105 protein-coding genes and 1 tRNA gene (1 of these 106 running past the window's edge) are annotated in these 115,343 nt (G+C 51.4%); 25 read left to right on the top strand and 81 right to left on the bottom strand.

Annotated elements, in window-relative coordinates; all coding sequences use genetic code 11:
- The 14 genes from EYB31_RS30645 to cysK form a co-directional block, all read right to left on the bottom strand.
- A protein-coding gene (locus EYB31_RS30645) for an AraC family transcriptional regulator (RefSeq protein WP_131017332.1) crosses the window boundary here: on the bottom strand, positions 1-95 show its 5' portion. The gene continues 871 nt to the left of window position 1, outside the view; the window shows 95 of its 966 coding nt (coding positions 1-95); it begins with the start codon at positions 93-95; the stop codon falls past the left edge of the window.
- A gap of 47 nt (positions 96-142) precedes the next feature.
- Positions 143-1,165, bottom strand: coding sequence for a Gfo/Idh/MocA family protein (locus EYB31_RS30640; RefSeq protein ID WP_131017300.1), 1,023 nt, complete (start codon positions 1,163-1,165; stop codon positions 143-145).
- A 211-nt stretch (positions 1,166-1,376) separates the two neighbouring features.
- Complete coding sequence (gene rbsK / locus EYB31_RS30635; RefSeq protein WP_131017299.1) at positions 1,377-2,294, bottom strand: ribokinase; 918 nt, start codon at positions 2,292-2,294, stop codon at positions 1,377-1,379.
- Between the two features lie 173 nt (positions 2,295-2,467).
- Positions 2,468-3,655 (bottom strand): LL-diaminopimelate aminotransferase, encoded by a 1,188-nt coding sequence (locus tag EYB31_RS30630; RefSeq protein WP_131017298.1) that lies wholly within the window; start codon positions 3,653-3,655, stop codon positions 2,468-2,470.
- A gap of 80 nt (positions 3,656-3,735) precedes the next feature.
- Positions 3,736-4,812 carry a metalloprotease gene (locus EYB31_RS30625; RefSeq protein WP_131017297.1) on the bottom strand — a complete coding sequence of 359 codons (1,077 nt, stop codon included), beginning with the start codon at positions 4,810-4,812 and terminating at the stop codon, positions 3,736-3,738.
- Between the two features lie 74 nt (positions 4,813-4,886).
- A complete protein-coding gene (locus EYB31_RS30620) occupies positions 4,887-5,261 on the bottom strand; it encodes an arsenate reductase family protein (RefSeq protein WP_170318287.1) in 375 nt (124 codons plus the stop codon).
- On the bottom strand, positions 5,239-6,198 hold the full coding sequence (locus EYB31_RS30615; protein WP_131017295.1) for an RluA family pseudouridine synthase: 960 nt from the start codon (positions 6,196-6,198) through the stop codon (positions 5,239-5,241). The genes EYB31_RS30620 and EYB31_RS30615 overlap by 23 nt, the downstream gene beginning before the upstream one ends.
- Positions 6,195-6,767: a cob(I)yrinic acid a,c-diamide adenosyltransferase gene (locus tag EYB31_RS30610; protein ID WP_131017294.1), complete on the bottom strand. Its 573-nt coding sequence runs from the start codon at positions 6,765-6,767 to the stop codon at positions 6,195-6,197. Before EYB31_RS30610 ends, EYB31_RS30615 begins: the two co-directional genes overlap by 4 nt.
- 305 nt (positions 6,768-7,072) lie before the next feature.
- Complete coding sequence (locus EYB31_RS30605; protein ID WP_131017293.1) at positions 7,073-7,591, bottom strand: hypothetical protein; 519 nt, start codon at positions 7,589-7,591, stop codon at positions 7,073-7,075.
- Between the two features lie 154 nt (positions 7,592-7,745).
- Entirely contained in the window at positions 7,746-8,009 is a 264-nt protein-coding gene (locus tag EYB31_RS30600) for an aspartyl-phosphate phosphatase Spo0E family protein (protein WP_131017292.1), read from the bottom strand.
- A gap of 125 nt (positions 8,010-8,134) precedes the next feature.
- On the bottom strand, positions 8,135-9,346 hold the full coding sequence (locus EYB31_RS30595) for an aminotransferase class I/II-fold pyridoxal phosphate-dependent enzyme (RefSeq protein ID WP_131017291.1): 1,212 nt from the start codon (positions 9,344-9,346) through the stop codon (positions 8,135-8,137).
- Between the two features lie 14 nt (positions 9,347-9,360).
- On the bottom strand, positions 9,361-9,852 hold the full coding sequence (locus EYB31_RS30590) for an Lrp/AsnC family transcriptional regulator (RefSeq protein ID WP_131017290.1): 492 nt from the start codon (positions 9,850-9,852) through the stop codon (positions 9,361-9,363).
- Positions 9,853-10,080: 228 nt separating this feature from the next.
- Positions 10,081-10,371 (bottom strand): hypothetical protein, encoded by a 291-nt coding sequence (locus EYB31_RS30585; RefSeq protein WP_131017289.1) that lies wholly within the window; start codon positions 10,369-10,371, stop codon positions 10,081-10,083.
- A 142-nt stretch (positions 10,372-10,513) separates the two neighbouring features.
- Complete coding sequence (cysK, locus tag EYB31_RS30580) at positions 10,514-11,422, bottom strand: cysteine synthase A (protein ID WP_206105510.1); 909 nt, start codon at positions 11,420-11,422, stop codon at positions 10,514-10,516.
- A gap of 202 nt (positions 11,423-11,624) precedes the next feature.
- Between cysK and EYB31_RS30575 the strand changes: the two genes are divergently transcribed.
- The gene (locus EYB31_RS30575) at positions 11,625-12,128 is read left to right on the top strand and encodes a DinB family protein (RefSeq protein ID WP_131017287.1); all 504 of its coding nucleotides are present in this window, start codon (positions 11,625-11,627) and stop codon (positions 12,126-12,128) included.
- A gap of 79 nt (positions 12,129-12,207) precedes the next feature.
- Here EYB31_RS30575 and EYB31_RS30570 read toward each other — a convergent pair whose 3' ends face one another.
- The 5 genes from EYB31_RS30570 to EYB31_RS30550 all read right to left on the bottom strand — a co-directional run bounded on the left by EYB31_RS30570 (position 12,208) and on the right by EYB31_RS30550 (position 18,208).
- Positions 12,208-13,491 carry an MFS transporter gene (locus EYB31_RS30570; RefSeq protein ID WP_131017331.1) on the bottom strand — a complete coding sequence of 428 codons (1,284 nt, stop codon included), beginning with the start codon at positions 13,489-13,491 and terminating at the stop codon, positions 12,208-12,210.
- A gap of 177 nt (positions 13,492-13,668) precedes the next feature.
- Positions 13,669-14,151: a hypothetical protein gene (locus EYB31_RS30565; RefSeq protein ID WP_131017286.1), complete on the bottom strand. Its 483-nt coding sequence runs from the start codon at positions 14,149-14,151 to the stop codon at positions 13,669-13,671.
- 325 nt (positions 14,152-14,476) lie between these two features.
- A complete protein-coding gene (locus EYB31_RS30560) occupies positions 14,477-14,875 on the bottom strand; it encodes a DUF350 domain-containing protein (protein WP_420819487.1) in 399 nt (132 codons plus the stop codon).
- A 149-nt stretch (positions 14,876-15,024) separates the two neighbouring features.
- A complete protein-coding gene (locus EYB31_RS30555) occupies positions 15,025-15,702 on the bottom strand; it encodes a PspA/IM30 family protein (RefSeq protein WP_131017284.1) in 678 nt (225 codons plus the stop codon).
- A 139-nt stretch (positions 15,703-15,841) separates the two neighbouring features.
- On the bottom strand, positions 15,842-18,208 hold the full coding sequence (locus EYB31_RS30550) for an endonuclease MutS2 (protein ID WP_420819486.1): 2,367 nt from the start codon (positions 18,206-18,208) through the stop codon (positions 15,842-15,844).
- A 186-nt stretch (positions 18,209-18,394) separates the two neighbouring features.
- On the opposite strand from EYB31_RS30550, the gene EYB31_RS30545 reads away from it, so the two are divergent.
- Both EYB31_RS30545 and EYB31_RS30540 read left to right on the top strand, forming a co-directional pair.
- Entirely contained in the window at positions 18,395-18,760 is a 366-nt protein-coding gene (locus tag EYB31_RS30545; RefSeq protein WP_131017282.1) for a phage holin family protein, read from the top strand.
- A 236-nt stretch (positions 18,761-18,996) separates the two neighbouring features.
- A complete protein-coding gene (locus EYB31_RS30540) occupies positions 18,997-19,377 on the top strand; it encodes a cupredoxin domain-containing protein (protein ID WP_131017281.1) in 381 nt (126 codons plus the stop codon).
- 136 nt (positions 19,378-19,513) lie between these two features.
- Here the strand turns inward: EYB31_RS30540 and EYB31_RS30535 are convergent, their stop codons facing one another.
- The 13 genes from EYB31_RS30535 to EYB31_RS30475 form a co-directional block, all read right to left on the bottom strand.
- Entirely contained in the window at positions 19,514-20,092 is a 579-nt protein-coding gene (locus EYB31_RS30535; protein ID WP_131017280.1) for a CvpA family protein, read from the bottom strand.
- 46 nt (positions 20,093-20,138) lie between these two features.
- Positions 20,139-24,944: a cell division protein ZapA gene (locus EYB31_RS30530; protein WP_131017279.1), complete on the bottom strand. Its 4,806-nt coding sequence runs from the start codon at positions 24,942-24,944 to the stop codon at positions 20,139-20,141.
- A 416-nt stretch (positions 24,945-25,360) separates the two neighbouring features.
- Positions 25,361-27,793: a phenylalanine--tRNA ligase subunit beta gene (pheT, locus tag EYB31_RS30525; protein WP_131017278.1), complete on the bottom strand. Its 2,433-nt coding sequence runs from the start codon at positions 27,791-27,793 to the stop codon at positions 25,361-25,363.
- Between the two features lie 20 nt (positions 27,794-27,813).
- Positions 27,814-28,848 (bottom strand): phenylalanine--tRNA ligase subunit alpha, encoded by a 1,035-nt coding sequence (gene pheS, locus EYB31_RS30520; RefSeq protein WP_131017277.1) that lies wholly within the window; start codon positions 28,846-28,848, stop codon positions 27,814-27,816.
- Between the two features lie 981 nt (positions 28,849-29,829).
- Positions 29,830-30,186, bottom strand: a complete 357-nt coding sequence (locus EYB31_RS30515; RefSeq protein WP_131017276.1) for a type II toxin-antitoxin system RelE/ParE family toxin — start codon at positions 30,184-30,186, stop codon at positions 29,830-29,832.
- A 3-nt stretch (positions 30,187-30,189) separates the two neighbouring features.
- Positions 30,190-30,354: a hypothetical protein gene (locus EYB31_RS40435; protein ID WP_165452703.1), complete on the bottom strand. Its 165-nt coding sequence runs from the start codon at positions 30,352-30,354 to the stop codon at positions 30,190-30,192.
- Positions 30,355-30,912: 558 nt separating this feature from the next.
- Positions 30,913-32,523, bottom strand: coding sequence for a helix-turn-helix domain-containing protein (locus EYB31_RS30505; RefSeq protein ID WP_131017274.1), 1,611 nt, complete (start codon positions 32,521-32,523; stop codon positions 30,913-30,915).
- Between the two features lie 21 nt (positions 32,524-32,544).
- Positions 32,545-34,311 (bottom strand): cache domain-containing sensor histidine kinase, encoded by a 1,767-nt coding sequence (locus EYB31_RS30500; RefSeq protein ID WP_165452702.1) that lies wholly within the window; start codon positions 34,309-34,311, stop codon positions 32,545-32,547.
- 87 nt (positions 34,312-34,398) lie between these two features.
- Positions 34,399-35,679: an FAD-dependent oxidoreductase gene (locus tag EYB31_RS30495; RefSeq protein ID WP_131017272.1), complete on the bottom strand. Its 1,281-nt coding sequence runs from the start codon at positions 35,677-35,679 to the stop codon at positions 34,399-34,401.
- A gap of 28 nt (positions 35,680-35,707) precedes the next feature.
- Positions 35,708-37,267 carry an extracellular solute-binding protein gene (locus tag EYB31_RS30490; protein WP_240763045.1) on the bottom strand — a complete coding sequence of 520 codons (1,560 nt, stop codon included), beginning with the start codon at positions 37,265-37,267 and terminating at the stop codon, positions 35,708-35,710.
- A 405-nt stretch (positions 37,268-37,672) separates the two neighbouring features.
- The gene (locus EYB31_RS30485) at positions 37,673-38,545 is read right to left on the bottom strand and encodes a carbohydrate ABC transporter permease (RefSeq protein ID WP_338119997.1); all 873 of its coding nucleotides are present in this window, start codon (positions 38,543-38,545) and stop codon (positions 37,673-37,675) included.
- A gap of 125 nt (positions 38,546-38,670) precedes the next feature.
- Entirely contained in the window at positions 38,671-39,624 is a 954-nt protein-coding gene (locus EYB31_RS30480; RefSeq protein ID WP_131017271.1) for an ABC transporter permease, read from the bottom strand.
- Positions 39,625-39,629: 5 nt separating this feature from the next.
- Positions 39,630-40,646, bottom strand: coding sequence for a sialidase family protein (locus EYB31_RS30475; RefSeq protein ID WP_240763043.1), 1,017 nt, complete (start codon positions 40,644-40,646; stop codon positions 39,630-39,632).
- A gap of 229 nt (positions 40,647-40,875) precedes the next feature.
- On the opposite strand from EYB31_RS30475, the gene EYB31_RS30470 reads away from it, so the two are divergent.
- The 8 genes from EYB31_RS30470 to EYB31_RS30435 all read left to right on the top strand — a co-directional run bounded on the left by EYB31_RS30470 (position 40,876) and on the right by EYB31_RS30435 (position 50,848).
- Positions 40,876-42,573 (top strand): response regulator transcription factor, encoded by a 1,698-nt coding sequence (locus EYB31_RS30470; RefSeq protein WP_131017269.1) that lies wholly within the window; start codon positions 40,876-40,878, stop codon positions 42,571-42,573.
- Between the two features lie 47 nt (positions 42,574-42,620).
- On the top strand, positions 42,621-44,399 hold the full coding sequence (locus EYB31_RS30465; protein ID WP_131017268.1) for a cache domain-containing sensor histidine kinase: 1,779 nt from the start codon (positions 42,621-42,623) through the stop codon (positions 44,397-44,399).
- 162 nt (positions 44,400-44,561) lie between these two features.
- On the top strand, positions 44,562-45,947 hold the full coding sequence (locus EYB31_RS30460) for an ABC transporter substrate-binding protein (RefSeq protein WP_131017267.1): 1,386 nt from the start codon (positions 44,562-44,564) through the stop codon (positions 45,945-45,947).
- Between the two features lie 15 nt (positions 45,948-45,962).
- Positions 45,963-46,757, top strand: coding sequence for an endonuclease/exonuclease/phosphatase family protein (locus EYB31_RS30455; RefSeq protein ID WP_131017266.1), 795 nt, complete (start codon positions 45,963-45,965; stop codon positions 46,755-46,757).
- Between the two features lie 121 nt (positions 46,758-46,878).
- Positions 46,879-47,796: a carbohydrate ABC transporter permease gene (locus EYB31_RS30450; protein WP_131017265.1), complete on the top strand. Its 918-nt coding sequence runs from the start codon at positions 46,879-46,881 to the stop codon at positions 47,794-47,796.
- Positions 47,793-48,620, top strand: coding sequence for a carbohydrate ABC transporter permease (locus EYB31_RS30445; RefSeq protein WP_131017264.1), 828 nt, complete (start codon positions 47,793-47,795; stop codon positions 48,618-48,620). Before EYB31_RS30450 ends, EYB31_RS30445 begins: the two co-directional genes overlap by 4 nt.
- Before the next feature lie 37 nt (positions 48,621-48,657).
- Positions 48,658-49,398: an HAD family hydrolase gene (locus tag EYB31_RS30440; RefSeq protein ID WP_131017263.1), complete on the top strand. Its 741-nt coding sequence runs from the start codon at positions 48,658-48,660 to the stop codon at positions 49,396-49,398.
- 115 nt (positions 49,399-49,513) lie between these two features.
- On the top strand, positions 49,514-50,848 hold the full coding sequence (locus tag EYB31_RS30435; RefSeq protein ID WP_165452701.1) for an ABC transporter substrate-binding protein: 1,335 nt from the start codon (positions 49,514-49,516) through the stop codon (positions 50,846-50,848).
- 122 nt (positions 50,849-50,970) lie between these two features.
- On the opposite strand, the gene EYB31_RS30430 is transcribed toward EYB31_RS30435, so the two are convergent.
- The 5 genes from EYB31_RS30430 to EYB31_RS30410 all read right to left on the bottom strand — a co-directional run bounded on the left by EYB31_RS30430 (position 50,971) and on the right by EYB31_RS30410 (position 59,277).
- Positions 50,971-53,784, bottom strand: a complete 2,814-nt coding sequence (locus EYB31_RS30430; protein WP_131017261.1) for an S-layer homology domain-containing protein — start codon at positions 53,782-53,784, stop codon at positions 50,971-50,973.
- 38 nt (positions 53,785-53,822) lie between these two features.
- The gene (locus EYB31_RS30425; protein ID WP_131017260.1) at positions 53,823-55,751 is read right to left on the bottom strand and encodes an exo-alpha-sialidase; all 1,929 of its coding nucleotides are present in this window, start codon (positions 55,749-55,751) and stop codon (positions 53,823-53,825) included.
- A 212-nt stretch (positions 55,752-55,963) separates the two neighbouring features.
- Entirely contained in the window at positions 55,964-56,983 is a 1,020-nt protein-coding gene (locus EYB31_RS30420) for a LacI family DNA-binding transcriptional regulator (protein ID WP_131017259.1), read from the bottom strand.
- Positions 56,984-57,272: 289 nt separating this feature from the next.
- Positions 57,273-58,292, bottom strand: a complete 1,020-nt coding sequence (locus tag EYB31_RS30415; protein ID WP_131017258.1) for a LacI family DNA-binding transcriptional regulator — start codon at positions 58,290-58,292, stop codon at positions 57,273-57,275.
- A gap of 193 nt (positions 58,293-58,485) precedes the next feature.
- The gene (locus EYB31_RS30410) at positions 58,486-59,277 is read right to left on the bottom strand and encodes a class I SAM-dependent methyltransferase (RefSeq protein ID WP_131017257.1); all 792 of its coding nucleotides are present in this window, start codon (positions 59,275-59,277) and stop codon (positions 58,486-58,488) included.
- A gap of 290 nt (positions 59,278-59,567) precedes the next feature.
- On the opposite strand from EYB31_RS30410, the gene EYB31_RS30405 reads away from it, so the two are divergent.
- Complete coding sequence (locus EYB31_RS30405; protein ID WP_131017256.1) at positions 59,568-59,831, top strand: hypothetical protein; 264 nt, start codon at positions 59,568-59,570, stop codon at positions 59,829-59,831.
- 91 nt (positions 59,832-59,922) lie between these two features.
- Here EYB31_RS30405 and EYB31_RS30400 read toward each other — a convergent pair whose 3' ends face one another.
- From EYB31_RS30400 to EYB31_RS30380, 5 genes are all read right to left on the bottom strand, one after another.
- Positions 59,923-60,633: a glycerophosphodiester phosphodiesterase gene (locus EYB31_RS30400; RefSeq protein ID WP_131017255.1), complete on the bottom strand. Its 711-nt coding sequence runs from the start codon at positions 60,631-60,633 to the stop codon at positions 59,923-59,925.
- A gap of 74 nt (positions 60,634-60,707) precedes the next feature.
- Positions 60,708-62,006, bottom strand: a complete 1,299-nt coding sequence (locus tag EYB31_RS30395; protein WP_131017254.1) for an ABC transporter substrate-binding protein — start codon at positions 62,004-62,006, stop codon at positions 60,708-60,710.
- A gap of 30 nt (positions 62,007-62,036) precedes the next feature.
- Positions 62,037-62,927 carry a carbohydrate ABC transporter permease gene (locus EYB31_RS30390; protein WP_131017253.1) on the bottom strand — a complete coding sequence of 297 codons (891 nt, stop codon included), beginning with the start codon at positions 62,925-62,927 and terminating at the stop codon, positions 62,037-62,039.
- A gap of 19 nt (positions 62,928-62,946) precedes the next feature.
- Positions 62,947-63,831, bottom strand: a complete 885-nt coding sequence (locus tag EYB31_RS30385) for a carbohydrate ABC transporter permease (RefSeq protein ID WP_165452700.1) — start codon at positions 63,829-63,831, stop codon at positions 62,947-62,949.
- A 268-nt stretch (positions 63,832-64,099) separates the two neighbouring features.
- Positions 64,100-64,798, bottom strand: coding sequence for a glycerophosphodiester phosphodiesterase (locus EYB31_RS30380; RefSeq protein WP_240763054.1), 699 nt, complete (start codon positions 64,796-64,798; stop codon positions 64,100-64,102).
- Between the two features lie 220 nt (positions 64,799-65,018).
- Between EYB31_RS30380 and EYB31_RS30375 the strand changes: the two genes are divergently transcribed.
- Positions 65,019-65,945: a LysR family transcriptional regulator gene (locus EYB31_RS30375; RefSeq protein ID WP_131017250.1), complete on the top strand. Its 927-nt coding sequence runs from the start codon at positions 65,019-65,021 to the stop codon at positions 65,943-65,945.
- A gap of 14 nt (positions 65,946-65,959) precedes the next feature.
- Here the strand turns inward: EYB31_RS30375 and EYB31_RS30370 are convergent, their stop codons facing one another.
- The 9 genes from EYB31_RS30370 to EYB31_RS30330 all read right to left on the bottom strand — a co-directional run bounded on the left by EYB31_RS30370 (position 65,960) and on the right by EYB31_RS30330 (position 76,222).
- Positions 65,960-67,177: an ABC transporter substrate-binding protein gene (locus EYB31_RS30370; RefSeq protein WP_165452698.1), complete on the bottom strand. Its 1,218-nt coding sequence runs from the start codon at positions 67,175-67,177 to the stop codon at positions 65,960-65,962.
- Positions 67,178-67,318: 141 nt separating this feature from the next.
- Positions 67,319-68,989: an ABC transporter permease gene (locus EYB31_RS30365; protein WP_206105509.1), complete on the bottom strand. Its 1,671-nt coding sequence runs from the start codon at positions 68,987-68,989 to the stop codon at positions 67,319-67,321.
- Entirely contained in the window at positions 68,961-70,091 is a 1,131-nt protein-coding gene (locus tag EYB31_RS30360) for an ABC transporter ATP-binding protein (RefSeq protein WP_131017248.1), read from the bottom strand. The genes EYB31_RS30365 and EYB31_RS30360 overlap by 29 nt, the downstream gene beginning before the upstream one ends.
- 109 nt (positions 70,092-70,200) lie before the next feature.
- Positions 70,201-71,271: an ABC transporter substrate-binding protein gene (locus tag EYB31_RS30355; RefSeq protein WP_131017247.1), complete on the bottom strand. Its 1,071-nt coding sequence runs from the start codon at positions 71,269-71,271 to the stop codon at positions 70,201-70,203.
- 80 nt (positions 71,272-71,351) lie between these two features.
- Positions 71,352-72,437, bottom strand: coding sequence for a response regulator transcription factor (locus EYB31_RS30350; RefSeq protein WP_131017246.1), 1,086 nt, complete (start codon positions 72,435-72,437; stop codon positions 71,352-71,354).
- Positions 72,415-74,217 (bottom strand): cache domain-containing sensor histidine kinase, encoded by a 1,803-nt coding sequence (locus EYB31_RS30345; protein ID WP_131017245.1) that lies wholly within the window; start codon positions 74,215-74,217, stop codon positions 72,415-72,417. Before EYB31_RS30345 ends, EYB31_RS30350 begins: the two co-directional genes overlap by 23 nt.
- A 305-nt stretch (positions 74,218-74,522) precedes the next feature.
- Positions 74,523-74,593, bottom strand: a tRNA-Gly gene (locus EYB31_RS30340).
- 199 nt (positions 74,594-74,792) lie between these two features.
- Positions 74,793-75,623: a hypothetical protein gene (locus tag EYB31_RS30335; RefSeq protein ID WP_131017244.1), complete on the bottom strand. Its 831-nt coding sequence runs from the start codon at positions 75,621-75,623 to the stop codon at positions 74,793-74,795.
- A gap of 164 nt (positions 75,624-75,787) precedes the next feature.
- Entirely contained in the window at positions 75,788-76,222 is a 435-nt protein-coding gene (locus tag EYB31_RS30330; RefSeq protein ID WP_131017243.1) for a hypothetical protein, read from the bottom strand.
- Between the two features lie 157 nt (positions 76,223-76,379).
- Here EYB31_RS30330 and EYB31_RS30325 point away from each other — a divergent pair, with 157 nt between their 5' ends.
- Together EYB31_RS30325 and EYB31_RS30320 are read left to right on the top strand one after the other, a co-directional pair.
- Entirely contained in the window at positions 76,380-77,306 is a 927-nt protein-coding gene (locus EYB31_RS30325; protein WP_131017242.1) for an aldo/keto reductase, read from the top strand.
- A gap of 113 nt (positions 77,307-77,419) precedes the next feature.
- The gene (locus tag EYB31_RS30320) at positions 77,420-78,598 is read left to right on the top strand and encodes an MFS transporter (protein WP_131017241.1); all 1,179 of its coding nucleotides are present in this window, start codon (positions 77,420-77,422) and stop codon (positions 78,596-78,598) included.
- A 44-nt stretch (positions 78,599-78,642) separates the two neighbouring features.
- Here the strand turns inward: EYB31_RS30320 and EYB31_RS30315 are convergent, their stop codons facing one another.
- From EYB31_RS30315 to EYB31_RS30300, 4 genes are all read right to left on the bottom strand, one after another.
- Entirely contained in the window at positions 78,643-80,256 is a 1,614-nt protein-coding gene (locus EYB31_RS30315; protein WP_131017240.1) for a copper resistance CopC/CopD family protein, read from the bottom strand.
- Positions 80,257-80,341: 85 nt separating this feature from the next.
- A complete protein-coding gene (locus EYB31_RS30310) occupies positions 80,342-80,734 on the bottom strand; it encodes a DUF2203 domain-containing protein (protein WP_131017239.1) in 393 nt (130 codons plus the stop codon).
- Positions 80,735-80,770: 36 nt separating this feature from the next.
- Positions 80,771-81,250 (bottom strand): nickel-responsive transcriptional regulator NikR, encoded by a 480-nt coding sequence (nikR, locus tag EYB31_RS30305; protein ID WP_131017238.1) that lies wholly within the window; start codon positions 81,248-81,250, stop codon positions 80,771-80,773.
- Between the two features lie 290 nt (positions 81,251-81,540).
- The gene (locus EYB31_RS30300; RefSeq protein WP_131017237.1) at positions 81,541-83,256 is read right to left on the bottom strand and encodes a diguanylate cyclase; all 1,716 of its coding nucleotides are present in this window, start codon (positions 83,254-83,256) and stop codon (positions 81,541-81,543) included.
- Positions 83,257-83,807: 551 nt separating this feature from the next.
- Here EYB31_RS30300 and EYB31_RS30295 point away from each other — a divergent pair.
- Positions 83,808-84,197, top strand: coding sequence for a hypothetical protein (locus EYB31_RS30295; protein ID WP_131017236.1), 390 nt, complete (start codon positions 83,808-83,810; stop codon positions 84,195-84,197).
- A gap of 22 nt (positions 84,198-84,219) precedes the next feature.
- Here the strand turns inward: EYB31_RS30295 and EYB31_RS30290 are convergent, their stop codons facing one another.
- From EYB31_RS30290 to EYB31_RS30200, 19 genes are all read right to left on the bottom strand, one after another.
- On the bottom strand, positions 84,220-84,609 hold the full coding sequence (locus EYB31_RS30290; protein WP_240763041.1) for a gamma-glutamylcyclotransferase family protein: 390 nt from the start codon (positions 84,607-84,609) through the stop codon (positions 84,220-84,222).
- Positions 84,610-84,887: 278 nt separating this feature from the next.
- The gene (locus EYB31_RS30285) at positions 84,888-85,583 is read right to left on the bottom strand and encodes an N-acetylmuramoyl-L-alanine amidase (RefSeq protein WP_131017235.1); all 696 of its coding nucleotides are present in this window, start codon (positions 85,581-85,583) and stop codon (positions 84,888-84,890) included.
- Positions 85,567-85,983 (bottom strand): phage holin family protein, encoded by a 417-nt coding sequence (locus EYB31_RS30280; protein ID WP_131017234.1) that lies wholly within the window; start codon positions 85,981-85,983, stop codon positions 85,567-85,569. Before EYB31_RS30280 ends, EYB31_RS30285 begins: the two co-directional genes overlap by 17 nt.
- Positions 85,984-86,069: 86 nt before the next feature.
- Positions 86,070-89,072 carry an Ig-like domain repeat protein gene (locus tag EYB31_RS30275; RefSeq protein ID WP_131017233.1) on the bottom strand — a complete coding sequence of 1,001 codons (3,003 nt, stop codon included), beginning with the start codon at positions 89,070-89,072 and terminating at the stop codon, positions 86,070-86,072.
- A gap of 55 nt (positions 89,073-89,127) precedes the next feature.
- Positions 89,128-89,742, bottom strand: a complete 615-nt coding sequence (locus tag EYB31_RS30270; RefSeq protein WP_131017232.1) for a hypothetical protein — start codon at positions 89,740-89,742, stop codon at positions 89,128-89,130.
- A gap of 37 nt (positions 89,743-89,779) precedes the next feature.
- On the bottom strand, positions 89,780-90,379 hold the full coding sequence (locus EYB31_RS30265) for a YmfQ family protein (RefSeq protein ID WP_131017231.1): 600 nt from the start codon (positions 90,377-90,379) through the stop codon (positions 89,780-89,782).
- Positions 90,372-91,487, bottom strand: coding sequence for a baseplate J/gp47 family protein (locus tag EYB31_RS30260; RefSeq protein ID WP_131017230.1), 1,116 nt, complete (start codon positions 91,485-91,487; stop codon positions 90,372-90,374). Before EYB31_RS30260 ends, EYB31_RS30265 begins: the two co-directional genes overlap by 8 nt.
- The gene (locus EYB31_RS30255; protein WP_131017229.1) at positions 91,487-91,936 is read right to left on the bottom strand and encodes a DUF2634 domain-containing protein; all 450 of its coding nucleotides are present in this window, start codon (positions 91,934-91,936) and stop codon (positions 91,487-91,489) included. The genes EYB31_RS30260 and EYB31_RS30255 overlap by 1 nt, the downstream gene beginning before the upstream one ends.
- Positions 91,929-92,327, bottom strand: coding sequence for a hypothetical protein (locus EYB31_RS30250; protein ID WP_240763039.1), 399 nt, complete (start codon positions 92,325-92,327; stop codon positions 91,929-91,931). Before EYB31_RS30250 ends, EYB31_RS30255 begins: the two co-directional genes overlap by 8 nt.
- Positions 92,314-93,336 carry an XkdQ/YqbQ family protein gene (locus EYB31_RS30245; protein ID WP_240763037.1) on the bottom strand — a complete coding sequence of 341 codons (1,023 nt, stop codon included), beginning with the start codon at positions 93,334-93,336 and terminating at the stop codon, positions 92,314-92,316. Before EYB31_RS30245 ends, EYB31_RS30250 begins: the two co-directional genes overlap by 14 nt.
- Positions 93,337-93,383: 47 nt before the next feature.
- Positions 93,384-94,016, bottom strand: coding sequence for a LysM peptidoglycan-binding domain-containing protein (locus EYB31_RS30240; RefSeq protein WP_131017227.1), 633 nt, complete (start codon positions 94,014-94,016; stop codon positions 93,384-93,386).
- A 10-nt stretch (positions 94,017-94,026) separates the two neighbouring features.
- Positions 94,027-97,161, bottom strand: coding sequence for a hypothetical protein (locus EYB31_RS30235; RefSeq protein ID WP_131017226.1), 3,135 nt, complete (start codon positions 97,159-97,161; stop codon positions 94,027-94,029).
- Between the two features lie 182 nt (positions 97,162-97,343).
- Positions 97,344-97,745, bottom strand: a complete 402-nt coding sequence (locus tag EYB31_RS30230; protein ID WP_240763035.1) for a phage tail assembly chaperone — start codon at positions 97,743-97,745, stop codon at positions 97,344-97,346.
- 156 nt (positions 97,746-97,901) lie between these two features.
- Positions 97,902-98,312, bottom strand: coding sequence for a phage tail tube protein (locus EYB31_RS30225; RefSeq protein ID WP_131017224.1), 411 nt, complete (start codon positions 98,310-98,312; stop codon positions 97,902-97,904).
- A gap of 12 nt (positions 98,313-98,324) precedes the next feature.
- Positions 98,325-99,794, bottom strand: a complete 1,470-nt coding sequence (locus EYB31_RS30220) for a phage tail sheath family protein (RefSeq protein WP_131017223.1) — start codon at positions 99,792-99,794, stop codon at positions 98,325-98,327.
- Complete coding sequence (locus tag EYB31_RS30215; protein ID WP_240763033.1) at positions 99,794-100,054, bottom strand: YqzN/YkzM domain-containing protein; 261 nt, start codon at positions 100,052-100,054, stop codon at positions 99,794-99,796. The genes EYB31_RS30220 and EYB31_RS30215 overlap by 1 nt, the downstream gene beginning before the upstream one ends.
- 17 nt (positions 100,055-100,071) lie before the next feature.
- A complete protein-coding gene (locus tag EYB31_RS30210) occupies positions 100,072-100,899 on the bottom strand; it encodes a hypothetical protein (protein WP_131017222.1) in 828 nt (275 codons plus the stop codon).
- A 103-nt stretch (positions 100,900-101,002) separates the two neighbouring features.
- Positions 101,003-101,305: a hypothetical protein gene (locus EYB31_RS30205; protein ID WP_131017221.1), complete on the bottom strand. Its 303-nt coding sequence runs from the start codon at positions 101,303-101,305 to the stop codon at positions 101,003-101,005.
- Positions 101,306-101,364: 59 nt separating this feature from the next.
- Positions 101,365-102,030: a hypothetical protein gene (locus tag EYB31_RS30200; protein ID WP_131017220.1), complete on the bottom strand. Its 666-nt coding sequence runs from the start codon at positions 102,028-102,030 to the stop codon at positions 101,365-101,367.
- Positions 102,031-102,251: 221 nt separating this feature from the next.
- Here EYB31_RS30200 and EYB31_RS41040 point away from each other — a divergent pair, with 221 nt between their 5' ends.
- From EYB31_RS41040 to EYB31_RS30160, 7 genes are all read left to right on the top strand, one after another.
- A complete protein-coding gene (locus EYB31_RS41040) occupies positions 102,252-102,686 on the top strand; it encodes a helix-turn-helix domain-containing protein (protein ID WP_240763031.1) in 435 nt (144 codons plus the stop codon).
- 86 nt (positions 102,687-102,772) lie between these two features.
- On the top strand, positions 102,773-103,411 hold the full coding sequence (locus EYB31_RS30185; RefSeq protein ID WP_131017219.1) for an ImmA/IrrE family metallo-endopeptidase: 639 nt from the start codon (positions 102,773-102,775) through the stop codon (positions 103,409-103,411).
- A complete protein-coding gene (locus EYB31_RS30180) occupies positions 103,401-103,820 on the top strand; it encodes a S24 family peptidase (RefSeq protein WP_131017218.1) in 420 nt (139 codons plus the stop codon). The genes EYB31_RS30185 and EYB31_RS30180 overlap by 11 nt, the downstream gene beginning before the upstream one ends.
- Positions 103,821-103,927: 107 nt before the next feature.
- The gene (locus EYB31_RS30175) at positions 103,928-104,209 is read left to right on the top strand and encodes an ArsR/SmtB family transcription factor (protein ID WP_131017217.1); all 282 of its coding nucleotides are present in this window, start codon (positions 103,928-103,930) and stop codon (positions 104,207-104,209) included.
- 60 nt (positions 104,210-104,269) lie between these two features.
- Positions 104,270-105,475, top strand: a complete 1,206-nt coding sequence (locus tag EYB31_RS30170) for an MFS transporter (protein WP_131017216.1) — start codon at positions 104,270-104,272, stop codon at positions 105,473-105,475.
- A 58-nt stretch (positions 105,476-105,533) separates the two neighbouring features.
- On the top strand, positions 105,534-105,851 hold the full coding sequence (locus EYB31_RS30165) for an ArsR/SmtB family transcription factor (RefSeq protein ID WP_131017215.1): 318 nt from the start codon (positions 105,534-105,536) through the stop codon (positions 105,849-105,851).
- A gap of 60 nt (positions 105,852-105,911) precedes the next feature.
- Positions 105,912-106,388, top strand: coding sequence for an SRPBCC family protein (locus tag EYB31_RS30160; protein ID WP_131017214.1), 477 nt, complete (start codon positions 105,912-105,914; stop codon positions 106,386-106,388).
- A gap of 164 nt (positions 106,389-106,552) precedes the next feature.
- On the opposite strand, the gene EYB31_RS30155 is transcribed toward EYB31_RS30160, so the two are convergent.
- The 3 genes from EYB31_RS30155 to EYB31_RS30145 all read right to left on the bottom strand — a co-directional run bounded on the left by EYB31_RS30155 (position 106,553) and on the right by EYB31_RS30145 (position 109,962).
- Positions 106,553-106,846, bottom strand: a complete 294-nt coding sequence (locus EYB31_RS30155; RefSeq protein WP_131017213.1) for a CD3324 family protein — start codon at positions 106,844-106,846, stop codon at positions 106,553-106,555.
- Between the two features lie 594 nt (positions 106,847-107,440).
- The gene (locus tag EYB31_RS30150) at positions 107,441-108,229 is read right to left on the bottom strand and encodes an alpha/beta hydrolase (protein WP_131017212.1); all 789 of its coding nucleotides are present in this window, start codon (positions 108,227-108,229) and stop codon (positions 107,441-107,443) included.
- Positions 108,230-108,372: 143 nt separating this feature from the next.
- Entirely contained in the window at positions 108,373-109,962 is a 1,590-nt protein-coding gene (locus tag EYB31_RS30145) for a bifunctional metallophosphatase/5'-nucleotidase (protein ID WP_131017211.1), read from the bottom strand.
- 205 nt (positions 109,963-110,167) lie between these two features.
- Here EYB31_RS30145 and EYB31_RS30140 point away from each other — a divergent pair, with 205 nt between their 5' ends.
- On the top strand, positions 110,168-111,148 hold the full coding sequence (locus EYB31_RS30140; RefSeq protein ID WP_131017210.1) for a phosphate/phosphite/phosphonate ABC transporter substrate-binding protein: 981 nt from the start codon (positions 110,168-110,170) through the stop codon (positions 111,146-111,148).
- A 233-nt stretch (positions 111,149-111,381) separates the two neighbouring features.
- A complete protein-coding gene (locus tag EYB31_RS30135) occupies positions 111,382-112,038 on the top strand; it encodes a DUF2238 domain-containing protein (RefSeq protein WP_131017209.1) in 657 nt (218 codons plus the stop codon).
- A 111-nt stretch (positions 112,039-112,149) separates the two neighbouring features.
- Here the strand turns inward: EYB31_RS30135 and phnE (EYB31_RS30130) are convergent, their stop codons facing one another.
- From phnE (EYB31_RS30130) to EYB31_RS30115, 4 genes are all read right to left on the bottom strand, one after another.
- Positions 112,150-112,977 carry a phosphonate ABC transporter, permease protein PhnE gene (phnE, locus tag EYB31_RS30130; RefSeq protein WP_131017208.1) on the bottom strand — a complete coding sequence of 276 codons (828 nt, stop codon included), beginning with the start codon at positions 112,975-112,977 and terminating at the stop codon, positions 112,150-112,152.
- Positions 112,974-113,771 (bottom strand): phosphonate ABC transporter, permease protein PhnE, encoded by a 798-nt coding sequence (phnE, locus tag EYB31_RS30125; protein ID WP_131017207.1) that lies wholly within the window; start codon positions 113,769-113,771, stop codon positions 112,974-112,976. The genes phnE (EYB31_RS30130) and phnE (EYB31_RS30125) overlap by 4 nt, the downstream gene beginning before the upstream one ends.
- Positions 113,771-114,541, bottom strand: a complete 771-nt coding sequence (gene phnC / locus EYB31_RS30120) for a phosphonate ABC transporter ATP-binding protein (protein WP_131017206.1) — start codon at positions 114,539-114,541, stop codon at positions 113,771-113,773. Before phnC ends, phnE (EYB31_RS30125) begins: the two co-directional genes overlap by 1 nt.
- Positions 114,542-114,785: 244 nt before the next feature.
- On the bottom strand, positions 114,786-115,343 hold a 558-nt coding region (locus EYB31_RS30115; RefSeq protein WP_131017205.1), incomplete at its 5' end, for a DUF4430 domain-containing protein.

Raw genomic sequence — 115,343 nt, 5'->3', positions numbered from 1 at the left:
CCGCCCCAGCGAAACTGAATATCAAGCCGATCCAGTGCTTTGGGCTGCTCCATCATCATCTGAAAAGGAAACGTTTTGGCAGCCGAACGCGACATGTCCACGCGAATGTTCCTCCTCCGTCAAGTGCTGCCAGCGGCAGCCGCTACTTCAGCAAATCTTCAAGCCGGAAGCTTGCTCCGGACTTCGCCGACCGGTTGGATGCATCCATCAGACGGGTCAGATCCAAAGCCAAGCCGATATTTTCATCGGCGGTTGTGCCGTTTTGGATATGCGATACCCATTGGTCAAAAGCCGACGATTTGTTCGCAGGCCATTCTTTTTCCACCTGCCACGCTTTCATCGATGCTTCGCCCAGCTTGGAGCTGCGCACCCACATCTGATCGTCATGTGTGGAGTACAGCAAGCTTCCTTCGGTTCCATGCACTTCAATGACAAACGGCGAAAACCGGTTCACAAAACCCGCTTCGACAACCGCTATCGCCCCGTTCCCGTAAGACAGCACGGATACGGCGTTATCCTCTACATTGCGGCCCGTTACATGTCCATAGGTAGCGGTTATACTGTCCGGCATGCCCAGGAACAGACGAGCCAAATACATCGGATGGCAGCCAAGATCGATCATCGCGCCGCCTTGACATTGCTCCAGGCTGAAGAAATGAGCCGGCAGCCAGCCCTCGGGTCCGCGTTCCGAAGGAACACCGCCATTGTGCGATAAGCGCGTTCTGACCAAGGTCACGTCCCCTAACAGCCCGTCCCTCAATATTTGCTGTACGGCAAGCGTGTAGCCCTCATTTAATCGCGGCAGCGACACCGTCAGCTTAATGCCGGCCTCTTGCACCGCTTCCAAAATTTCATTGCATTCCGCCGTCGTGGCGGCTACTACTTTTTCCGTAAAAATGTGCTTGCCCGCTTTGACCGCAGCGAGTATGACATCGCGGTGCATATTGGTCGGAGTGTCGACAACAACGCCGTCAATATCCGGCTGCTGCAGCAATTCTTCCAAGCTCTCATAAAAACGGACGCCGCGGTTTTCCGCTTCCTTCCGCCCGCGCTCCGGAATCTCGTCCCATACAGCGACGATTTCCGTATCCGGATGGGCCTCCACCTGCTTGGCATAATCTTTGGCATGCACATGCCAAAAGCTCAACATCGCTACTTTGATCATTGTTTGCTCTCCTCCAAAAATGTGACTTACTTGAATATTAGCACATATGGAAATCCGAAGAGTATTATAAATTCACGACAATGGAACATCAGAAATAACGACACCTTGCTATTATACGAATAGGATACAAGCCCCGCGAAAGCGCTTCGGAGAACGCCAATAACGCCGATGAAGGGTGCTGTCTCTTCGTCTATCACGAGGCTTGCGTCCATTATTGCCCGGCGAGAAACCGTTCAATCTCCTGCCGGCCGGGAATGCTCATCTGCGCCCCGCTGCGCGTAACCGTTATGGCCGCCGCTGCGGAAGCAAACCGCAGTCCTTCCGCCAAAGATTTACCTTCCGCACTGGCCACGGCAAATGCCCCGATAAACGTATCCCCCGCAGCCGTAGTATCCACAGGTGTTACTTTAAAGGAAGGGGTCACAATCCGTTCGCCCGCTTGATTAACGAGCACCGAGCCTTTTACGCCCAACGTCAGAATGACGCAGTTCATGCCTCCTTCAATCAGCTTGCTGGCCGCCGTCTCTGCTTCTTCTTGGCTTTCTACGGGAAGGCCGGTGATCTCTCCGGCTTCGGTTTCATTTAAGATGCACACATCGATGTACGAAAAAGCGCTCTCAGGAAGTTTAAACGCCGGAGCCGGATTAAAAAATACACGTACACCTTTCTCTTTGGCAAGCTGCATGGTATACAGGGTAGTCTCCCAAGGAATTTCATTTTGCAGCAGCACCACATCGGCACCTTCAAGTTCAGCCGCAAAAAGGTCGATATCTTCCGGCAGCACGCGGCCGTTGGCTCCTTCCGACAAAATGATATTATTTTCCCCTTCTTCGCTTACGGTGATAAAAGCTAGGCCTGAGGTGCCTTCCTTTGCCGCTACACCACTTGTGCCTACGCCTCTTTCCTTCAATGTGGCGAGCAGTTCCCCGCCAAACGCGTCTGTTCCGACAGCGCCGATCATCGTTACATCACCGCCGCCTTGCGCGGCCGCAACAGCCTGATTAGCCCCTTTTCCGCCGGGATTATACTCCGTACCTAACCCCTTGATCGTTTCTCCCGGTAACGGGTGTTTGACCACCCGGTTGACGACATCCATATTAATGCTGCCTACAACTGCAATTTTCCCCATGAAACTTCCATCCTCTCCGTAAATGACAAATTCGCTATGCAACCGAGTAATTGCTTGTATGATAATTGGCAGCCCCGCCCCTTCTTAGCAGAACGAAACCGCCGGGTGACTATCCTCTAACCGCCGTCTTCATTCCCTCGCGAGGTGTTATATGCATTAAAGGAACCGCCGTATTAGCTCTGCCCGATCCCGTGCTGCTTCAAGAAACGCCCGATACGCTCGACTGCTTCCAGCAGCCGATCTTCCTCTTGAACAAGCGCAATCCGCACATAACCTTCGCCTTCGGCGCCGAAGGCATCCCCCGGAATTACGACAACTCCTGCCTGAAATAACATTTCCCGGGAAATTTGTCGAGATGTCCATCCTTTTGGAATTGGCGCCCAAATGAACATTGTCGCTTGGGGTTTCGGTATCTCCCAGCCTGCCGCCTTCAAGCCTTCGACCACCGCATCGCGCCTTTTTTCGTATACATGAGCGACCGTTTGGTTTGTCTCCATATCCTCTTTTAAGGCGGCGATACCTGCTTCCTGCACAGCCAAAAATACACCGTAATCGATGTTGGACTTCAGCGTCTTTAACGCACGGACCGCATCCTGCTGCCCGACCATAAACGCGATCCGGCAGCCGGCCATATTAAAGCTTTTCGACAGCGAATGGAATTCGACGGCAATTTCTTTGGCCCCTTCGATTTCCAAAATACTGGGCGGACGAAACCCGTCGAAAGCCATTTCCGAATACGCAAGATCGTGAACGATCAGCAGCTCATGCTCTTTGGCATAACGGACAAGCTGTTCAAAAAAAGATTTTGGCGCTATCGCGGAAAGCGGATTGCTCGGATAATTCAGCAGCATAAACTTCGCCTTGCGGGCAACCTCCTGCGGAATGTCTTCCAGTCTCGGCAGGAAATCGTTATCGGCGCGCAGCGGCATGAAATAGGGCTCGACCCCTGCCAACACAAGACTTGCCGCATAAATCGGATATCCGGGGTCGGGTACCAACGCCGTATCCCCAGGATCAGTGACCGCCAGGGCCAGATGAGACAGTCCGTCCTGCGAGCCCATCAGCGTTACAATCTCCGTCTCGGGGTCAAGCTCCACTTGAAAGCGGTGGAGGTACCAGTCGGCAACCGCGGCGCGAAAAGCCGGACTGCCCTCCGAGGTCGGATAGCCATAGACATCGGGTTTACTCACCGCTGTGCGCAAAACCTCCATCACCTTATCCGATGGCGGACGGTCCGGACTGCCGATGCCAAGGTCGATCACATCGACGCCTTGCCGCTTCACTTCTTCCTTCCACAACGCAACCTCGCTAAAAATCGCCGAGCCGAGCCGGGACAATCTTTTCGAACCGTTCAACTTCATGACAGCACCTCTTGCACTTAATGTATCCTGATCGGAGCGGCTTCGTACAGCGGCTCTTCTTTAATGTGACGAATCATTTATTATGCTGATATTCCGACAGCCTTATGAGTCAGATGCATCATGTACACAAGGAACACCGCAAGCAGCGCGTAAGAAATTCCGAATTTCCAGCGGGAAGCGATAGGCACGTCGTAATAAGCGTCGTCTTCATATTTTTCATAATCGACTTGGCAGTGTACCGTAAGCCGCAGACCGTTTTCATGCTGCAAATGGTCGATCTTGATGACATGGACCCGCTTTATGGTGCCTTGCTCCGGCAAGGTCAGCCGGCCTTCAAGCTGCATATTTTCCCAGTAAATCAGCACATCTTGTCTGCCATCCTCCAGATCGCAGTAGGTCGTAAAATCAAGCTGCCGTTTGTGCTCAGGACCGGGAATGAAGTATCCTTGGTCGATTAAGGGCTGAGCTTCGACCTGAATAGGCATGACGACCGCGCGAGGCTGGCCGTGATTGCGGTATTTGACGAACTTCTTGTACATATCCCAAGCAAACATCAGCCAGATGATAATGAGGATAATGTTAGGCATAAAATAAATGACAACCAATCCTCCAACTAACCCTACGACCCACATCCATCGTGAAACCGCCACCACGATTCGTCCGCCGTCCAAAGGATTGATAGGTAGCATGTTTATTAGATTCAGAAAAAAGCCTACGTAAGCAAGGGAATATAACAATGGATGATTCCAAACAAGAGCCGCGGCAAATACAGCTAGTGCGCACATTGATCCCACCAACGGACCTCCAAACGCAATATACGCTTCCGTAACAGCATCCCGCGGATTACGTTTCATATTAGTCAGCGCCCCGAGAAAAGGAATAAAAAATATTCCCGAAACCGGCAGTCCCTTGCGTTTCGCCGCAATAACATGCCCCAGCTCATGCCCCAAAATCAACAGCACAAAACCGACGGCAAAGCCGAATGGAAATAAAATGGCATACGCTCCCACAGTAACCAGCATGGAAAGCACAGCTCCGCCGGCCTTACCCAATTTTAGAAGCGGCAGCAGCGCTTTTGCCTTAGCCAGCACGAAGGCGCCTGCAGCGCCGAACAGCCAAAGCGGATTTTTCTTTTTACCCGTCGATTGTTGTCTCAACTGCTTCCAACCTCCCCAAGATAAGCCCTTTAGGCGATTTATACAATCGCCAGGGCTTCACCTGCCTTTATTGCTTAAGTAGCAGCTGAGCCGCCCCATACTTGCTCGAATTGCTCTTCTTTAAACCCGACCGTCACTTTCGCTCCGTCGGTGACAACCGGACGTTTAATCAAACGGCCGTTTCCGGACAAAAGCTCAAGTTGTTCGTCTTCGCTCATCGCAGCAAGCTTATCTTTCAGCCCCATTTCCTTATACACCTCTCCCGAGGTGTTAAACCACTTGCGCAGATCCAGCCCGCTCCGCGAGACAAGCTGCTTCAGTTCTTCCTTGGAGGGCGGCTGTTCGAAAATCGGTACCGTCTCCACGTCGATCCCTTTGTTTTTCAGCCATTTCAAGCTGTTGCGGCACGTACCGCATTTGGCATATTCATACACCTTGACCGTCATTATATATACGCTCCTTCTGTTCCAACAGATTCAAACATTGCTGCATATCTTCCGGCAAGCCGGCGGTAAATTCAACCGCGCGGTTCAGTCCCGGATGGGTAAACGCCAGCCGCGCGGCGTGCAGCGCCTGACGTTCCATTGTAAGTCCCGCCAATTCTCCGGCTTCCGCCGCTTCTCCCTTATACATCTTGTCTCCGACAAGCGGATGTCCCAGGTGCTGCATGTGCACGCGGATTTGATGCGTTCTCCCGGTTTCCAGACGCAGGCCGGCCAGCGTCGCTCCCGGAAACCTCCGCAACACGCGGTAATGCGTCACGGACGGATATCCATCCGGAGTCACGATGCGGATATGAGGCTGGAGCGGATCGCGGTCGATCGGCTCATTCACCGTCCCCGCATCTTGTTCGATCACTCCGTACACCAGCGCGGCGTATTCCTTATCCACTGCTCCCGCTTGCATCTGCTCCGATACCTGCTGGTGCACGTAAGGATTTTTAGCGATCGCCAGCACCCCCGACGTCTCCTGATCCAGCCGGTGGATCGGTCGAAACCGGAAACGCCCCTCCATCCGCTGCCAGTGAAACACAACGGCATTCGCGATCGTCCCGACATAATGCCCGTGTGTAGGATGCACAATCATCCCTGCCGGCTTATTTACGATCAACAGATGATCGTCTTCAAAAATAATATCAAGCGGCAGATCCTGCGGCATAATATCGTCCGACTGCTCCTGCTCCATCCGGATCTCCACCAGATCGCCGGCCATCACCTTCACGTCGATATATTTGCGCACGCCGTTAACCGTGATGCCTTGCTCCGTCAGTTTTATTCGGGAAAGCAGCTTTCTCGACACATGAAGCCTTTTTTGCAAAATGGTGCGCAGCACAAAACCTTCTTCTTCTTGAGGTACTACATAGGCTAGCGGTTCATAATAATTCATGAGCGGTTTTTGAACACCTCGCCGCTGCGTTCGTAAGCAACATCCTCCACGCCGTCGCGAAAATTGGCAAGCCGCGCGGCGGTAAACAGAAAGTCCGACAAACGGTTCAAATATTTGCGTACTTCGTTGTTGATTTCCTGTGATTTGGCCAACGTGACGACATGCCGCTCAGCGCGGCGGCAGACGGTCCGGCACACATGCAGCGCAGAAGAAGCTTGGGTCCCTCCGGGGAGAATAAACCGGGTAATATCCGGCGTCTCTGCATCGTACCGGTCAATCCACTGTTCCAGACGGCTTGTCATATCCGCATTGACTTTATACGGACGGCCCTCCTGCTGCTTTAATGAAGCCAGGTCTGCGCCGCAGTCAAACAACTCGTGTTGGATGTAGAGCAGATCATCAGCCAAATCTCCATATTTCCCGCGGTCCAAACCGCTGATCGCCACACCGATAAAACTGTTCAGTTCATCAACGGTGCCGTATGCTTCCACACGCGCATCGTCCTTATCGACTCTGCCTCCGATCACGGCAGTTTGCCCGCCATCCCCGGTCCGAGTATAAATTTTCATTATATTAACCTCCCAAATTCAGGAGTCCGTAGGACGTTTGAACTTTGGTGGTTTTTTATTCATATTGGTAGTTGGAGGGTAAGGGAATGGCATGGAAAGTTCACGTCCGCTTTGAAAACTGTGTTTTTACCGCAAAGTCAATTCAAAAAAACACGGTTTTCATTGGCGGTGGAATGTCATCCCTTTCCCGTAATTACCACATTCATGAATAAAAAACCACTATTTTTTCGCTCCTACAGACTCCTAGAAGAAAACCCTCTATGCCTTCGCATCAAGGCCCGGCATAGAGGGTAAATGTAACTTGCTTATTTCTGGGCGATCATTTTCATCACCTGAAGCGACTTTTCTTTGTCTTTGGCATTCGCAGGAATAAAAGCGACAAGATCTTTGCCGTTCAGCTTAAGGTCGGTCATCAGCTTGACTTTTTCCAATGGGATGCCATACAGATGCTTCTCGGTTTTTCCATTTTCCCCCGCCTCTTGCACACCTTCCGGGAAATCTTCCGCTTTCGCCACATTGTCCAGCGATACGCAGCCGTTCTGCTTTACCATTACCAGAAACTGCTCGTTAGGAATAATGATAATGCCGTTGTCTCCCGCCGCGATTTCTACGACCAGCTTTTCCATTGAAAATAGGGGCACCGTATTGATTTTGACCGTAGGTTTTTCCCCCAGCTTGCCCTGCAGAGAGGCCTGAATCTTATCTCCTACATCGCTGGAAATACCATTTGTCGACATCATAAATATAGGCACGTCCGCTTGCGGCCCGCCGCAGCCCGCGAGTAATACGATAAGCATTACGGCGACCAACCATTTCGCTCTCATGTGTCCATTTCTCCTTTGGCAGACGTCTTTACCCTATCATACCAAAAAAAAGCCCGCCAAAAAAGAGACAGCACCGTTTGAGACACGGCGTGCATAACACAGCAGCAGCCCGGCTCCATAACTGGCGCCGGGCTGCGGTTCTTTCGAGGCTGCTTCAGCAGTCCTCCGTTCTGCGGTTATACTCGTTGATCTTCTCGTCAAGCTGCTTGCTCAGCTGGACAACTTCAGGCGAGCTGAGCATCGTTTCATCCTGTACCAGCTGCTCCAGCTTATTGCGCAATTCATATATCTCTTCTTCCAAAGAAAGGATAGACGGAGGATTATTCTGCGCTTTAGCGTGCCATTGTATCTTATCATTCGACTCGCGAATCCAAAACAACTTCTTCAATCGAGTCAGCCGATATTCCGGAAAAGCCATACCATTTCCTCCCAAAGCCGATCATAAAGAATACAGGCTGAACTAGCATTAAGCAAATATGCCTAGTTCTATCTTTTAAGATAACAGGTTTTGGCGAAAAAGAGAATCGCTTATTTTGTCGAATTTTACATTTTTACCAGGAAATTTCCTATCCGATCCAACGCCTCGATCAATTGGGTTACGGAAGTCGCATAAGAACAACGGACGAAGCCTTCGCCGCCTTTACCGAAAACATTCCCCGGTACGACAGCAACTTTCGCCTCGAACAGCAGCCGCTGCGCGAATTCCTCCGAACTCAGTCCCGTTGACTCAACGGAAGGAAACGCATAAAATGCACCTTGAGGTTCATGACAAGTAAGACCTATGTCGCGGAACCCTTTAACTACAAGACGGCGGCGCTGGTTATACGATTCCATCATCTTGTCTTTTTCTTCCATGCCGTTCTTCAGCGCTTCAAGCGCGGCAACCTGACCCATGGAAGGTGCGCACATCACCGTATATTGGTGAATTTTCAGCATCGCTTGGATCAGATCGCGGTGGCCGCATGCGTAACCCATACGCCAGCCGGTCATCGCAAACGCCTTGGAAAAGCCGCTGACCAGAATCGTCCGGTCCTTCATCCCCGGTACGGAAGCGAAGCTGACATGCTTTTGCTCATAGGTAAGCTCGGCGTAAATCTCGTCGGAAATAACGACTAGATCATGCTCCTGAACAACTTTGGCAATCGGCAGCCAGTCCTCGTAGGTCATAATGCCGCCGGTCGGGTTGCTCGGATAACACAAGATCAGCACCTTCGACTTCGGCGTAATCGCCGCTTTAAGAGCTTCCGCAGTCAGTTTAAAATTGTCCTTGGCGAACGTTTCGATGCCAACCGGCACGCCGCCGCCGATCGTTGTAATTGGCGAATACGATATGTAGCACGGCTCGGGAATTAAAATTTCATCCCCCGGTACGATAAGCGCACGCAGTGCCAAGTCAATGGCTTCGCTGCCGCCTACCGTAACCAGAATTTCATCGGCAGGTTCATACGGAGTATGGAACGATTCGTACAAATATTCGGCAATCGCTTCGCGAAGCTCGGGCATCCCGGCATTTGGCGTGTATTTCGTATTTCCCCGCTCCAGCGAATATACGCAAGCTTCGCGCACATGCCATGGCGTCGAGAAGTCCGGTTCACCTACACCTAGCGAGATAATATCTTTACTGCCGCTGACAAGGTCAAAAAATTTACGAATACCCGAAGGCGGAATTTCGCGCACAAGCGGACTTAAGTATTGCGACATGGACGTATTGTTAATGCCAGCCGTCGGCTGGTTGATTGGCTGCTGTTTCAACATGAGCTTATCACCCTTTACGGAGAGATCAGCATCCGGTGATCATCCTCGTGATCCTCGAAGACAATGCCGTCCTGCTTGTATTTTTTCAAAATAAAGTTCGTTCTTGTAGAAAGCACCCGGTCGATCGGCGACAGCTTGTTGGACACAAAAGATGCCACTTCCTTTAATGTCTTGCCTTCGATTTCGACGAGCAAATCGTAGGAACCGGACATCAAATAAACCGATCTCACCTCAGGGTACAAATAAATCCGTTCGGCGATCGCATCAAAACCCCTGCCCCGCTCGGGAGTGATCTGAACTTCAATCAGCGCGGTTACTCGTTCGCTGTCTACCTTAGCCCAGTTAATGACCGTAGCGTATTTCACGATCACATGCTCGTCTTCGAGCTCCTTGATCGCCTTCGCCACTTCCGCTTCCGATTCGCCGAGCATCGTCGCAATCAGCTCCGGGGATCTGCGCGCATCCTCCTTTAGCAGGTCGGTAATTTTCGATTTGAATTCATCCATAACTTGCGCCTCCTGGAATGACACGTTTTTTCGTTTATACTCCATATTACAACGAAATTTCCTGTCATGCAAAGAGATAAATGGCATAAACTTGTATATCCTATGATTTTCCAGGACGAAACAAAAGCGAACAAAAAGAAAAAAGGAGCCTGGATAAAGGCCCCTTATGGTTATCTCACGGCGGCTGCAATAAACCGGTGCCCTCCGCTTGGGCTCCACCAGCGCCCGTTACCCGAATTGACAAGCCGCTTTCAAAAGTTTTTTGATGTTCTGCTCGACCTCTCTTTGACGGTATGAGCTGCTGACAGCGATATCCATCAAAGGTTTCTGCACATCCCGCTCCTTCATTGTCCCTATTCCAATCAAGTCTTCTTGGTCGTAAGCTGCAATCACACATTGACTGGTGCATAAGCTGGCATACTGCAAAGCGCCGGAATCGCTGTTCTGCTCGCCGATTTCCCCGATAAACCGCTGATACATCACTTGTTCTGGCACTTCGTTCTGATAAGCAATTTTCATAAATGGACCATCCTCCGGAACTATTCTATACAAATAATTATACATATTTGCGAATTTTTATGCAACAAATTTTGTGGCGATAACCTCAGCAAACTAAAAAAACGCCCTACAGCAGTAGAGCGCTTCGTCAGTAATATTTGAATTAAAAAATGTCCATGCTTAAATACCGTTCCCCGGTATCCGGCGCTATGCACAACACCCGCTTGCCTTTTCCGAGCTTGCGGGCTACCTGCAGACCTGTCCATACGGATGCGCCCGATGACGGTCCAACCAGAATCCCTTCCTGCTTGGCAAGCTGCCGGGTCGTTTCCAGCGCATCTTCATCGCTGACTTGAACGATTTCGTCATACACGCTTGTATTCAGAATTTGCGGCACAAACCCCGGACTTGTTCCGACCAGCTTATGCGGCCCCGGACTGCCCCCGGATAAAACGGGAGAACCTTTCGGTTCGACCACATAAATCTGGATGCCCGGAATTTTCTCCCGCAGCACTTCGCCGGTTCCCGTGATCGTGCCGCCGGTACCGGAAGTCGCTACAAACGCGTCGAGGCGTCCCTCCGTCTGTTCGATAATTTCCAGCGCCGTGGTCACACGGTGAATATCCGGATTGGCCTTATTCTCGAATTGTTGGGGGATAAAGCTGCCGGGAATTTGCTCTCTCAGCTCGATCGCCTTGCGAATAGCCCCAGGCATCCGTTCAGCGGCCGGCGTCAGCACCACTTCGGCTCCGTATGCTTTTAAAATATTGATGCGCTCTTTGGTCATATTGTCCGGCATCACCAGAATCGCCCTATATCCTTTGGCTGCTGCATTCATGGCAAGTCCGATGCCGGTATTGCCGCTTGTCGGCTCGATAATCGTCGCCCCTGGCTTTAGCTGCCCGTCTATTTCCGCTTGCACAATGAGATTAAAAGCCGCTCTATCTTTCACGCTGCCGCTTGGATTAAAATATTCCAGCTTCACGTACAACTCAGCGTCATTCTCGCCTACCAGACGCCGTACACGCACCGCAGGAGTATTTCCTATCAATTCGGTTACGCTGTTTACCATTTTACGTTCCAACCCGCTGCACGCCCCTTTTCATTTTTACCGTTAGTATAAGTCCGGATCCTGTCCACATCATTTTATTACGAGTGTTTGATTTGTCAAGAATGGGAAATAATTTTTAAAATGCCGGAAGGAATTTCACTTAAAAAGGCGAATGTATATTCGTATTCCTTTTACATTAATTCATTGGAGGTGCTTTGCAACGATGTTTAGCAAACTGTCCGATTTTGAACAAAGCTGGCAAAACGAAGCCATATCCACCCAGAAAGTTTTTGAAGGATTAACCGATGCATCGCTGAATCAAAAAGTGTCGCCTGAAGGCCGCACGTTGGGCGAAATCGCATGGCACATCGTAACAACACTCGACGAGATGGTCTCCCGCACCGGGCTGGAATTCGAAGCGCCGCGTCACGATTCCGCGGTACCTTCCACCGCCAAGGAGATCGCCGACGGATATCGCCAAGGCAGCGCCAACCTGATTCTAGCGATCAACTCGCAATGGACCGACGCCACGCTTGGAGAGCTGCGCGAAATGTACGGCGAGCAATGGCCGATCGGCTTGACCTTGAATGTGCTGATCTTGCACCAAGCGCATCACCGCGGCCAAATTACCGTCTTAATGCGCCAAGCTGGTCTCCGAGTGCCGGGTGTATACGGACCTTCCCGCGAGGAATGGTCCGAGTTCGGCATGCAGGCGCCGGCATATTAATTCCGGCTGGAGCTTTGCAGCCGTCATCAGACCAAACCCGGCAAAGTCTTGAACTAGGCCGGGTTTGTGGCTTTTTGACTTACTTGCGCGTATCTTCCTGCCGAGACTGCAAAGCGGGCTGCCGCAGCTGCTTTCGCATGAAGAAAGCGGCGATCAGCGGCGAACTGCCGATGGCCAGCAGCAGCCAGTTCATAGCCGCCGGAGAGGAAGTCCGCATAATGACCAAGGTAAACACCAAGGTACCCAGCAGCCGGCCGGCGTTTAGCCCAAGCTCGCGCATGACGATGTATTCTTCGCGTTGCTTCGCACTTTCCTCGAACCGGCCGATTAAATCAAATACGGTCGACGTCATAGGGATGGTGTACAACGGAAAAAATATCGCCACTCCGATACCGAATATAAGCAGTGTCGTATAATCGACTTTCCAAAAAAACGGCAGAATGACGGTAACCATCGCTATGGCCCCGATCGGCATCGACCATTTGCGCCAGCTTGGCTTCAGCAGCTTTCCGCATAACCAGAAAGCCAGCAGCGCCACCGCAGACGTAATCAGCGAGAAATTGCCGATTTTCATTTCCGTTCCCGTCGAGATATAGACAAGCAGCGCAATAATAAAACCAAATACGCCTTCCCTAATTCCTTGGGCCATCAGCGCCAGCCATACCTTGCGCCATTCCGTATCCTTCTGCTTGAGGCAGCGGATGGTCAGCAGCCATTCGTAATGACCTGCGGCTTTTCGCTTTTTTAAGAAAAAGCTGCATATCATCGCAATAAGGAACGTAACGAGCGAGAGCGTAAATATAAGCCGGTAACCGTTCACCGCTTCCATTCGAACGATCAGAATGCCCGATACCCAAGGCGCAATCATCCCTGCCAAGGAACCAAGCAATCCGGCCCAGCCGTTGAATTTGTCGCGATTGTCAGGATCGGTCACCTCGAAGTACACAACATTAAACGCCAACCAGAAGAAACCGGCGGACATCCCTTGAACGATCCCCAGCAGCGGGTAATAATCGGCCGCGGACGCCCCCAATACAAGCACCAGCAAATAGAACAACGCCGATATGCCGACACCGGCCCGAAGGCAGTTCATTTTGTTGTGTTCTTTGACCCATTTGCCGGCTAACCAGAACGTCAGCGCCATCGTCAAATGATGAATCAGCGTAAACCAGCCGATAACCGCATAATCATGACGGGCTTTCCACAAGTAGACGTTCACGAATGTTCCGGACAATGCATTGCCGACGGCAACAAGGCCGTGTACAGTGAGCAGCAGCATCGATTGGCCGGTCAACGAGCCGCTGCCTTTGGAACGATGGTCCGTTGAATCGCGAGTTTCTTCCTGATCCCTCTCCTTGAACATCTGCCGTATACTTTGATTCGAAGAACGTTGTTTAGTATTTGTGCTCATAAGCCACCTGATTTATGGAATGTTAATGGGCGATCCCTTATAACCTTCCCCAAGCGGCGAAAAACATGAGGTAAAAACCAACAAAGGATACTATTGCCAGCTTCAGGCACAGTACCCTTTGTCGCATAACTAGACAGATTTTAGTGTGTCGATCATGGCCGTGCGGGCTTCCTCGGACAACATTTGCTCGACCTTAAAGCAGGTCGGGCATACATAATGTTTGATCGTAAAAGGCGCCTGAAGCAGCGGTTTGGCGATCAACGCATGCACAGCCGGAGTAAACGTACCCGCGGCAATCACTTGCGAGCCGGCCAGGAGCATATATTCATGGCATGACGTACATTCCGGCGTTTCCTCTTGTTCGTCAAGAAGCCGCTGCACCGTTTCCTCGTAAGCAAAAATATCCTCGTCATCCAGCAGCTCGTCTTCCTCTTCGTCGTCGTCTTCATCGAAGGAAACCGGCTGACCGGTCTGCTTCACCGTCAGATTGATGCTGCGGTACTCTCCCAGCTCGTTATAGCAGTGGGGGCAATTTTCTTCGGGACCGATTTCAGGGTCCCATACAATTTCCGTGTGGCACCAAGGACATACGGTATCACGTTCAGTTTCCATTGAAGCTCCCTCCGGAAGATCGACAAAAGCCTGATCTTTGGCTTGAAGGCCGCTGAACAAGCGAATGCTGCATGAGCAAATCATACTTACGAGTCGCCGATTGTCCCCAATTTTCTTGATTTGTACCTGCTTAAGGCAGATGAAATTCGGGTAAAAGGCGAACGCCGGCGCTTCTCCAGCATGATTTCGCTCATTCCGCTGCTTGTTCAGTGGCCCCTGGCTTATGCCTCGGGACAGACCTTTCTCTACGCATATTTAATAAAATAATATACACCCCAACCCAAAAAAACAAGCGCAAGCAAAAATAAAGTTCCCCATAAATACTTCATGTCACACTGGCACCTACCACATACGAAAGCGATACCGAAATAACCATAGACAGAAAGCCAACCGCGCGGTTATCTTGTTGAATCTGCTCGTCAATTTTGAAATAAGGCGTTAGAAACTCAAATATAAAATAAGCGATCAGCAGCAGAACGAAGCCGTAGCCTGCCCAAATGAGCGACTGGAGAATCGAATCGTTGTTCAGAATCGCAAAGCGGAACAAATTGCAAATCCCGAAAATTTTTCCTCCCGTCGCCATCGCCACAGACAGATTGCCTTTTTTAATTTCTTCCCAGTCGTTATATTTGGTAACTAACTCAAAAATGGTCAAGAAAATAATCAGCGCAAGCACTGCAATAGAGAAAAAAGCCAGTGTTTCGATATACGGATTCGCAAGCATTTGATCCACCTCTTCGTTCAAACATCATCCCTGCCTTTATTCAGTTCGGGTCCTCACGGACCGCAGAACGTTTCCATTTTGCGCCAAACGGCTCAGGAGACTGAAGTGTGGGCCTCAGTCTCCTGTATTCAACCATATTCAACTGTTGTTTAGGACTGTTTTTTCTCAGCCAGCTTTGCTTTCATAGCGGCGAGCTCATCGTCAACCCCGTCGTTTTTACCGAGCTGTTCGAGCTCATCGTCCAAGGTGCGGCTGGAAGAGCGAAGTTCCTTGCTTGCTTCCGCTTCAGCTTCCATCTGCAGCACCTTTTGCGACATGCGGTCAAAACCTTTAGCCGCATTGTCGGTACCGAATCCGGACATCGCCTGGTTGATTTGCTTTTGCGCTTTTGCCGCTTCGGCACGGGCAACCAGCGTTTCTTTCTTCAGCTTCATTTTGTGGAATTCGTCTTTCATTTCTTGAAGCTGTTTGCGCAGTTGATCTGCATTGGTCTTCGCGATGTCGTACTGCTGCTTCATTTCATCATAACGCTGCTGATGTTCTTTCTTATCCTGCAGCGCGCGGCGGGCAAGCTCTTCGTTGTTTTGCTCGAGCGCCTTCATCGCCTGCTCGGTACGGCGGTTCACCATGTCTTGAGCTTCTTCAACCTGCTGCTGGAATTTCTTCTCAACGGCGATTTGCTTGGCTACCGCAACTTCGGCTTCCTGAATGTCCTCTTCCATGTCCAGCAAAAATTGATTCAGCATTTTCACCGGGTCTTCCGCTTTGTCCAGCAAATCGTTGATCGATGCCATTGTCAAATCGCGCAATCTTTTAAAAATACCCATGTGTCAAATCCTCCCTAATTATGAAAGATGTAATTGTTTTTGCGACTTCATGAATATGTCTGTTGTTGTCCCCTGGGGTTACACAAGTAAATACGTTAAAAATCAACCGGAGTTTCAAAAAAATTTTCAAAGCGGCAAATTATTTTAGCTCCACCACGGTAACGCCAATTCCGCCTTCGTTATAATTGCCGACCCGATAGCTCTTGATATGTTTATGCTTCCGTAAATATTCCTGAATTCCCGAGCGCAGAATGCCGGTGCCTTTACCGTGAATAATATACACCTGGCCAAAATTAGCCAGGAACGATTCATCCAAAAACCGGTCTACTTCAATCAGCGCATCCTCCAGGTTGGCTCCGCGCAGATCAAGCTCCATCCGCGCATTATCGTCCCTTGTCCGCTTGAGTGTCGAAGATGCCTTCGGAGGCTGCTGTTTTTTGGCGGCGGTAGCTTGTTTGATTAGCTCCAGGTTCGCCTTCTCCACCTTCATCTTCATAATCCCGAGTTGTACCGTTACTTCATGCTCGCTGACGATGTCGACGACATGGCCTTTTTGTCCGAGGTTGGTTACCAGCACCTCGTCGCCGGGCTCAATGCGGTCGGCTTTCTTCTTCTGCTGCTTCGCCGATTTGTCGCGCAGCTCAGGCACTGCTTGATCCAATTTCCTGCGGGCTGCGATCAGCTCATGTTCCTTCACGTTGCCGGCCGCCTCGCGCTGCAATCTGCGCAGCTCGGTAATGACCTCTTCCGCTTCCCGCCGCGCCTTGGCTACAGCTTCCTTGGCGTCTCGCTCCGCCTTCTCCAGCAGTTTGTCGCGCTGGTCGCGGAATTTCTGCCGTTCTGTCTCCAGCTCGCGGCGCAATGTTTCCACCTGAAGCCTTAGCTGTTCGGCGGTATGCCGCTCAGCTTCCGTAGTCAGCCGGTTCTCCTCGAGTGTGGCGATCATAGACTCCACACGTTGATCCTCTTCGCCGACTTGGCCGCGGGCATGCTCGATGATGGTCCGCGACAAACCAAGCCGCTGCGCGATGGCAAACGCGTTACTGCGGCCAGGAACGCCAACGAGCAGCCGGTAGGTTGGTCTTAACGTTTGTACGTCAAATTCCATGCTGGCGTTAATAACCCCTTGACGTTCATAAGCATAGGCTTTCAGCTCGCTGTAATGGGTCGTCGCAACGATGCGGCAGCCCATCTTGTGAATGTATTCCAGCAAGGCGATTGCAAGCGCCGATCCTTCCGCCGGGTCGGTCCCTGCGCCAAGCTCGTCGAGCAGCACAAGCGATTTCGGCGTCATCTCGCGAAGGATACGGATGATGTTGGTCATGTGGCTGGAAAATGTACTCAGGCTTTGCTCGATGCTTTGCTCATCCCCGATGTCGGCATAAATGGCGTCGAAGACGCACAGCTGGCTGCCTTCTTCCGCCGGAACAAACAGCCCCGACATCGCCATCAGCGAAAGTAGCCCGATACATTTGAGCGATACCGTTTTCCCCCCCGTATTCGGGCCGGTTACGATAATCGTGCTGTATTGGTTGCCCAGCTCGATATCCAGCGGAACAACCTTCTCCGGCGAAATCAACGGATGACGGCCCCGTTTTATTTTAATAAATCCACGGTCGTTTAACCGCGGCAGCGTAGCCTTTTGGTCGCGGGCAAGACAGGCCTTGGCGAAAATAAAATCCAGTTCGGCCAGCACTTCCACATTCATCAGCAGGTCTTCATGCACCTCTCCCACTTGAGCGGTGAGTTTGCGCAGTATTTTTTCCACTTCCGCCTGCTCTTTGAGCGACAGCTCGCGCAGCTTGTTGTTCAACTGGACAACGGACTCCGGTTCGATGAATAAGGTAGCGCCCGAAGCGGACTGATCGTGAATCATGCCGCCGAAGTGGCCGCGGTATTCCTGCTTGACCGGAATGACGTATCTGTCGTTGCGGATGGTCACCAAGTTGTCCTGCAGCATTTTTTGAATGGAAGGGGTGCGGACCATCTGCTCCAGCCTGTCTCTGGCCCGGGTTTCGTTGGTCTTTAGCTCCTGCCGGATGCGGGCTAGCTCGGGGCTTGCGCTGTCCAACACCTGGGCGTTCTCGTCGATGCACAGCTTGATGGCGTCCTCCACTTGCTTGTGGTCCGTCAGCCGTTCGGTTAAACCAAGCAGCAGCGGAATCTCATATTCCTCATGGGTCGAGGCCAAAAACTTGGCAAGCCGCCGGCCCCCCATGATCGTATTGGCAATATCAAGCAGTTCGGTCGTATTCAGCATACCTCCGATCCGGGCCCGATGGAGAGGCGCCTTAATGTCGCGGATGCCGCCGAACGGAGCGCCTCCTTTCAGCCTGTCTACGTTAGCCGCCTCGTCGGTTGCTTGCAGCCTTGTTTTCACTTCTTCAAAATCGCCGCTTGGCTTCAGATGCTCGGCAAGCTCCTTGCCAAGCGATGTTGCCGCATGATGGGCAAGTGTATGTAAAATGGCCGGAAAATCCAGCGTCGTTAATATTTTCGGGTCCAACCTTGAAACCTTCTCTCCTTGTCTTGTCATTGTCTATTATATCCAAAGGCTTAAAGATTAGCTATACAGTCGCCCGGCGAACAGGCAATCAATGGACAATATTGTTGCTTATAATCGTTTTTTCCGGTGGGATACTATGTCTTGTTAGCTGCACAAATACCGGAAAGCGAACAGGAGGAGCGTAATATGCATATTTTGGGACATATTGTCCGGTTCATCGTATCGGCGGTCGTGCTGATGATCGTAAGTTTTATCGTGCCTGCCTTTCAGGTCGGAGGATTTTGGAGCGCATTTTTCCTTGCTTTGGTAATTGCCGTTGCGGCTTATATTATTGAAGGCATCTTCGGTAGAAAAATCACTCCGTTTGGCCGCGGCATCGTTGGCTTTTTGACCAGCGCCCTGGTGATCTGGCTGGCTCAGTTTATCGTTACCGGAATGAAAACAAGCATCATCGGCGCCATCCTTGCCGCGTTGGTGATTGGCATTATCGACTTGTTTATCCCGGTAAAAACACCTTTTGAACAGTTTACCGACGATCGCAAGCGCAAATGACCGAAGTGGTAATGGAAAGTATGCGGAAGACCGGCACTCCTCTTGCAAGGGCTGCTGGTCTTTTCTCGCGTTGACATATACATCTAAGAAAAAATTACCGTGATTTGCTTCACAGTTCCAACGATTATTCACGAAGCCTTCATCGCTTTGTCAACGGTTCGTCACTGCAATATTCCCTCACAAGATGTATGATAAATACTGGAAACAATATTTATTATATCCGGAGGGGATTATACATGAAGAAATTAATGATGTTTGTTATGGCGGTTACTGTCGTCATCGCGTTGTCGGCGTGCGGCGGCAAAGAAGCTGCTCCTGCAAGTGGTTCCGCAGCCGGTGCGGCGGGCGGTTCGGCACAAGAGCTTAAACTGGAAGCAACGAACTTCCAGTTTGACAAAACAGAATACCATGTTAAAAAAGGACAGGATATCAAAGTCTCGCTCGACAACAAACAAGGCATGCACGCTGTTGAAATCAAAGGCCTTAACGTCAAGCTGGAGGGCGGCAAAAGCCAAACCTTCAAAGCAGACAAAGAAGGAACTTACGAAATCGTCTGTACCCTTCCTTGCGGTTCCGGCCACATCAATATGAAATCCAAGCTGATTGTGGAAGCATAACCATTACTGCACCGGCACTCAAGCCGGAGCTTGAATCAGCTCCATCATGGCAGAAGCCTCCAAGCTGCAACGTACATCACGTGGCGGGCTTGGAGGCTTCTTTTTTATACCGGAACGATATTGGATTCTGGTTGGCTTATGTCGTTTTTTCGTGTGCCTGGCGGGTCTGCCACATCTCATGAAGTTTGCCGGCGATGACCGGCGCTTCATTAATCACATACGGAGCCATGGTCGACCGCTTGAGAAATTGCTGTATCTGTTCGTTGGGAATAATCGTCATCACATTGACCGCTACCACAACAAGCACTATCGCCTCGATCAAACCAAGCGCGCTGCCCGCCGTTTTATTGATGCTTTTGATACCGGGGAGCGAAGTAAATACATGCAAGACTTTGCCGATGACCGCAAAAGCGATTTTGGTACCGAAAAATAATATTGCAAACGCGATTGCATTGGTCATGTATACATCCAAATTCAGACCTTTTACTACAAAATCGAGGTTCGGCGACGCCGCGGCGGACGGCATCGTCACCATCCGGCCGATGGCCGGAGCAAAATCGCCGTACCATTTGATCGCTACCACGTAGGCAATAAATAAACTGGCGATCGAGATCAGCTGGCTGATCAGCCCCCGGGTATACCCCAGCACCACTCCTAAAAGTACAGCTACCGCGATCGCCCAATCCAAACCATTCAGTTGATGTATGGTTTCCATCGATTATAAAAACCTCTGAGATATGGTGATAACATTCTGTGCAGCGTTAATTCTCATCGATCAGATTAATCCATTCATTGAATTCTTCCTGCAGTTTTTTGTATTCGTCTTGTAAGCTCTCATATTCGCCGGAAACTGCTCTTTCATGGGCCAGCAACTGCTCGCGCTGCTGCTGTTCCTGAATAAGCTGCTGCTGCAATTGCTGCTCGTTCTCGGTCAATTCGCGGACTTCCGAGTCCAGCCGGCGAATACGCTCATATGCCTCCTGAACGGTTTCGGCTTGTGTTTGTGTACGTTCACGTTCTTCGGCAAGCTCTTTATTCAGTTCAAGTATGCGCTCGGAGACCCGTTCCTGCTCGGCTTGCAGCTGAACCCGCTGCTGTTCCCAAGAAGCTTTCAGTCTCTCCAGCTCTTGACGCTGGCGCGCGTGCGCCGTTTCCCAATGCATGCTTTCGCTTTCCATCGCCTCGCGAAGACGAAGCGTTTCTTCTTCCAGCTTGCGCTTGGCCGCTTCCAGTTCCTCATTGGCTTCATAAAGCGCTGTGGTCTGTTGGTCGTTAGCGAGCTTGGCCGCTTCGTATTCACGCGTCGCCTGCTCCGCAGCCTCCCTAACCCGTGCGAGTTCCGCAGCATGCAGCTCGTTGGACTTCTCAAGCTCGACTCTTGTCTCCACCAATTCGACAGCATAGGCATCGCTCACGCGCTCCAACTGCAATTTGGCCTCCGATAACGCTGTTTCAAGCTGTTGAGACGCCTTGCGGTATCCTTCCAGCTCGTTTGCTTGTTGGGCGCGCAGATGTTCAAGCGCATCTGCCGTTTCCGCCAAAGCTGCCGCTTGCTCCGCCAGCGCCGATGCATGCTGTTTTTCCACAGCTTGCTTGGCTGCTTCTTGCTCGCGTGCGGTTTTTGCCGCTTCTTCGCGCAGCTGAGCCAATTCCTCTTCGTGCAGTTCCTGCATGAATTCCAGCTCGGCTTTGGCTTCCGTCAGCGCGGCGGCTTGTTTGGCAAGTTCCGCCGCTTGCTCGCGTGTTGCTTGCTCAGCCGCTGTGTGTGCTTGCGCCAGCTCATCTTCACGTTGCTTCAGCTCGGACTGAGCGGCGGCAAGCGCAGCGGTTTGCTCGGCGAGAAGGGCAATTTGCTCCGCAAGTGCAGCACTTTGCTCTTGGGCGGTTTGCTTCAGCTTATCTTGCTCGCCGATTGCCTGTTCCAAAGCTCTGCGAACTACAGCCAGCTCCGATCTGGATATATTCAATGCAGCAGCCTGCTCATCCAGCATTCGCTGCACTTCTTGGCGTTGCTCCTCCGCTTGCTCGGCATTTTGACGTGTTTGCTTCAGTTCATCGATATGAATTTCCAGCTGTGACTGCAGCTCCGCCAACGCCGTCGTATGCTCTGCGGCGAGGGCTGCACTGCGTTCCTGCGCTTCGCGCTGCTCAGCTTCACGAGCCGCCTGCTCCCGCTCATAAAGCTCGCGTAACCGTTCCAAATTCGCCTGCCCTTCGGATAATGCAGCAGCCTGCTTCTCAAGTTCAGCGCTTTGCTCCGCAGCAAGCCGCATTGCAGCTTCTCGTTCGTTTGCCGCTTGTTCCGCCGCTGCCCGGGTTTGCGCCAGCTCTTCTTCATGCAGCTCTTGCATAAATTCAAGTTCGGATTTGGTTTCATTTAAAACTGCCGTCTGGTCGGCCAACGCTTGCTGTACCGCTTTATAATCAAGTTCCGTCTGCTCGGCTTTTTGTTTTGCCGTCTCGAGTTCGCGTAATGTCCGCTCAGCCGTTTCGTGGGCAGCCGCCAATTCCAGCGCATGTTTCTCGCGCAACCGCTCCAGCTCTTCGGTTTGCTGTCCCAGAGTCAGCTCCAATTTCTCCTGCGATTCCAGAAGCGCGACGGCTTGCTCTTCTGCGTTCCGCAGCACCGCTTCCAGAGCGGTTTGTTCCTGCAAATGCAACCGCTGCGCTTCGGCCAACTCGCTAGTCATCGTCTCGCGAATACGCTCCAGCTCCGCTTGCGCCTCCGAAAGCGCTGCCGCATGACCCGCTGCGAGCGCCGCGCTGCGTTCCTGCGCCTCGCGCTGCTCCGCCTCACGCGCCAACTGCTCTTGTGCATGCAGCTCACGCGCAGCATTCAGCTCCGCCGCCATCGTGTCTCGAGTGCGTGTCAACTCCGCCTGCGCTGCCGCAAGGACCGCTGCTTGTTCCGCGAGCGCCGCAGCTTGCTCTTCAGCGGCCAGCTTCGCCGCCTCTTGTTCGCGCGCAGCTTGTTCCGCTGCCGAGCGGGCTTGCGCCAGCTCTTCTTCGCGCAGCTCCTGCAGGAACTCCAACTCTTCTTTTGTTTCCTTTAACGCCGCTGCCTGTTCCGCTAACGATTGCTGCAGCGACTTCAGCTCGCTTGCCGTTTGTTCGGCCGCTTGATGTGCTGCCGCTAATGCGGCTGCGTGCTCTTGACGAAGCCGCTCTTGCTCCTCGCCGTGCATACCTTGCAGCAGCTCCAGCTCCGCCTGCTTCTCCGCCAGCGCCGCCTCTTGCTCCGCGACGAGTGCCGCACTGCGTTCCTGCGCCAGTTCCAGCTCCGCCTGCTTCTCCGCTAGTGCCGCCGCGTGCTCCGCGGCGTATGCCGCACTGCGTTCCTGCGCCAGCTCCAGCTCCGCCTGCTTCTCCGCTAGCACCGCCGCGTGCTCCGCGGCGTGTACCGCGCTGCGTTCCTGCGCCTCGCGCTGTTCCGCTTCACGTTCGCGAGCGGTTTGCTCGGCTGCTTCACGCGCCGCCGCGAGTTCAGCAGCATGCCGCTTGATTACGCGCTCCAGCTCCTCCACGTGGAGTTCCTGCACTAGCTCCAGCTCCGCTTGCTTCTCCGCCAGCACCGCCGCGTGCTCCGCGGTGAGCGCCGCGCTGTGTTCCTGCGCCTCGCGCTGCTCCGCTTCACGTTCGCGAGCAGCTTGCTCTACCGCTTCACGCGCCGCCGCCAGTTCAGCGGCATGCCGCTTGATTACACGCTCCAGCTCCGCTCGCGTTTCCGCTAACGCTGCTTCCTGCTCCGCAATGAGCGCCTCGCCGCGTCCCTGCGCTTCGCGTTGTGCCGCCTGCTCCTGCGCATGCAGCTCACGCGCGGCACTCAGCTCCGCCGACAATGTCTCTCTGGTGGTTATCAGCTCCGCTTGCGCTGCCGCAAGGGCCGCTGCTTGTTCCGCCAGCGCAGCTCCCTGCTCTTCTGCAGCCTGCTTCGCCGCCTCTTGTTCGCGCGCCGCTTGTTCCGCTGCCGAGCGGGCTTGCGCCAATTCTTCTTCGCGAAGCTCCTGCAGGAACTCCAGCTCTTCTTTTGTTTCCTTTAACGCCGACGCCTGTTCCGCTGAGGACTGCTGCAACGACTTCAGCTCACTTGCCGCTTGCTCGGCCGCTTGATGCGCTGCCGCCAACACGGCTGCGTGCTCTTGACGAATCCGCTCTTGCTCTTCGCCGTGCAGGCCCTGCATCAGCTCCAACTCCGCATGCTTCTCCGCTAGCGCTGCCGCATGCTCCGCAGCAAGGGCCGCGCTGCGTTCCTGCGCCTCGCGTTGCGCCGTTTCCCGCTCGCGCACTGCTTGCTGCGCGGTTTCTTGCGCCGCTGCCAGCTCCACCGCATGCAGTTCACGCGCAGCACTCAGTTCCGCCGACATCGTGTCTTGAACACGCTTCAGTTCCGCCTGCGCTGCCGCAAGGGCTGCTGCTTGTTCCGCCAGCACCGCTCCTTGCTCTTCTGCAGCCTGCTTCGCCGCCTCTTGCTCGCGCATAGCTTGTTCCGCCGCCGAGCGGGCCTGCGCCAGCTCTTCTTCGCGGAGTTCCTGCAGGAACTCCAACTCTTCTTTTGTTTCCTTTAACGCCGACGCCTGTTCCGCCAACGACTGCTGCAGCGACTTCAGCTCGCTTGCCGCTTGTTCGGCCGCCTGATGCGCTTCCTCTAGCAGGGCCGCACGCTCTTGACGCGTCTGCTCCAGCTCTGTCTGCACTTCCGCTAGTGCGGCTGCACGCTCTTGACGCACCCGCTCCAGCTCCGCCTGCACTTCCGCTAACGCGGCTGCATGCTCCGCGGCGAGCGCCGCGCTGCGCTCCTGCGCCTCGCGTTGCGCCGCTTCCCGCTCACGCGCTGCTTGCTGCGCGGCTTCTTGCGCCGCTGCCAGCTCGGCCGCATGCTGCTCGCTTACGCGTTCCAGCTCCTCCGCGAGCAGGCTCTGCGCCAGCTCCAGCTCCACTCGCGTCTCCGCCAGCGCCGCCGCTTGCTCCTCCGACGCCAGCTGCATCGCTTCCCGCGCCGCCTGCTCTTGCGCGTGCGCTTCGCGTATCTGCTCCAGCTCCGCCTGCGCTTCCGCTAGCGCGGCTGCATGCTTCGCAGCGAGCGCCGCGCTGCGTTCCTGCGCCTCGCGTTGCGCCGCTTCCCGCTCGCGCATTGCTTGCTCCGCCGCTTCGCGTGCTGTCGCCAATGCAGCGGCCTGCTCATCCGTGACGCGCTGCACAGCCTCTTGAACCGCCTGCTCGGCTTCCTCGCGCGCCGCGGCAACTTCCGCCGTCAACGCATCGCGCGAACGGTTAAACTCCTGCTGGAATTCCGCCTTCTGCAGCTCCAGCTCTTGACGCAAATGGTCTTGCAATTGATCGATATCCCGCTGCAGCTTGAAAAATTCATCCGCCATATTGACAGCCGCCAACACCGCGATTCGCTGGGAATCAAGGCGATCGTTGCCACGGGCGATATGATGCATTTGCTCATTGACGTGAGCGGCGATTTTTTTCATGTAATGGGGGCTGTTGCTTGTACTGCCCACCAGCTTGTACTGAGTTCCGTATATATCGACGTTTAACCGAATTTTGTCTTCTGCGCTCACTTTAGGTCAGTACTCCCTTCTACCTCATGTCGGGGTAACGCTATTTTAGGGGTTGTTCAAAAATTCGTCTTTTGATCACGAAGCAAGCCGGGAAGCGAATTGGCATCGAATCTTGCGTTCACCTTCGAAGTCCGGTGCTCATGTAGGTTTTGCCTACATTCCGCTCCTCCTTCTTCAGCTTCTCGTAAACTTCCTGGTTGCATGGGCGAGCAATTCGCCGTCAGGCAAACGACCAGCCTCGGTGCTGAAAAGCCGACTTTTTGAACTCGCACTTTTACTAGAATTGTCCTTCTAACCTAATCATTTCGAAGGCCCGTCCCTTGAACAATTTTTGAAATAGGAAAAAAGGCCCTCCGTATCCATAGAGATTCGATACGGAAAGCCTCTTTTCCTGCTGTATGTTTACATAGTTTTGTCTATTTTCTGAGCTCCGCGCCAAATGCCGTTTCGATAGCTTCAACGACCTTGGCATGCAGTTCGCTGACCTCTTCGTCGGTCAAAGTGCGCTCCGGAGTCCGGTATACAAGCGAGAACGCAACGCTCTTTTTATCAGCTCCCAGACGTTCGCCGGTGTACAGGTCAAACACCCCGATCGACTCAAGCAAGCTGCCCGCCACTTCTTTGGCTTTTGCCGTAATGTCCGCTACAGGCACCGAAGTTCCCACGACAAGCGCCATATCGCGCCCGATGGACGGGTAACGCGGCAGCGCGGTATACGTGATGTTTCTGTTTGCTTGTTCCACAAGCGGCTGCAGTTCGATCTCGAACACATACGTGTCGTCCAAATCTTTTGTTTGCTGCAGCGCCGGATGAAGTTGTCCCAAGTACCCGAGCACTTTGCCGTCTAGACGAATCTCCGCCGTACGTCCCGGGTGGTACCCTTCCGGCTGAGCCGCCGCATACGTCACCCCGTTGATTCCGAGATAACCGACCACATTTTCCAGCACGCCTTTCAGGTCGTAAAAATCAACCGATCCGGCTTTGCCCGACCAATGCACGTCATGGCGTTTACCGGTAATCACCGCCGACAGCAGCAAGCGTTCCTCGGGCAGCTCGGTCAGGGCCGTTTGCTGTGTCAAAAATGCTTTGCCGATCTCGAACACCGCGACATCGTCTTGATTCCGGTTGCGGTTATAGCTGACCACATCAAGCAGATGCGGCACCAGGCTGGTGCGCAGCGTGCTGCGGTCTTCGCTCATCGGCATCGACAAGGCGACAGGATGGGTGCCTTTAAACGCCCCGGAAAATTCACTGATCGTATTCGGATGCGTAAACGTGTATGTCACGACCTCATGCAGACCGCTGGCCGTCAGCAGTTGTCTGGCAATGCGGCGCACCAGCTGCTCCTTGGTAAGCGAGCCGGGTGTAGTAACACCGCTCATCAGCGTTGTCGGAATATTATCGTAGCCGTACAGACGAGCCACTTCCTCAATCAAGTCCACAGCTCGGGTGATGTCGCCGCGCCGGCTTGGCACATGAACAGTCAATAGGCCATTCGTCTCTTCGCTAACGGAAAAATGCAGCCGTGCAAAAATTTGCTTCACTTCATCCACAGATAAAGCGGTGCCCAAATAATCGTTAATGCGGTCGGCCGTAATGGCGATCGACACCGGCTTGAACTGCTGCGTTGCCGCCTCCACAATACCTTCAGCCACTTGCCCCCCGGCATATTGCGCCATTAACGACGCCGCACGGTTCAGCGCAGGAATGACCGCCTCCGGGTTCACTTCCTTCTCAAAACGCAAGCTCGCTTCGGAACGAAGCCCCAGCTGGCGCGACGTTTTGCGCACGGAGCCGCCGTCAAATTTGGCCGATTCCAGCAAAATGCGCGTTGTGCTCTCTGTGACTTCGGAGTTCGCTCCGCCCATCACACCGGCGACAGCTACAGGTTTTGTGCCGTCCGTAATGAGCAGCATATGCGGTTCCAGCGTGCGCTCGACATCGTCCAGCGTGACCAGCTTTTCGTCCGGCAGCGCCATTCTCACGTCGATGCGCCCGTTTTCCAGCTTATCCGCGTCAAACGCATGAAGCGGTTGGCCGTATTCCAGCATCACATAGTTCGTGATGTCAACGATGTTGTTGATTGGGCGGATGCCCGCAGCCATCAGCCGGTTTTGCATCCAAAGCGGCGAAACGCCGATCTTTACGCCTTCGATCAGGCGGGCCGCATAATGCGAGCACTGCTCTTTTGCCGTGATCGATACGCCGATTTTGTCCGCAGCTTTCACGGAACTTCCGCTAAGTCCCGCTTCCGCATCGGGCAGTTTGACTTCGCGTCCGAGAATGGCGGCGATTTCGTAAGCCGCACCCAGCATGCTAAGTGCGTCCGAACGGTTCGGCGTCAGATCGAGATCCAACACCTCGTCGTTGATCGCCAGCACATCAAGAATGCTTTGGCCGACTTGCGTATCTTCCGGCAGCACCAGAATGCCTTCCTGGATTTCCTTCGGCAGCAACCTGTCATTTAAGCCAAGCTCCTTCGCCGAGCAAATCATGCCTTGCGATTCAACGCCGCGCAGCTTCGCGCGTTTGATTACCAGACCGTCCGGCAGCTTCGCGCCGACAAGCGCTACGGGCACCTTTTGGCCTGCCGCTACATTTTTCGCGCCGCAGACGATTTGCAAATCTTCGCCTTGGCCCGCGTCCACGATACAAACGCTCAGCTTATCCGCATCGGGATGTTTTTCCCGCGATTTCACATAACCAACAACGACGTTTACCACGCCTTTGTTGCGGCTTTCCACGATATCGACCTCAATGCCGCTGCGCGTCAGCTTTTCCGCCAGCTCAGCCGCCGTATATCCGTTAACGTCCACATATTGGGACAACCATAAATAAGATACTTTCATCGCTTCAACACTCCCCTCTCTTACAAATGAACGAACTGCTTCAAGAAACGAAGGTCATTCGTATAAAAATGACGAATATCTTCAATGCCGTATTTCAGCATCGCAATACGCTCGACGCCCATACCGAAAGCGAAACCGCTGTACACTTCAGGATCGTAACCGGCCATCTCCAGCACACGCGGATGCACCATACCGGAGCCCAAAATTTCCAGCCAGCCGGTTTGCTTGCACGTCCGGCAGCCGCTGCCACCGCACATCATACAGCTGACATCCACTTCGGCGCTTGGCTCCGTGAACGGGAAAAAGCTCGGACGCATGCGGATTTTCGTCTGCTTGCCGAACATCTCCTGCACGAATTGCAGCAAGGTGCCCTTCAGGTCGCTCATGCGGATATTGCGGTCGATAACAAGCCCTTCAATTTGCGTAAACATATGCGAATGGGTCGCATCGTCGTCATCGCGGCGGTACACTTTACCCGGGCAGATGATTTTGACCGGCACGGCGCCTTTCATTTTTTCCATCGTGCGCACCTGTACCGGGGACGTATGGGTTCTCATGAGAATTTCGTCGGTAATGTAAAACGAATCCTGCATGTCGCGGGCCGGATGGTTTTTCGGCAGGTTTAACGCTTCGAAGTTGTAGTAATCCTGCTCCACCTCGGGACCTTCGGACACCGTATAACCCATGCCGATAAAAATGTCCTCGATGTCCTGAATGACCTTCGTCAGCGGATGCAACGCGCCTTGCGCATTCAGTCTGCCCGGCAGCGTCACGTCAATCGTTTCCGCCTTCAGACGGTTTGCCGTTTCGGCTTGCTGATACGCAGCCTGCTTTGCTTCAATCACCTCTTCGATCGCAGCGCGCACATCGTTGGCGACCTGCCCGATGATCGGACGCTCTTCGGCGCTTAACGCGCCCATGCCGCGCAGCACTTCGGTGATCGGCCCTTTTTTGCCCAAATACTTGACCCGCAGTTCGGCGAGCTGCTGCTGGCTTTGGACTTGCTCCAGCTCACGCAGCGCCTCCTGCTTTAATGCTTCCAATTTGTCCTTCATGTTTTGACCTCCTTAAAGTTTTCCCTTTGGGAAAACTTTCTTCGTAAGCTTTGCTGAGCTTTTCCCTTGGGAAAAGCTTTCTTCGTAAGCGTGTACTAAGTTTTCCCTTTGGGAAAACTTGCTTCGTAAGCTTGTGTTGGGCTTTCCCTTTGTTCCTTGCGGTAAAACTTTTTGTGACCCTTGTTTAAAAATCCACGCAAAAAAACCTGCCCATCCCTCGGTAAGGGACGAACAAGCTCGCGGTACCACCCTTGTTAGAACCAATGCCCATTTATAAAGAATACTTATATCATAAGTATTCTCCCATAAAAATGAGCGGCCCGCTTACTGGCGGACAGGTCCTCACTTCATTGCCCATAACGGAAATGATTCCGGTTCCCCCTACTTGCCGGCGGCGTCGCCGCGGGTTCAAGGGACTGCTCGGGAGCGAACTTCGGCAGCCTGTTTCTGTGAAGCGGCTCTCAATCTCCGGCCGGCTTCTCCCTGTAAAGAGGCACTGCGTACTTTTCTCCGTCAACGCATTTGTCGCTATGCTAATTAAAAAGTATTATATGCAAACCACGTCAGGAATGCAAGCGGACTTTCATATTGGTTTCATATTGGTGCTGGGCAGTTGCTCTAGACAATGTTGTCTGGTTAATGATAAAAGCGACTCCAATTGTTATCACGCAATGACTTCAGATCGTTTGGATGGTTTCGGACCATTAACAATAGGGAGTTAATGGCTTTAACGCGATTAATTAGAGCAGATTGAGCAATTACGAGAGATTAAGTGTGTACACGTAATGTAGTGGAATAATCAGACCAATTTCTTATTTTTCCCATCACTTGTTGCGATATAAAAATCTGAATACTCCCATGGCTTGATACGAAAGACTACTAAGCTAATAGTCCGGCTAAATCAGCCATTTAATTGCCCTTTCCTAATTTAAGATTAAAAAAAGCCACCCTATTGTAGGTGACTTGTCTTTTCCTTTGTAGTTATTTACAATAAGCATTTATAATATCATTAATCTCATTTTTCGGAATATCTTCTCTATCTTTTTTGGAGTATATTGTTAAAAGGAAAATATCACTATCATTCTTCACCACATAATAAATTATACGATATCCATTGGATTTTCCAACATTCATATCAGAGTTTGCAGCTCTTACTTTATACGAACTTTCACCTTCAGGTAATTTCAAACCTGTGATTTCGTCTCCAATAAAGTTTCCGCTTTGTATCTCAGAGACAACCTTTGAGACATCATCATCAATATGTCTATACTTCTTCTTTATCTTATAGTATTCTATATCTCTTAGAAATACTGGTGTAGGAATAACATTATACAACATTGATTAATTATCCCTCTTCTGCTCCTTAATGTAATCCCACCATGATTTCTTAGGAAGTTTGCCTTCTCGCATGAGTTTCACTTGCTCTATGGATTCTTTAAGGGATTCAGCGGGAGTGTTCGGACGTTTCACTACAGAATTCATATTCTCACTCTCCTTGTCCATCACATATACACCTCCTAAAAGTTTACGCAGAGTATATGCAACTTCTAAAAAGATTATACCACTTTTACTTGATAAAAGTAAACTATTACCAAATAAAAGAACACCCAGATAGAGTGTCCTAAAATCAAAAAAAGACCATTTCCGGCACATGGGATTCATCTGTCCAAATTCAGGGACTAAAATTGAATCGGTTTCCGAGAAAGTGCATCTGATACCTTCCTTTCCCTATCATTCCCAACTTTAGGGTCTGGATTGGCTTCTTTTGTCGTCACCTTCAAACTGAATCAATACTTTTTGAACAGACTCTTAACGTGTTTCCGTGCAGACCTAGTTCTTCCCGCACACCACGCCGCCTTAACCTGGTAACAGGGGTGCCCGCAGCAGCGGACTAGGACATTTGAATCTGGAAAAGCAAAGCGGTCGCCTTTAAAATGGGATTCCTACCTCGACCTTATTCAATCAGGGAATCCCATTTTAACAGCGATTGGAAGATCAAATGGCCTAGGGAGCGTCGCTTCACGGCTGGTCCGTTCTCAAGGAGTCGGTTCTTGAGGGTCCCGCTTATTTCCGCTTGCATTCGCCGGGCGTGATACCCCAAATCTTGCGAAACACCTTCGTAAAATAGCTTATATCGCGAAAGCCGGTCTTCAGCACCGCGTCGTACACCTTCGCCCCGCCGAGCAGCAGCTCCTTGGCATGCTCCATTTTGCGGCGGATCACGTATTGCGAGAACGGAGTGCCCACTTCCTGCTTAAACAAGTGGCTGAGGTACGAAGAGCTGACATGAAGGCGGTCGGCCATCGCGTACAGCGATATGTCCTGGTCGAGCTGCTCCTCAATCAGCGCAAGCGCGGCCCGGATAAACTCGTGGTGGCTTTTGTGCCGGCGCGAAACGCCGTATTCGGCGATTTGCCGTACGGTGCGCAGCAGCCAGCTGCGGATCTGCTCTTTGCTTTGCAGCAGCTCTGGCTTATGGAATATATCGTAGTCTTGCTCGACCACATCACGCAACGACCAGCCCTTCGACTGAATGACCCGGATCAGCAGGCTTTTCAAAATAATGACATATTCGGCGATCTGATCGGTCGTTTCCGCTTTTCCAATCGCTTCATGGAACAGCTCATCCGCCGCGGCCGCTGTCGCTGCCGGATCGCCTGTTTGCATAGCCGCCTCCAGCTTGCGCTCCAGATGCTGCACGGATGCGCTTACGAGCGTCGGAGCGGATTCCTCACGGAACGGAATGACGATATTGATCCCGTAAATCATTCTTTCCTGCAGCGCCTGAACCGCTTGCATGTACGACCTTCTGATGTCGCTCCCGGCGCAAGGCGAGCCGATTCCGGCACTGGCCGTCAGCTTCAGGCAATCTTGCACAAGCGACAGCAAATGGGTTGCCGCCCCGTTCACCCTATTGATGAATGCGTTTTCAGACTCTTCTTTGTTTTGCGCAAATACGAGCACCGTAAGCCCGCCGTAATCATGAAACACGATACAGGAATTGGACTCCGCCGTAAAATCTTTGGCCAGGCAAAGCAAAGTAAACCGCAGCAGCTCCTGATCTTTGGCCGTGAATCGGGTTTCGTCTTCCGCAAGCGGATCGATCTCGGCCGCAACAGCAGCATAGACGGTTTCCGACCGGGCCGGAAGGCGAAACTCTTCGCTTTTGCGCGTAATTTCCCATGGCTCGTATCGGCCGGAAATCCAGTTTTGCAGAAAGTTTTCCTGCAGCCTGGGGATATGCTCGGCCCATTTGCGCTCCAGCGTGATCCGCTCGTATTGGCTTTCCCGCTCCTTCCGCAGCTGCTCGGCCGCCTCGGTCACAGCCGCTAAAATTTCCGTGTCGCCGGCCGGCTTGAGCAAATATTGGCTGACGCCAAGAGACACGGCCGTTTGTGCAAATTTAAAATCGTCGTGGCCGCTCAAAATTACGATTTTCATGGAAATGCCCAGCGTTAACGCACGTTCGGCCAGCTGCAAACCGCCCATGCCCGGCACTTCGATGTCAAGCAGCAGCACATCCGGCTTCATCCGCTCAATCGCCTGCCATCCTTCAATACCGTCGCCGTAGACGCCGATCACTTCAAGGCCGCGGCTCTCCCACGGAATTAAATACGCGATGCTGTTGCGCAGCCTAAGCTCGTCCTCCACGATGATCAGCTTCAATGATGTCACCCTTCCCGCGTTGTACCGCAGCTACAGCGGTATTCGAATCGTCACCCGCGTCCATTCGTTCTCCCGGCTTTCGACAGCCAAATCGGCCCGGTTTTCATAATAAAGCATCAGACGGGCCTTGACATTACGCAAGCCAAACGCCGCCTGCTCCTTATCCGCCGCTTCCGCATCGCCCCTGCCGTTTCTTACGGAGCTTAAAACATGATGAACGGTCTTCAGCCTCTCCGCAGGCAGACCTTTGCCGTTGTCGCACACTTCAATGTGAAGCATATTATCGTTTTTCTCCGCCGTAATCTCCAGCAGCCCGCCTGTCTGCCTTTTTTCCAAGCCGTGAATAATCGCGTTCTCCACCAGCGGCTGCACAAGCAGCCTCAGCACTTGAATGTCCCGGCAATCGTCAGGAAGAGCAAAACGCACCTCAAATTGATCCATAAAACGCAGCTGCTGCACCCGGATATAATACTGCAGATGGGCAAACGTCTCGGCCACCGTCATCGTCTCGCGGCCTTTGTCCAAGTTCAGGCGCAGAAACTTCGAGAGATTCAGCACCATTTCGCTGATTTCGTCGGCATCGTAGTTTTTGGCCATCCAATAAATCGAATCCATCGTATTGTACAAAAAATGCGGATTGATTTGCGATTGCAGAAACTTCAGCTCGGTTTTGGCTACCTGCAAGTTTTTCTCGTAAATGTTTTCGATCAAATGTTTTTGTTCGGTCGCCATCTGGTTGAAAGCGTTCATCAAATACCCAAGCTCGTCTCTGCGTGTTTCCTTAAAGCGGACGTTCAGATTGCCGATCTGAATTTGCGTCATGCCGTGCAGCAGCTTTTTCAGCGGCAGCGACAGGCTGGTGTAAAACAAGGCGGCAGCTACCAGCGCAAATAGCCCGCTAGCTGCAATAATAACGACAATAAACAGCCGCAGCTGCTCGGTTTCTTTATACAATTCCGCTTTGGGCTGGGCCATCATTAAGGACCACTTGGAAATGCTCGATTTGATGCGGAACATGATGTACTTTTCATCCGTTCCCGGCATGTCCATCACCTGCAGCTCCTTGTCGTGATCCCAGAGGGGAACGGCGGCCAGCTTGGCCGTGGCGGCAATGAGGCGGTCGTCTCCGGCCAGCAAATACCATACCGCGTTTTTGGACGGGTTGATTTTTTTGACCAGATCAAGCAGCTTGTCTTTACCGATCGACAGCATCAGAATATGTTTTCCGCGCTCGGCGGAATTCAAATCCATAAGGCGCATAAACGTAATGTTGTCTTTATTAAAAATGAGATCGCCCGGCGGCAGCGTATCGGGAGGAACGTACAGCACGGTGCGGCCGGCGGCGGCCGTAACCTCCTTAAACCAATCGCTGCTGCGATAGCTGTCATCCAGCCGGATGCCGCCGTAATCCGAGCTGATCAGCATGTCGGAGTCGGCATGCACAATGGAGATCCGCGAGATGGAGCGGTTGTTGTTTGTCACATTTGTAATCTGGGCCATCGCTTTGCGCAGCTCGTTGATGGAATCGCGGTCGATGTCCGCTCCCACCGAATACAAAACCCGGTTCAAATTGTCGTCGGTTGCGAGCAGCACGGACTGTTCTTCGATGCTTTGCAGCGTCAGGTCGATATACTGGATCGCCGACTCCATAGCCCCGCGGGTGCGGTCGCCGACCTGCTTCTCCAGAATGCTCTGCGACCGGCCAACCGTGTATAAACTGACCAAGACAAGCGGGATAAGGATAAGGACAAACAAACCCATCAGCTTCCACTGCACAGACTCCGAAAATTTCCTCATCAACCGTCCGGGGATGTTCATGCCTTACGCCTCACCTTTCCTGTCAGCTTGCTTTATTCCTACAATACCGCCAATCCCGCGATTAGGCTATACCTCCAAATTGGCTCCCCGTTTTTCCACGTTTTTGCGGATAGCCATATGATCCAGATCGCGCGGATTACACTTCTGCCGGACGCTTTCCGCCGCAGCGACGCCCGCCGCCTGCCCCATCATCGAGCAGGTGGTCATCACCCGCGCCGAAGATAACGCTAGCTGGTCGGCGGACAAGCACCTGCCTGCGGCCAGCAAGTTTTTCGCGTCCTTGACGATCAGGGAGCGGAGCGGCAGCTGGTAAGGCGGCACCTTCAGCTCTTTTTTATCGAGCACGTAAGTTCGTTTATCGTCGTCCGGTTTATGGGCGTCAAGATAATACACACCCCGGGCGATGGCATCGTCAAACTTGCGGGCGGCGCGCAAATCGTCCACGGTCAGCATGTAATCGCCGACGATCCGCCGTCCTTCGCGGATGCCGATTTGCGGCGAGCAGTGATCGAGCAGCCAGGGGCGGTTTTCCACCCGCTGGTAATAGTCAAGCACTTCCATCATCCGCCGTCTGGCCTGAATTTCCGCCGCCGTCGCGCTTTCCGTGTCGGTCGCATCAAACATCGGAATTTTCAGCTTGATCGCATTGGAGCCCGGCCCGTTTGGCCACTTGGTCGTCATCGGCATGTCATCTTTATCGCGGATCGCCCGAAACCAGCCTTCCGGCACCTGCTTTACCTGCTGCTCCTCTTGTACATGACGGACAAAAAACATCAGCGACATCGGCAGCTGCACCCCATCGCCCGGCCTGCCCTTCATCGTCGCAAAACCGGCCAAATGGGCCGCTTGCGCTTCACCGGTGCAATCGATATATTGCTTCGCCCGCAGCGCTTCGGGACCCGATTTGCCGCTTACGATAATCTCCTTGATCAAGCCGTCGTCGCTTACCGCTGCGTCAACGAGCTGCGTGTGCAGCAGCAGTTTGACGTTATGGCGCAGCAGCAGCTCCTGCAGCACAACCGCCAAAATCTCATGATCAAACAAACGGTGGTCCGCCTGCGGATAAGGGACATAAGGGGCAACCGCCTGAAATTGCTCCAGATCGGAAATGATCCGGTCAAACACCTCGCCTTGGCCCGCCGTTTCCCCGCAAAAGGCGGCCACTCCGCCGGTTGTGGCATTGCCGCCCGTCACTGCAAAACGCTCGATCAGGATCACCTTGGCCCCGCTGCGGGCGGCGGCGCAAGCCGCCGACACACCGGCCATGCCGCCTCCCAGCACAGCGACGTCCGCTTCGTAACGCAAAGGAACGTCCCGCTTCCAAACAATTTGCTCATATTTTGCCATACCCGGTCGCCTCCTTCACCCGCGCGGATTATTTTTTGCGGCTCGCATACCAGTCGTTGACCTCTTTAGCCACATCGCTGCCGCCGTCTTTTTTCCATGTATCGACAAATTTATCGAAATCGTCAACAGGGATCGTACCCATCACGATTTTTGTGAACGTTTCATCCTCCAGCTTTTGCAGCTTGGCGCTGTTTTTGCTCATGACCGGTCCCGGAATGCCGGTAAATTTGGAATACATCAGCACTTTGTTGATCTTCTCGATGTTATCCACCAGCTTCAAATCTTCGCCCAGCGACTTCAGCTTGTCGAAATAAATCGTGGAGTCGCTTGGCCGGATTATCCGGGACAGCGAGTTGCGGTATACGTGTTTGTTATGCTCCTCAAAGTTGGTCACCACTTTGCCGTCCTTGCGGTTCCAAATTTGCCCTTCGAAGCCAAGCTCAAGATCGGAGAAACCTTTGCCGATCATAAAATTGAGCAGCTTAACGACGGATTCCTCATTTTTGCTGGTCGCCGGCACGACATTAAAGCCGGACAGCAGCGGACCCGCCTGCACCCCGAATTTCCCGTCTTTGCCTACCGGGAACTCGCTTTCCTTCCAAACCGCCTTCGGATTGTTTTGCTGGCTCGTCAATATCGCGCCTCTGCGTGCATGCCATGGACCGGAATACAGCCCGGCTTTGCCGCTGCCCACCTTTTCTTCGACGGTTTTGCTTTTGCTCAAGGCCCATTCCGGGTCGATGACCTTGTCATTGTACAGTCCGTTCAGAAACTTCAGCGCTTCCTTCATTTCCGGCAGCGTACTGGAGTAGACAAGCTGCCCTCCCCGCTCGACCCATTGGCCTCGCTGCACGCCAAACGCGCCAAAAATCGGGCCCGTGCCGCTTAAATTTTCGCCGATCAGCCAGCCTACCGTGTCGTTTTTGCCGTTGCCGTCCGGGTCCAGGGTCGCAAATGCCTTGGCTGTCTTGACGTAATCGTCCAGCGTTTTTGGCTCCGGCAGCTTTAATTGATCCAGCCAGTCCTTGCGCACCCACATCAGCTCGGTCGACTGAATATCGGCGATGGTCGGGATCGCGTAAATTTTGCCGTCCACCGTCACGCTGTCCCACGCTTCCTGCGGAATCAGCTTTTTCAGATCGGGCCCAAATTTGTCGATCGCCGCATTCAGCGGTTTAAGCGCCTTCTGGTTTAAATAATTGACATATAGGCTCGGATCGTTCACAAACATCAGGTCCGGCAGGTCGCCGGACGCCATAATGACGTTCAGCTTTTCCTTGTACCCCGAATTGGGCGCGGTAATTACCTTGATGTCCAGATTGGTTCCTTTTTTCATGTAATCGAGATATGGATTGTTATTATCGTCAAGCCCGTCCGGATACTTGTAATCGTTCCAGTACACCATCGTGACATGCCCCGGCTTTTCCGCCTCTTTGGGTTTGCTGTTATCCGTAGTTGGCGCATTTCCCGCAGGCGCGCTGCCCGCGCCCGTTCCCGTACCTGTGCCGCCGCAGCCCGCAAGCAGCGACGCCGTCATCACTGCCGCCGCAGAGATCGAAACCGCTTTTTTCATAAAAAGTTGACTCATGCCGCATCTTCCCCTCTTATTTTACTTGCCTTGACTTATGAGACTGTCTGCTTGCCTGGCCGAGATACATTTTTATTCCCCGGGCACGTTCAAGGGAAAGGAAATGACATGAAATGTCCGCTATGAAAACCGTGTTTCACCCCATGCATAAGCCCACGTAGGAACTTCCGGAAAACACCGAGTGCAGTGGAGAAAGGGAATTGTTTTGCCGGCGAGTTTTGGCTTTGAATTCCTACAATCCGCAGGCCTATTCAATAAAAGGAATTCAAAACAAGCTGTCTGAAGCGGCAAAATAATCCCTTTCGGAACGGAACGGGCTGCATTCGTGGTGCTTAATAAGTTCAACATAACACGGTTTTCCACCGGCGGTGGAATGTCATCCCTTCCCTGCAACAATCCCATAAGTCACCCTTTGACCGACCCCATCATAATTCCCTTTACAAAATATTTCTGCAGCCACGGATACACAATCAGCATCGGAACGGTACTGACGATGATCGTCGCCCCTTTGATCGACTCCAGAGCAAGCAGCTGCTGCTCCAGCGAATCGTTCAAATGAATGTCCGTCGTATTAAACTGGATCAAATTGCGGAGATACACCTGCAAAGGCATCAAACTTTTATCGTTCACATAAAGCACCGCGTCAAAAAACGAGTTCCAATGACTCACCCCGTGAAACAGCGCGATCGTCGCAATCGCCGGCATCGACAGCGGCACAAAGATGCGGAACATGATGCCCAAATTGCTGCAGCCGTCCATTTTGGCCGACTCTTCAAGCTCCAGCGGCACGCTTTGAAAAAAGTTTTTCATAATGATCACGTTAAATGCGCTGAGCGCTCCCGGAATAATGTACGCCCAGAAGCTGTTCAGCAGCCCGGCCGCTTTGACCAGCAAATAAGTCGGGATCATGCCGCCGCTGAAAATCATCGTAAACACCATCATAAAAATAATCGCATTGCGCCCCCGAATATACGCTCTGGACAGGGGATACGCGAGCAGGCAGGTCAATACGACATTAACCGCCGTTCCAAGCGCCGTCCGCTCCACGCTGACGACAAAGGAACGGATAAACGAGCTGTCGCCAAACACTTCCTTATAGGCGTAATTCGTAAAATCGACCGGCCATAAGCCGACTTCGCCGGACATGATGGCCCTGTAGCTGCTGAACGATTGCGCCAATATATGGATAAAAGGGGCAAGCGCCAGCAGCCCGAATACGCTGAGCAGCGTATAGTTGATCCATGTAAATAGGCGTTCGCCCTGTGATAATTTCATCATTGCCGCCTCCTAACATAGCGTCGAGCCTTCGGGGACCATTTGCCAATCGGTTGTGCCGATGTTTTGAGCATCGGCTTATGCGGAAAAGGTTCGTACCTACGCCATTCCGATGGTTGCATCGGCCGTCACCATACGCCGTTTTGCCCGAGTTTTTTGGCAAGCTTGTTTGCCGCTACGACCAGGATCAGGCCCACAATGGATTTAAACAGCCCTACCGCCGTCGAAAAACTGAAATCGGCCTGCGTAATGCCCGTCCTGTACACAAATGTTTCGATGACATCGCTTACGCTGTACACCATCGGATTGTACAACACGAAGATTTGCTCGAATCCGACGTCCAGCACATGCCCTAACCGCAGCACCAGCAAAATGATGATCGTGCTTGTCAAGGAAGGCAGCGTAATATGCCATATTTGCCGCCACTTGTTTGCCCCGTCCACTACGGCGGCTTCGTACAGCTGCTGGTCGATGCCGGCTAAAGCGGCCAAATAAATGATCGCGCCCCACCCGATTTCTTTCCAAATATCGCTGGCCACAAGCACTGTCCTGAACCAATTCGGGTCTGCCAGAAAAAACACCGGCTCATGTCCAAACAACTTCAAGATGCCGTTAACGATACCGTTTGACGGCGCCAACACATTATACAAAATGCCGCCAAGCACCACCCACGACAAAAAATGCGGCAAATAAGCGAGCGTCTGCACCGTCTTCTTGAAAAACATCCTCCTGACTTCGTTCAGGAGAATCGCCAGCACAATCGGTCCGGGGAACCCCCAGATCAGTTTGTACAAGCTGATCAGCAGCGTATTGCGCAATACGGTGTAAAACTCCGTGTCCAGAAAGATTTCTTTAAAATGTTTAAGACCGACCCAATCGCTCTCCATGATCCCGGCAAACACGCTGTAATCTTGAAAGGCAATGACAGCCCCGGTCATCGGCACATATTTAAACACGATAAAATAAACGATGCCCGGCACCATAATCAAATAGAGATCCCAATACGGCCAAAACCAGCTGTGCCCTTTTTGAGCCGGCGATTTGACCAAGGATGCGGCTGCCGCTGCACTCCTTTTACCCATGCCGCTCACTCCCTTAGCTGCATCTGCCAAAACGCAATTCGCTCCCTTTTCCACGTATACGTGATGTACAGACGGTTTCCCTTGGCCACAACGGCCGGATAGGAGTATTCGCCCGGCCCGTCCTCCAGTATAAATTCGTTTCCCCAGGATTCACCGTTATCGCTTGAAAAAACAACCGTTAGCGGAGATCGCGGCGAGCTTGTGCCGGATCCTTGAACCGGATTGCAGACAAGCGCCAACAGGCCGTTGTCCGTCTTCACCACATCAAGGCCGCTGTTGTTGTTGGGAAGCGGCGTAGGATAAGCCGTACACCAGGTTGCCCCGCCGTCCGTCGAATCGCTGCGGTAAATCCAACCCTCCGTGCTTCTCAACAGCATGTGCAGCCCGTTTGCGTCCTCCCATAAGGCAGGCTGAATAACCCCTTTCGCTTTCGTGTGCGCCTGCCCTTGCAGCAAACTTCCATCCAGCGGTACGATGCCGCTAGAACTCCAGGTTGCTCCGCCGTCAAACGACAGGTCGGCAAACGCCTCCCATATTTCTTTTCCCGGATGATCCGGGTCCGGACGCTCCAATGAAGCTGGGGCGGCAATGGCCCCGCTATCCAGCAGGATCGGTTTGTTTTTCACCGGTCCTCTGCCGCCGCGGTCTCCGTCCACCAGTTCCTTTGGCCCGCTCCACGTATGCCCTCCGTCCGTAGAAACCATCACCCGGGTATGCCAATCGATTATTTCATGGCCCACTTTATAGAACAGGAAAATGCGCCCGTCTGCACCTTGAAACAACACCGGATTCCAATGTGCGACTCCCTCTTCATCGGCAATTTTTACAGGTTCGCCCCAGCCGCCGGCGCTCTGCCGCCGGGATATCCAGATCGCGACATCACTGTTTTTTTCGGCCGTCCCCCCAAACCATGCAACAAGTACCTCATCATGCTCCAGCACGATCAGCGTTGAAGCGTGGCAGCTAAGGAATGGGCGTTTGTCTTCAAACACAAACTCTTTATGAACCGTTTGCAGTTCCACTGTCGAATGCACCTCTTATGTCGTTTCGTTGATTCATCATCCCGCCGGCGGGTACAACTCTATGATAGTGCAGTCCGGCGCCCGGCAACAGATGAGAACGATGCTTTGTTTTGGTAGTTTGATGCTGAAATCTTGATTCGCAGGAAATGAAGGAAAATGGTTAAGCTCTGACGAATGTGTACCGTCGCTGCATTTGTAACAACTAAACCGAAGGGAGCACAAGCCGAGCATGGGCATGTTTTCACTATTTATCGCAGATGACGAAAAATGGGTTCGTCAGGGATTGCGCCAGACGATTAATTGGCAAGCCGAGGGAATCGAGCCGATTGGAGAAGCCGCAGACGGTCAAGAAGCGCTTGAGTTTATTGCCGCTCATGCGCCTGATATATTAATTACCGATATCAAGATGCCGGGAATGGACGGGTTGGAACTGATGGCTGCCCTGAAGCGGCAGCATATACGCACAAAGGTTATTTTTATTAGCGGATATACCGATTTCAGCTACGCCCAAAGCGCCGTTAAGCTAGGCGCGTACGATTATGTGGTGAAACCAATAGAGGAAGAAGTTTTATTGGAAGTGGTTCGCCGATGCACGGCCGATCTGAAGAAGGAGCACGCAGAAGCTAAGCTGCTGGAGCAAATGACACACAGCATCAGAGAAAGCCTGCCGCTCGCCCGCCAACGCCTGCTCGAAAAGCTGCTGTTTCAAGAGCGTCAGCGAACATCAAGCGGACTGCTGGAGAAATGGGAGTCGCTTGGGCTCAAATTAGATCCGGCGAATATCGAGGTCATTGCCGTCTCCGTGCAGAACTGGGGGATTAAGGGTGACGATGAGAAGTCCCGTTCGCTGACGAGAATCGGACTGGCCAACATCGGTGAGGAGGTCGGCGGCTCGTTGGGTACGATTATCGGGTGCCCGCTGGACGATCAGGAAATCGATGTGGTATTGCTGCTTTCCCGCTCTACCAGTCCCGCGCTCTCCACTGGTCCGGCCTATCCCGCTGATCCCGGCAATTCTGCCGGTCCTGCCGAACCGTTCCCGTTGCAGCCGCTCTTGAGCAAATTGGAGGCTCTCATCAGCGCTGCGAGAACGTACCTGGGGGTCGAAGTGAACGCAGGCGTCAGCCGAACCTGTGATGTGTCCGACCTGGCTCTGGCATGCAAAGAAGCGATGCATGCCTTAAGTTATAGCTTTCTAGGGGGAAGCGCAAGTGTGTATGCAGCCGAACAGCTTCGTCTGCCGATGGATCACAACACCAATGGGTCTGATTATTCCGGCCTCGGAGACGCTTGGTTAAACCGGTTTACTAACTCTATCAAGCTTGGCGAGGACGGCACCGTAACGGAGCTGCTGGAGTCGCTTCGGCTTCATCTTCAATCTTGCGCGCAATCCTACACACCAATTCAGCTAAGCCGGGGCTTATCGGCCATTCTTAAAAATATAGCCGGCAGACTGGACGCGGAAGGCCAGACCGATAACGGGACACACTCCGACATAAGCAAGCTCAGAAGAGAACTTGCGACCGCCAAGGTCACACTGCCCGAATTTACGAACACGCTGCTCCCGTTGTTTAGCAGCCTTGGTACACTATACCGCAGCCAGAATTCCAACAGAAGAACCGTTCAACTCGCAATTGAATACATATGCCGCCATGATTTGAGGGAAATCACGATGCAGGAGGTGGCGCTTCATGTCAGCTTGAATCCGTCATACTTCAGTAAAGTATTTCATGACGAAACCGGGGAAACGTTCAGCAAATTCGTTATCCGCCAAAGGGTTGACCGGGCGAAAAAGCTGCTGAAGCTGACAACGATGAAGGTGTATGAAATCGCCGAGCAAATCGGTTACTCCGACCTGCGGCATTTTGTAAGGGTATTCAAGGAAAACGAAGGCATCACCCCTTCCCAATACCGGGACAAATGTTAGTTTGTGCTGTCTGTAGTCCATGAGGCGCGTTCATAAGGGGGAGCGGCATGTTTAAAATACATTTTAATTGGAGTTCGGTTGGCTTCAAGCTGTTTATCGTTTATTTGGGCACGATGATTATCGCGCTGCCCATTATGGGGCTGCTGTCTTATAACAAATCAAAACAGATGATTGAAACCAAGGTCGGCGGATTTGCCCTTGACGGCGTGAAACAGGCAAATACACGTTTGCATATGCTGCTCAAGGATTATGAAAACCGCTCGACGATGATCTTCAGTCTGAAAGAACTGCAGAAGGAAATTAAAAATCAATTCGAGGACAGTTACGAACACAGTCAAAATATCGATAATATCAACAAGTTTTTCAGTGACTTCATCAATTCCCAAAACGACACGGTGAATGTGTACATCCTTGGGGAATATGGCACGTCGATCCGGTATTCGACTGTGGCCCCGACGATTTCCATGCCGATTATTAATATTTTTCAAGAGGAACCTTGGTACAAGCTCATCCGCGATGCGAACGGCGCGGTCGTGTGGCTGGGCAATCAGGCGCCCTTCAGTCCGCGCAGCCGGGACACCGAACCGGTGTTTACGTTTGGCCGGGCAGTCAAGGATTTGTCGGGCAAAATGGACATTGTCGGCATCCTTTTGTACGATGTGGAGCTTGGCGATATTGTGAAAATTTTAAACGATATGAACCTCCACTCACCGGGACATTCTTATATTGTGGGCAAGAACAATACCATTGTCGCCGCTTCCGACGGCAGCCGGTTTATGGACACCTTTGACGTGTCATTGCCGGACGATGAAAGCGGTCTGAAGACGATCATGCACAATGGGGAGGAACAACTGGTTGTCTACGACAGCGTGGCGAATACCGATTTCAAAATTGTGAAGATGGCGTCCATGGACGAGCTGCTGAAGGAATCCAGGCAAATCGGCCTGTTCACCGTATATTTAATTATCGGCTTCGCTATCATGGCTACGCTGCTTGCTCTTGTTGTTGTGAATCACATCAATAAGCCGATCTACTTGCTGCTTCAGTTTATGAAAAAAGTCAGGGGCGGCGATTTTAAGGCGAAAATTGTGAACGACCGGAAAGACGAGTTCGGTCTGCTGTTTGACAATTTTAACGTGATGGTTGCCCATATCAAAAGTTTGATCGAGGAGTTGTACATTCAAGAACTGCTCAAAAAAGAAACCCAGCTGAAAATGATGGTCTCGCAAATCAATGCGCATTTTCTTTATAACACACTCGATTCCATCCATTGGATTGCGCGGGTTCATAAGGTGGATGAAATCAGTACGATGATTTTCGGATTGTCCCGATATTTGCGGCTTTCGCTGAACGAAGGCCGGGATCAAGCGACCGTCGCCGAGGTGATCGAGCTGCTGAACAGCTATATTTCGATTCAGAAGGTGCGTTACCAGGACAAATTTGAGGTACAGGTCAAAGCCGATGCCGATGTGCTCGAATACCGCGTGCTGAAGCATCTCTTTCAGCCCCTGGTCGAAAATGCGATCTATCACGGCATCGAGAAGAAGAAAGGACCGGGCTGCCTGTCGATTGCTTGGGAGAAAAGAGAGGAGCTGCTCGTATTTACCGTGACGGATGACGGTGCCGGCATAGAGCCGGACAAGCTGCTGGAAATTAGAAAAATGCTGGAAGACGGCGAACTGATCAGCTCGGATAACTTTGCGTTAAAAAATATTAATTCCCAAATTAAGCTGGGTTACGGCGAATCTTACGGTCTTGACATTGACAGCGAGCAAGGAGCCGGCACACGGGTTACGATTACGGTACCTTTGGCCGGGACCGCTTAAGTGGACCATTTTCGGTAAACATACAAAAAGAACAGCACTAAATACAAAATAAGCCCCGTTCCTTGAGTACGGAACCTTTGTTTACAATATGTATACATCCTCGTATACAGCACAATGTAAGCACTAACAAAAAAAAGGTAACGATAACAGGAGGTTCGGGGAATGAAGAAATCGATGAAAACTATGGCGGCTGCGGCGGCGATGATGGTGGCGCTGGCTGGCTGCAGCGGTGGCGGCGGACCTGCGGCAAGCACTACGGCGAAACCAAGCGCCAGCAAGGGACCGATTAATTTAACGTTCTGGCACGCAATGGGAGGCACCAATGAAGAGGTAGTTAAAAAGATGGTGCAAAGCTTCAACGAAACGGTGGGCAAAGAAAAGAGCATTACCATTACGCCGGTTTTCCAAGGCAGTTATGCGGACTTGCTGAAGAAGGTGAAGGCGGCTGTACAAGCCAAAAACGAGAAGGATTTTCCGGACATCGTGCAAGTTCCGGCATCCGACACGGCGTATATTAAGGACGTTCCGGCCATCATCTGGGCTCAGGATTTAATTGCCAAGGATCCCTCGTTCCCGGTAAAGGATCTCGAGCCGAATACGCTGGCCGGATTTAGCTTCAAAAACAAGCAGGTCGGCATTCCGTTCGCCAACTCGACCATCCTGCTCTACTACAATAAAAATATGTTTAAAGAAGCCGGACTCGATCCGAACAAACCGCCGCAAACGATTGACGAGCTTGGCAAATTCGCAGCCAAGATGACCAAGAAAAACGGCAGTACCGTAAGCCAGTGGGGCTTTGCGGTGAACCCTGACCAATATCACCTGTCCAGTTGGATCGGCATGCAAGGAGCATACATCGGCAATAACAAAAACGGCCGTGCTGACGTGATGACAGCTGTAGAGTTCGATACAAACGGTTCGATGAAGAAGTATTTGACGGAATGGAAAAAAGCCATCGATGCCGGCGGTATCTTAACCGGCTCCGATGTGAAATCGGATGAAGAGTTTGCGGCAGGCAAAATGCCGATGTTTGTCGGTTCTACTGCATCGCTCAAGGGAACGCTCACAAAAGTGGGAGACAAGTTCGAAGTCGGCACTGCATTTTATCCGAAAGTAAGCGAATCAGATAAAGGCGGGGTCGCTGTCGGCGGTTCGGCGCTGTACATTATGAACCGCGGAGATCAAGCGGCGATCGATGCCGCATGGAGCTTCCTGAAGTACGGTGTTACGCCGGAGTCGCAATTCGTCTGGCATACCGGAACAGGCTACTTCCCTGTCAACGTGAAAACCTACGATCTGCCGCAGATGAAAGAACATCTGACCAAAAATCCACTGTTTAAAACAGCCATTGAGCAGCTGCACGCATCATCCCCGGAAACACAGGAGCCGATGGGACCGGTCAGCGCCGAATTCAGCCAGGCCATGCTGGAGGAAACGCTCAACTATGTGCAAGGCAAGAAAAGCATTGATCAGGCCATTACGGACATGGCTGCACGAAGCAATAAAGCGCTTAGCGATTACAACAGAGTCAACAATGTGAAGAAATAACGGAGGCAGCATTCCATGAAAATAACGATGATGACGTTTAACCTGAGAACGAGCCGCGCGCAGGACGGCGGCAATGCATGGCATCTTCGCAGCGGGCAGGCGGCCGAAATGGTGAGACAGCACAATCCGTTGTTTTTCGGCACACAGGAAGCGCAACCTGACATGCTGGACGATCTCCAGTCGTTAACGGAATATCGTTGGATCGGCGAAGGCCGTATGGGCGACGGGCAGGACGAGCATTGCGCCATCTTTTTTAAGAAAGATGAACTCGAGGTCTTGGAGCACAACACGTTCTGGTTGTCGGAACATCCTGAAGTCCCCGGCAGCATCAGCTGGGACAGCTCGTTTCCGCGCATCTGCACATGGGCGCATTTTCGGCACAGTAGTACAGGCACGGAGCTGCTGTTCTTCAATACGCACCTCGACCACCGCGGTCAGCAGGCTAGAGAGCAAGGAATTCGAATCATTTGCGAAAGGATAAGCGAACAGCTCGCCGCGAAACAGCTGCCTGTGATCTTGTCGGGAGATTTCAATTCCACGCCGGACAACCCGGTCATCCGTCTACTGAGAGGCGAGCTGGAAAGTCAGAAGGCGCCTGTACGTATGACCGACGCTTATTCCGTTAAGGACGGACCGCTTGGAACTTCGTTCCATACCGATTACTGCGGATGTACCGAAGGCGAGCCGATTGATTATATTTTCGTGACACCCGATCTGCAGGTATCGGCGGTTGAAATTGACCGGCGTATGATCGACGGTCGTTATCCTTCCGATCATTATCCGGTTGTAGCCGGGCTTGTTTTGGCATAAGGTGACGGAGCCGTATCATATTTTTTCCAGCCGCGCGGCTGTTAGATGACTAATGGCCGCGTCAGCGGATGGAACCAGGCAAGTATTTGGGAACGACGCTGCATATTAAGGAGAATGAACTATGAATATAGATTCCCCCGGGGTGAAAAGATCGGAGCTGACGTACTCGTTTACTCGAAAAAAAATGCAGGAAGCCGCTAAGCCCTACCTATTTTTGCTGCCGTGCCTGCTCTTTGTCGGTTTATTTACTTATTATCCGTTTGTCAAAACGTTCTTTCTTAGCTTTTCCTTGGTTGATATGAACGGCAATCCAGTCGAGTTTGTCTGGCTGGAAAACTTTCTGACCGTTTTCGGAGACCAGCGGATGCTGGCTACGTTCGCACATACATTAAAATATACCGTGATTACCATTCCCGGCACACTGATTATCAGCCTTGCTCTGGCGCTGCTCGCCGAGAAAAAGCGCAAGGGCAGCCGCATTTACCAAATCATGTTTGCGCTTCCGATGGCGGTGTCGATGTCGTCGGCCGCCATGATTTTTCAGTTCATATTAAGCCCTTCGATCGGGATATTAAACGCTTATACGGGGCTGCATATCAACTGGTTCGGCGACGCCAAATATGCGATGGTCGGCATTGCGATCGTCTCGATCTGGATGGGCCTCGGGTTCAGCTTTCTGTTTCTGCTGGCAGCCATCCGCAATGTGCCCGAAGAGCTGATCGAAGCCGCCGAAATGGAGGGCAGCAGCTACACGCAGTCGCTGCTTCACATCAAGCTGCCGCTCATTTCACCCACGCTGTTTTTTCTGATCATCACCGATTTGATCCATTCGCTGATGGTGTTTGGTCCCATCCTAATTCTTACAAAAGGCGGGCCCATGGGAGCTACCGAAACGATGATCTACCGGATGTATATCGAAGCGTTCGAGAATGGCAAGTACGGCTATGGAAGCGCTGTGGCGATTATGATCTTTGTGATCGTGATGCTGTTTACGCTGGTTACATTCCTTTATGAGAAGAAAGGAGTGCACTATTCATGAAAACCAAACGGCAGACACGCGACCTTCTGTTCAGCGGTTTTTGCCTCCTTGTAGGCCTGATCGTCATCTCTCCGGTGCTGTACTGCGTAAGCGCCAGCTTTATGACCTCCAGCGAGCTGAGCTCCTTCCCGCCCAACCTGCTTCCAAGCGGATTTTATTTAAAAAACTATGAGACCGTGTTTACCTCCACTCCGCTGCTGCGGTTTATATGGAATTCCTTTCTGATCGCCATGATCGGCACGGCAGGCAGACTGATAACGAGCAGCCTGGCGGCATATGCTTTTTCGTTTCTGGAGTTCAGGTTCAAGAAGCTGTGGTTCATGTTTATTCTCGGTACGATGATGATTCCCGGCGATATGCTGATTATTACCAACTACATTACTGTCGCCAATATGCGGATGATCAACACGTATTCCGGCGTTATTATTGTCATGATGGCCTCGGCTACGTACATGTTCATTCTCCGGCAGTATTTCTTGACCATTTCCAAAGAATATAAGGATGCATCTTTTATTGACGGCTGCGGCGACTTCCGGTTTTTTACCCGCATTTTGGTACCGATGTCCCGATCGATTATGGCTTCGATTTTTATTGCCTCTTTTATCGCTTTGTGGAACACTTATTTATGGCCGCTGCTCGTTACCAATTCAGAAAATATGCGGACGGTTCAGGTCGGCATTACGATGCTGCAATTTTCCGAAAGTGTCATCTACGGCCCCATTATGGCGGGAGTTACCGTTATTTTGATTCCTTCCGTGCTTGTCTTTCTTGTTTTCCAGAAGCAGCTGGTGCAGGGTATTACGCTGGGCGGATTAAAAGGTTAGTTTAGCTGGATTACATCAACAACTGGAGGAGAACTGCATGAACGGTATAAAGCTGGTGGCGTTGGACCTTGACGGGACGCTGCTGAATGAGCATCACCAAGTTTCGGAAGAAAATCGCAAGGCGATCGGCGAGGCGCGTGCTCAAGGAGTGACGGTGATCGTTGCTACAGGGCGGGAGGTGAACAGCGCTCGGCCTTACTGGGAGTCGCTGGAGCTGGACTCGCCGCTGATCGCCGCTAACGGGAGCGAGGTATGGGACGCTGCGGGCCGGTTGCATAAACGGCATACGCTAAACGCTGAGACGGTGGCGGCATTGTATGAGATTGCCGCTGCCGAAGATTGCCCGTTCTGGGGTTATACGACGGAAGGAGAGGTCAAGAAAGATACCTGGGCTGCCTCCGTAAACGATCAAACCGTCTGGCTTAAGTTCGGATATTTCTCAGCGGATCAGAGCAAGCTGGAGCGGGTTCGCGAACGGGCGCAGACTTTGGGCGCAATGGAGATTACGAATTCCCATCCAAGCAACATTGAGATCAATCCGCAGGGTGTTTCCAAAGCAAGCGCGATTCGTGACGTTTGCGGGCTGTATGACTTGAAGATGGAGCAGGTCATGGCTGTAGGCGACAGCCTGAACGACAGGGCGATGCTGCTAGCCGCCGGGATCGGTGTGGCGATGGGCAATGCGCAGGAAGAAGTGAAGCGGCTGGCGAATGCCGTGACCGGCAGCAACAGAGAACATGGAGTGGCGCAGGCGATTCGCCGATTTGTGCTTAAATAAGAGCCGGAATAGAGTATAATGAAATAAATCTGACGGACGGAAAGGATGAGCGGATGTGGGGATGCGTGGTTTGAACAGCCGATCTAACAAAATAGCAGCGGTTTTTCTGACATTCATGCTCGCGCTCTTGCTGCTGCTCATCATGTCGGGTTGCCGGATTTCGGATCCTGGCATCCAAGCGATAAAAGGGTTGGCGGGAGAAAAAACAGCGCACCAAAACCCGACAACAATCCAGTTCTGGTTCTCCATTGGCGGCGATTTTCAAAGAGATTTTCAGAAGTATGTGATCGACGAATTCGAGAAGGCCAATCCGGATATTAAGGTGAAAATGTCTTTCGCCGAGGAAACCGGCAAAACGCATGTGTCGGACAAGCTGCTGACGGCGATTGCCGCCGGGAATGCCCCGGATGTAGCGACATTCGACCGGTTTGCTATCGGCTCCTGGGCGGCGAAGGGCGCTATTGACGACATCACCGACCTGATTCAACGGGACGGGATTGATCCGAACGATTATTATCGCAGCGTATGGGAAGAAACGAACTACAAGGGCAAAGTGTATGCGTTGCCCTTTCTGGTCGATACCCGTGCAATGTATTACAATAAAACGCTGATGGAAAAGGCTGGTTTTGATCCGAATAAGCCGCCGACAACGATGGAAGAGCTGGATCGTATGGCGGAGAAGATGTTCTTGAAGAACAGGAACGGAAAATACGAGCAGGTCGGATTTTTGCCTTGGATGGGTCAAGGTTCTTTGTTTACTCATGGGGTTAACTTCGGCGCGAGCTTTATGACAAACGGTGAATTTGATCCCACCGAGCCACAGGTCGTCAAAGCGCTGCAATGGATGGCCGCGTATGCCAAAAAATACGATATTTCCTCTTTGAACGGCTTCAGCGAATCACTCGCCCAATATGAAATGGAGCCGTTCTGGACCGGCAAGGTCGGGTTTGAGTTTCAGACCAATTGGATATTAAGCGGAGCGCAGCAAAATAAGCCGGATTTCGAGTGGGGAGTGGCTCTGATGCCGTCGGAATCGGGCTCACCTTCCTTGTCGTGGATCGGCGGCAACGCCTTAATCATCCCTCATGGCGCCAAAAACCGCGAAGCAGCTTGGCGATTTATCAAGTTTGTGGCCCTTAAGGAAGGAAATCTGCTGTGGACCAGACGCCCGAACGGAAAAGGCTTGATTACTTCCATGCCTGCGGTGAACGAGCAGCTTAAGTTGCGTGAGGATCCGAATATCAAGGTGTTCCTCGACCTGCTGACAACGGCAAAGATTAGACCCGTCTCCCCCGTCGCATCATTTTACTGGGCGGAAATGTACCGTGTCCGGGATTTGGCGCTGAACGGCAAAGGCGTCCCCGATGCGCTGCTGAAGGAAGCGAAGAAAAATATGGATGCCGAGCTAGCCAAAATATTAAAGTATGAACAAAATTCAGCGTCGCAATAGCTTTCCAAACTGCTGTCCGTAAAAGATAGGCAATCATTTAACCAACTTCGTCCACATATAACAGGCCATCCCCCAAAAAGGGATGGCCTGTTGGCACATGGTTATTTCGATAATAACCTTACCTACTTCAGTTTATCCAAAATACGGAATACGATAACCGCAACTTCCGCTCTTGTTGCTTTGCCTTGCGGATTAATCATATTGTCGCTGCCTTCGATGATCCCGGCTTTGACAAGTGCAGCGATGCTGTCAACCGCGTAGTCGGCAATATTCGAGACGTCCTTAAAGGCGCTTAAATCGTCTTTGGTACCCGACTCGGTCAATTTGCCCGTCACCTTCAGCGCTCTGGCAGCAAGCACCATCAAATCTTGTCTGCTGATCTCGGCGGTCGGATTAAAGCTCGTGCCGTCGACGCCATTTGTGATGCCAAGCGCTTTAGCAATACCAAGTGATTCGTAGTAGTAATCTCCTTGCTGGGTGTCGGAGAAGTTGGAGTCAAAGGTCGCTTTAAGATCCAACGCGCGAACCAGCATCGTCAAGATATCGGCACGGGAAATATTTTTCTCCGGCGAGAATACTTGGTCTCCGGTTCCGTTGACAATTCCTTTGCTGGCCAACGCTTCGATGGCAGCTTGCGCCCACGAATATCCGGTAATGTCTTTAAATGCGGTTTGTCCCGAAGTCGTTCCCGATGTGCCGGAATTTCCTTGGCTTCCGGTAGTGCCGGTTCCGTTATCCGTCGTTGTGCCGGTCGTTCCGGTACCGCTTGGACCGCTGCTTGTTCCTCCGCTTGGACTACCGCCGGAGCTGCCGCCTGAACTGTAGAAGTTAACTTGAACGTCCGTTTTGGCGGTAAAGCCGCCATCCAGCGTTTGCGCGGTAATCGAAGCGCTGCCCACAGCTACAGCCTTCACGACGCCGTTGGTATCGACGGTAGCCACTTTCGGATTGCTGCTGGTCCAAAAGACGGTTTTATTGCTTGCATTATCGGGCGCAACCGTGGCCTTGAGGGTGGCTGTCCCGCCGGCGAACAAATTCAGGCTGCTTTGGTCCAGCGTCACTTTGGTTGCAGGTACGGCTGCCGGGTCATTGTATAAATATACCCTCAGCTGTGGATCAAAAGCGGGCAGCATGGCGTTGGTTACGCCGGAAGGCAGCTTATCCGTATTGACGGTTCCCGTAATGTTTTTGTCGCTGTATTTGTTTAAGATGAAATTCGCTTTGATTTTGGAAATATCCCAATTGACCGGCAGGTCCACCGATGGCAGCACTGCGTTGACCGCACCTTTGCCGAAGGTGTAATATCCCTTGACCGTGGATGGGAACAACGATTTGATCGCATCGTCGGAAGCCGTATTAATGTTAAAGGATGCAGGTACGGCAATCTCGTAATCGTTGCTGGCATATTCGCGGATCACTGTATTGGCGTCGCCTTGCTTGATCCAATCCTCCGTCACTCTGGAGAAAACGATATGTTTGTATGAAGCTAACGATTGATTGGCTGCGTTCTTATCGTCCGAAGAATAAAAACGGCTGAAGCTGATCAAAATATCGCCATTCTTAGCTTCCGAGACAGCCGGATAATGATAGTTCCCCACGTTGGCCCTTGTGTCGACAACCAGGTGCCTTCTGTACTTCCACGTTTTCCCTTCGTCATCCGAAAGTGCAACGGCTAACGTATTTCTTCCCGATTCAGTATCGACGTGGGCGAACACCCAGTTTCCGTTTTTCAATTGAAGCAGGTCATGGCCGACACCCGGGTCCTGGAGCTCCGGCACGTCTTTCGCAATCGTCCATGTGAGTCCGCCATCCCTCGATTCGGAGGAAATGACGCGATAAGGCCTTTTGCCATTGTCCCGCATGTAAGCGACGATCGTGCCGTCTTTTCTTTGCGCCATGGTCGGTTGCACGTTAGCGACGCCAACAAGCGGTTCGCTTACTTCCCAGCGGATCGAATTATCCGCAAGCCGCTTTGACGGATCGTATTCCGTGAACGCCATGATGCTGGTCTCCAGCGTATCGGAGTATAACGGAAGCAGCAGCCGAACTTTGCCATTACCGAGATTGACGGCAAACGGCTTGTCTTTGGTCTGCCATCCCAACCGCCGGGCTAGCGGGTAACCGGAACGCGGCTGCCATATCGAATCCGCTACTGTCGGAGCGTACTTATATTTCGTCGGATCTCCGCCGATCAGCTGCATGACTTCCGTAACGAGGGAATCAAATTCACCACCCCAGATTCGCTGGCTTACACCCGCTCCGCCTTGATCGATCGGCTTAAACACATAATCTTTCTGGTCGGCTAACTTGGCTTTAAACGTATTGACGAAACCTTTCTTGAGTTCCGGACGTTCCTGGCTGATATAGTCGACGGTATTGGAAGGATCGACCACGCTGCCCGTGTTCATCCCGATCTTGATATTGATAATTTCGGAGAAGTCCCAATTGGGCTTCTTGTTGCCGACTTGCTCGAATTCGTAGTTGCCCTTCTCGGCGTATGCGTACATCGGCTGCGATGTATTCCAACGTCCAGCTAGAACCGGATACCAGAACAACCAAAGCCGGTCGCCGGAGTCGACATACACGACAGGGTTGATGTCGGCGATTTGCTGAGCGTCCGTTACGACAAACGGCGTTTTCCATGTTTTACCTTGGTCAAGAGAGCGTGCTCCCATAATCCGGGTCGTCGTGGCGTCGCGTTCGCCATTGCCTTGAAACCAAACGGACAACAATTCGCCGTTCGGAAGCTCAACAATGCTGGATCCGTGGGTATGATCGCCAGCATCCCCATTGTCCTTGACCGGATCGAAAATGCTTGTTACGGTGCTATCTACGTTTAGAACTCCCGTAGACGTCGCCGCCAATGCGGGAAAGCTGGTTGCCGTTAAGGCAACACACGTTGTAAGCAGCGTAGCTAACGTTAACTTTCTATTCATAGATCATTGCTCCTTTGAAATGGACTTCTTCGGCTTCATCAACCTGGACTCCCTGGGGTAACATTAACAAAAAATTTATAAATCGTTCCGTATTTTTGACTGATGACGGTAATCAATGCCGTACCCGAATTGACGTTTAACGCCGAAACGGTGGCTGTGCTGCCGTTAACTGTTGCGACAGTCGCAACCGAAGTCGTGTCCGAACTCCAGACAAGGTCTCCGTCATTTACCGTACCGCCGTCAACGTTCAAGGTGAAGGTCAACTGAGCGTTCGTATTTTTGCTTAAATTCAGCGAGCCGTACGTTGCCCCCGATACGGTAGGCACCGGAGTCCCCGCGCCATAGGTTGCCGAAATAACGGAACCAAACAGCTTTGTAATTTCAGGCGCTTCGATTCTGGCGTAACCTATCGCTTTGTTTTTCACGCTGCCGATGTAGTAATAGTAGGAGTAGTTAACTAAAGCATTCCCGCTTCTGTCTACAACAACCGAAGGATACTCGTACGTTTCTTTGAAGGCCGGATCGTTTTTGATCATGATCGATTTCCAGGTTTGGCCTTCATCTTTGGAAAGTAGCAGGTCCATCGAGCTCCGGTGACCGGATTGCGTAGCATCCCGCTTTGTTTCCTGATTGGTGGCAGCCAGCCAGTCGCCGTTCGGGAGCTTGGAAATTTCGAATCCGCCGTCGTTTTTCAAGTACGGATCCACCTTCGCTACACTCCAAGTTGCTCCGCCGTCCGTAGAATCAGAATACGTGGTATGCCACGCCAGGCGGCCGTTTTTGCCGTCCAATTTACCGCTTCTGAAGTAACCGCGAATGGTACCGTTCTGCAATTGAACTAGTGTGCCCTGAATGGCCCCCGAACCAACAATCGCGTCGCTCATCTGCCAAGTCTCGCCGTGATCATCCGTATATACGCATATGGAGAGAGCCAAAGAATCCGAATATAAAGGCAAAATCAATCTCGTTTTGCCGCCATATTGAACCTCGATCGGCTTGTTTTTCGTCTGCCAGCCCAGTTTCCTGTACATCGGATTCCAGGTATTAAGATCATTGTCTGCGCCGGAAGCGCGTTCAATCGAATTTTTAATAATCGGCGGCTCATATTTCGTATATGTCGCTCCTGAAACCGTATACAGTCCTGTGTTCAGCATGTCGATAACTTCTTGCGTCCTGCCGGTGTACACATCGTCATACGGCTTTTGCGCATTGAGATAAACGAGGTATTGGTCGTATTTTTGCTTCATCGAAGCGACAAAGCTGTCCGTGACATAACGTTTGTCATTTGGGTTATACCATGACGTGACAAGCGGATATTTAGTCGTATCCAGCGGTGCGGTCGTCGCATTTACCTTGGAAGGATCAACGGACTTGATCTCGGAGCCTTTCACTTTGTAGGCCCAATTTCCGCCGCTATAACCGCTGGATAAGCCAACCATCGCATCGCCTGCATTCATGTAGATCGGCGCCGGATAATGCCATTTCGGATTGCCCCCGTTTCTGGCAGCGTATTCATAATTACCCGGATCGGCGTACATATACTTCGTTTGGGCGGAAACCCATTGCCCATTGTAGATTACATTATAGAACAACCACAGCCGGGCTTGATGATCCACATAAAGCACCGGGTTGTTGTCGGGGAAATCCAGCGTATCGTACACGGTAAAAGGAGTCGTCCATGTTCTTCCGCCGTCGCTTGACCGGGCTCCAACAAGTTTGGTGTTATTGCCGTCCCGCTCCCCGTCTCCGCTGAACCACACGGTAAATAAGGTGTTGTCGCTCAGCTCCACCATTGTGGAACCATGCACGCTGCTATTTACAGCATCGTCAGGAGACATGTTTGTCCTGTAAATTCCCTGCAATCCCGGTGATGGTTGCGCTTGCGCAGGGGAAGCGATGGCCGTGCTCAAAATACTGCCTGTCAAAACCAAAGACAGCGCAATGCTCATACGTCTTAACTTCTTCAAATTACCGCACTTCCTTTCAATTAATCTTAATCAATGAGATAATTGCTCATACCTATGTTTCTCTAGATCTTTTTCCTCACTTACCTCCTCTTCTTAGTGTCAAAAAGAAACCCCATCCGGCGTCGCATCTTACATTTGTTATCTCATCAAGTCTGCTCAGCCGAAGGTGATTTTACCGGGATGAAGAAATTTCGTTATATGTTTAGGAATGGCTAGATGAATCCTCCGCACGATTTGCGGAACTTGATATGTGTCTCGAACTTCCGTACAACGGGTTCGCTCGATTTATGCTGCATTAAATCGACCAGCTGTTTCACGCATTCTTTGGCCATTTTTTCAACAGGCAAATGTACGGTGGTGAGTGTCGGGATCGTGAACCGGGTCACATCGTCGTCATCATGGCCGACAATTTCGATTTGCTGCGGAACGGCGACACCCGCTTCATCCAGCGCCATCAGCGCGCCGACGGCCATTTGATCGCTCAGCATAAAAAGTGCCGTAGGCAGCGGGCCTCCCGACCCGAGCAGCTGCCGGATCGCCTCGTAACCGCCCCGTTCGGAAAAATCACCGTAAAGGGTGTGGTGTTCTTTAACGGTGAGCCCAAGCTCTTGCGTTTTGGACAAAAACCCTTCCTTGCGCATGCGGATCGCCTTGGACGATACCCCGGGTACGATCAAACCGACCTCACGGTGATTACGGCTGGCGAAAAGCGAAGCGATGCGCTCTCCCGATACGAAGCTGTCGACATGAACACACGTATACTTGTCCGAGCTGCGCTGGTACAACACGATGGGCACAAGCAAATTGGCCTGCTCGAGAAATTGCTCGTCTTCTTCCGTCGCATTGGCAATGATGGCGCCGTTAAAGCGGGTTCCCGTCAGCAAACTTCGGACTTCGTGCAGCTTGGTGCCAACAAAAGGCTGGACCAGAAGCTCGTATTCGTCATGCATGCCGTTAAACGAATTTTGAACCGCTTTCAAAAACCGGCTCATCAGAAAAGTGCGAGTATCAAGCGCCCAAAACAATGCGATGATCGGCAGTACGGTCTCTCCCCCGCTGCGCAAACGCCTTGCGGATATATTCGGCTGATAATTCAGCCTTCTAGCCACCTCTAATATTTTTTGCTGCGTGGCTGTGGAAATCCGATATTGATCTCCTTTACCGTTAAGCACCATGGAAGCGGTACCCTGGGACACGTTAGCCAGCTTGGCAATCTCTTTAACGCTAGCCATAAATCACGCTCCAATAATGCTAATACGTTTTGCTAAAACGTTTTGCTAATACGTTTTTTATTTTATTTGATAAGCGCTTTCATGTCAACCAAAATATAACATTTTTTGTTTCACCGCGGAGGATTTAGCTTGCTTCTGGACCGGCCCAGTTAATATGCAGCGGATTCTCCCAACGGACATTTGCTTTCCAGCTTATTTGCAAACAAAAAAAGTTCACGATGGCTAGCTGCCAGTGAACTCAAAGTTCCTTGCTATAAACGGTTGAGGTCGCAATGCGCCGAAACGGGCTTTACTTAAAACCGCCGCAGGAATTGCGAATGACCAGATGTGTTTGCAGCACTTTCGCAACCGGCTGCGTTGTCCGGTGATGCATTAAATCGATCAGCATGTGTGTGCATTCGCTGGCCATTTCTTCTACCGGCAAATGTACGGTCGATAAAGTCGGAATCGTAAACCGGGTCATCTCGTCGTCATCGTAACCGACAATCTCCAGGTCGTCGGGAATTTTTTTGCCCGATGCATGAAACGCGGACAATGCGCCGACAGCCATCTGGTCGCTGAGGACAAACAGCGCGGACGGCAGGCTGGTGTTGGTTTGAAGCAGATGTTTTGCCGCATCCCACCCGCCCTGCTCCGAGAAATCGAAGCTGGCGATATGGCGGGGAGATACGTTTAAGCCAAGTTCTCCGGCCGCCTTCAAGAAGCCTTCCTTCCGCAACCGTATCGCCTTCGACGACACATCGGGCACAATCATTCCCACATCCCGGTGACCGCGGCTCGCAAACAAACCGGCAACTTCCTCGCCGGTTTTAAAACTGTCCACACTGACGGTGCAATATTTGGACGAGTTTCTTTGATAGACTACAATCGGAACCTTCAAAGCCGCCTGCTCCAGGAACTGCTCATCTTCTTCCGTCGAGTTGGCAATAATCGCTCCGTTAAAACGGGTGCCGGTAATGAGGCTGCGCACCTCGCTTAGCTTCGAGCCGACGTACGGCTGAATCAGCAGCTCATATTCGCCTTCAACTGATGAGAGCGTCTTCTGAAGCCCTTTGAGAAACCTGCTGATCAGCATCGTCCGCGTATCCAGCGCCCAGAACAAAGCGATGATCGGCAGCACCGTTTCCCCGCCGCTGCGCAGCCGCCTGGCTGAAATGTTAGGCTGGTAGTTCAGCTGCCGCGCCGCTTCGTAAATTTTTTGCTGCGTTTTTTCAGAAATGCGGTATTGCTCCCCTTTTCCGTTAAGAACAATCGAAGCCGTACCTTGAGAAACATTCGCCAGTTTAGCGATTTCTTTTATGCTCGACAAGCGGATAACACCTCATCCGTATAGAAATAGTAGAAATAAGTGGCATATACTCTACTATCATAATCCAAATGGCCTAGTATTTAAAACACGGAAAAATGTCCCAGTCGCAAAAAGACCACCGAAAAAGTAGCGGAGTGAGCGAAATCATGCTGGAGAAGCGCCGGCGTTCGCTTATGCAGCGTTCACTCTGCGATCAAATTCTTTTTCTTGCTTTGACCAAGATGGCTTCGCCTTGAAATCCGGTAATATGGCCATTTTCATATTCCAGATGAAAATGCTTTTGCATCGCTTCCGGAGCGTCTGAGAACAGCTTCGCCAAACTTTCAATCTGTTCGCCGGACAAGCCCATCCGCTCAGTCCAGCCTTGAAACTCAAACGGCTTAGGGTAAGCCTTCAGCGTCTCCAGTACGAACCCGCTCCGCTCCAAACGGCTGATCCACTCGGATTTTTTCCATGCGCGCACATGGCTGTGATCCCGCTGCTTTTCCAACTCGTTATAAAAACGGTCAAGCTCGTCATCTTCAGGGCCTACGTTATCGATCAGCAAAAAGCAGCCGCCCGGCTTCAGCACACGGTTCACTTCACGCGCAAACGCATCGGGGTTAGGGAAGTGGTGCGCCGCGATACGGCAAGCGGCCAAATCAAACGATCCGTCCGCAAACGACAACGTCTCCGCATCTTCTTGAACGAAACGCACATTTGCCCGGCCGTTGCCTTGCACAAAATTCTGAGCTTGCTCAAGCATTTCCTGCGTAAGATCACATGCCGTCACCTGCTCGATGAACGCTGCAAGCGCATTGGCCACATGCCCGCCTCCGGTAGCGATGTCCAGAGCGGTTGCCGCGCCTTCGGCCCGGGCCAGCTCCGTCAGTTCACTCAAATCCGCACCTTTTGCATGTCTTTGGCTGGTTACGTATTTTTCTGCATTTTTACCAAACTGCTGCTGAACCTGCTCCTTGATTTGACCTTGCTCCCTTGTATCCATGACGTGCCTCCTCTAATTAAAGTTTCATTTGGTGAAACCTAATGCCGATATATGAAACATATATTTATCTTATCACACTTTTTCTGTTGGCCGCCAGAGCTGTTCCGCATTTTTTCAAAAACAATTTAAGCAAAATCAGCCCTTCGCTGGCAGAGGCCGCTGAAAAAGTAGCGAAGTGAGCGAAATCATGCTGGAGTTTTCATTGGAAAACCCTGCATACGGGGATTGCAGATGCATAAATCGGTTAATAATGATTAACAGCCAGCTTGTACAAAGGATGTGGGCCTCCAATGAAAACGATCAAACGGATTCCGCTGTTATTCCCTATTTTCGCCGTCTCGCAGCTTGCCAAATACACCGTGGCGTTGTTCATCTTTTCTTTTTATTGGATTCCGAAAGGAACCTATCTGCTTACGCGTTATGCTTTAGGCTTCTGGTCGTGCGACGGCTGCGGCAAAACGTATTGGGCCAACCGGGAGTATACGGTTTCGGGGTACTGGGATCATAAACACTGTCACCATTGCTGCGATACGCGGATAACGGAAATCGACTGATGCCGTCATGCCGCCGGCAAAACATAAAAAGGTGCCGCTGAATAGACGGCACCTCATCTTTTCTATATCACATTGGTGTGCGCTGCTTCCTTTAACGGCTTTGCAGCGCCTCGCTCAGCTTTTCGGGAAAATTAATCGTCATCCCGTCGACCCCGCAGTTTAAGCAATGATGCATAAGCTGCTCGTCTTTGACTTTCCATGACCGTACTTCGAATCCTTCCTGTTTCAGCGTACGCACATGCTCTTCCGTAAGCGTTTCCGCACTGGGGCAAAGCTGGAATACTTGTATTTCCCGCAGACGTCCCAGCAAGTCCATGTCCCAATCGCGGGCCAAATACCCCAATTTTACCTCGCTGTCGAGCCGTCTTACTTCTTTCAAGCTGTCATAACTGAACGATGTCACGATGGTATTGGACAACATATCGTATTTTTTCACGTAACGCACGACGTCTTCTTCGAGGTGGTCACCTTTCAGTTCCAATACGAGTTGAAGCGGTTTACGCCCGAATATATAAATAAACGATTCGAAACTGACCAGACGTTCTCCCGCATATTCGGCCGAGAACCATGATCCCGCATCCAGCTCCTGCAGCTCTTTCCAGGTGTAATTGGAGCTGCTCCCGGTGCCGTTTGTCGTGCGGTCGAGCATTTCGTCATGCAGCAGGAAAATCGTGCCGTCCTTGCTGTAGCGAAGATCCGTTTCCAATCCGTTTGCTCCCATTTCAATGCCCTTATAAAAAGCGGCCAGCGTATTTTCCGGTGCGTGTTGAGAAGCGCCGCGATGCGCCAGATTTCTGAACATAGGCCAATTCTCCTTTGCGCTGCGGCCGCATGGGCGGTATTTCCCGCCCACGCAGTGCGAACAGCGTAATGATGTTACTTATACGTTTTCATGTAATCGACAACTTCCGCCTGAAGCTTATCCATTACCGCTTGCGGATCGGCTTTGGCGTCATTGTGCACGGTTTCGATCGCTTTAATGATGCCGGACCAGATGAGCGCATCGGCCGGATGAATGCCTTCGCCGCGAAGATATTGCGTTTGGTCGATAGCTACCTTGAAGTTCGGATCTTTGGTCAAATGTTCCTTAAATTCCGGCAGCTCGAACGCCGATTTCTTAATCGGAATATACCCGGTGCTCATCGAGTTTTTCGCTGTGCTTTCCTTGGTGGTCAAGAACGAGACCAGCTTCCAGGAAGCTTCTTCATAGGTTTTGTCGGATTTAAAAATACCTAGTCCGTTGCCGCCGATCGGCACCCAGCGTTCTTTGATTTTCGGCAGGAAAGCAACGCCGATCTGGAATTTATCGCCTACTTGCTTCTTCAGTCCCGCCAGTCCGGCACCCGAACGGAAGTATACCCCAAGTCTGCCGGCAATAAAGTCTTCATTGGACGTCTTGATCTGATTTGGCGGCATGACCTTGGATACATGCACCGCGTCCTGAATGGACCGCAGCGTATCCACTACTTCCTTGCTGTTCAAGCTTGGCGTGCCGTCGTTTTTGATCAGCTGTCCGCCGCGGTTCCACACCATAGGCTGGAAATACCATGGGCTGTCGGTGTTCAAGTTGAAACCCCAAGTTCCGTTGCCGCTTACCTTTTTGCCGGCTTCAATCAGATCGTCCCACGTATCCGGCGCCTTCGCTCCGTTTTTCTCCAACAAAGTCTTGTTGTAATAAATAACCGGCGTGCTCGCTTGAAACGGAATGACCCACCTTTTCCCTTTGTAAGTGTATCTTTGCCAGAATCCCGGCAATACGTCATCCATCTCTTCTTTGGTCATAAAACTTTCAATCGGCAGCAGCTTGCCGCTGTCGGCGATTTGCGGAATCGCATGGCGTTGTCCGAGCTGAACGACATGAGGCAAGCTGTTGGAGACGATGCCTGCCTGCACTTTTTTGGCCATTTCGTCATAGTCGCCCATAAATTCGGCTTCTACCTTGATGTTCGGATTGGCGGCGGTGAAATCATCCAAATAACTTTTCAGCAGGTCCTTTTCCGTTGTCCACATCTTTAGTGTAATAGGCCCGCTCGGAGCGGCCTTTTTATCGTCTGTCGCCGCTCCCTTTGCCGGAGCCGGGGCCGCTCCCGGAGCTGCTGCTCCGGAATCTCCTCCCCCACAGCCGGAAATGACCGCAAGCAGCGCCGCCATTGCTAATGAGACCGTTTTTTTCATTTGAATAACCCTCCCTGAATAATTTTTATTTCACTTCAATCCGCTGTTAATCATGCCGCGTACGAAATATTTTTGCAGGAACAGAAACAACAGCATGATCGGCATGATGACAAAGGTGGAAGCGGCCAGCAGTTGCGGCCATTGAGTGCCCACTTCTTTATCGATCATATAACGCAAGCCGATTTGCACGGTCCGCATCTGCGCCGTGTTGGTCACAAGAAGCGGCCATAAATAGTTGTTCCATGAATGTATAAAAGCGAACAGACTGAGCGTTGCCGCGATCGTTTTGGATAATGGGGCCACGATGCGCAGCAGGATGGCGCCATGCGAGCAGCCGTCGATTTTAGCTGCATCAAACAAATCGCGCGGAATTGTCATGTAAAATTGCCGGAGCAGAAATATGCCGAACACGCTGGTTAACGCAGGCAAAATCATCGCCATATGCGTATTGACCAGACCTAATGATTTGATGACCAAATACGATGGAATCATCGTTGATTCAAACGGAATCATCGTTGTCGCTACAAAACAGATGAACAATACGTTTTTCCCTTTGAAATCGACGCACGCAAAAGCATAAGCCGCCATGCTGCAAGTAATCAGCTGCCCCAGCACCGTAAAAGCGGAGATGATGATGCTGTTGAAAAAGAAACGTCCAAACGGCGCGCTGTTCCACGCTTCCACATAATTGGACCAACGCCATGAATGGGGCAGCTTTAAAATATCGCCCGTAAATATTTCATCAGGCAGCTTTAACGAACCGATGAACATCCACAAGAAAGGGAACGCCATGATAAAAGAAAGACATATCAGCAATGCGTGTTTGGCAATCAGAGCGGTTGACGCCTTCAGTCTGCCTGCGGACACTTTGACAGACCTTGAAGAAGATACGTCGCTCCAAGCCTCGGTAGTTGCCTTCATCCATTGGTTCCTCCCGGTTTTATTGATAATGCACCTTCCGGCCGACCAGCCACATTTGAATCCATGTCAGAAGAAGTATGATGCCCAGCATGACCATTGCAATCGAAGAGGCATAACCCATCTGGAACCGCTCAAAGGCATACTTCCATAAATGCATTACGATGAGCTCCGTGCTCTCCGCAGGACCTCCCTTGGTCATCACGTCAATTTGCGTAAATGTCTGCAGTTGTTCAATCGTCAAATAAATCAGCAAAAAGAATACGGTTGGCGTCAGCAGCGGCAGCTTGATCTGAAACAAAATGCGGAACAGCCCCGCGCCATCCACCTTCGCGGCTTCCTCCAGATCGGAAGGAATCGCTTGAATGCCAGCCAAATAGATAACTACACAGAAGCCGACATGCTTCCACACCGCCATGATAGCAAGCGAAATCAGAGCCGTATCGGAAGCGTTCAACCAGCGCAGGGGCGCAATTCCGATCGATTTGAGAATCGAATTGGCCGTCCCGTAATCAGGATGATAGATGAACATCCATACCACGGAGATCGCGACAGTCGAAGTCACAATGGGAGCGAAGAAAAACGAACGGTACATCGTCATCGCCCAGCGCACGCCTTTGTCCAATAAAAATGCGAATATCAGCGATACCGCCATGGAAGCCGGCACCGTCAATATGGCATAAAGAAACGTTCGCCCCAAGGAATTGTAGAATCCCTCGCTTTGCAACAAATTGGTGTAATTCTCGAGCCCGATAAAAGTAGGCTGCGGCCGCATCATATCCCAGGAAAACGTACTTAAGCCTGCGCTGTAAAAAATAGGAATCACTACAAAAACGAGTAGAACCAATGACGCAGGCAGCACCAGCAAATACCCTACGGTACTCTCGCGAAGCCTGGACGTACCCATCAATACATTCACCTCACCTTAATAAATTGAACTGCTCTTTTTCAACCATGAACCCGGGTTTCTTCCTCGTTTACAAAATCAATCATAAAAAATGCCCGTTAACGGAAAATCAACAATTTGTCTCATTTTCGTAAAAAAATGCGAAATTTGTTTTTCGAATGTTTGCTAGGTTATAAGTTTTTGTAAAGACATGTCGCAAAAGGCAAACTGTAAGCGGTTACTTTTTATCATACAACAATTCGTTAAAATATTCTCCCTTGAAAATATATTAAAGCAGCACTTTCGTTTCTTCAATTTTATCAACCAAAACCCCGTTCACGCCCATTTGTTTCCATGATAAAATCTGTTCCGGAGAAGTGTAGCCGGTTGTCCCTTTGGCCGATGAGCCCGCCATGATCCAAACTTGCTTGCCTGATTGTTGGACGAATCGCACAAGCTCTTCATTCACCCATTCTTCCCACAAACGGATAATATCCGCGCCGGAGTCGATAAATTCCAATGCTTGATCCTTAGAGGGCATAAACGCAAGCACCCGAATCCGCTCGTCAAACATTTTGACATCTTTCGCATCCAATCCGCTCATGACGCCCATGACCACCTTCTCTTCATATCGGTGTATGCGGATAAAAGCTAATATTCGCGCCAGCTGCTCTCCTCCTTCCTTAATATGAAAGAGGATCGGACCGACACCGCTTGCCAGCACTTCTTCCAATGTATGAGGCCGGCGGGACGGATCGCTTACATAGTTCAATGCTACAAACTGCTCCGCTGTAAGGTCCGCGATGAGGGCCGAATTTCCAAACAGCTTTAATGCATCGTCGTCGTGGCTGATGACCGGTACGCCGTCTTTGGTAAACCGGATATCCATTTCCACATAATCCGCACCGTGCTCCAGAGAATGCCGTGCTGCATCAATCGTTAGTTCCGGATATTTATCTGTTCCGCCCCGGTGAGCGATGAGTACCATATTCAAAATCATTGCCCCTCTACGAAATTATCTTATAATGCCCTACTTATTCGGGATAACTATTTACTATACCGCCTTTCCCCTGAATTTGCTTATTTCTATGTGTAATGTCAAGGCAACACTAGATCTTACAGCTTCATTATAATATTCCGGCTTGAATTCCGTGAAATATTTATATACAATGCACCTATAAGTAAAAGTTATAGGGAGGACAATAAGCATGCAGCTGCGGGATATCCATTATGCGGTGACTGTTGCACATGAACTGAGTTTTTCCAAAGCCGCCCAGAAGCTCTTCATCAGCCAACCTGCGCTTAGCCAGTGCATTCGCAAACTGGAGCAGGAGCTGGAAACGCCGTTATTTATCCGGGAAAACAATGCCGTCAGATTAACAAGCGCCGGCGAGTTGTTCGTCAAAGACGGCAGTGAAATCATCCGCATGAGCGCGCGCTTAAAGCAAGGGATCGCCCATATCGCCAATACCCGGGAGGAAAAGCTGCGCATCGGCATTTCTCCATTCTACAGCAAGCATTATCTCCCCAGAATCATTCCCGCTTTCAACAGACTGTATCCATCCGTCAGCTTAGACATTTCCGAAATGCATTCAGCGATCCTAGAGCAGCTCATCATGGAAGATAAGGTCGATTTTTGCATGATCCCGCTTCCTCTGGATCACAAGGATATCGATTACCAGCCGATTTATCAGGAACAGATTCTTTTCGCCATGCCCAAAAACCATGTGTTGTACGGACGCCTGACGCCCGCGTTATCCAGCGGAATGCCCTTCATCGATCTGAAGCTGGTGAAACACGAGCCGTTTGTTTTTCTCAAGCCGGAACAGAAATTTACGAGCATGGGGATGCGCCTCTGCCATGAGGCCGGATTTACGCCCAACATTATTTTTGAAACGATGAATTGGGATACCGTAGACGCCCTTGTCGCCAACGGCATGGGGATGGGGTTTGTCCCCGAAATCTTGGTCGGCACCTCCTCCCAATCGGAGAAACCGGCCTATTGCCGCATCATGGCCGAAAACACCACACGTTCTTACGTTGTCGCATACAAAAAAGGGCGGGAGCTCTCCGCTGCCGCCAACAATTTTATTTATGTCGCCAAAAATTCATTTCACAACAACGAAGCGGAGTAAAACTCAAGGTTTTTCTATTCCTGTTCCAACTGCTCTTGCCTCTTGCGGATTCGTTCCCATACGTCCCTATCCGCCGGGGTCGGGGCGAGTGGTTTGATGCGACCCATTTCTTCCCGCAGCGTCTTGTCAAATAACGGCACATTCGTGTACCGGCGAATCAGCTCTTGTCCGGGCGGCGGCATGATGGCGGGAATATACCCCGTTTCCCCGGAGAAATAATCAAGCTGCTCCTGCTCGTTCAAAAACTTCAGCACCGTCAGCGCCACTTCCTTTTTGCCTGACGTGTTGGCCAGCAGCATCAGCCCCTTACCGCCGGCGAGATTGCCTTCCTCGCCGCCTTGCTCCATGCGGGGCAGCGGCAGCGCGCCAAGCTGAAATTTGCCGGCGATCAGCCGCTCAAGCAAAGGCAGCTTCTCCGATGAGCTGAGCAGAATGCCGCCAAGCCCGTTCACAAACTGCGTCACGGCCATTTGGTGGGTCAGTCGCGGGAACAACGCGTACGTTTTGAGCGCGCGCTCCCACTGCGTAAAGGCGCCCGACCCGCGTGCGGTCAACGCTTCGATCTGCTGCGGCAACCGATCCGTCCGGCCAAGCTGGCTCAGCATCGTCAGCAAATACCAAGGCGTTTGCGTATCGGTGTGAAACCCCCAGAACGCCGGGTTGTTTTTCCTCACCGTATCCTGAAGGCGGGCGGACAACTGCCAGAGATCATCCCACACGGTTGCGCTGACCACGCCCGGTTCGTAATAATCGAGCAAATTTTTATGATAGAACAAAATCGGGATGCTGAAGCCGATCGGCCAGGCCCACAGCTTGCCGTCGTATTCAAATCTGCTGCGGATGCCGGCATGGAGCGCGGACCGCTCCTCTTCGCCCATCATCTCGTTTAGGGCCAGCGGCAGCCCGGTTTCAATCAGCGGAAGCAAGCCGTAATGTGAGCCGATTTCCGCCATATCGGGATACGTGCCTGCGGATAAGGCGGCGGTCAGCTCCTCCAGCAGCACATCCTGGTTATAGAAATACCGCCTGTTAATATGCACCTCGGGGTACTTTCTCTCGAAACGGTCGCATAATTCGATCAGCGCCGGTGTGCTCGCCCATACCTCAATTGTTTCCTTCGGCCTGTATTCCTGGTACAAGTTGTAGTTTTGCCGGTTCAAAATGTACAGTGAGCACAATATGCCGCCCATTAGCAGCAGACTAAGCGCCATCGCAAGGGTCCGTTTGTTCAAGTGAAAGTCACCCCGTTTCATTCATGCTGAATTTCAGGCGTTCCTGCGAAGATACCAGCGAATAGTTATGCTCACCCGGTGATTCCTGGAAAGGGGCGGCACTCCGTCATGACAACAACAGAACGCCTGACAGCCCCCGGTTTATACGGAAAAACCCCGTTTGCCGGATATTTTATTGACGATAATAAGCGATACGATTGTACACAGCGACAGGATCGAGGCAAGCGCCGCAGCCGTGCCGTAAGTGCCGTTGACGACCTCGCGGTAAATCGATACGGTGATCGTCGCAGTGGAGCCGTGGTACAGCACCACCGTTGAGCTAAGCTCGTTGATTGTGGTCACCCAGCTGAGAATCGCGCCGGACAATACGCCGGGGAGCATCAAAATCGCCGTTGTCTTGAAAAAGGTTTTCATCGGCGGCACGCCCAAGCTGATCGACGCTTCCTCGACGCTGCGATCAAGCTGAAACAAAATCGCCGAGCTCGACCGCATCGTATAGGGCAGCTTGCGGATCACATAAGCGACAACCAGAATCATCCATGTCCCCGTCATCACGATCGGCGGCGTATTAAAGGCGATAATCAAGCTGATCCCCAGTACTGTGCCGGGAATGACATACGGAATCATAATCATCGCATCAAGCAGCGCAGTGAGCTTCGATTTTTTGCGGACGACAACATACGAAATGAGCATGCCCGCCAGCACCATGATGACGATCGCTACGCTGGAGAAAGCAAACGTATTGCCGATTGCCTCCGGCACCCGGCCGAACACCTCCCTGTAGCTATCGAAGCCAAATTCGCTCGTAAAAACCGGACCTTTGGTTTTGATAAAAGAAGTCACAATGACGGTCGCCTGCGGAATCAGCGACAGCAGTACAACTGCGCCGGTAAACACATAGGCTCCCAACTTCGGCAGCCCTTTCAGCTTGACGATCTCGGGGGCGCGCATGCTGTTCATCGCATACGATTTTTTGGCGACAAGCCGCCGTTGCCAGAACAGCAGCAGGGTCGTGATCAACAGCAGCACAATGCTGATGGTGCTGGACATGCCCGGATTTGTGCCCATCTCGCCGACGAACTCCTCATACGTAAGGACCGCCAGTGTTTTAAGCCCTTGTCCGAGCAGCATCGGCGTGCCGAAGTCGGAGAACGAAGCCATAAACACCATCAAAGCGCCCATCGACACCGTCGGAAAAATAAGCGGCAGCGTCACCTTGCGAATCCGGCTCCAGGCATGAACACCCAAGCTTTCCGACGCTTCCTCCAGCGATTTGTCAATCGTTTTGAGCGCTCCCGACACGTACAAATAAATATGCGGATAATACTGCAGCGCAAATACAAAGATCATTCCGTGCAGGCCGTAAATCGACTTGATATGAATGCCCAGCGAACCCAGAAACCTCGTGATGAAGCCATTGTTGCCCAGCATCAAAATCCATGAATACGCCCCGATAAACGGCGGCGACAGCAGCGTCAGGATGATGAGAATATGAACAAACCCTTTGCACGGAATATGAAACCGGCTCATCACGTAAGCCATCGGAATGCCGATCATACACGCCAATACGGTCGCCGAACCCGATACGATAAAGCTGTTCAGCAGCGCGCCGTAATAATACTTCAGCTTGAAGAAATTGATATAGTTGTCGAAGTTCATCTTGCCGTCAGCCAACATGCTGGCCATAAACACTTTGCCCAGCGGATAAATTAAAAATAACAGAAAGAAGGCCAGGGAAACAAGCGTAACGACGGTCCACAAGTCAAAACGGAAGCGGCGTTGATTACGCATCGGCAATGCCGGACTGCTCATAACCTTTAAGCACCTCCTTGCCGTGCTGGTCAAAAATGACCGATTGCTCCGGATGGATGCGCACGCTCACATGTTTGCCGCCGGCCAGCTGGCGGTTTCGGCCCGCCGAGGAACGTTCGCTGATCAGCACCGTCTGCCCCCCTGGCAAGCGGACGCTGATCTCCACCTTCTCGCCAAGGAAGGTAACCGTCTCGACCGTCCCCGCTATACGCGGTTCGGCACCGCTCCCTCCGGCCGTATCGCTTAAGCTGAGCTGCTCCGGACGGATCGAATATATCGCCTTCCCCTCATAGGCCCTCAGCAGCGGAACGGTGACCGTAACATCGCAAATTCGCATCGTCGCAGTCCGGCTGGCCGCATCATAACGTCCGATCTCGGCGTCGATGAAATTGGTGGTGCCGATAAAATTCGCCACAAACCGGTTGACCGGCGATAAATAAATTTCGTCCGGTTTGCCCACCTGCTGAATAACCCCCTGCTCCAGCACCGCAATCCGGTCCGAGACGGCCAGCGCCTCTTCCTGGTCGTGGGTTACGTAAATTGTCGTGATGTTGAGCCGTTTCTGCAGATCGCGGATTTCCGCCCGCATCTTAAGCCGCAGCTTCGCATCCAGATTGGAGAGCGGTTCATCCATCAGCAGCAGGTCCGGCTGGATCACGATCGCCCGCGCCAAAGCGATGCGCTGCTGCTGGCCCCCGCTCATCTGCGACGGCTGCCGGTCGCGCAGGTGCGCCAGCTCCACAACCTCAAGCGCCTCCATCACGCGTTTTTCGATGTCCGCTTTGCCGATGCTGCGCGCCTTCAGCCCGTAAGCGACATTTTCGAACACGGTCAGATGCGGAAATATCGCGTAGTTTTGGAATACCATCCCGATATTCCGTTTATGCACCGGCACCCGGTCGACATTTTTATCGCCGAAATAAATGTGCCCTTCCTCTTGCTGGTAAAATCCTGCGAGCGTACGCAGCAGCGTCGTTTTGCCGCAGCCGCTCGGACCCAGCAAGGTGAAAAATTCCCCTTTGGCAATATGCAGATTGGCCCGGTCGATGCCTTTGGCTTCGCCGAAATATTTGGTAACCTGTTCAATTTTCACGTCTTGCATGATGATCTTCCTTTCCAAAGTTTCCGTTTCCCGATTGCCTGCGGACAGTATGAAGGACCACACACGGGATGTGATCCTTCTGCAAGGGAGCTTTAAGTCCCTGACGCCATTACTGTTTGCCGACCCAAATGTCCTGGAATTTCTTCAACACTTCGCCTTGCTTTTCGCCGGACCATTTGGAATCGTAATTGACTAACGGAATGCTTTTTGCCGGAACAAGACCTTCGGTTGGTTTCACATCATCGCGCACCGATCTGCGCTTGAATTCGGTGGAGACCATTTCCTGCATATCTTTACTGACGAGAAAATCTAGGAACTTTTTGCCGTTTTCACTGTTTTTCCCGTTTTTGATCAGCGCCGCAATGTCGGGCAGCACGGATGTGCCTTCTTTCGGATAAATGACGCCGACCGGAGCTCCCCCGACGACATGGCGGAAAGCCGCTTCTTCATAAGTGACGCCTACAGGGAACTCGCCGTCGGCAACCGCTTTAGGGACTGCACTGGAGCCGGACAGCAGCTTCGTATCCAGATTCTTCGAATATTTCTTGACGTAATCCCAGCCCTTTTCGCCGTTTTTCTCGAAAGCGGTCAGCATGGTAGCAAGCTGGATGTAAGAGGTGCTTGCTTTGCTCGGATCGGCGAAGGCGATTTTGCCTTTCCACTTCGGATCAAGCAGATCCTCCCAGCTTTTTGGCGCCTCGTTGTCGGGAACGAGCTTTTTATTGTACATGATAACTTGCACGACCAGGTTAAACGCCGTCCAATGGTTCGTCGGACTCTTAAACGCAATTACATCGGAATCCTTCACTTTGTACGGCTCGAAGTAACTTTTGTATATTTCCAAAGAATCGGCCATGCCGCCCCACAACACGTCGCCCATCGGATTGGCGCTTTCCGCTTGCACCCGTTTATACAATTCGCCGGTGCCGCCGGTGACTAGCTCGACTTTGATCTTCGTGCGGTCCTGAAACTCCTTGACGACCGGATTCAAAATTTCCGACGGCGTGGACGTGTACAACACCAGCTTATCCGTGCCCGGCGCGGGAGTCGGCGTATTGGCCGCCCCTGACGCAGCAGGCGCTGCCGGCTTGCCGTTGTCTTTAGCCGGAGCGCTGCCGCAGCCTGCCAGCAGCGAACCTGCGAGTACGGCCGCAAGGCCTAACGATACGATCTTTTTCATATAATCTTAACCCCTCCTGAATAATAAACTCATTTATTATATTAAGGGGCTGCTAAAACGCTTACAATGCGGTGATCTTTCTATGATGTTGAAATGTTTTCCCGCTCGCGGTATTCGCGTGGCGTCATGCCAACCGCCTTCTTGAACACCTGGCTGAAATACCGCTGGTCCGTGTAGCCGACCGTCAACGCGACCTCATACGTTTTTACACGCGGGTCGCGCAGCAGCTCCTTCGCTTTGCCGATCCGTTTTTCGGTGATGTAGTCGGTGAACGTTTTCCCCGTGGCGTTTTTGAACATTTTGCTGAAATACCCTTCACTGACAAAAAGCTCGGCCGCCAGCTTCGCCACCGTCAACGGCTCGTGAAAGTTCCGGTCGACGCGATCCACAACCTTCAGGATCTCGGCCATATGATTCATCATGCTGTACAGCATGATTCCCCCTCCGTGCTGCATCTGATGCTCCAAAGCCCGCGTCGCCTGGTAGCCGCCCTCCGGCAAATCGCGCAGCGAGGCCAGCAGCTCGCTGACGCCAACCGGGACCGCCGTCTCCTCATCCGCATGTTCGCTTATGACCTCGGCCAGCTTGGCGGGGATGTCGCCTTCGGAGGCAAGGGAGTCGAGCACATAGAAGGCGGCCGTTTGCGCGCCGGGCTCCTGCCAGGAGGCGACGGCGTAATGCGGCTCTCCGGCGTTAGGAGCGCCGGCAAGCCGGTCCAGCGACGCCTCGGACGGCTGCCTCATATACTGCTGGCACAGCAGCTGGAAGTAGCTCTCCCGTTCCGAACGCTCCTTGCGAATCGCCTCAAGCGCCTTCTGCAGCGTTCGCAGCAGCTCGTCTTCGTCCGTCGGTTTCAGCAATATGTCGAATGCGCCAAGCGTAAGCGCCTGCTTCGCATATTGGAATTCGCCGAAGCCGGTCAGCAAAATGATTTTGAGCTGCGGGTATTGGGCTAACCCCGCTTCCGTCAATTCGAGTCCGTCCATCCCCGGCATCCGGATGTCTGTTAACATAATATCGGGTTCTATCGTGTTTATGATGTCCAGCGCCTCATACGCGTTGGAACATACCGCCTGGAGATCGATGCCAAGCCGTTCCCACGGGATCATCGTCTTTAGTCCTTCGCGGATGATATATTCGTCGTCAACGATCATCATCTTGATCATGTTTTATTCCCCCTGACGTTCCGGCCGGAATGCCGAGTTCGATACGTGTCCCTTTGCCTTTTTCGCTTTGAATTGTAAATTCGGCCTGCTCTCCGAAGTAAATGTACAGCCGCTTGATGACGTTTTCCAGGCCGATGCCCGTATGTCCGCGCTGCGGCACACGAAATTCGCGCCTGCGAATTTCCGCCAGCTGCTCCTCCCCAATGCCGACCCCATCGTCGGTGATCGCAATCCGCAGCATGCCGCCTGCCTTTTGGATACGCACGTGCAGGATGCCTTTCTCCAGCTTCGCTTCCAGGCCGTGGACAATCGCGTTTTCGATCAACGGCTGAAGCATCAGCGTCGGAATCAAGCAAGACCGGGCGTCCTCGTCCACTTCAATGGTCATATCGAATTTATCCCGGTAGCGGATACTCTGGATCGCCAAATAATTTTGAATATGCCGCATGTCTTCACCGACCGTGACCATATCTTTCGTTTTATTGATCGAATACCGCAGCATTTCGGCTAAAGATACGACAATCCGGCTGATTTCTGCAACCCCTTTCATTTTGGCCAGCCAATTGACCGTCTCCAGCGTGTTGTACAGAAAATGCGGATTGATTTGCGCTTGCAGCGCCTTAAGTTCCGATTCCCTGAGCCGCACCTGCTTTTCATAGCTTTCCCGGATCAAATCGTTCAGCCGCTGCGTCATCCGGTCGAAGCTTCGTCCGAGCCGACCGACGTCGTCTTGGTACTTCGGATTAAAACGCACATCCAAATGCCCGGATTCCACCTTGGTCATCAGCCCGGTCAGTTGGGTCAGCGGGCGCGTGACCGTCGCCGACAGCAAATAAGCGAGCCAAATCGCCACCAATAATCCCATACAAGCGAGCACAATCGTAAAATTGCGGATAATCGACGTTTTCTCCGCAATCAGGCTGAACGGAATGACGCTGACCATTTTAAACCCCGTGCTTTTCACGGTATTGTAGACCATAATGTGCGGAGAGCCGTTCCAATCGGCCTTAAAATAACCTTCCTCGCGCTGCAAAATCCGGTCCAGTTCCGGGTGCTGCAGGTTGGTGCCCACTGCCGATTTATCGGGAAAGCTGGAGATCACATATCCCATATCGTCGAGCAAATAAAAGGTGGAGCCGGAAAATCCCCTCACCGTCTGGTAAATATCCGCTACCGCCGAATCCAAAATGTCGATCACCAGGTAACCGAGCTTCTCGTCGGTTTTAATATGTTTGAGCAGCCGGCCTGCGCTGAGCACAACCTCCTGCGACTCCATCTTGCGGATGCTGTACTGCGCGTCCCACGCGACGTTGCCGTTCGCCTGATTTGCTTTGCGGAATATCCCCCACCGCTCCAGGTAACGGTCGTAGTTCATCGGAATGTAATCGCCGGTAAAATACCGGTCGCCGTTTAAGCCTATCACATAAATTTTTACGCCCCACTTCTTGGAGCTGAGCAGCGTCTCGAACAAACCGTTGATCTGCTGGTAATCCTGGAATTTCTCCGTATCCCCGCGGCTGCCCGGCTTCAACAAAATGTCCTGCAGCAGGCTGTTCCGGTACATATACATGGACAGCTGCTCGACGTCTTTGATAAAGAAGGACATGCTTTTCTCAATCTGCCGCATCCGCTCCAGTTCGCCTTCGCTGATCTGCTCCTGCATCATGCCGGCCGATTTCTGAAACGAAAACAACCCGAGTATCATCAGCGGGATCAGCACGATCGCGGTAAAAATAATGTTCAGCTTGACGCGCAAATTCAGGTTCATGAGCCTGCGCATCGCTCCCCCTCCTTCTCAAGCCGCATGTACCGTCTAGTGTATCAGACAAGCCCTGTTTCGGGTAGGGATAATGAAAAAGCCATGATTAAAGAAAAAACCGCCATCTCGGCGGTTTGTGTTCATGTTCGGGATGTTTATTCTCGCGCTGTTAACGTATCTGAAAAAGAAATAACCCGCCCAGGTTAACGGCTGGCGGGTTATTTCAAACCTATGTCTCAGACGGAGGTTCCGCCTCAGTGTTAAGGCTTGTGTCAACGTATGTTTCCATGAAAAAAGCCCTTGAACATCAAGGACTTTGTGAAGTAAGCGGGTGATGGGAATCGAACCCACGCCACCAGCTTGGGAAGCTGGAGTTCTGCCATTGAACTACACCCGCGAGATAATGAAAATTATATAGCTTGCAGCTTGTCTTGTCCAGCGTTTCGTTCAGAAAACCGTAAAAAGCCCAGGGAGTCCCTTCCCCTCCGGGCTTTTCCTATATCCGTCCTATTTCACTTTTCTGCGTTCCATGAAAAACAGAATAAAAATCGCCGCATTCATGGCAAAAAGCAGCATAATCAGGGTCACCAGCATGTTCATACCGCACCGCCTTCTTCTTTTTTCAGGGCAATCGTTTGAATGCCGTCATACAACGTTGCCAAATAAAACGTGCTGCCGCCAAATGCCACATCCGTTACCGGGATCCCCTGCTTGATTGAAATCAGTCGAAGATTGTCCCGAAAACAAGTCAATAGAAACAATCCTCTGTTCGAGCACGCGTACACCTTGCCGCCTGACGCAATGACAGAATAAAAAAAGAACCGTTCAAACACAACTTTGTCAAACGCGCCCTTCGCATTGCCGAAGACAAGTTCCCCTTGACCCGTCGTGCCTACCAACCGTCCCTGGAGCGACGCCATGCTTGTAATCGGTGAACCCATCGGATAATGAATCCACGACGAGGTATACCAATCGTAGATGGAAAGTCCGCATTCGCTGCCCAAAAACAAAAAATCAGGGGATTGAATAAAGTCATACACTTCTTGGTTATATATATCCGTCTTCAGCCATCCCTTAGATGACTTACACCAAATACCGTACTGTGTTGCCGCAAAACAATACCCGCCCTCGCTCTTCAATTGATAGCAAGGAACGGTAACTTCATCCGCCTGCCAGCTGTCGCCTTCCAGGTGGAACAACCCTTTGTTGGTACACGCATACAAGACATCGCGGTCCTGCTGCAAGCGATTCACAATCGTACCCTCGGGCAAGCCGTTGTCCATACACGCCATGTGTCCTTCTTTGAAGATGCGATACACGCCGCTTCCCAATGCAGCTGCGACAAGCATGTCGTCCGGACCGATCGTAATGGAGGAAAAATGATGCAACAGCCGTTCTTGCTGAAACGGAAATCGAGAGTCCCGCATTACATTTCGACTCCTTCTACATAGCTAGTTATTGTATAATTAATAATAATTGAAAATGATTCTCATTGTCAAATGTATTTTCCACTCCTGTTAACAAAAAAACACGGACGCTCCCTTATGGAGAGCTCGCCCGTGTTCCTATGCAGGTGAATCGCCGGCCCATGTTACTGCGCCTTATTTTCCACATTCATAAACTCTTTGTACGGCTTGTCGCCCACTTTCCATGCCACCTGCACATTCTGCACATCCATCCAGCTTTTGTCGGCTGCTTGAGGATCAGGATCGTATGGCGTCTGATTATCGTACATATCGGGCTGCACTGCTGTAAACGAAGTCGACGTATTGTCCTTATAATTTACGGTAACGATAAGCTCGGCAAGTTTATCCAGCCCGTTGTACTGCGCAGTTGGCTTCACAACCGATTGCTTGCCGTCGCCGACCATGACAACGGTCACCTTCCAATGTTCGGACTGTCCCTGAAGCGAAGCCGGCTTGGCGCGTTCCTGGTTGTTCTTATTTTGTTGGGTGACGGCATAAATGGATATGCCCACAAGCACAAGCAGCAGCACGGCCAGAATGTAAGGCAATTTTTTTCCCATGATGAGACCTCCTTGATTCATTCACAAGATAAATGTTTTTGGTATTTTGTGCATTATTTTATTCTAAATACACGAGAGAAACAAGTTTTCCGCTTTGACTTCGCAAACCGGTTGTCGTTAAATGAAATGGAACCACTATTAGTCGGGAGGGTGACTTATGAAATACCGTATATTGGGACAAACCGAAATGAAAGTATCCGTCATCGGCGTTGGCACATGGCAATTCGGCGGCGAGTGGGGCATGCAATTCAGCCAAGGGCAAGTTGACGATATTTTGAACAAATCCAAGGAGTTGGGAATTAACCTGATTGACACCGCCGAATGTTACGGGGACCATCTCTCCGAATCTCTGATCGGCAATTACTTGGCCCGCGGAAACCGGGACGAATGGGTTGTCGCGACCAAGTTCGGGCATCATTTCACAAGCAATTTTACCCGCGACCCATTGTGGACGGCGGAAGACGTATTAACACAACTTGACGCTTCGCTAAAAGCGCTGCAGACAGATTACATCGACCTTTACCAATTCCATTCGGGTACGGATGAAGCATTCGATAACGACGCCTTGTGGACGGCGCTTGATAAACAGGTGCAAGCCGGTAAAATCCGGCACCTCGGCACCTCGATCGGCAGCAACGACAACTTGCATCAAACGGAAAGCTCTACCCGGGTGGGCTCTAAAGCGATCCAGGTCGTATACAACCGGCTTGACCGCAAACCGGAGGAAAGAGTGTTTCCATCCTGCATCGAGCAAAACCTGGGCGTTCTCGCCCGCGTGCCGTTGGCCAGCGGCTACTTAAGCGGCAAATACAAACCAGGCGCCACTTTTGCCGATAACGACGTCCGCCACCGGCACGATCGGGAGCAGACACTGGAAAAGCTGAAGCTGGTCGAGCAGATTCGCGACAACGAAGTTCCGGCCGGAATGGATATGGCAACATGGGCTTTGGCTTGGTGCTTAAAGCATCCGGCAGTCACCGCGGTCATTCCCGGCTGCAAAAATCCCGAGCAAGTTGAAGCCAATGCCAGAGCCGCGGAGTTCTTGAATGACAGCCACCCTCAAGCATGGAAAGAGCAGGCATGAACAAATAATCCATGTTTTTAAGCAAGCTGATCCATGTTATTTAACACTTACACAGTGTATGCTAGCTCCTAAAGCACATTTGAATACGTTATTTCAGAAGGGTCTGGGGCAGCATGAAAGTCACCACGCGCATTTATTTGGACGCCGCGCTACAAAACGTCAAAAGTGTCGCCTTTTTTACTTTTCTGCAAGTTTTGATCGCCAGGCTGGGAGCGAGCAACTTTGAGATTGCCCTTTCCAACTCGCTGCCTCCGCTTTTTTGCGCCATATCGCTTGCTTTTCTAACCAGACAGCTCCCCATTACGAGGGGAGTTTTTCTGGCCAGCGGCTACATCAGGCAATGCGCATTTTTGTGCATGGCCTTTTCGGTGCTGCTGCCGAATCCGATCCCGTATCTGCTCATTTTTTGGTCGGTCAATGCGGTTGCTGTGATGATATCTGGCGCGCAGCAGCCGGCGATTATGCGCAGATGGGTGGAGCCGCATCAATTCCCGGGTATTTTCAGCATGAACAAGCTGATCGGGATCGTCATTGTGACGATAGGCAGCTTTGGCATCGGCGCAATATTAGATGCGACAAACGTATTTTTTCCGAAAAACTATTTTGTTTCCATGTTGATCGGGTGTATCGCCACGTTTGCGGGAATGTCTTTAATAGCCGAGCTGGCGCCGCATGAGAAAAAGCCGATCCGGTTTACCATGGTTAAACCGTTCCAGGAATGCGACCGGAAAATCTGGTGGATGGGCCTCAATAACATCGGCGTTGCGATGGTAGCCCCGCTTTTTATTATTTATCATGTCAAAGTGCTCGGATTAACCAACACGCAAATCGCCTATTTCGTCGTCACTGCGGGGGTGCTCTCAGCACTGCTGCTGCCGCTGGCGCGAAGACTGATGGAACGCTTCAGCTCAGGGAAAGTATACTCGGCCGCAGTCGCTGCCATGGCGCTTTGTGTTATCCCTTACGGCTTCGTCTCGCAGCTGTGGCTGCTCATCGTGATGCAAGGTTTGATCGGATTGTGCCAAAGCGTCTACGAGGTTTCCTCCCAGTCCATGATGATGGAGGAAGCCGGCAAACATAAAAAAGAAATGGCTTATTTCTCCGACTTCCAGCTGGTCATGAACGCCGGCAACAGCATCGGGGCGTTTGTTGCGGGAGCGCTGGTCGCGGCCCTCCCATTATGGGGCTGCTTTATGATCATCGCAGCTACGCGGCTGCTGTTTTTCGGCACCATCTATATGAAGCCCCGCCCCCTGCCTTACAAACAAAAAAGCGTACGTCTCCGGCCATAAGCAGCCCGGGCGTACGCTTTTTATTTTAGGATAAAACTCCGCTTCTAATAGATTCGAATCACTTTATCGTAGACGGTCTCGTCATCATTGCTATCCATCACCCGGACTTCAATGTTCCATTGCCCCGCATACGGCAAGTAACGGCCTTCCGCCTGAAAGCTGAACTTGGTCATGCCGTACGATTCCTCTCCCGGAATTTTATTTTCAAAAGGCGTCACAGGAACCTCGATTGGCGCAATATCCGGATTGTCCAGATCCGTCAGCTTCAGTAGCAGTTGCTTTGGTTTGCCCAGCTTTTCGGGCAGCCAGACGCTAACGATAAATTTGTTGTTGCCGGGAACATTAGGCGTAATCTGTACCGTCATATGCTGGCGTTCGCCCATCACGTGCCAATGCAGCGGTTCGTTCGCCGGCAGCGGATTGAGGTAAGTAAATACGCCAACGACAGCCACAATAAGTAGCGCGAATACCGAGTCAAGAACAAGCCATGGACGGAGACCGCTCATATTCCGTTTACGGAACAGCAGCCGGATACACGATGCGGTAATGACGACAAGCAGCACCAGAACCATTTTGGCAATCAGCAGCCCGCCCCATTGGGTATAAGCGAGATAACTTATATCCGGCAAAAAAATAAACGTCGACAAGATCCCCGACACAATCAGCAGCAATATCGAGATAAAAGCCACATTCGAGAATGTGCGGTAAAACGATGCAGCCGCCTCTTTGCTATGCGAATACAAGCGAAGGAGCAGCAGCAAACCGGATACCCACGCAGCGGCGGCAGCCAGATGCACAAAATCGAGAACGATCGTTTCACTCCGCGGCTCAAAAGCTGCGGCATGGCCGTTAAAACATTTGGCAAGCAGCAGCGCGGCGGCCCATAACACATCCACCCACAGCTTGCGTCCGACAAACACAAAGCCAAGCAAAGACAAGACCAGCGTAACCATCCATGAAATGCCCAGTCCCGTTTTTGTAAACAGGGCTGCAATATCTTGCGCTCCCCCGCCCCCGAGCACATCGTTCAGATGCGTGTACATCATAAAGATGACGGCAAGCAAAAACAACCTCTGCAATCCTACATTCCATTTGCGGAGCCACTCTTGCACGCTGGCTTCCTTGAAGCGGCCTATGTGCATCCATACAGCCCAGCCGGTCACCAAAAGAAGCGCGATAAAATAAATAATACGCGAGGCAAATTGAATGATATCGGAAAATTCCAATTGGCCGTTAAGTTCGCCGTGATGATGCATATTCGCCATCGTGTCTTCCGGCAGGGACGTACTCCCCGAGCCTTGCCCTACGGTAAATAAATAGGTGCCTTCCACCGGATGACCGTCCGCCGAGATGATGTGGTACGTCACGATATAATCCCCGTCCCCAACGGACGGCAGCTTCAACGTTACCCCCGTGTGGGTCGCGTTCATGGCAGCCTGAGCATTCGTGATTTGCTTTTTCGCCGAGTCAAATACCCGTATGTAGAACAATCCATCTTCCAGCCGCTCGTTAAACGTCAGCGAAACTTCCGCCGGCGCCGCCGCCAGCTTGGCATTGGCCTCCGGTACCGCCTGCACCAAAGAAGCATGGGCAAACACGCGGTTTGGCACTACCAAAACCACGAGCATCCAACATAAGAACAACCATTTGAATTTCATAACGAAACTTCCTCCAAGTCAAGCCGCCGAGATGATAAGGCTTTTCCCCTCATCACAGGACAAAGTCAATCCAGGGAATAAACCGTCACAGCTCCGATATTTTTTTCCTGCCAGCAAAACCATCAAACAGTCCGTGATAGTGTTCGACGCGCTCCTCGCCTTTTTTCCAGCAAAGCAGCACTTCCCCGCCATCCATCAACGCCGGGAAATCGACAAGTCCCATATCGACGTCCTTCAATTCGATTCCTTTCAGCTCAAAGCCGGCAAGACCGCTTTTAAATTGTACCTGTAAAAATTCAAGCTCACATTCCAGCGTAAAGGTCAAATCGTCATGGTCCGGCTGTCCCGGTTTCAACTCGCATAGCTCCGTGTATTTCCGCTCAAATTGGCGTTTCATCTCCTGCAACTCGTCGACCTGCTTGCGCACCTCGGGAAGCAATCTGTTTGCCTCAACAAGAGTATAATACTTTCTGCTCAATGCGACTCCCCATTTCCGTTCATCCAAAGACGCTTATTATTTGTGATCGTGTGTGTGCCCATGACGGACGTGGGATCCGTGATGGTCTTCATTCTCATTGCCGTCCACATGCGTAACCGAAAGTTCAGCATAAAAGACGCCCTTCAGCACCTGGATGTGTTGATGAAGCTCCCGCAGCCGCGCATAAAGACCACGCACGACAATGACTTCGAGGCATTGGTGATGATTTAGATGTATATGTGTCGTCGAGTTGATCTCGTGGTGATACTGATGCTGCATCTCGGTAAGCACCAACGGCAGGTCGCTCACATGATGATCGTAAACAAGCACGATGGTTCCGGCCACCCATTGCCCGTCATGCAGCTGATTCGGTGCAATCAGCGCCTTCCGGATCAAATCGCGGACAGCTTCAGAACGATTATCGTAGCCTTGTCCGCCTATCATCGCGTCAAACTGATCGATTAAATATTGCGGCATCGATACGCCAAACCTTACTAACTGCTCTTTGTCCGACATCTCTTCCTCCAGGGATTTCTCCCGCGTTTTATTTTAGATGTAAATACCGATTCACTACGTGCCAGAGGTCCCTTAATAGCAGCTCCTGCGGCCGTTTAGATGAATAATTCTCCTATTTTTTAATGTAGCATAGATGGCGGCAATAACCAAACCACGAATTTGTGTCGTGCGAGGTTTAATAGGGAAGCCGATGCGATTCCGGCCGGTTCCGCCACTGTAACAATGGAGCCATCGGACCCCAATCTAATGCTCACCATTCCGAAACAAAGACGGGCTTGCGCCCGTCTTCGCTATATATCGAGCAGCTTCTTCACCCGCTGTTCCAAATCCACCATGGAAAAGGGCTTAATCATAAAATCGTCAAAACCAATCTGAATCCGGCTTGCCAACTTGATTTCTTTCGCCCGGCTCGACAACATCAATACTTTCGTCTTCTGCGGGGACCGGTCATCCTGCAGCTTCTCCAGCATCCCAAAGCCATCCAGCGTCATGAGTTCATCGACAATACAAAGATCGGCAGGACTCGCAGCAGAAAGCAGCTGACATGCTTCTTCCCCGTTGGCAGCCCCCGCAATATCCACATTCGGCAGCTGCAGCCGTGAAATGAGAATCGACCTCAAAAAAGGATCCGCTGCGGCGACGACGATTTTTTTGCAACGCTCCGCATGTCCATCCCGGCCGGCCATACCGTTCATTTCGTCCACAGACAAAACGACTTGATTGCGGCCCTGCTGCTTAGCAAGGTACATGGAGGCATCCGCTTGCCGAACCCACATCTGCAATGTCATTCCGGCACGCCACTCGGCAACTCCCGCAGAAAATGTAATATACAGAGCTTCCCCCTCATGATGTGCAATCGCCTCTTGGCGGGCAAGCGATAAAATATATTCAGTCACTTTATGCGCATCTGCTCCTGACGTATTTGGCATGACCACCACAAACTCTTCGCCGCCGAGACGGGCCAGCAGATCGGAGGAACGCAGGTTGTTTTGCAGAAGACCGGCTAGTCCCTGCAGCACCAAATCGCCGATGTGGTGGCCATACGTATCATTTATCGCTTTAAAGCGGTCAATATCCATAAAAACGAGTGAAATCGGTACCGGATGCCTGCTGATCCGCTGCAGCTCCGTTTGGATTTGATGATCGAAATACCTTCGGTTGTACACTCCTGTAAGCGGATCGCGGAAAGCAACCTTTTCGAATATTTGAGTCCGGTGAAGAATACCGTAGATGCGGGCGACGAGCTCCTCATACGCAAACGGCTTGGTTACAAAATCGACGGCTCCAAGAAAAAAACAGCGGACTTTGTCCTGGACATCGGCCCGAACGGACATCACAATCAGAGGCACCCATTTTAACACGGGATCGCTTTGCAGAAATTCGAAAATCTCATATCCGGATTGTGGGTACATCATCAAATCCAGAAGTATCAGATCATAATGATGCTCGCGCAAAAGCCTCTTCGCCGATTCTATATCCGAAGCCTCGTCAATAGCGGTGCAGCCATCCATGAGCAGGCGATTGACCAAATATTCGCGCAGCGTGTCGTCGGTATCGATGATAAGCAGCCTGCTTTGCACAAAAGCATGCAGCGCATTTTTCATCAACCCGTTTTGCTCGTCGATATCCAATTCCCGTTCACACAGTTCTTTTTCCCTGTTTAATTCAGCTGCTATCGCTTGCGATTCCGCAATACTTCTGCTGCAGAGGCTGCCCCAATCCGGAGCACCGACGGAAATTTCGTTGATCCATCCCCAAACCTCCAGCCATTGCCCCGCAACCGTTCCGATCCGGCTAAAACCAAACATTGAAGCGTTACCCTTCAGCGACAGCATAAAGCCGTACATCCCAACCGCATCCCCATAGGTCAGCCATGAGCCATTTGAAGCAAGCAAACCGGTCATCCGCTGAAGCCGGGGCGTTAATTGCTGCAAATACTTTCTTTTGCCGTTTCGCAGAAAATCATCATCGATTCGGTTGTGCTCTTCATCAAGCCATCCCGGCATCCGATCCACTCCACATATCCAATATATTCGCAATTTTGGGGGTGTAAGCCGTCCAAAGCCAGAGCTAGATGAGTTGAACCAATGGTTTGGAAGTCCGCTCCATTCCGAAAGGGATTATCTTGCCCGCTTCAAACATCTTGTTTTGAATTCCTTTTATTAAATGGGCCTTCGGATGGTAGGAATTCAAAGCCAAAACTTGCTGGCAAGACAATTCCCTTTCTCCACTGCACTCTGCTCTTCCTGGAAGTCTTTGGTTCAACATATATAGATGTCTCTTGCTCAGCCTGTCCCGTCCAGCGTTTCAGCATCACATGAAAAAATATTGCTGCACATTTTCATCATTATACCATTCCGAATATTTGATGATATACTTAATTTAATGAATCGTTTCAGCTAAGCAGCGCATGTGCTCGATTATCTGTTCATCATCTATTTCTATGTGGATCGAACTATGGTAATATGGAAAAAAGCTTTCGATCTGCCGTTCGTTCTCACGGCTATTTGCAGCATGGGGAAGCACACTTTTGTTTTAAATAAAAGAGGTTGATGTAATGGAAAATATCGATCATTTAATCCGTAAAGTCGTTAAATATGTAACCTTCGGACAGCCCGTATCCCAAGGTTCGGTTGTCAGTCAGCGGATATCCGATCCGCGCATTCCGATTCTGGCCTTTTATTTAAGTCTGCAGCAAATCGATGAGAAAGAGCAATATTACCATGAGATTTGGTTGAAAAAAGAGGGGATGTTTGCGATTACCGAAGCATGGTACAGAGGGTCCAATGTAACTCGCAAGCTGCTCAAAGATCATCTGAATTTTGAACAGCTGAGAACTGAGTTCGGAGAAGAAATAGCTAATAACGTAGGTCTGCGTATTACGGAGATTATAAAAAAGTCGGAAAGAGCGGATTGGAGCTCCGGTTCCGGAAAATCAAGGGCTTAGGCATCCCGTTACACAGGGAAACCTAAGCTTTTTTGGTCTTGTTGCCGCTGCGGTAACCCCGCCATGAACCGCCCAAAATCTCCTTCAGGCCATGGGAGTCGGAATATACATAAATCCAGCCCTCTAGCGCATCACGCGATTCATCGCGTACCCAAACCCGCTCATATTCGTTAGGCCGGTTCGGGCCGTGATAATCTTCAAAGGCGTCAATTGTCGGCAGCGCGGCGGGATCGATCGTCAGCCATTCGCCAACAATCCGGCTCCCTTCCGGGTGAAGCACGAGGGCCGGGTACTCTCCGGCATCATACAACTTGCCCCGCACCGCCCCCGTTTCAACCGAAATCAAATAAGGGGCGACCACATCATGATTCGCCTCTCCGCTCAACAGAGTGCCGTACACAAACATTTTCATTAAGGCGGCCTCCAGCATACCGTTCATTTCAGTTCATTATACCGCACCTTACGCTGCAAAGACATGTAGGGGCCAAGGAGTCTAGTGTTCATTCGATCAATTGCATTGCATGCGATCATTGCATATAAAATCAATTGAAAATAAGATGACACGTTCGGTCGGCGACCTTGGCGTGGCGGGACTTTCTTGCCAAGGATTCTTTTGAAGCTGCTGGCAGCTCATGCGAATCCCAGGCGCACGTTGCGCTGTGCGGCGGTCGGTCGAACCCCACGCTGCGGTCATTGCTGTACTTCTTGCCCTGAGGCTTTGCGCAATTCATTGGCGAGCCGGTGAAACTCCGTCCTGGCCTCATCGCTGCCAGTTGCCTCGTGAGCTGCCGCCAAAAAAGCGATGATTGCATTAGCATCATCTGCTGCCAGCATATAGTCATCTCCTTTTGCCAATTCGTCAAAAAGCCGGTCCCAAGGGAATTTGGGTCCAGGGCATAACGGTTTGCCGGTCGGATTCACCATAAAGTGACCAATCACATGATAGCGGTCCAACTCAAACTGCCGGCCCCATAGCTCGCTAATATCATTGCGGATATATTTATGAAGCCAGACCGATGCGACGAATTGGGCTTCCGTTAAATCTCCGTCCATCCCCTCATGCTCTATCGAAACAGAATAAAGATTCGGGTTGATTCCCGGATTATCTTGTATCACAGGCAGATTCGAAGCGGCAATGTCTTTGGCAGCCAGACCGTTAGCCCAAGCCATCCGCCGAATATCGACGTACTGATGAATGCTCCCATCCCGGGCAACGCCAAAATGAGCGGAAGACATATCATTGTTGGGACTGCGAAACCAGTTGTCCATGCTGCTCATCGTCCCCGCCGATATATGGTTGACAATAACGTAAGGTACGATGCCCTGCCGGTCGTTGGAATTGGTATACTCATTGCCCATCCAGACAATATCACGCTCTGTGGTCATGGCCCGTCTCCGCTCCTTTATTTTTGAGCACCGTAATGACCTGCTTTACGGTATCAGGCAGCGGCAGCCCCATGCGGCCGTAATTCTCCGTAATGCTGATCAGCTCGTTAGCAAGGTAAAAACAGATCGCTCCGGTCATAATCCAATCTACCTCCAGCAGCATGTCCATCCGGTGAGCCAGTACAACAAGCAGCACCATAAACATCTTTTTGGCCACGCCTTTAAAGCCAGCGTCGCTGCTAAGCCCTTTATGCTCCATGATGGATGCGCCTACACCGCTGACATAATCGATGACAATTGCAATCAAAAATAATGCAAGCAATTCGCTCCACCTCCCGAAGGCGTAGGTTATCCCTACGCCTATCCCCGCTGCCGATAAATTGAGAATCGTTTGATTCAAAGGTGCGGACCTCCTTTTTACTAATTTATGGGGAAATTGTAGTTTTATATGAAGCTAATCCATTAGGCCCTTTCGAACTTACACTGCTATAACTTTGCAATTGCCTTAACTCCCTGAGGAGTTTGTACTCGCAACGGACTGGCCAACACGTCATTTACCGAAACGAGTTCAAAACAACCTGTTCCTGCAGTTGTTGCCGTCCTTAGCGACTTGGGTTCCGATACGCCCGAAGTTAAATCGTATACGGGTAAAGAGAGGCTTGTACTGCTGTTACTGATACGTGCTTCACCTATTTTTTTCTTGGTGATGAATTCTCTCCATGTGTACGCGCTCTGATTTCCTGCGTTGTCATAATGAGCCACAGTATACATATAGCGCTGCCCCTTTAAGAGACCTGTAATATATTTTTCGTAGGAAACACTAGAGCTAGTGGAAACAACGAGACCTACATAGACATCATCCCAGCTTGTACCGTTCCATTTCGCGAGCCACAATTCTGTATGATTATACCCCGACGAAGGCGATGGGTCTGATATAGCGCCCCATGATATAGTCGCGGTTGTCTCCCCATACACTACGGATGGATTAGGGTCATTAGCGCGTTGGGTATCGACAAAAAAGTATGCCGTCTTGGACGCCGGGCCACTCATCCAGTTCCCTGCGCGGTCATGCGCGTAAAAGTCAACTCGATACTCCCCGTCCTGCGTTACTGGGATATCCGCGTAGTAATCAGATCCGGAAGGATTACAAGGCACACTATTTACCGCACTGCCATCTGGCCTAACGTAGTTACAATAAACAGCTGCGACACCCGATGTCGCGTCCGTGATCCCGTAAGCCCAAACACGACGTGTTCCGCTTGTTTGATTAGTGTAGCTGTATCCCTGAACGCTGGTTATTGTCGGACCTACTGTGTCGTAATAAATAGTCGATTCTAAATAAGAGCCGTTTCCTGCCTGGTCATAAGCCCAGAATACAATGCCGTGACTTGCGTTTCCTTCAAAGCTTACGTCATAATCGTAGTGCCACGTTCCGCCGCCATCATTAACTGCTGTATACGGTCCGTAGTACGCGGATCGATCGGCTTTATAGATATACGCGTCCACCCTCTGTACACCAGAATTCGTGTCCTGTACCCCAGTAACGTACATACGCTGGGTCGGCTGGTAAGTATATGTTGTAGGTGAAATACCTACGAATGTCGGAGGGATCGTATCATAAACATAATAAGTGTCATAAGCGACACTCCAGAATCCCACAGCGTCGACCACATGGAACCTGACCAAATGCGCTCCCTGAAACCCGTCCGCCGGAGTAGGGAAGTCGTAGTACCATAGGCCGCCACCAGCATTAACGCAAGGCTGCTGCTCAATTAACCATCCTCCATTAGTCGGATTCTGCATCCAGACATAAACCATTGCTACGCCGCTGACGTTATCTGCGACACCGTACAAATGGATTCTAACGCCCCCATTTCCGTACTTAGTACCGTCTGGGTACGATGCCCACGGAGGAGTAGTGTCTATGTACACTAGACCAGTGCCGCCATAAGCCGGGTCTGGTCCTGCCCCGTTAACCTTATTTTCTACGCCGTTTCGGTCGCGGACTTTCATCCTTATATAATAAGATCCGTCAGCAGGAATCACGCCAGCTGGTATTGTGTAATTTGCCGCGTTGCTCGAAATCCATCCGCTATTCCATACGACACCGGAGTACGTGCCGTTAACGATTTCCATAAAAAACGCGCCTTGATAGTCACCGGGATCTGGATCACTGAACGTCCAAGCTATCGTTGGGGTTCGCGTTGCCATCACTGTCCCGGTTGGCGGATAGGCGATCACAGGTGCATTTGGCGGCGCGTTAACGGTCACAGGGTAAACGAGATTATGAAATATAGTAGTTAGTCCGGTATAGTTTGACTGCATCGGAGCGTACGCGATTACCTGATTCCCTCCGCTAGTGGTACTGGCATTATACTGGTATCTAGGGGCAACGAGTCTTTGTGAGTCGCTGCCAGCCCAAGCGTTTGAAAGGGCATTAGCGGTTACGTTGCCGCCGTAGTACCAGCTTATTCCGTCGTACGAGTAGAAATAGAATATGGGTTGTGTGATTGACGACGCGTAGACTCTGTTAAAATACACGTATAGACAATAGCCGTCGGTAGAAACGGCGTCCATGGCTGCATAACCCGACGTCAAATAGGAATTAATGTCAATGGTGGATGTGTTAGGCACATTCATTCCAGTTGCGGAATTGGTGTAACTATAAGCCAGCTTGCCTTGGCTAGTACCTGAGCCAGTTTGGCTGTTAAACATGAACAGCTTACCCCTGAATTCAATCCACTTACGCATTAGGAAACTGGTAGAGTATCCGACTTTACTGTCACTGTATGACGAATACGCGCCTACTAAGGTCGTCGAACTGTACGTATCGTGGGAATACGTCAGGTATACCGGGTCGGCTACAGTATTACCGTCTCCATCTTGGTAGGACGGGCCATAACTAGTAGTCGAAACAAAACCGCCTCTTGTAGTGCTGATAGAGTAGCCGGGTTCGGGGTATGTAGGTGTAACATTCGAAAGCGAAGCTCCTAAAAGTGTCTGTGACGCTGATATTATCGCCCCAGTGGACAAGTTAACCTTTTGGAATCCGAGTAGTCTGGTATTCCCTGCACCGGGAAATGCAAAATATGACACCGCAGTTCCCGCCGAGCCGTCAGATACAAGCGCGCCGTAGCTTGAAGTGACAGATCGGTCATAACCCGCTAACAATGTCTCTCTTATTTCACTTGAATTGCCGTATTGGTCTAGCGCTACGTAGAAGGCTCCCCCCGAATAATTATACGTAGACTTAGAGTAGGTAGTGAACGACACGACTGCCCATTTTCCTGTACCGTCGAGCTTGATAAACACATAGTTATTTGGAGCAGTCCAATGTTCTACCCAAGTTTTACCACCGTCTTTAGAACGTAATATGGTAAATTGTCTATAGCTTAAATCATAGTAAGACACTGCCCACATGATTCCACTGTCAAGCTGAACCATTTCCACAAACTTATATGCTCCAAGATCGACCGCTGTCCATGCCATCTTTATTCCCCTCCCATTACAGAATTAGGACGGTTGCACACAGTCCCCTGTTGTTTTATAGGTCACTTCGTACCCACATACGTCCGACAGCAGGGGATACTGGATCGCTAGTGCGGACCTCTATAACAAGAGATTTCGCTGAATCGGCCCGTATACCGTCTACGTATCCCATATTGGCAATATCGTTTGTCACTGCTGGACTCGCCACCTGCGCCCGACCATTCGAGTCACGCTGCATGATCGCATTAGAAGTTACATTTGAAGTGGCTCCATCCAGCTTCGATTTGTCGGCACCGTTCATAAAACCCGCTGCTCCTCCAGCGATTGCACTCGGATGTGCCGCCCCCCCCGATCCCGCATGAGCATCCAATTGCGCTTTAGTCGCAACATCGCTTCCAACCTTCTCGGCGGTTACCGCTCCGTTTGCCAGTTTGGCTGTCGTTACAGAGCCGTCAGGGTGATCGAGAACAGCCGCTGTTTTATGCGAGTTTAGATCGCCATCAGTCGCATACTGCGGATGTGGATCAGTTGCGCTTTTATGTGCATCCAAGTCCGCTTGAGAAGCTGCCGCTGTGTCAATCTGATCAAATATGTTGTTAAAAGCCTCCCTGCTGACTACTTCATTTCCAAGTGGCTTGGGAATTTTCAATTTATTAGATAGTTCTGGCATCTAAATTTCCCCTCCATTTTTTACCTTTTATTAGTTCTTATACTTCCACATTCATATTATTGCGGCTATACAAATGTAGCTGACCCCAGGTAAGTCCAAGTTCATCCAAATAGTCAAATGATATTGAAATTGAATCTAATTCATCAAAAATAAAATATCTAAACACATATTCCACCGCCAAATGAGCAGGTTTAATCTCCTCGATGGCCGCCTTCAAGTCGTCCAAATTGGGCGGGGTGCCTAACGTATCGACAAATCTCACGGTAAACCGGTACATTTCAGGCTGCGCAGTGACCTCAACAGCTCCCCGATCGTATGCCTCCGCTACATTTTGAATCAACTTGACCGTTACCGAGCCCACACCGCGAAGTTTGGACTCAATCACGGAACGGCGTTGTCCGATCGGTTTGGATGCGTCCGTGAAAAGACCAAGCTCTTTTTCCCACAAGTCAAGCCCCCAAGTGGCGGTTCTCACGAAAAACTGCTCCGCAATTTCATCCAATGCTTGTCTCAGCGCATCCATTTCCGCCCCTGAGGACTGCATGATGGAGCGCATGACCCGGGAGGTTTCATAATAGCCGGGAAGGTAACCCAGCATTTGCTGGCCCCGGGCGCTGGTGACTGGAAAGCTACACATATACATCCACCATCCCTAAGACCGCCACTTGTCCCGGCCCCAGCTCAATATTCGAAGTAACGCCATTGACCGTAAAATCCTCAAAGTCGATAATCGGCGCCACCTCCAGCAAAATTGCCGAAATTCGCTTATTCCGCACAAGCGAATCGTTAAACGCCAACTGCTTTAAATAATCGCGAACCCCATCTTCAATAGCGCTCTTAGCCGCTGCAACCGTAGCCCCACCCGATAAAATAAGCTTTGCTTGGATATCAATAGGAACCTCTTCGGCGGCGTCTACAGTAACGTTGGCTCCAATCGGCGCCCGTCCTTCTCCTGTACCGGCGGTAGCAGGGCAAATATAATTTTGCACCGCTTCGACCAGTTCCTCTTCAGGTGCCCGCTTATCCGCGTTTAGAACGACGACCCGCACTGTGCCTGGACCTTGCCAGAGAGGATATACTTGCACAGCGCCGACACCCGGCACCTCCAGAGCCCACTGCACATAGTCCGCTTTATTCCCGGATGTTCCGGGACTGCGGACCTTTATTAAATAACGCTCCACTAGCGATTCGTCGCTTTCATCATCTGCGCCGTCAGCCATCGGGTGAAGATTAGCTACTTGCGCAATACCCGTGAGAGGCGTGACTATCACTTTAATGGCCGCCGCAGGAACGTTGCCTTGACGGCCTGCGGAGATCGCAGCAATGTCCGCCAGAGCTTTTCCCTGGCCGTCCAAAGTCACCGCCTGGGTTGTCTCGAATTCGATAGAAGCAGTATTGGTGGCCGGATCCGCTTCTGTCGCAACGATCGCTCCCTTAGGGACAACCGTACCCGGTATTCCTGTAAAAGTCGCCTGACCGGCGGCCTTTACAGCCTGCCTACGCGTAATCCCGTGTTCCTCGCAACGTAAATCCAAATATGTGCCAAAAGACGTGGCCAAAAAGCCGCGCCGCAACACCTCCTGGCCCCAAATGGCGGCCTGTGCCAACTCCATAGCTGCCGGAGTCAGCGAATCCCAAATATAGCTGCCTTCCGTTGTATCCAAATCCGATGGCAACCGCGCAAACATACGCCTACGGATCGTTTCCTCCGTTTGCTCCGTTAAATAATCGGGAATTTGAGTCATCAGGGCACCATCCTCATATTCATCTGCACTGACGTCCCACGTCTGCTTGTTACCTCACACATAAAAAAGCAATGATCACCTTCCCATTGAAGGGATACCATTTCGGCTTTGGCCGTCCGCGGATCCGCCATTAATGCTTCTTTCGTCATTCGTTTCAGCTCCATTTCATTGGCCTCTCTAGTCAAATGCAGGGCGATCAAGTCGTCAAACTCCTGACCGTAACTGCGAGAGTATGCCAAATACCGGTACCGTTCCGTGTGAAGCGCTTTTTGGCACCATTCCACCCAAGCTTGGTCTTCATCTGCTGTGACCACTTTGCCGGCAGGAGTAACCATAAACTCGCCCGTTTCAAAATCAAAACGCCAGCTGCGGCCAAAAACAGTTTGCTTGGATACCTTCACCTCTTCGAGAACACCGCCGCTTTCATTCACTGGAAATAAATTAGGCATAACTCACCACCTTGCTCACTACAATCACCTCTTGCCCGTTAAACACCGGCACTGCCAGCACACGGTCTCCCGGCTGGAGTCCGCTTTTTAAGCTGATGCGCACTTCATTTACAGCAGCTTCATGAAAATGAAACGTACATTCTCCTGCAACCTCGCCATTCCGGCTATCCTTAAGCCCAGTTACATTGCCTTGCAGTGCAAACGAAGGAAAATACAGCTTAGCCAACCATTCCGAAACGTAAAATTGTTGGATTTCATGCTGAAACGAATCCAGCTTGACGCCCGTTGCCGTGATCGTGCCCAATTCGCAGGGGAGGCCGGAAATGGAAAGCGACGATTTCTGATCCATTCGCAGATCCAGCATCGATACAAGTTTCTTATACGGATCCATAATATTTCCTCCTGACATAATCCGGCGTTGCCAATTCGAGACTCATCCGTCCAGGAACACCCAGTTCATGACGTACCGAGGTCACAAGCAACTCAAGCCCGCTCCCGGCCAATTCAATCCGATCGCCCGCCCGAATGATATTAATGTCAATTCCGGACACCGTAAAAGTTTCTTGAATCCCCGATAACATTTGACGCGCCTGCGTTCGAGCTTCGGCAATACTGCCCTTGCTGTCTTGCACCATTTTTTGCAGCGTGCCATAACGCGCGATGTCTCCTTTTTCAATAGCCAGAACAAGTGATGGCGCTTGTGTTGGATCTTCCCCGTTATTGTCAGTTGTTTCCGTCTCTTCAGACAAGGCAGATTCCCCTTGCCCGGCACGTGCTTTTAGCTCTGAGCCGAGCACTTTCACTTGGGTTACCGCCCCGTCCAGCGTCTGTCTTTGAGCGACATCCAGTACGTTTCGCTCCAATTCCAGCGACCAAACCGTGGTATTGCTGCCGAGCCTGAACAATTCCAATCCATCCGGCGTCATGCGAGGCCGGTACATCTCTCCGCCATAAGCAGCCGTTTCCTTCAGATCCGCTTGGATCATCGAATAAATGGTCTGGGCGCGATACAAGCTGCGTGAAAGCGGCACGCTGCTTTCTTCCAGTCCCGCTAGTGGAATCCCCCAGTTTTGGGCGTATCGCGATAGTCGCTGCGAGGCGGTCTGGCCTTTAGACATCAGCATTTCGTCTTCGCTTTTGGACAAATAAATCGTTCGGTCGTAAATAGTCAGGTCAATGTGCTTTTGTCCGCTGTCGCGACTGGACCAGTCCCATAAAACGCCGGGATTCAGCAAATCGGCCATGTCGCTTCCTCCAAATGGAATGCCTGATATACGAACAGACTGCCCAGGAACTAGGTCTGGCAGATCTGGCGTTGCTACAAGACCAACAGCGGCACGGAGAGAAATCTCATCAAGAGATTCCTCCAGCACAATGCTTTCAACCAGTTCTCCCAGCATAAAGCGTTCTGCCAGAACAACCTCGTACGTGTTCCCACCAGGTCGAATCATTGTGGAATCACCAACCTCTGCCCCTGACGAATCCAATCGGGGGAAGGACCAATCAGCGCTTGGTTGGCTTGGTATATATCCGTATACCGATTGCCATTGCCGTATAGTCTCTTGGCTATAGTCCACAGCGTATCGTTCTCCGCAACTTCATAAATTTGCGGAACCGGCTGCAAATCCAATCTCGCTTCAAGCGAACCGCTAGCTGCTTCTTCCGCCGTTCGCACTTTTGCTTCACGCCATGTGCGGCATGTCAAATCGAAGTAAACATCCCCGGGCTCCCCGCCGCGAAAGGTGCTGCTGTGTGCAGATACAAGTACAAAAACGTTGACGTCGGTGTCCGTTATGAGGAGCTGTACCGGTCTTTTGCTTAGCATTAAATCATTTAATCGGTTCATTGCTTGCTGCGGGTCAGGTACCGGCTGATAGCGGCAATAACTGGAATCGTATACTTTAGGAAAAAAAGAAGAGAAGGAAATGTCTTTCACCTTCTCCGCTTGCGGAAAATCGATTTCTCCAAACCGCATCACATTGACGGTTTCCAGCTGTTTCTCCCGCTTGATTGAAATCTCGCCAGGATTCACTGGCAGCCACAGCCAGTCCCCTGTAGAATCTATGAAAAAAATATCCATGCCGACACCTCTACACCCTATTTTCGAGCGCCGCCCGAATGTTTTGCACGATTTCCCGACCGATGCGCTGCGCCATTTCGCCGTCGTCCATATGATCTCCCAGTTGTACCGCAACACCGCCGACATGTATGTTTAACGATCCTCCGGAAGATGCCGCTCCCGCAGCGCTCACTCCCCCATACGGCTGAATGCCTAAGTAGCTCCCTGCCTCCTGCCATAAACCAATAGCCCGTTCACGCAATCCTGCTGAAAGCGGAATAATGGCTTCGGGACCGTTTTCGGCTACAAGCCCCAAATGCGGTGTCGTTAGAATCCCCCCTCTTGCATGTTGAGGGATGCCGCTACCCGTTCCTTCCTTCTGTCCCCCCAGCGATGAGAGCTTCTCCAGCACCCATTTGCCCGCGGGACCAAGCTTCTCGGCAATTTGGCTGACACCGGAGAATAACGCATCGGCGATCAATTGCCCGATCTCCAAGTATCCAGACAGCTGTTGTTTTACGAATTTGAGCAATCTGTCCGGAATTCGAGCGATAAACTCCGCAGCCTGATCCGGCAGCAGCGAGAGAATCGCAAGGGCTCCTTCCTTCGCTTGGCCCCACCAATCTGCAAAAAGTGACGGTAATTGGGCTAGTTCCTGCATTGTACTGCCAAGCATATCCGAAAGCTTGCTCTGCACTAGCCCCGGCAGCTCATTCAACCAGGAGGTCGCCTGCTCTTTCCACTGCGGAATATTCAGTTTGCCGATGCTTTCGCCTATATAGCCGCCTAGCTTATTTCCCCCGAGGTTCCCCAGCGTGTCCCCGATCCATCCGCCTATAGCGGCACCTCGTTTTTCTCCGAGAAAAGATACTTTCCCGCCGAGCTTTGCTCCAAGCTGCGAGCCGTATTGGGCCCCGTACCTGCTGCCGTACTTCGATCCCGCAGTCCCTCCGAATTCCGCGGCCTGCTCAACCGTATCCGCCTGCGCGATGGACAGTAGATCGCCGCCAACTTCCCTGGCCAACTCAGGATCGTAGTGATCCTTAGCCCATTGGAATGCGCTCGACAGTTTGCTTAATGCATTGGTCCATACCCCAGTTCCGCCGGCTGAAGCTGCATGCCTCACCTTCTCGCCCGTTTGACCATTTTTCCCGGAACTGCTTGTTTTTCCGTTTGATTTGGTTTTTGACGCTTTCCCTGAAGCCTTATCTCTGGCTTTATCCGGCTTGCTGGCTTTGCCGCTTCCATCTTTGGTCCTGCCATTCCCTCCAAAGGAAAATAACCCTTTAGCTCCGGACGTAATGCTATCCCACGCTCCTCCGAGCGCCTCGTTTGCTTTACCGCTGCCAAAGATGCCGCCTATCTTGTCGCCGATCCACTCACCTGCCGATGAGCCGGCGATCCCGCCGATCAGCCCTCCAGCCGCTCCTCCAATCGCTGTGCCGAGCCCCGGGACAACCGAACCGATTGCAGCGCCAAGCATTGCTCCTGTTTCCGCTCCGGCCCAAGTGCCGGCCCATTTGCCGGCTGTAGCCCCGGCTTTCTGGGGCAGTTCCTCTTTCGAGGCGTTCATCAGCGTATTTGCATCGTCAAGCATTTCAAGCGGCATCGTCAATTTTCCACCGATTTTGCCACCTAAAGCTTTTACTCCCTTGCCAAGAGAAGAAAAAATACCGCCAGCTTTAGAAGATAATCCACTTGTCATCTTCTTTGCTGCATTCGATACGCCGGATAGCGCATTTGCCGTTTTCCCCGCTTTGCCTCCGGATTTGGAAGGAGCGCCGCTCTTACTCTTAGAATTTTTGGGAGATTTTTGTTTGCCCTGCTTTCTGCTTTTCTCGGGCCGTTCGGCTCCACCTTCGACATCATCGCCTCCGGATTCCTCATTTGAGGCGTTCATCAGCGTGTTTGCATCGTCAAGCATTTCAAGCGGCATCGTCAATTTGCCGCCGATTTTGCCTCCTAAAGCTTGTACTCCCTTGCCAAGAGAAGAAAAAATACCGCCAGCTTTAGAAGGTAATCCACTTGTCATCTTTTTTGCTGCATTCGATACGCCGGATAGCGCATTTGCCGCTTTCCCCGCTTTGCCTCCGGATTTGGAAGGAGCGCTGCTCTTACTCTTAGAATTTTTGGGGGATTTTTGTTTGCCCTGCTTTTTGCTTTTCTCGGGCCGTCCGGCTCCACCTTCGTCATCATTGCCTCCGGAGAACAAGTTGCCGATCCAACTGATGGCATCGGCCCCTTTATCGGTAAGCAGTTCGCCGGCCACCATCCCCCCGGCTTCCCCGATCTTTTCTCCCCATGCCGTTCCCGTTTCCTCATCGAGACCCGGGATATACGCGCTTAACTTCCGTCCGATATCGCTGCCGAAATCTTTGCCGTAAGACATTCCCGCCCAACTAGCCGCTTTTTTCGTCATCGCCTTGATGCGATGACCTTTGTTCGATTGGAACACATCAATGGTCGTATCCAGCATGGCTTCCGGTGATGTCATTTCTTGTCTCGTTTGGTCCGCCCGGTTAAGCGCACCTTGTCCAAAAGCCATCGCTCGGGATATTTTCCCGCCGAAACCTCCTTGACCATTGGCGTCAACACCGGAAGCGCCTGCGCCGGCAGATCCGGTACCCGATGACCTTCCGCTGGACTTGCGGCCTGCTCCGCTTGCCGAGCCTCCATTCGTCTGAATAGCGGCTCCAGCCGCCGCAGACGCACCAACACTGGCCATCGCATCCTTAGCCCGCTTGCCGGCTTCTCTGGCCAGCTTATCAAAGCCACCTTGCAGCATGGATTGCGAGTTTGCGGTGAGTTGGTCGAAAGCGTCAAGCAGCTTCTGTTGGCCTTCTCCCGAAACAAGTTCGGCCGCTTCATTCAAGCCTTTTTTCAGTAGCTTCTGCCATTGTCCCCCCAGCTGTATGTTCGGGTTCAGCTTTATTCGGGAAAGCTGATCCAGCTTAGATTGGAGTCCAGACAATTTCGGGGATAACTTATCTTCTCCCTTGATTTCGACATTGAAAGTTTCTTTGCTGAACGATTGAATCGCTTTCTGCGTTGTTGTCCACATGTCCTGCAGACGCCCAACAGCTTGTTGAGATTTCCCGAGTGCTGCGCTCATCCGGTCATCCAACTCTAGAACAAGGTCGATCCGTTGCGTTTGCGCGCTAGCCATAAATCATGCTCACCCCCTTTGCCGTTGCAGCGCTTTATGTTTGTTCCTCTCATATTCCAACTCAAGCTCCATACTGGCCATAAGAAAAAGTTGCTCGCCATGCGGAAGCCTCCAATACTCGCCGGGACGCAGGTGATGGCGTTGCCACATCATATGCAGCATGGCCGCCATTCCCCCGGCCTCTATTCGTTTTTTAGCTCATCCAGCGTTGTGTTGAATCCGCTTAAATCCAGCACTGCGTCGCCAAGCGCAGACAATTCCCCTGCCAGCAAAATACGCTTGATCACCTCTTCCCCGCCGCTAGCCTGAAATTTGGCCAACAGCTTGGCATCCCCCCAATTCGGGGAAACGGTAGCTGCGGCGATAAGAGCTACATTAAATTGCTCTTCGTCCAATCGCTCCGACGTTTGCCCGCGGCGTTCTTTGCGTTCGGTACAACGTTCCCTAATGTGATACACCTGCTTGCCAGTCAAGCCACGCAACGTAACAGGAACGCCAAGCCGCGAAAGGGTCACCGTTTTCTCAGGCAGCGAATCGGCATCAAGCAGACGCTGCAAAATTTGTTCATCAGTCAATGTATTCATAATAAAGGACATCCTCCTCGTATTTTCCAAATTGGATTATACCGGGTCTTCGCAAAATACCGCGAAGCCCGGCTTATTCTATAACATGTGCTCATCGGATTGCTGCCAACCAATATAATGGTTCAGTTGCAATTCTCAGGTTTATCCTTGAACAAATTAAGGAGCGGAAATAGGGTCAAGCAGTTCGTAGCCTTCAAAAGTAAACGTGATTTCTTCCTTGACTTCTTCTCCAGCCGTCCAATTGGCAAGTTGAAGCTTATCCGGCATCACGTTCAGCAAGTGAATCCGTTCGAAACCGTATGCGTCCGGATCCTCAAGCTTGGACATAATGTCGAATTTCTCAAACCCATTTGCAATCATATCGCTTGTTACTTTAAACCCGCTCATCGTACCGGTGCCTTTCATCGGGCCTTTCTTATGCCGAACCCAAATATCACCGGCGAGATTGATCTCGCGTTTTTGCAGCTCCACCGTTGCTTCCAAATGGTTGAAATTCGTTTGCCATTTGCCTCCGATGTAGACTTGACCGTAGGTTCCCAATATGACTCTGCTTGCATCCAAACTCATGTGTTATTCCTCCTATAGTACCGTAAAGGTACCGAAAATTTGCTCGATGGTGTCGGTGAGCTTTGCTTCCCACTTTAGATACACTTGATCCGCTTCCGGCTCCACTGTTCGGCCGGTGCCGTAATACGCCGGATCAAGCGCCACATTCCAACCTGTTTCTTCAATAACGCCGCTTTGAGCCAGCGATTGCATGTATTGCTTGCACGCCCCGACAAGTGCCAGGCGGCCTTCCTCGGTATTGTTTACCTTGCCGATGTAATTCGCTTCCGCCGATTGCTGCAAATCGGCATTAATCGCATCCATGACGCGAATCGTCCGGATTTTCTTCCAGGCATTGTTTTGACCTAGACGCAGCGCGGTTAATGTATTAATCCCGCGAAGCGCCTTGACCCGGCTGCCATCGTGCACAAAGAGGAATACCCCGTTTCTTACAGCCTGCTCCTGCTCGCTTCTTGTCCAGCGTCGCGTGACTCCTTGGAACGGCGCAGCCGCATAAGTCGTTGACTCGCTCAGCTTTTGTCCGGCTATTAATCCCGCTACGTAAGAACTGATCTGTGCGGAGCTATAATTAGCGCTACTCAACGTAGCGCCTACGCCGACATTGACGATGCCTTCGTGATTGTACGTGTTGCTACGCGTCGTAGCTTTGCTCACTGCGTCGCTAGAGGTATCGTCGGCGGCTGAACCGCCAAGCACCGCCATGACCCCCTTTCCTTCCGAGCGCAGCCGGTCAATCCAAGCCACGACTGTTGCGTGAATGGCCGCATCGGTTACACCGTCCAATGCAAGCAGGTGAAAATCCTGTGTCTCCATAGCGTTAAGGGCGTCGGTATAATCTGCTGCAGCAATACTGCCGATTCCGGAATTGCCCCCGGCAAATGTTAAGCTGCCGCCATTCTTGAATTGACCTGAACCTTCAGCGAGCTTTGAAGCCACGATCCATTCATTAGCCGGATCATTATTGATCGTATCCACAGCCGCCTGAATCGCCCCTCCGGCAAAAGTGAATGTCTTCAGAGCCGCCGCTCCCTCCATCAGTTTCAAGTCAACCTTTGTCGAATCGATAGCGTTCGCTTGCAAGGAGACTTTAAATTGATTCCCTCTTGTACCGGGATATTTGGCTTCCAAACGTACAACATTAACCGGTGTGGCTGCATCGTCCTGAAGATTCAATGTCGCCTTAGCAGCGCTGGCATCTGCAATACGGTATGCGAGTACCTTGTGAGCTCCGCCGTAAAACGCCAGCTTCATAGCTGTATAAGCGGTGGCTCCTCCCGTTTCATCGGCTGAGTACACTTTTGCGGCAACCGCTTCACTGGTAACTTCAACAAATTCGCGAATTGGCCCCCAGTTCGCTTTGACCGGAACCGTTACAATCCCTCTGGCCCCCGTCTGAATCGCTGCTGCCGCAGCCGCTTGAAAATTCAAATAAAGTCCTGGCAACACCGGCATATCTGTTTGATTCCAAGTTCCTCCTGCCATTACGCCTCCACCTTCCTTAGCAAAAATTGTTTAATAGTCCCACGTAATTCGTTCAAGGAAAAATGTTCTTGCGTGTTTCCGTAAAGCGCACCAAGAACGACTTCCTTTTTAACCTGAAACAACGCTTCAGCCTGATCGATCAGCTCATCTTTTGTGTAGACACGTTCCTTGGGTTTGGCGCTGCTTATTTCACTGGTCCCAGACTCTGCCGTTACCGGATTTGCAGCCGTCGGAATAGACTGTTCCTTCGTTTTTTTCATACAGCCTTCACCTTCTCTTAAAAAATATTTGCTCCCGCGTGAATTCCCGCCATAATCGGCAGCTCCGTTGATCCGCTGACAGCGATCCTTGAGGAAAGAGTAAGCGACAGTTGCCCGCACCGAAAAGGATATTTGCGCATGTCAGAGATAATTTCGCTAATTTCCGCGCTTCTTTCCGAACCGATATGCAGCTTGGACGTACGGGCTAACGTTACGGAGAGCTGAGTCAGCAGGAGGAGGCGTTCCTGCTCATCTGGAGCAATCACATGCCCAATTAGCTTCTTGCGTATTTCCACCGTCGCCGTCCCCTTGTCCAGCACATCCACCTGTTTGGTTCTCCACAGAACAGACCGGGGCTTATAGTCCTGAGGCCAGTACGTCCGATACACTCCCCACTCCGGATCGACAAGTCCCTCTGTCCAAGCGGCGGTCGCCTCCAGCCACGGTTCCTGCCCGATTGACGCATCAACCTGGGGTCTAATGGCTCTAACTGAAAAGCGAATCGTGCGGAAGACAGCCTGCTGCTCTGCATCAAAGCCTTCAGCCTGTACCGTTCCCTCCCACAAACAGGTAAAAAAACTTCCTGAACCATCGGACAGCCTTATTCGATGCAAAGAACGAACCGCTTCATCCAGCAGCATGTCTACGGAAGTCAACGTGTCGGAATAAGCCGTGACCTCAAAAATCCGCTTTATGCCGGTCCAAGGCGTGTCCCATGCTTCTTCAGCCATTCTTATCGTTACAAATGGCTTATCCGCGGGCGTCGCCAACTCGTAAGGCTCATAACACCGTCCTTCTAAAGCGGAAATTTCAGCAGCAAGCCGAAGTTTAATTGCTTCCCGCATTAAATTCCCTCCTAAAAGCTCCCTGAAATTGTGCGTATCGGGGCAGCTCTTATCAATTCCACTTCATTGAAAGCTTATCAATGCATGCTTACATTCATGTCCTTCACCTCCCTTCGGTTCCGAGCAACGCCGGGTCAATCCCCTCCTTGATGCAGACCGGCTTCATGCAAAATTGCACGCTGCCCTCCCACCGTCCCCATAAGCAGGCAACACACTTTTCAGGTTGCCTTAATTGATTCTCATCGCTTCGTTCAAGCGGCTGCTCGTTCACCCCGCCCCTCCCCCCTTCCATCGTTTCCTGTGCATGAATAAAAAGAAACGAACCGCCGTTCGGCAGCCCGTCGTTGTTCCCGATGCTGATCGGGTGTTCGTGTGAATCAGTGTTCCTGAACCAAGTATAAAACAAGAACGTGTGTTCGTACAATTTTTGTATAATGTTCCTTTTATGTCCAATATGTCGGAGGTTTATTTGACCCTGGCATGTTCCTTCACCATTACCTCACCGTACATGTGCTCGGCCAGCAGCTCAAGCAGGTGCCGCTTTATATCGTATAAAGTTTGGCGGGATACCCCGATGTGGCGGGCGATAGCGTTCATCTTTTGGCTTTGCAGCAAACATTCAAGCAGCGTGCGCTGCCGGTTGTCCAGAACGTGGTCGACTGCGAGCTCAATGCGCTTAACTTTCTCCTCAAGCGCCTTCAGCCGCTGCCAACGGGCCTCACGTTTCTGCACCTCTCTTGCCACGACGCTGCTGACCGTCCCTTTGGCTTTCGGCTGCGCCGCATCGATACCGTAACGCGACGTCAAGCCGCTATCGATCTGCTCCAGTTCTTCCCGCAGCCGGGCAATTTCCCGCTGCATCCAGGGGTAATCTTTGATTTCCTCATCGATTTGGGCGATCTGCGCTTCAATATCTCCCCATGCATACGCAGCATAGGCTTGTCCTCTCTCTTTTACTTTCGTCGGCCCTGCGTTAGCCTGCCGAACCTTCCATTCGGGACAATCGTCAACTTGTCCGATAGACATTTGGTGAATGCGGCAAATGCTTTTTTCACCCCATAAACTTCCGGGGCACACTTCACAAATATGTTCTTGATGCTGCAATCTTTCATTTTCTGTCCATGGTTTCATATATCAACAGCTCCTTTTATGCAAACATATGTTCTTATATATTCTCATTATGTACGCATTACGCGTACTTTTCAAGTATTAAAATAATGTCTTGCTTTTATATCCGCGTTATGCGAACATGAAATAAGATTAGCACTCACTCTTTTGACCGATACGTTTGGATGATAGAATGGTCGTGACATAATGAAGCAATATGCCCTGACACCGGAGATGAACAGCTCATGATTGGTCCAAAGCTGCATCAGCTTAGGAAACATAAAGGTTGGTCCATACAACATATGGCCGACCTGCTTGGGATCGCCAAAAGTACATATGCAGGTTATGAAACAGGCTACCGCGAGCCGTCACTTGACATGCTCCGGAAGGCTGCCTCCATTCTTCAAGTCAGCGTGGACGAATTGCTTAGTGCGGGGAATAACGCGAACGAGGGAGACAGCGGCTTGCAGATGCCAAGCATGCCCGAAGGTCCACGACAACACTCGAGAACCCCGGAAAACAACTTATCTCAAGAAAGCACGGATGATCCCGAGATGGGCCTGTGGTTTAAGGAACTGCTGGAGGCCCCGGAAGAGCGCAGAGCGGAACTGCGTAAAATTTGGGATATTATTAAACAACGTGAAGCCGGCAGGTTGCCCGACCAGCATCAGGGCGAATAATAGGCGCTATTAAGCCTTTGCACAGCGAGGCTTTTCTTTTCACCCGGATAACGAACATACATTCCCTTCCATGGAGGATACAATAGATGGAGCAATCCTACCGTTTGACGCCGTTAGAGCAGTATATTTATGAGCTGTACAGAGGATTGGACATTCATGAGCCTGCCGACCTAAATATGGAATACATCGCGGACAAACTGAACGTCTGGCTGCATACCGTTGAAACCGCAAGCTGCGCCCTGGAACGACATGGCATGCTCTCGATCATCTTGGACGGCCGGTTATCGCGGGAGCAGCAGTGGGAGGACTTCGGACACGAGTTGTGCCATTTGCTTCGGCATGGGGGCAATCAGCTCGCAATGAGCCGCGAATTCATCCGTTTTCAGGAAGCGAAGGCGGATCTGTTTGCTCTTCACTTTTGCGTTCCCACGTTTATGCTGCTTTCTATCGATTGTTTATCGGAAACAAGGGAAGCCGCTCTTCTGATAGCGCAAACTTTCCGGGTCACCCCCCAATTCGCTCGCGAGAGGCTTCATCATTTCACCAGACAAGCCTTTGCAAGCCGGCTGCAGGATGAATGGGAAACCAATACGGTCAAACAAGAGGCACAGTTTCGAGCAAGCGGTATCGAATATATGATCCGTACGGGTGGTTCGACGATGCTTTACAACCGTAATCGGGGTGTTGTCGGCTATATGAAGGAGGGCACGGCTTATGCAGAATAAAATCATACCGGTCCTTGCCAAGGGCTGGACGCAATCATTTTTTACACTGAGTATGGACGATACCGACCTGTCTTCAGCACCGCACCTTGCCTTGCCACAAGCGACAGATGCGCAGTTTGCCATGCAGCTTGGGGACGACGGACTCTCCGGTCTGGGCATCCGCCGCGGCGATTATTTGCTTTTCGGAACTACGCAGCAGTTGAGGGCTAGCGGGCAAATCGCCTTGATCCGCGAGGGCGAAGAATATATTATTCGGGAAGCTTATTGGAGCGGAGACACAACGAGGTTACGTGTGCCAAGCGATATGTATCCGGCGTTAGTGCTTCCAACTGAAAACATTCGCATTACGGCCGTGCTTGATAACGTCATCAAAAACGACGAGTTTGCGCGCATCATCACATTTCATTAATCGATAAGATCATCTTTTCAAAAAAGATGATTTACATTCAAGCTGCACTATGGTATTTTTATTTCGATACATATAGAAATATCGAAATCGTAAAGAGGTGGATTACGATGATTGAAGAAACTGCAGAGATCCGGCAAGCCGTCAAAATATATAAAGCGCTGGGAGAACCAACCCGCATCAAAATCGCCATGCTGCTGACAGAAGAAAGAAATTTATGCTGCTCGGACATCGGCAGCAAACTGGAATCTGTGGCCGGCTCGACACTATCCCATCACTTGAAGCAGTTGACGGATTGCGGCTTATTGGACCTCCGCAAAGACGGAACATACATCTACTACAGTGTAAATCGCGAAATTGCCCAAAAATACGCTCCGTATCTGCTGGAGTAAATTTTTTCGTCTTTATTTCGATATTTCTAGAATTATAAAAATATTGGAGGGAATTTTTTTATGGTGAGATCATATCAATGGAAGATTGTGATGCTGGCCATTGTCAGCTTTCTGGTCGGCACTTCGGAATATATTATTGCCGGCATATTGGATAAGGTGGCTGCAGATACTGGCGTATCGCTTTCGGCAGCAGGTCAGCTTATCACCGTATTTTCGCTTGCCTACGCGTTTGGAACCCCGCTGCTTATGGCCGCAACAGCAAACTTGGATCGGAGACGGCTCTTAATTTATGCACTCTCCTTATTTGTGGTCGGCAACGTTATCGCATTCACATTGCCGGGGTATGCGTTTCTAATCAGCTCGCGAATTATATTGGCTCTCAGCACGGGAGTATTTGTCGTGACCGCTCTAACCGTGGCCACCAAACTTGCCCCAGCCGGCAAACAAGGCGGCGCCATCGCAACACTTGTTATGGGTTTCAGCACCTCGCTGATTGTCGGAGTTCCTATCGGGAGAGTAATCGCAGGCATCTATGACTGGAAAACTATTTTTGCGGGAATCGGCGTGCTTGGACTGCTCGCCATACTTATGATTTGGTTGACGATACCGCAAACCGACGGCGAAGAACCGGTTCCGCTGGGCAAACAATTTGCTTTACTGAAGGAACCGAAAATTGCCATTGCCCTCTCCGTAACCTTTTTTTGGATCGCGGGATACGCTATCGTGTACACGTACATTTCTCCTTTTCTCCTTAAGATTACGGGAATGAGCGAACAGACGGTCAGCGCAGCGTTATTCGCTTTTGGCATTGCCAGTCTGCTTGGCTCCAAAATAGGAGGATACAGCACGGACAGATGGGGTGCTCCGCGCACCTTAATTGCCGGAATGCTGCTGCACGCAGCGGCACTGGTCATGCTCTCATTAACCGCACATTCTCCGTTTATCGTATTTGGACTGCTCATATTATGGTCCTTCACCGCCTGGTCCTCGGGACCAACTCAGCAATACCATCTGCTTACGCTTGCTCCGAATGCTTCCGGAATCATGCTCAGCTTAAACACTTCGGTACTGCAGATTGCGATGGCGGCAGGAGCCGGAATCGGCGGCGTCATTGTCGATCATGCTTCGCTGACTTCAACCAGTTGGCTTGGCGCAGCTTCCGTAGCCGTGGCCGCAGGTACGGTTGCCGTGTCTTATGCCCGCACCCTCTCCAAATCGCGTAAAAAAGCGGCCGAACTCCGTTTGCGGAGAGCAGCAAAAACCTGATCAAAACAACCTTTTAATATTTCTTGTTAGTTATATAACTTGATGGTAATATATTAACATGAACAACAACACACTATTCGAAGCACTATCCGAACCCCATCGAAGAACAATTCTTGATTGTTTGCGGACTTCCGAACGCACAGTTGGTGAACTTGTCGCCATATCGTCCTTAAGCCAGCCAGGCGTATCAAAGCATCTGAAGATTTTACGGGAAGCCGGGCTTGTCTCGGTACGCAGAGATGCGCAGCGTCATGTTTACAGCTTAAGCGCCCAGCCGCTTAAAGAGCTTGACCACTGGCTGGAGCCTTATCGGTTGTTCTGGTCCGATAAATTGGACGCTCTTGAGAAAGCATTGGATGAAGACGAGTCACTCTAATGGTCATCCAGTTGCCGCGCGGCTCCGTTACAGCATCATTTTCGTAAGGAGGCTCTGAACATGTTAGCGGTTATTCAAAAATCCGGCGACGGTTATACGGTTCGTTACGAACGCCGGCTTAAGCATTCCGTCGAAAAAGTATGGTCTTATTTGACGGAAAATGAGAAGCTTTCCCGTTGGTTCTCCGAGCTGCGCGTCGAAGACTTGCGCGAAGGCGGATCAATACAATTTGCCATGCCGGACGGTACGTTCATAGAGATGAAAATCCTCGAGCTTACTCTGTATTCCGTATTGGAATATACTTGGGCGGAAGATATCGTCCGGTTAGAGCTGTATCCCGAATCTTATGGCTGCCGCCTCGTCATGATTGAAACATTAACCAAGTTGACAGACCATACTCCCAAAGATGTTGCCGGATGGGATGTTTGCCTGGATGTGATTGAAATGCTGCTTGAGGGAAAGACCATCGAATCAAGAATGGATTTATGGAAAATTAAATATGAGCTTTATGTGCAGGAAATTGCGCGTCTTACTTAGGTGACTGCATAATCTCCTCGTATAATAACGACGAGCTGCGTTATAAAACGGGTCTCATTCCCATTTCATAACGCAGCTCGTTATCATTGCGATCTATGTTCCAGCGTGTCTCGGACAAAAGAACCGGCCTCTCATCTGAAGCATGACGCCTCATTGCAGTCAAGTTACATTTCCGCTTGCCTGGTCAGGCTTACACGGGTCTTTACGATAATCTTACGGATGCTGTCTTCCGACAGATGGTATTTTTCAATCAGCTCGCGAACGGTCGAACCGTTCTGATACTGCTCGAGAATTTCAGTGTTACGGCGCTTGATAATAAGACGGGTTCCGTTGTTTTCGCCCCATCCAGCCCGCTTCTGTTCTTTTTTCGGTATATAAATAATCTCGCCTTGGATGTACTCTTGAAGTTGCTTTAATAGGCTAGGGGGAAGCACATCCTTGCCGTTTTTGTAACTCATTGATGAAAACCTCCTTGCTTTGTACTGGAATTGTTTGATTCCATAGGGTATTACGATTGAGCATTTTCATCCCTGCACCTCCTCGAATTATTTTGATAAAAAAAGTAGTCTTAAAAAAACAAAAAAACGTCCTTCTTGTCGACGTCTCCTTTGGTGAACCCTGCAAAAACAAAAAAACACGAATGCCTAATCGTGCCTGCGGGTTCCGAATATGTGAACTTCATCAGGTGGGACGGACTTATGCGAGCATCTATTCAGTTGTCAACTCGTAAATCCTCCAAAATGGATTGTATTCAGCACGATACATCGCTCCTTTCACCTGAGATATGTGACATTTTCCATAATAACACAAAACAACCTGTTTTTGAATCCATTTTCTACATTAAATGAAATCAGAAATATGGAGGAGGCCCGAAGGCCTCCCTATTGCCGTCTCCGCTTACGCGAAGACCACCTCAAGTACTGTAATCATTGCTTACGATCACTCCTTTCCTTGATTCTAGCCGGCTGCATCTTTATTAACTCATATCCGGCCATGCCTTCTCAAGCGAAAGATTCGTTATAACCGTTTAATACCGTCCACCAAAACATTCTTTAAAACCCTCTGCGCCGCAGCCACTTCTCGCAAAGCTGTGTCCATGTATGGGCTTCGGGGTGCTCGTCGGCCAAACCAAGGCCGTGCCTGCCGCTTTCGTATACATGAAGCTCATGCGGAATCCGGTGCTCGCTTAACGCCATCGCCAGCAAAAGGCTGTTCTCTACAGGCACGGCAGCGTCGTCCGCGGTATGCCATAAAAAAGTCGGAGGCGTGGCGCCGTTCACTTGCAGTTCACCCGACAATAGCAGGGCCAACTGCTCATCCGGCTCCGGACCGAGCAGATTGATTTTGGAGCCTTCGTGAAAATGCCGGGTCAGCGAAATCACCGGATAACAGAGAATCATCAAATCCGGCCGGCTGCTTATGCGTTCAAGCGGATCTGCCGCTTCACGATCCCCTTCGTCGTAATGCAGGCCCGTGCTGGAAGCCAAGTGGCCGCCTGCCGAGAAACCCAAGATGCCAAGCCTTTGCGGGTCGATCCCCCACTGCTCCGCTTGCCCGCGGACAAGACGAATGGCACGTTTGGCATCGCCTAACGGCACAGGATGCCGGTATGGAGCGACCCGATACTGCAGCACAAAAGCGGCAATCCCGATCGAGTTCAACCACCGGGCAATCGGTTCGCCTTCATGGGGAGCTTTACGCCCGTAACCTCCGCCGGGACAGACAATGACAGCCGGCGCCTGCCTATGTTCGACCGGAAATGGAACCAAATAAGGAATATCTTCATCCGTATCCCCTTGAGCAAAAGGCGTTTGTTCCGCCCATAACAGCACTTTTTCCATCGGCGTTTCCCTCCATCGCGGCTATAGCTACTCCTTCAATATAGCTTTGCTGTAAGCGATTGACAAGATAAAATTGCGCTCGAAACAGTGGGGAAATGCCACATGCTCACCGTAAAATAAGCGACCCTCGCATCAGCCGCACATTAATCGTGAACGACCTCCCAGTTATGGTTGCACGCCGCTTCGATCGTGCCTTTTTCCATAATGTATGAAGCAAGCAGTTCGGCCACGTCGGTCGGAATGTCTTTCACCACAGGCTTGCCCTGGAACATATCGTAGTTGCCGCCGCCCCCGGAACGGTAATTATTCATCACAACATCGTATGTGCCGTGCATATCCAGCGGTTTGCCTTCCCTGCTCAGCTCTACGACACGCTGCCCTTCCGGCCGGGAGATGTTGATCCGGTATTCGATGCCTTCCCACATATCGTAATTATAATGCTGCGGTTTCGGCATGCTGAAGGACGGACTGACCTTGATTTCGCCTCCGTCGTATTGCTCGAAATAAGCGGCTGAACGTTCCAGCGCATCTTTGATATCTTGGCCGCTGATCCGGATCACCTTTAGTGTATTCGGGTAAATATAATTCGAAACGATATCGCGCATCGTAATGTCCGCGGGAAATCCCGGCGACACATTGTCAAACAACGCGGTATTGGAAATCGAGGCGCCCGAGATCTCCATCTGAACTTTGTTGATAAACTCAATCAAAGCACTATCCTTCATCCTGACGGCCATCGGATCCCGAACAAGCATATCCCCTTTCAGCCTGCCGATCGGCTGATCCAGCCACAGCTGCGTCTTGGCTTCGTGTTCGCGGGCGATTTCCATAATCGCGGGATCCGCTTCCACTCCCTGCACGGATACCAGCTCCGAACGTTTGGAGGTAACCACCCAATTGCCGCCGTTTTTTTCCAGCTCAAGCTGCACCTTGCCTAATGTCGCCCCGCCGACTCCCGGCTGGACGATGGTAACCCCATTAATCGCAAGACCCGATATGCTGCGATGCTGATGGCCGGTAAGCAGCACATCGATCCCGGGCACCTCATGGCATATCGCATAACCTTGATTTTCCCCAGTCTGCGGTTCCGTCGGCTCACCCGATTCCATATCCCGTTCAAAACCGCCATGATAGGATACAATCATGACATCGGGATTTTCCTGCTCCCGAACGTAAGCCGTCCACCACTTAGCCGAAGCCAGCGCGTCCTCAAAGCGGATTCCCTCAATATGCGCGGGATTTTCCCAATTCGGTATATAATGCGTGGTCAAACCGATCACCGCAACCTTCGGCCCGTCAGCAAACTGCTTGACCATATAAGGCTTGCCAAAAAACGGCCTTTCCGCTGCCTCATCCGTCAAATTCGCGCTAAGCCACGGGAACTGTGACTCGTTCACCGCCTTTTGGAGAAATGCGAGCCCATAATTAAACTCGTGATTTCCCATAACAGCGGCATCATATTTCAATTCATTCAACGCCGCAACCATCGGATTGAAGCTCTCATTATCCAGACGGGCATGGTGGTACGCCAAAGGGGTGCCCTGAATTAAATCGCCGTTGTCGATAACCAGCACATGTTCATGACGCGCACGTTCCTTGCGAATTAATGTGGCAATTTTGGCAAGGCCGACATCATTCGGCTGATTATTTGCATAATGAATGGGCAAAATATTCCCATGTATATCACTTGTCTCCAATATCGTCAGATTAAACTTCGATGCGTGCTCGGTCATTGTTCTCTCAGCTCCTGAACCATCAAATTTCCATTTTTTTATGTACCCACTATATCAAAAGCAGAAAGGTTAACACAATGTTGTTTGCAAATATATACTAAGTGACCATTGGAAAATTAACAAAGTTTTAACTGAAATTGAGAGGCATATGTGGTATATTAAAAAGTGGCTTTGACATTAAAGTATTATCAGGAGGTCAATTCGAATGATTAAAAAGTTAGCGGCAGTCAGCCTGACAGTTCTTATGGCTGCAAGTTTCGCAGCAGGATGCGCCAAGAAAGAAGCTCCACAACAGAGTGCGGCTCCTGCACCGGCAGGCAACAAACAAGAAGCGGCAGCTCCAAAAACAGGCGGGACTTTTGAGCCGAAAGAATTGAGAGTTCAATTCGTTCCTTCCCAACAAGCCGAAACGCTGGAAGCAAAAGCCAAACCGCTGGAAAAACTGTTGTCGGACAAGCTTGGCATTCCGGTAAAAGTTTCCGTTTCGACCAACTACAACACGGTTATTGAAGCTATGGCTTCCAAACAAGTGGATATCGGCTTCTTGCCTCCAACCAACTATGTTGTTGCACATGATGATAAAAAAGCAGCCGATCTGCTCTTGCAAGCTCAACGTTTTGGCGTTGACGACAAAACAGGCCAACCGACAACCGAGCTGGTAGACTACTACAAATCGATGATTATCGTAAAAGCCGACTCCCCAATTAAAGAACTTAAAGATTTGAAAGGCAAAAAGATGGCATGGCAGGATGTTACATCCTCCGCAGGTTATGTATATCCGGCTATTTTGATGAAGAAAAACGGCATCGATCCGGATAAAGACGTAACAGGCATCACTGTAAAAGGCCATGACAAAGGTGTTCTTGCCGTTCTTAACGGAGACGTAGACGCAGCAGCTGTATTCCAAGATATCCGCACGCAAATGAAAGATGTTCCGGATGCCGTTCAAAAAACGCGCGTATTGTCTTTCACCGATAAAATTCCGAATGACACGATTTCCGTTCGTCCGGATATGAGCCAAGCTTGGAGAGATAAGATCAGCCAAGCGTTCATCGATCTTGGTAAAAATGACGACAGCCGCAAAATCCTTGTCGACATCTATTCCCACCAAGGTTATGTAAAAGGCGACGACAAAAACTTCGATATCGTTCGCCAAGCAGCAAAAGATATCGGCCAAAAGAAATAATGTCCTTGCACAAAGCATCGGGAGCCAAGCTCCCGGTGCTTTTTTTGTTGTGCCGCATTCTTATAACGCGTTCAAAGCCTAAGCGCTCATCCCGACTCGCATAGCAGCGTTCGAACAATCATTTTCGCGTGGGTCCCCGATGGCACAGTACTAGGGAAAGTTAGTACTTATCCGAGGAGTGATCCCCTTATACAATGGAGCCATATTCCAGATCATAAAAGGGGCGAAAATCGATGGGTATAACGAAGATGCAGGCCAAAACGGCAAACATGGCGGGACGTTTTTCGAAAAACCGACCGCTGCAGCTGATCTGCATCGGCTACGGTTGCTTATGGATGGGGATGGCCGTCGCGCCATACAGCAGGTTCGATTGGCTGCTTGAAAATTTGCTCATATTTGCAGCTATTGCCGCGCTTGCAGCGACATATCGGACGTTTCCGTTATCTACGGTCTCGTATGGCATGATTTCGCTGTTTTTGGCGCTTCATACGATGGGGGCGCATTATTCCTACAATACGACGCCGGTCGATCAATGGCTTCATGTCGCATTTGGCTTTGGCAGGGACAATTACGACCGGATCGTCCATTTCAGTTATGGCCTGCTGATTGTCGTTCCTATTCGGGAATGGCTTTCGGTACATGTCCGGCTTGGCGCCAAAACATCCGTATGGTTTGCAGTCACGCTGATCCTTGCAACAGGAGCGTTTTATGAGTTGATTGAAATGTGGGTAGCCCAGATTGTAGCGCCGGAGATCGGCACGTTGTTCCTCGGAACCCAAGGGGATGTATGGGATACGCAGCATGATATGGAGTTAGCGCTTTACGGAGCATTGATCACAATGACCGTACGTGCATGTATTCTTACAGCTCGCAGAGCATCCAGCCAATAAATCGCAGCTAAGCGGAAACACAAAACCCCCGAATCGCTTCAGCTTTGGGCTAAGGCGATCCGGGGGTTGGGATCGAAAGGATTCGTGACGGCAGGTTGTTAGAGACGCAGATTACACAAGCCGTTTGCGGATATAACTTGAAATGAGGTCAATGATCGTGACCAGCACGATAATGCCAAGCAGGATCACACCAACCCGGTTCCAAGCTCTCGCCTCCAAAGCAAAGACAAGCGGAGTACCGATACCGCCGGCGCCGATCATACCGAGAATGGACGCCGAACGCACATTAATTTCGAAGCGATACAGCGTAAACGAGAAAAATTCCGGCAGCACCTGCGGAATCACCGCATGCCAAAGCACTTGAAACCGGTTGGCTCCGCATGCCGTCAGCGCTTCGCTTGGTCCTTGATCGAGGTTCTCGATTGCTTCCGAATACAGCTTGCCCAGCATCCCGATGGAGTGAAGCCCCAAGGCGAGTACGCCTGCATAAGGCCCCGGCCCAACTGCCTTAATGAACAGGATAGCCATAACAAGCTCGGGAAACGTCCGGATGAAGCTGAGCGCAAACTTGCCGGAAGCGGTCACTGCCTTGACTTTGCTCATATTATTGGCAGCCCAAAAAGCAAAGGGCACACAGATAATGGCTGAAATCACAGTACCCAAAATGGAAATCGCCAGGGTAACGATCAATCCGTTCAGCAGATCTTCCCCGTCACTGAGCCACTGGAAAAAACTCATATCCTCCGGGATGTACACATAACTCCAGTCGGGATGAAACAGTCCTTTCATGATCGCTTTGGATACTTGACCGGCCGTTTCTTTAATCCCGGTAAACGGCACACCGTTAAACGACCATACGTAAACCAATACAATAAATACCGCTACAAGCCAAAAACGGATGCGAAAGCGCGGCGGTGACTTCAGAGGTTCATTTCTCATAGCAGCTTCTCCCGGATTTTAGTACTGGCGTAATCGATAATCAGGACAACGACCAGCGTCAGCAAAATAATCATCGAGGCCCGGTCGTAGCGAAGCTGGTTAAGCACTCTGTCCAAATACAACCCGATGCCCCCTGCGCCGACAAGGCCTAATACGGCCGCCGCACGCACGTTCACTTCAAACGTATACAGCGTATACGCAGTAAACTGCGCAAGCACCTGCGGCACAACGCCAAAATGAATCCACTGCAGCTTGCTTGCGCCAACGGCGGTCATCGCTTCCATCGGACCAGGATCTACCGCTTCGATCGATTCGTACAGCAGCTTGGAAATAAGTCCGAAGGAGAAAAACACAAGCGCAAGCACACCGGCCACCGGACCTATGCCAAATATAGCTACAAATACGGCGGCAAACAGCAAATCGGGAATCGTCCGCACCAGGTTAAGAATAAACCGTGCAGGGTATAGCAGGAACCGTGATTTCGTCACATTGCCCGCAGCAAACAAAGCAATCGGGATAGCAAGCAGTGCCCCGAAGGTTGTGCCGATCACCGCCATCTGCACAGTCTCCATCATCGGCTTCCATACGACATCCAGATAACCCCAATCCGGAGGAACCATCTCCACCAGCAGCTTACCCATCTCGGGCGTGCCGGTAATCAGCTTGATCAAACTGGCGTCCGTCTTCGCAGCGCTTGCCCAGACGAGCAAAATGATAAAAATATAAGTAATGTACGTTTTTGTCCTATCGGGCTTTTTCATCGCTGCCGCCGCTTTCGTGCCGGGGTTGCTCATTATTCGGTCCCCCCAAGCAGCTCATCCTTCTTGATCGCCCGCCCGTAAATTTCCGAGAACTTGTCATCCGTCGCTTCAGCTACCGGGCCGTCAAATACAACTTGACCGGCGCGCAATCCGATAATCCGCGTTGCATATTCGCGTGCCAAGTCGATAAAGTGCAGATTGACAATCGTTGTAATGCCCAGCTCTTGGTTAATTCTTTGTAAGTCGTCCATCACCTGCCGCGTGGTCAGCGGGTCAAGCGAAGCGACCGGCTCGTCTGCCAAAATGATCTTCGCTTCCTGCGCCAACGCCCGCGCAATCGATACGCGCTGCTGCTGACCGCCGGACAGCTCGTCCGCCCGTGAATACGCCTTCTCGCGAATATTCACCCGCTCCAAAGCTTTCAGCGCCAGATCGACGTCGTGCTTCGGAAACATCCCCAGCACCGTACGCCAAGTGGGATGGTAGCCTACGCGGCCTGAAAGCACGTTGCGAAGCACGGAAGAACGCTTCACTAAATTAAAGCTTTGGAAAATCATCCCGATGTCCCGGCGCATGCGCCGGAGTTCGCCGCCGCTGGCAGCCGTAATCGACTTTCCGTCAATGACGATTTGACCATCGGTGATTTCATGCAGTCTGTTGATCGAGCGCAGCATTGTCGATTTCCCTGCGCCGGATAACCCGACGATGACGATAAACTCACCTTTATGGATGGTTAAATTCAGATTTTTTAGGCCTACAGTGCCATTCGGATATACCTTAGACACGTTCTGAAATTCAATCATAGGCTACCTACTTTCATTCTTATTGAACTATAAAAATTGTAACAGAAAAATATTCGACACAAAACGAAAATTTCCTTTTCGAAGATACAATCTTCATAAATTTCACTAACTCCCAATAGTTTATCCTTTATACCCATTTGCATCCATATTTCAGCCTTCTATCCGCAATAATGCGAAATCTAACGTTGGGCTAGCGCAGTGCCGGTGAAATGCATATAAAGACGAAAAAAAGCGAAAGTGGGGTTTAATCCGCTTTCGCTCCTACATCTTTGCCGAGATCGAGCGTATACAGCCACTCAATGCGGTCTCCTTTTTGCACGGTGACGGCTCCGGCGCTTTTGCTGGAGAAAGTTCCGTTTACCCGGAACAGCCAGCCGCTTTTGCCGCCTTTATCAAATTCATACAAGTTATCTATGCCTGCAACGTAAACCGCCGAACCTTTGCCGCGGAACTCCATTTGGATTTTCTTCTCTCTTACCGTCCGCTGCAGCACGTCAAAGACAGTGTCGCCCGACTTCACCTCGGCCGATGTGGCGGCAAGAATCGAGCCTTTGTCCTTGTCCCCGGCGATGCTGATCTGCACCGCCGGTTTCGCTTCCGCCACCGGGGCGGCAGGCGGCGCTTCCCCTGCGGGCGCGGCGATCACCGGCTGCCCGCCGGAGCCGGAGGCAGACGCCGCTGCCGGCGGCTCCGTGACCGCGGCCGGCGGCGCGGTGCCGCCTCCGCTGCGCGCCGAAGCGGGCGCTGCGGCCGGGTCGAGCAGCTCGCCGCTGCCGACCGGGCCTGCCGCCGCGGGCGGCGA

Origin of the sequence: Paenibacillus thalictri, from assembly GCF_004307995.1 — a bacterium.
Classification (GTDB): Bacteria; Bacillota; Bacilli; order Paenibacillales; family NBRC-103111; genus Paenibacillus_AF; species Paenibacillus_AF thalictri.
The sequence above is the reverse complement of the archived record's forward strand: the minus strand, read 5'-3'. Positions and strand labels throughout refer to the sequence as shown.

Coding starts and splice junctions, on each gene's coding strand:
- EYB31_RS30640 (WP_131017300.1), bottom strand. CDS start 1,165: ATGATCAAAGTAGCGATGTTGAGCTTTTGGCATGTGCATGCCAAAGAT.
- rbsK (WP_131017299.1), bottom strand. CDS start 2,294: ATGGGGAAAATTGCAGTTGTAGGCAGCATTAATATGGATGTCGTCAAC.
- EYB31_RS30630 (WP_131017298.1), bottom strand. CDS start 3,655: ATGAAGTTGAACGGTTCGAAAAGATTGTCCCGGCTCGGCTCGGCGATT.
- EYB31_RS30615 (WP_131017295.1), bottom strand. CDS start 6,198: ATGAATTATTATGAACCGCTAGCCTATGTAGTACCTCAAGAAGAAGAA.
- EYB31_RS30610 (WP_131017294.1), bottom strand. CDS start 6,767: ATGAAAATTTATACTCGGACCGGGGATGGCGGGCAAACTGCCGTGATC.
- EYB31_RS30605 (WP_131017293.1), bottom strand. CDS start 7,591: ATGAGAGCGAAATGGTTGGTCGCCGTAATGCTTATCGTATTACTCGCG.
- EYB31_RS30600 (WP_131017292.1), bottom strand. CDS start 8,009: ATGGCTTTTCCGGAATATCGGCTGACTCGATTGAAGAAGTTGTTTTGG.
- EYB31_RS30595 (WP_131017291.1), bottom strand. CDS start 9,346: ATGTTGAAACAGCAGCCAATCAACCAGCCGACGGCTGGCATTAACAAT.
- EYB31_RS30590 (WP_131017290.1), bottom strand. CDS start 9,852: ATGGATGAATTCAAATCGAAAATTACCGACCTGCTAAAGGAGGATGCG.
- EYB31_RS30585 (WP_131017289.1), bottom strand. CDS start 10,371: ATGAAAATTGCTTATCAGAACGAAGTGCCAGAACAAGTGATGTATCAG.
- cysK (WP_206105510.1), bottom strand. CDS start 11,422: ATGGTAAACAGCGTAACCGAATTGATAGGAAATACTCCTGCGGTGCGT.
- EYB31_RS30575 (WP_131017287.1), top strand. CDS start 11,625: ATGTTTAGCAAACTGTCCGATTTTGAACAAAGCTGGCAAAACGAAGCC.
- EYB31_RS30570 (WP_131017331.1), bottom strand. CDS start 13,491: ATGTTCAAGGAGAGGGATCAGGAAGAAACTCGCGATTCAACGGACCAT.
- EYB31_RS30565 (WP_131017286.1), bottom strand. CDS start 14,151: ATGGAAACTGAACGTGATACCGTATGTCCTTGGTGCCACACGGAAATT.
- EYB31_RS30560 (WP_420819487.1), bottom strand. CDS start 14,875: ATGCTTGCGAATCCGTATATCGAAACACTGGCTTTTTTCTCTATTGCA.
- EYB31_RS30555 (WP_131017284.1), bottom strand. CDS start 15,702: ATGGGTATTTTTAAAAGATTGCGCGATTTGACAATGGCATCGATCAAC.
- EYB31_RS30545 (WP_131017282.1), top strand. CDS start 18,395: ATGCATATTTTGGGACATATTGTCCGGTTCATCGTATCGGCGGTCGTG.
- EYB31_RS30540 (WP_131017281.1), top strand. CDS start 18,997: ATGAAGAAATTAATGATGTTTGTTATGGCGGTTACTGTCGTCATCGCG.
- EYB31_RS30535 (WP_131017280.1), bottom strand. CDS start 20,092: ATGGAAACCATACATCAACTGAATGGTTTGGATTGGGCGATCGCGGTA.
- pheT (WP_131017278.1), bottom strand. CDS start 27,793: ATGAAAGTATCTTATTTATGGTTGTCCCAATATGTGGACGTTAACGGA.
- pheS (WP_131017277.1), bottom strand. CDS start 28,848: ATGAAGGACAAATTGGAAGCATTAAAGCAGGAGGCGCTGCGTGAGCTG.
- EYB31_RS30515 (WP_131017276.1), bottom strand. CDS start 30,186: ATGTTGTATAATGTTATTCCTACACCAGTATTTCTAAGAGATATAGAA.
- EYB31_RS30500 (WP_165452702.1), bottom strand. CDS start 34,311: ATGAGGAAATTTTCGGAGTCTGTGCAGTGGAAGCTGATGGGTTTGTTT.
- EYB31_RS30495 (WP_131017272.1), bottom strand. CDS start 35,679: ATGGCAAAATATGAGCAAATTGTTTGGAAGCGGGACGTTCCTTTGCGT.
- EYB31_RS30490 (WP_240763045.1), bottom strand. CDS start 37,267: ATGAGTCAACTTTTTATGAAAAAAGCGGTTTCGATCTCTGCGGCGGCA.
- EYB31_RS30485 (WP_338119997.1), bottom strand. CDS start 38,545: ATGATGAAATTATCACAGGGCGAACGCCTATTTACATGGATCAACTAT.
- EYB31_RS30480 (WP_131017271.1), bottom strand. CDS start 39,624: ATGGGTAAAAGGAGTGCAGCGGCAGCCGCATCCTTGGTCAAATCGCCG.
- EYB31_RS30470 (WP_131017269.1), top strand. CDS start 40,876: ATGGGCATGTTTTCACTATTTATCGCAGATGACGAAAAATGGGTTCGT.
- EYB31_RS30465 (WP_131017268.1), top strand. CDS start 42,621: ATGTTTAAAATACATTTTAATTGGAGTTCGGTTGGCTTCAAGCTGTTT.
- EYB31_RS30460 (WP_131017267.1), top strand. CDS start 44,562: ATGAAGAAATCGATGAAAACTATGGCGGCTGCGGCGGCGATGATGGTG.
- EYB31_RS30455 (WP_131017266.1), top strand. CDS start 45,963: ATGAAAATAACGATGATGACGTTTAACCTGAGAACGAGCCGCGCGCAG.
- EYB31_RS30450 (WP_131017265.1), top strand. CDS start 46,879: ATGAATATAGATTCCCCCGGGGTGAAAAGATCGGAGCTGACGTACTCG.
- EYB31_RS30445 (WP_131017264.1), top strand. CDS start 47,793: ATGAAAACCAAACGGCAGACACGCGACCTTCTGTTCAGCGGTTTTTGC.
- EYB31_RS30440 (WP_131017263.1), top strand. CDS start 48,658: ATGAACGGTATAAAGCTGGTGGCGTTGGACCTTGACGGGACGCTGCTG.
- EYB31_RS30435 (WP_165452701.1), top strand. CDS start 49,514: ATGCTCGCGCTCTTGCTGCTGCTCATCATGTCGGGTTGCCGGATTTCG.
- EYB31_RS30430 (WP_131017261.1), bottom strand. CDS start 53,784: ATGAATAGAAAGTTAACGTTAGCTACGCTGCTTACAACGTGTGTTGCC.
- EYB31_RS30420 (WP_131017259.1), bottom strand. CDS start 56,983: ATGGCTAGCGTTAAAGAGATTGCCAAGCTGGCTAACGTGTCCCAGGGT.
- EYB31_RS30410 (WP_131017257.1), bottom strand. CDS start 59,277: ATGGATACAAGGGAGCAAGGTCAAATCAAGGAGCAGGTTCAGCAGCAG.
- EYB31_RS30405 (WP_131017256.1), top strand. CDS start 59,568: ATGAAAACGATCAAACGGATTCCGCTGTTATTCCCTATTTTCGCCGTC.
- EYB31_RS30400 (WP_131017255.1), bottom strand. CDS start 60,633: ATGTTCAGAAATCTGGCGCATCGCGGCGCTTCTCAACACGCACCGGAA.
- EYB31_RS30395 (WP_131017254.1), bottom strand. CDS start 62,006: ATGAAAAAAACGGTCTCATTAGCAATGGCGGCGCTGCTTGCGGTCATT.
- EYB31_RS30390 (WP_131017253.1), bottom strand. CDS start 62,927: ATGAAGGCAACTACCGAGGCTTGGAGCGACGTATCTTCTTCAAGGTCT.
- EYB31_RS30385 (WP_165452700.1), bottom strand. CDS start 63,831: ATGGGTACGTCCAGGCTTCGCGAGAGTACCGTAGGGTATTTGCTGGTG.
- EYB31_RS30380 (WP_240763054.1), bottom strand. CDS start 64,798: ATGGTACTCATCGCTCACCGGGGCGGAACAGATAAATATCCGGAACTA.
- EYB31_RS30375 (WP_131017250.1), top strand. CDS start 65,019: ATGCAGCTGCGGGATATCCATTATGCGGTGACTGTTGCACATGAACTG.
- EYB31_RS30365 (WP_206105509.1), bottom strand. CDS start 68,989: ATGAGCAGTCCGGCATTGCCGATGCGTAATCAACGCCGCTTCCGTTTT.
- EYB31_RS30360 (WP_131017248.1), bottom strand. CDS start 70,091: ATGCAAGACGTGAAAATTGAACAGGTTACCAAATATTTCGGCGAAGCC.
- EYB31_RS30355 (WP_131017247.1), bottom strand. CDS start 71,271: ATGAAAAAGATCGTATCGTTAGGCCTTGCGGCCGTACTCGCAGGTTCG.
- EYB31_RS30350 (WP_131017246.1), bottom strand. CDS start 72,437: ATGATCAAGATGATGATCGTTGACGACGAATATATCATCCGCGAAGGA.
- EYB31_RS30345 (WP_131017245.1), bottom strand. CDS start 74,217: ATGCGCAGGCTCATGAACCTGAATTTGCGCGTCAAGCTGAACATTATT.
- EYB31_RS30335 (WP_131017244.1), bottom strand. CDS start 75,623: ATGCGGGACTCTCGATTTCCGTTTCAGCAAGAACGGCTGTTGCATCAT.
- EYB31_RS30330 (WP_131017243.1), bottom strand. CDS start 76,222: ATGGGAAAAAAATTGCCTTACATTCTGGCCGTGCTGCTGCTTGTGCTT.
- EYB31_RS30325 (WP_131017242.1), top strand. CDS start 76,380: ATGAAATACCGTATATTGGGACAAACCGAAATGAAAGTATCCGTCATC.
- EYB31_RS30320 (WP_131017241.1), top strand. CDS start 77,420: ATGAAAGTCACCACGCGCATTTATTTGGACGCCGCGCTACAAAACGTC.
- EYB31_RS30315 (WP_131017240.1), bottom strand. CDS start 80,256: ATGAAATTCAAATGGTTGTTCTTATGTTGGATGCTCGTGGTTTTGGTA.
- nikR (WP_131017238.1), bottom strand. CDS start 81,250: ATGTCGGACAAAGAGCAGTTAGTAAGGTTTGGCGTATCGATGCCGCAA.
- EYB31_RS30300 (WP_131017237.1), bottom strand. CDS start 83,256: ATGCCGGGATGGCTTGATGAAGAGCACAACCGAATCGATGATGATTTT.
- EYB31_RS30295 (WP_131017236.1), top strand. CDS start 83,808: ATGGAAAATATCGATCATTTAATCCGTAAAGTCGTTAAATATGTAACC.
- EYB31_RS30290 (WP_240763041.1), bottom strand. CDS start 84,609: ATGAAAATGTTTGTGTACGGCACTCTGTTGAGCGGAGAGGCGAATCAT.
- EYB31_RS30285 (WP_131017235.1), bottom strand. CDS start 85,583: ATGACCACAGAGCGTGATATTGTCTGGATGGGCAATGAGTATACCAAT.
- EYB31_RS30275 (WP_131017233.1), bottom strand. CDS start 89,072: ATGGCATGGACAGCGGTCGATCTTGGAGCATATAAGTTTGTGGAAATG.
- EYB31_RS30270 (WP_131017232.1), bottom strand. CDS start 89,742: ATGCCAGAACTATCTAATAAATTGAAAATTCCCAAGCCACTTGGAAAT.
- EYB31_RS30265 (WP_131017231.1), bottom strand. CDS start 90,379: ATGTGTAGCTTTCCAGTCACCAGCGCCCGGGGCCAGCAAATGCTGGGT.
- EYB31_RS30260 (WP_131017230.1), bottom strand. CDS start 91,487: ATGACTCAAATTCCCGATTATTTAACGGAGCAAACGGAGGAAACGATC.
- EYB31_RS30255 (WP_131017229.1), bottom strand. CDS start 91,936: ATGCCTAATTTATTTCCAGTGAATGAAAGCGGCGGTGTTCTCGAAGAG.
- EYB31_RS30250 (WP_240763039.1), bottom strand. CDS start 92,327: ATGGATCCGTATAAGAAACTTGTATCGATGCTGGATCTGCGAATGGAT.
- EYB31_RS30245 (WP_240763037.1), bottom strand. CDS start 93,336: ATGCTGGGAGAACTGGTTGAAAGCATTGTGCTGGAGGAATCTCTTGAT.
- EYB31_RS30240 (WP_131017227.1), bottom strand. CDS start 94,016: ATGGATATTTTTTTCATAGATTCTACAGGGGACTGGCTGTGGCTGCCA.
- EYB31_RS30235 (WP_131017226.1), bottom strand. CDS start 97,161: ATGGCTAGCGCGCAAACGCAACGGATCGACCTTGTTCTAGAGTTGGAT.
- EYB31_RS30230 (WP_240763035.1), bottom strand. CDS start 97,745: ATGAATACATTGACTGATGAACAAATTTTGCAGCGTCTGCTTGATGCC.
- EYB31_RS30225 (WP_131017224.1), bottom strand. CDS start 98,312: ATGAGTTTGGATGCAAGCAGAGTCATATTGGGAACCTACGGTCAAGTC.
- EYB31_RS30220 (WP_131017223.1), bottom strand. CDS start 99,794: ATGGCAGGAGGAACTTGGAATCAAACAGATATGCCGGTGTTGCCAGGA.
- EYB31_RS30215 (WP_240763033.1), bottom strand. CDS start 100,054: ATGAAAAAAACGAAGGAACAGTCTATTCCGACGGCTGCAAATCCGGTA.
- EYB31_RS30210 (WP_131017222.1), bottom strand. CDS start 100,899: ATGCGGGAAGCAATTAAACTTCGGCTTGCTGCTGAAATTTCCGCTTTA.
- EYB31_RS30200 (WP_131017220.1), bottom strand. CDS start 102,030: ATGAAACCATGGACAGAAAATGAAAGATTGCAGCATCAAGAACATATT.
- EYB31_RS41040 (WP_240763031.1), top strand. CDS start 102,252: ATGATTGGTCCAAAGCTGCATCAGCTTAGGAAACATAAAGGTTGGTCC.
- EYB31_RS30185 (WP_131017219.1), top strand. CDS start 102,773: ATGGAGCAATCCTACCGTTTGACGCCGTTAGAGCAGTATATTTATGAG.
- EYB31_RS30180 (WP_131017218.1), top strand. CDS start 103,401: ATGCAGAATAAAATCATACCGGTCCTTGCCAAGGGCTGGACGCAATCA.
- EYB31_RS30175 (WP_131017217.1), top strand. CDS start 103,928: ATGATTGAAGAAACTGCAGAGATCCGGCAAGCCGTCAAAATATATAAA.
- EYB31_RS30170 (WP_131017216.1), top strand. CDS start 104,270: ATGGTGAGATCATATCAATGGAAGATTGTGATGCTGGCCATTGTCAGC.
- EYB31_RS30165 (WP_131017215.1), top strand. CDS start 105,534: ATGAACAACAACACACTATTCGAAGCACTATCCGAACCCCATCGAAGA.
- EYB31_RS30160 (WP_131017214.1), top strand. CDS start 105,912: ATGTTAGCGGTTATTCAAAAATCCGGCGACGGTTATACGGTTCGTTAC.
- EYB31_RS30155 (WP_131017213.1), bottom strand. CDS start 106,846: ATGAGTTACAAAAACGGCAAGGATGTGCTTCCCCCTAGCCTATTAAAG.
- EYB31_RS30150 (WP_131017212.1), bottom strand. CDS start 108,229: ATGGAAAAAGTGCTGTTATGGGCGGAACAAACGCCTTTTGCTCAAGGG.
- EYB31_RS30145 (WP_131017211.1), bottom strand. CDS start 109,962: ATGACCGAGCACGCATCGAAGTTTAATCTGACGATATTGGAGACAAGT.
- EYB31_RS30140 (WP_131017210.1), top strand. CDS start 110,168: ATGATTAAAAAGTTAGCGGCAGTCAGCCTGACAGTTCTTATGGCTGCA.
- EYB31_RS30135 (WP_131017209.1), top strand. CDS start 111,382: ATGGGTATAACGAAGATGCAGGCCAAAACGGCAAACATGGCGGGACGT.
- phnE (WP_131017208.1), bottom strand. CDS start 112,977: ATGAGAAATGAACCTCTGAAGTCACCGCCGCGCTTTCGCATCCGTTTT.
- phnE (WP_131017207.1), bottom strand. CDS start 113,771: ATGAGCAACCCCGGCACGAAAGCGGCGGCAGCGATGAAAAAGCCCGAT.
- phnC (WP_131017206.1), bottom strand. CDS start 114,541: ATGATTGAATTTCAGAACGTGTCTAAGGTATATCCGAATGGCACTGTA.